General features: G+C 67.5%; 113 protein-coding genes (1 of these 113 only partly in view). 54 read left to right on the top strand and 59 right to left on the bottom strand.

The window, feature by feature from the left end; genetic code table 11:
- Window positions 1-137 precede the first annotated feature (137 nt).
- The 20 genes from AC3WT0_RS07060 to AC3WT0_RS06965 all read right to left on the bottom strand — a co-directional run bounded on the left by AC3WT0_RS07060 (window position 138) and on the right by AC3WT0_RS06965 (window position 19980).
- The gene (locus tag AC3WT0_RS07060; RefSeq protein ID WP_492752544.1) at window positions 138-3278 is read right to left on the bottom strand and encodes a PAS domain S-box protein; all 3141 of its coding nucleotides are present in this window, start codon (window positions 3276-3278) and stop codon (window positions 138-140) included.
- A 5-nt stretch (window positions 3279-3283) separates the two neighbouring features.
- Window positions 3284-3913, bottom strand: a complete 630-nt coding sequence (locus tag AC3WT0_RS07055) for a response regulator transcription factor (protein WP_492752542.1) — start codon at window positions 3911-3913, stop codon at window positions 3284-3286.
- Window positions 3914-4076: 163 nt separating this feature from the next.
- A complete protein-coding gene (gene fliS, locus AC3WT0_RS07050) occupies window positions 4077-4475 on the bottom strand; it encodes a flagellar export chaperone FliS (protein ID WP_492752540.1) in 399 nt (132 codons plus the stop codon).
- Between the two features lie 7 nt (window positions 4476-4482).
- Complete coding sequence (gene fliD / locus AC3WT0_RS07045) at window positions 4483-6174, bottom strand: flagellar filament capping protein FliD (RefSeq protein WP_492752539.1); 1692 nt, start codon at window positions 6172-6174, stop codon at window positions 4483-4485.
- Window positions 6175-6222: 48 nt separating this feature from the next.
- Window positions 6223-7356 carry an EscU/YscU/HrcU family type III secretion system export apparatus switch protein gene (locus tag AC3WT0_RS07040; protein ID WP_492752538.1) on the bottom strand — a complete coding sequence of 378 codons (1134 nt, stop codon included), beginning with the start codon at window positions 7354-7356 and terminating at the stop codon, window positions 6223-6225.
- On the bottom strand, window positions 7353-8132 hold the full coding sequence (fliR, locus tag AC3WT0_RS07035) for a flagellar biosynthetic protein FliR (protein WP_492752536.1): 780 nt from the start codon (window positions 8130-8132) through the stop codon (window positions 7353-7355). Before fliR ends, AC3WT0_RS07040 begins: the two co-directional genes overlap by 4 nt.
- Window positions 8133-8134: 2 nt before the next feature.
- Window positions 8135-8404: a flagellar biosynthesis protein FliQ gene (gene fliQ / locus AC3WT0_RS07030; RefSeq protein ID WP_492752533.1), complete on the bottom strand. Its 270-nt coding sequence runs from the start codon at window positions 8402-8404 to the stop codon at window positions 8135-8137.
- Between the two features lie 4 nt (window positions 8405-8408).
- Complete coding sequence (fliP, locus tag AC3WT0_RS07025; RefSeq protein WP_492752532.1) at window positions 8409-9227, bottom strand: flagellar type III secretion system pore protein FliP; 819 nt, start codon at window positions 9225-9227, stop codon at window positions 8409-8411.
- A gap of 61 nt (window positions 9228-9288) precedes the next feature.
- Complete coding sequence (locus AC3WT0_RS07020; protein ID WP_492752530.1) at window positions 9289-9552, bottom strand: flagellar biosynthetic protein FliO; 264 nt, start codon at window positions 9550-9552, stop codon at window positions 9289-9291.
- A complete protein-coding gene (fliN, locus tag AC3WT0_RS07015; protein ID WP_492752528.1) occupies window positions 9549-9848 on the bottom strand; it encodes a flagellar motor switch protein FliN in 300 nt (99 codons plus the stop codon). The genes AC3WT0_RS07020 and fliN overlap by 4 nt, the downstream gene beginning before the upstream one ends.
- Window positions 9845-10771, bottom strand: a complete 927-nt coding sequence (locus AC3WT0_RS07010) for a flagellar motor switch protein FliM (RefSeq protein WP_492752526.1) — start codon at window positions 10769-10771, stop codon at window positions 9845-9847. Before AC3WT0_RS07010 ends, fliN begins: the two co-directional genes overlap by 4 nt.
- Window positions 10772-10800: 29 nt before the next feature.
- Complete coding sequence (locus AC3WT0_RS07005; protein ID WP_492752525.1) at window positions 10801-11403, bottom strand: flagellar basal body-associated FliL family protein; 603 nt, start codon at window positions 11401-11403, stop codon at window positions 10801-10803.
- Between the two features lie 26 nt (window positions 11404-11429).
- Entirely contained in the window at window positions 11430-12956 is a 1527-nt protein-coding gene (locus tag AC3WT0_RS07000) for a flagellar hook-length control protein FliK (RefSeq protein ID WP_492752522.1), read from the bottom strand.
- 22 nt (window positions 12957-12978) lie between these two features.
- The gene (locus tag AC3WT0_RS06995) at window positions 12979-13416 is read right to left on the bottom strand and encodes a hypothetical protein (protein WP_492752520.1); all 438 of its coding nucleotides are present in this window, start codon (window positions 13414-13416) and stop codon (window positions 12979-12981) included.
- Window positions 13416-14741 carry a FliI/YscN family ATPase gene (locus AC3WT0_RS06990; RefSeq protein WP_492752518.1) on the bottom strand — a complete coding sequence of 442 codons (1326 nt, stop codon included), beginning with the start codon at window positions 14739-14741 and terminating at the stop codon, window positions 13416-13418. The genes AC3WT0_RS06995 and AC3WT0_RS06990 overlap by 1 nt, the downstream gene beginning before the upstream one ends.
- Window positions 14741-15523 (bottom strand): FliH/SctL family protein, encoded by a 783-nt coding sequence (locus AC3WT0_RS06985; protein WP_492752516.1) that lies wholly within the window; start codon window positions 15521-15523, stop codon window positions 14741-14743. The genes AC3WT0_RS06990 and AC3WT0_RS06985 overlap by 1 nt, the downstream gene beginning before the upstream one ends.
- The gene (gene fliG, locus AC3WT0_RS06980; protein WP_492752513.1) at window positions 15516-16529 is read right to left on the bottom strand and encodes a flagellar motor switch protein FliG; all 1014 of its coding nucleotides are present in this window, start codon (window positions 16527-16529) and stop codon (window positions 15516-15518) included. Before fliG ends, AC3WT0_RS06985 begins: the two co-directional genes overlap by 8 nt.
- Complete coding sequence (fliF, locus tag AC3WT0_RS06975) at window positions 16526-18349, bottom strand: flagellar basal-body MS-ring/collar protein FliF (protein ID WP_492752511.1); 1824 nt, start codon at window positions 18347-18349, stop codon at window positions 16526-16528. Before fliF ends, fliG begins: the two co-directional genes overlap by 4 nt.
- A 3-nt stretch (window positions 18350-18352) precedes the next feature.
- A complete protein-coding gene (gene fliE / locus AC3WT0_RS06970) occupies window positions 18353-18706 on the bottom strand; it encodes a flagellar hook-basal body complex protein FliE (protein ID WP_492752507.1) in 354 nt (117 codons plus the stop codon).
- Window positions 18697-19980 (bottom strand): sigma-54 interaction domain-containing protein, encoded by a 1284-nt coding sequence (locus AC3WT0_RS06965; protein ID WP_492752504.1) that lies wholly within the window; start codon window positions 19978-19980, stop codon window positions 18697-18699. The genes fliE and AC3WT0_RS06965 overlap by 10 nt, the downstream gene beginning before the upstream one ends.
- Before the next feature lie 252 nt (window positions 19981-20232).
- Here AC3WT0_RS06965 and AC3WT0_RS06960 point away from each other — a divergent pair, with 252 nt between their 5' ends.
- Window positions 20233-21042 carry a flagellin N-terminal helical domain-containing protein gene (locus AC3WT0_RS06960; RefSeq protein WP_492752502.1) on the top strand — a complete coding sequence of 270 codons (810 nt, stop codon included), beginning with the start codon at window positions 20233-20235 and terminating at the stop codon, window positions 21040-21042.
- A 346-nt stretch (window positions 21043-21388) separates the two neighbouring features.
- Here the strand turns inward: AC3WT0_RS06960 and AC3WT0_RS06955 are convergent, their stop codons facing one another.
- The 8 genes from AC3WT0_RS06955 to AC3WT0_RS06920 all read right to left on the bottom strand — a co-directional run bounded on the left by AC3WT0_RS06955 (window position 21389) and on the right by AC3WT0_RS06920 (window position 27580).
- Window positions 21389-22126 (bottom strand): sigma-70 family RNA polymerase sigma factor, encoded by a 738-nt coding sequence (locus AC3WT0_RS06955; RefSeq protein ID WP_492752499.1) that lies wholly within the window; start codon window positions 22124-22126, stop codon window positions 21389-21391.
- Window positions 22127-22136: 10 nt separating this feature from the next.
- Entirely contained in the window at window positions 22137-24227 is a 2091-nt protein-coding gene (flhA, locus tag AC3WT0_RS06950) for a flagellar biosynthesis protein FlhA (protein WP_492752497.1), read from the bottom strand.
- 4 nt (window positions 24228-24231) lie between these two features.
- A complete protein-coding gene (locus tag AC3WT0_RS06945; protein ID WP_492752496.1) occupies window positions 24232-25092 on the bottom strand; it encodes a lytic transglycosylase domain-containing protein in 861 nt (286 codons plus the stop codon).
- Window positions 25093-25209: 117 nt separating this feature from the next.
- Window positions 25210-25518: a flagellar protein FlgN gene (locus AC3WT0_RS06940; RefSeq protein WP_492752495.1), complete on the bottom strand. Its 309-nt coding sequence runs from the start codon at window positions 25516-25518 to the stop codon at window positions 25210-25212.
- Window positions 25515-25820, bottom strand: a complete 306-nt coding sequence (flgM, locus tag AC3WT0_RS06935; RefSeq protein WP_492752493.1) for a flagellar biosynthesis anti-sigma factor FlgM — start codon at window positions 25818-25820, stop codon at window positions 25515-25517. The genes AC3WT0_RS06940 and flgM overlap by 4 nt, the downstream gene beginning before the upstream one ends.
- 79 nt (window positions 25821-25899) lie before the next feature.
- Window positions 25900-26391 (bottom strand): flagella basal body P-ring formation protein FlgA, encoded by a 492-nt coding sequence (locus tag AC3WT0_RS06930; RefSeq protein ID WP_492752492.1) that lies wholly within the window; start codon window positions 26389-26391, stop codon window positions 25900-25902.
- Between the two features lie 20 nt (window positions 26392-26411).
- Entirely contained in the window at window positions 26412-26927 is a 516-nt protein-coding gene (locus AC3WT0_RS06925) for a flagellar motor protein MotB (RefSeq protein WP_492752490.1), read from the bottom strand.
- Window positions 26924-27580, bottom strand: a complete 657-nt coding sequence (locus AC3WT0_RS06920) for a MotA/TolQ/ExbB proton channel family protein (RefSeq protein WP_492752488.1) — start codon at window positions 27578-27580, stop codon at window positions 26924-26926. Before AC3WT0_RS06920 ends, AC3WT0_RS06925 begins: the two co-directional genes overlap by 4 nt.
- A gap of 247 nt (window positions 27581-27827) precedes the next feature.
- On the opposite strand from AC3WT0_RS06920, the gene flgB reads away from it, so the two are divergent.
- The 13 genes from flgB to AC3WT0_RS06855 all read left to right on the top strand — a co-directional run bounded on the left by flgB (window position 27828) and on the right by AC3WT0_RS06855 (window position 38842).
- On the top strand, window positions 27828-28184 hold the full coding sequence (gene flgB / locus AC3WT0_RS06915; RefSeq protein ID WP_492752487.1) for a flagellar basal body rod protein FlgB: 357 nt from the start codon (window positions 27828-27830) through the stop codon (window positions 28182-28184).
- Window positions 28185-28186: 2 nt separating this feature from the next.
- Window positions 28187-28594, top strand: a complete 408-nt coding sequence (gene flgC, locus AC3WT0_RS06910) for a flagellar basal body rod protein FlgC (protein ID WP_492752486.1) — start codon at window positions 28187-28189, stop codon at window positions 28592-28594.
- Complete coding sequence (locus tag AC3WT0_RS06905) at window positions 28591-29304, top strand: flagellar hook assembly protein FlgD (RefSeq protein ID WP_492752485.1); 714 nt, start codon at window positions 28591-28593, stop codon at window positions 29302-29304. The genes flgC and AC3WT0_RS06905 overlap by 4 nt, the downstream gene beginning before the upstream one ends.
- 24 nt (window positions 29305-29328) lie before the next feature.
- Window positions 29329-30636, top strand: coding sequence for a flagellar hook protein FlgE (locus tag AC3WT0_RS06900; RefSeq protein ID WP_492752483.1), 1308 nt, complete (start codon window positions 29329-29331; stop codon window positions 30634-30636).
- 26 nt (window positions 30637-30662) lie between these two features.
- Complete coding sequence (flgF, locus tag AC3WT0_RS06895; RefSeq protein WP_492752482.1) at window positions 30663-31406, top strand: flagellar basal-body rod protein FlgF; 744 nt, start codon at window positions 30663-30665, stop codon at window positions 31404-31406.
- Between the two features lie 14 nt (window positions 31407-31420).
- The gene (gene flgG, locus AC3WT0_RS06890; protein WP_492752481.1) at window positions 31421-32209 is read left to right on the top strand and encodes a flagellar basal-body rod protein FlgG; all 789 of its coding nucleotides are present in this window, start codon (window positions 31421-31423) and stop codon (window positions 32207-32209) included.
- On the top strand, window positions 32190-32879 hold the full coding sequence (locus tag AC3WT0_RS06885) for a flagellar basal body L-ring protein FlgH (RefSeq protein ID WP_492752480.1): 690 nt from the start codon (window positions 32190-32192) through the stop codon (window positions 32877-32879). The genes flgG and AC3WT0_RS06885 overlap by 20 nt, the downstream gene beginning before the upstream one ends.
- An 8-nt stretch (window positions 32880-32887) precedes the next feature.
- Window positions 32888-33982, top strand: a complete 1095-nt coding sequence (locus tag AC3WT0_RS06880) for a flagellar basal body P-ring protein FlgI (RefSeq protein ID WP_492752478.1) — start codon at window positions 32888-32890, stop codon at window positions 33980-33982.
- The gene (locus AC3WT0_RS06875; protein ID WP_492752477.1) at window positions 33979-34326 is read left to right on the top strand and encodes a rod-binding protein; all 348 of its coding nucleotides are present in this window, start codon (window positions 33979-33981) and stop codon (window positions 34324-34326) included. Before AC3WT0_RS06880 ends, AC3WT0_RS06875 begins: the two co-directional genes overlap by 4 nt.
- Window positions 34323-35918 carry a flagellar hook-associated protein FlgK gene (gene flgK, locus AC3WT0_RS06870; protein WP_492752475.1) on the top strand — a complete coding sequence of 532 codons (1596 nt, stop codon included), beginning with the start codon at window positions 34323-34325 and terminating at the stop codon, window positions 35916-35918. The genes AC3WT0_RS06875 and flgK overlap by 4 nt, the downstream gene beginning before the upstream one ends.
- 11 nt (window positions 35919-35929) lie before the next feature.
- A complete protein-coding gene (gene flgL, locus AC3WT0_RS06865; protein ID WP_492752474.1) occupies window positions 35930-36856 on the top strand; it encodes a flagellar hook-associated protein FlgL in 927 nt (308 codons plus the stop codon).
- A 231-nt stretch (window positions 36857-37087) separates the two neighbouring features.
- Window positions 37088-37951 (top strand): flagellar motor stator protein MotA, encoded by an 864-nt coding sequence (gene motA / locus AC3WT0_RS06860; RefSeq protein WP_492752470.1) that lies wholly within the window; start codon window positions 37088-37090, stop codon window positions 37949-37951.
- A 3-nt stretch (window positions 37952-37954) separates the two neighbouring features.
- Complete coding sequence (locus AC3WT0_RS06855) at window positions 37955-38842, top strand: flagellar motor protein MotB (RefSeq protein WP_492752467.1); 888 nt, start codon at window positions 37955-37957, stop codon at window positions 38840-38842.
- Between the two features lie 108 nt (window positions 38843-38950).
- Here the strand turns inward: AC3WT0_RS06855 and AC3WT0_RS06850 are convergent, their stop codons facing one another.
- Window positions 38951-39955: an LLM class flavin-dependent oxidoreductase gene (locus AC3WT0_RS06850; protein WP_492752464.1), complete on the bottom strand. Its 1005-nt coding sequence runs from the start codon at window positions 39953-39955 to the stop codon at window positions 38951-38953.
- Window positions 39956-40072: 117 nt separating this feature from the next.
- Here AC3WT0_RS06850 and AC3WT0_RS06845 point away from each other — a divergent pair, with 117 nt between their 5' ends.
- The 6 genes from AC3WT0_RS06845 (at window position 40073) to AC3WT0_RS06820 (ending at window position 45787) form a co-directional block, all read left to right on the top strand.
- A complete protein-coding gene (locus tag AC3WT0_RS06845; RefSeq protein ID WP_492752461.1) occupies window positions 40073-40279 on the top strand; it encodes a hypothetical protein in 207 nt (68 codons plus the stop codon).
- Window positions 40280-40334: 55 nt separating this feature from the next.
- On the top strand, window positions 40335-42143 hold the full coding sequence (locus AC3WT0_RS06840) for an ABCB family ABC transporter ATP-binding protein/permease (RefSeq protein WP_492752459.1): 1809 nt from the start codon (window positions 40335-40337) through the stop codon (window positions 42141-42143).
- A 48-nt stretch (window positions 42144-42191) separates the two neighbouring features.
- Window positions 42192-43961 carry a DNA helicase RecQ gene (gene recQ, locus AC3WT0_RS06835; protein WP_492752458.1) on the top strand — a complete coding sequence of 590 codons (1770 nt, stop codon included), beginning with the start codon at window positions 42192-42194 and terminating at the stop codon, window positions 43959-43961.
- A 104-nt stretch (window positions 43962-44065) separates the two neighbouring features.
- Complete coding sequence (locus tag AC3WT0_RS06830) at window positions 44066-44491, top strand: protein tyrosine phosphatase family protein (RefSeq protein ID WP_492752456.1); 426 nt, start codon at window positions 44066-44068, stop codon at window positions 44489-44491.
- Window positions 44488-44889, top strand: a complete 402-nt coding sequence (locus AC3WT0_RS06825) for a hypothetical protein (protein ID WP_492752455.1) — start codon at window positions 44488-44490, stop codon at window positions 44887-44889. Before AC3WT0_RS06830 ends, AC3WT0_RS06825 begins: the two co-directional genes overlap by 4 nt.
- Window positions 44882-45787, top strand: a complete 906-nt coding sequence (locus AC3WT0_RS06820) for a sterol desaturase family protein (RefSeq protein WP_492752453.1) — start codon at window positions 44882-44884, stop codon at window positions 45785-45787. The genes AC3WT0_RS06825 and AC3WT0_RS06820 overlap by 8 nt, the downstream gene beginning before the upstream one ends.
- 45 nt (window positions 45788-45832) lie before the next feature.
- On the opposite strand, the gene AC3WT0_RS06815 is transcribed toward AC3WT0_RS06820, so the two are convergent.
- The 3 genes from AC3WT0_RS06815 to AC3WT0_RS06805 all read right to left on the bottom strand — a co-directional run bounded on the left by AC3WT0_RS06815 (window position 45833) and on the right by AC3WT0_RS06805 (window position 47857).
- Window positions 45833-46039 carry a hypothetical protein gene (locus AC3WT0_RS06815; RefSeq protein WP_492752450.1) on the bottom strand — a complete coding sequence of 69 codons (207 nt, stop codon included), beginning with the start codon at window positions 46037-46039 and terminating at the stop codon, window positions 45833-45835.
- A gap of 118 nt (window positions 46040-46157) precedes the next feature.
- On the bottom strand, window positions 46158-47501 hold the full coding sequence (locus AC3WT0_RS06810; protein ID WP_492752448.1) for an ammonium transporter: 1344 nt from the start codon (window positions 47499-47501) through the stop codon (window positions 46158-46160).
- Between the two features lie 17 nt (window positions 47502-47518).
- Window positions 47519-47857, bottom strand: coding sequence for a P-II family nitrogen regulator (locus AC3WT0_RS06805; protein ID WP_492752444.1), 339 nt, complete (start codon window positions 47855-47857; stop codon window positions 47519-47521).
- A gap of 338 nt (window positions 47858-48195) precedes the next feature.
- On the opposite strand from AC3WT0_RS06805, the gene AC3WT0_RS06800 reads away from it, so the two are divergent.
- The 7 genes from AC3WT0_RS06800 to AC3WT0_RS06770 all read left to right on the top strand — a co-directional run bounded on the left by AC3WT0_RS06800 (window position 48196) and on the right by AC3WT0_RS06770 (window position 56979).
- The gene (locus AC3WT0_RS06800; protein WP_492752565.1) at window positions 48196-49344 is read left to right on the top strand and encodes an efflux RND transporter periplasmic adaptor subunit; all 1149 of its coding nucleotides are present in this window, start codon (window positions 48196-48198) and stop codon (window positions 49342-49344) included.
- A gap of 3 nt (window positions 49345-49347) precedes the next feature.
- The gene (locus tag AC3WT0_RS06795; protein ID WP_492752441.1) at window positions 49348-52512 is read left to right on the top strand and encodes an efflux RND transporter permease subunit; all 3165 of its coding nucleotides are present in this window, start codon (window positions 49348-49350) and stop codon (window positions 52510-52512) included.
- Window positions 52509-53939 carry an efflux transporter outer membrane subunit gene (locus tag AC3WT0_RS06790; RefSeq protein ID WP_492752440.1) on the top strand — a complete coding sequence of 477 codons (1431 nt, stop codon included), beginning with the start codon at window positions 52509-52511 and terminating at the stop codon, window positions 53937-53939. Before AC3WT0_RS06795 ends, AC3WT0_RS06790 begins: the two co-directional genes overlap by 4 nt.
- A gap of 64 nt (window positions 53940-54003) precedes the next feature.
- Window positions 54004-55221 carry a GspE/PulE/PilB domain-containing protein gene (locus tag AC3WT0_RS06785; RefSeq protein WP_492752439.1) on the top strand — a complete coding sequence of 406 codons (1218 nt, stop codon included), beginning with the start codon at window positions 54004-54006 and terminating at the stop codon, window positions 55219-55221.
- The gene (locus tag AC3WT0_RS06780; RefSeq protein ID WP_492752437.1) at window positions 55218-56069 is read left to right on the top strand and encodes a hypothetical protein; all 852 of its coding nucleotides are present in this window, start codon (window positions 55218-55220) and stop codon (window positions 56067-56069) included. The genes AC3WT0_RS06785 and AC3WT0_RS06780 overlap by 4 nt, the downstream gene beginning before the upstream one ends.
- Entirely contained in the window at window positions 56066-56542 is a 477-nt protein-coding gene (locus tag AC3WT0_RS06775; protein WP_492752436.1) for a hypothetical protein, read from the top strand. The genes AC3WT0_RS06780 and AC3WT0_RS06775 overlap by 4 nt, the downstream gene beginning before the upstream one ends.
- On the top strand, window positions 56539-56979 hold the full coding sequence (locus AC3WT0_RS06770; protein WP_492752434.1) for a hypothetical protein: 441 nt from the start codon (window positions 56539-56541) through the stop codon (window positions 56977-56979). Before AC3WT0_RS06775 ends, AC3WT0_RS06770 begins: the two co-directional genes overlap by 4 nt.
- A gap of 177 nt (window positions 56980-57156) precedes the next feature.
- Here AC3WT0_RS06770 and gspD read toward each other — a convergent pair whose 3' ends face one another.
- The 5 genes from gspD to gspG are packed head-to-tail and all read right to left on the bottom strand — an operon-like array spanning window position 57157 to window position 61243.
- Window positions 57157-59217, bottom strand: coding sequence for a type II secretion system secretin GspD (gspD, locus tag AC3WT0_RS06765; protein ID WP_492752433.1), 2061 nt, complete (start codon window positions 59215-59217; stop codon window positions 57157-57159).
- A gap of 8 nt (window positions 59218-59225) precedes the next feature.
- Entirely contained in the window at window positions 59226-59987 is a 762-nt protein-coding gene (locus AC3WT0_RS06760; RefSeq protein ID WP_492752431.1) for a type II secretion system protein N, read from the bottom strand.
- On the bottom strand, window positions 59984-60340 hold the full coding sequence (gspI, locus tag AC3WT0_RS06755; protein ID WP_492752428.1) for a type II secretion system minor pseudopilin GspI: 357 nt from the start codon (window positions 60338-60340) through the stop codon (window positions 59984-59986). Before gspI ends, AC3WT0_RS06760 begins: the two co-directional genes overlap by 4 nt.
- A complete protein-coding gene (locus AC3WT0_RS06750) occupies window positions 60337-60807 on the bottom strand; it encodes a prepilin-type N-terminal cleavage/methylation domain-containing protein (protein ID WP_492752425.1) in 471 nt (156 codons plus the stop codon). Before AC3WT0_RS06750 ends, gspI begins: the two co-directional genes overlap by 4 nt.
- 4 nt (window positions 60808-60811) lie before the next feature.
- On the bottom strand, window positions 60812-61243 hold the full coding sequence (gspG, locus tag AC3WT0_RS06745) for a type II secretion system major pseudopilin GspG (RefSeq protein ID WP_492752421.1): 432 nt from the start codon (window positions 61241-61243) through the stop codon (window positions 60812-60814).
- 89 nt (window positions 61244-61332) lie between these two features.
- Between gspG and gspL the strand changes: the two genes are divergently transcribed.
- The 4 genes from gspL (at window position 61333) to gspF (ending at window position 65759) form a co-directional block, all read left to right on the top strand.
- Complete coding sequence (gene gspL, locus AC3WT0_RS06740) at window positions 61333-62466, top strand: type II secretion system protein GspL (RefSeq protein ID WP_492752419.1); 1134 nt, start codon at window positions 61333-61335, stop codon at window positions 62464-62466.
- The gene (locus AC3WT0_RS06735; RefSeq protein WP_492752418.1) at window positions 62463-62933 is read left to right on the top strand and encodes a type II secretion system protein M; all 471 of its coding nucleotides are present in this window, start codon (window positions 62463-62465) and stop codon (window positions 62931-62933) included. The genes gspL and AC3WT0_RS06735 overlap by 4 nt, the downstream gene beginning before the upstream one ends.
- On the top strand, window positions 62930-64426 hold the full coding sequence (gspE, locus tag AC3WT0_RS06730; RefSeq protein WP_492752417.1) for a type II secretion system ATPase GspE: 1497 nt from the start codon (window positions 62930-62932) through the stop codon (window positions 64424-64426). The genes AC3WT0_RS06735 and gspE overlap by 4 nt, the downstream gene beginning before the upstream one ends.
- 115 nt (window positions 64427-64541) lie before the next feature.
- A complete protein-coding gene (gspF, locus tag AC3WT0_RS06725) occupies window positions 64542-65759 on the top strand; it encodes a type II secretion system inner membrane protein GspF (protein WP_492752415.1) in 1218 nt (405 codons plus the stop codon).
- Here the strand turns inward: gspF and AC3WT0_RS06720 are convergent.
- Window positions 65756-66442 carry a hypothetical protein gene (locus AC3WT0_RS06720; protein ID WP_492752414.1) on the bottom strand — a complete coding sequence of 229 codons (687 nt, stop codon included), beginning with the start codon at window positions 66440-66442 and terminating at the stop codon, window positions 65756-65758. The genes gspF and AC3WT0_RS06720 overlap by 4 nt on opposite strands.
- A 14-nt stretch (window positions 66443-66456) precedes the next feature.
- On the opposite strand from AC3WT0_RS06720, the gene AC3WT0_RS06715 reads away from it, so the two are divergent.
- From AC3WT0_RS06715 to AC3WT0_RS06680, 8 genes are all read left to right on the top strand, one after another.
- Window positions 66457-67530, top strand: coding sequence for an ABC transporter substrate-binding protein (locus AC3WT0_RS06715; RefSeq protein ID WP_492752412.1), 1074 nt, complete (start codon window positions 66457-66459; stop codon window positions 67528-67530).
- The gene (locus AC3WT0_RS06710; protein WP_492752410.1) at window positions 67527-68078 is read left to right on the top strand and encodes a type II secretion system protein GspJ; all 552 of its coding nucleotides are present in this window, start codon (window positions 67527-67529) and stop codon (window positions 68076-68078) included. The genes AC3WT0_RS06715 and AC3WT0_RS06710 overlap by 4 nt, the downstream gene beginning before the upstream one ends.
- A gap of 35 nt (window positions 68079-68113) precedes the next feature.
- Window positions 68114-68932 (top strand): type II secretion system minor pseudopilin, encoded by an 819-nt coding sequence (locus AC3WT0_RS06705; RefSeq protein ID WP_492752408.1) that lies wholly within the window; start codon window positions 68114-68116, stop codon window positions 68930-68932.
- A 70-nt stretch (window positions 68933-69002) separates the two neighbouring features.
- Window positions 69003-70091, top strand: a complete 1089-nt coding sequence (locus tag AC3WT0_RS06700; protein WP_492752405.1) for a type III polyketide synthase — start codon at window positions 69003-69005, stop codon at window positions 70089-70091.
- 2 nt (window positions 70092-70093) lie between these two features.
- A complete protein-coding gene (locus AC3WT0_RS06695) occupies window positions 70094-70777 on the top strand; it encodes a methyltransferase domain-containing protein (protein ID WP_492752563.1) in 684 nt (227 codons plus the stop codon).
- Window positions 70756-71856 (top strand): NAD(P)/FAD-dependent oxidoreductase, encoded by a 1101-nt coding sequence (locus AC3WT0_RS06690; protein ID WP_492752403.1) that lies wholly within the window; start codon window positions 70756-70758, stop codon window positions 71854-71856. The genes AC3WT0_RS06695 and AC3WT0_RS06690 overlap by 22 nt, the downstream gene beginning before the upstream one ends.
- A 30-nt stretch (window positions 71857-71886) precedes the next feature.
- Window positions 71887-72285 carry a peptide-methionine (R)-S-oxide reductase MsrB gene (gene msrB / locus AC3WT0_RS06685; protein ID WP_492752401.1) on the top strand — a complete coding sequence of 133 codons (399 nt, stop codon included), beginning with the start codon at window positions 71887-71889 and terminating at the stop codon, window positions 72283-72285.
- Window positions 72286-72364: 79 nt separating this feature from the next.
- Window positions 72365-74434 (top strand): transglycosylase domain-containing protein, encoded by a 2070-nt coding sequence (locus tag AC3WT0_RS06680; RefSeq protein WP_492752400.1) that lies wholly within the window; start codon window positions 72365-72367, stop codon window positions 74432-74434.
- A 92-nt stretch (window positions 74435-74526) separates the two neighbouring features.
- Here AC3WT0_RS06680 and AC3WT0_RS06675 read toward each other — a convergent pair whose 3' ends face one another.
- From AC3WT0_RS06675 to AC3WT0_RS06665, 3 genes are read right to left on the bottom strand one after another with little or no spacing between them, the layout of a single operon-like run.
- Window positions 74527-75264 carry a M48 family metallopeptidase gene (locus tag AC3WT0_RS06675; protein ID WP_492752397.1) on the bottom strand — a complete coding sequence of 246 codons (738 nt, stop codon included), beginning with the start codon at window positions 75262-75264 and terminating at the stop codon, window positions 74527-74529.
- The gene (locus AC3WT0_RS06670) at window positions 75221-75652 is read right to left on the bottom strand and encodes a YcgN family cysteine cluster protein (RefSeq protein ID WP_492752394.1); all 432 of its coding nucleotides are present in this window, start codon (window positions 75650-75652) and stop codon (window positions 75221-75223) included. Before AC3WT0_RS06670 ends, AC3WT0_RS06675 begins: the two co-directional genes overlap by 44 nt.
- Complete coding sequence (locus AC3WT0_RS06665) at window positions 75652-76245, bottom strand: SCO family protein (protein ID WP_492752392.1); 594 nt, start codon at window positions 76243-76245, stop codon at window positions 75652-75654. Before AC3WT0_RS06665 ends, AC3WT0_RS06670 begins: the two co-directional genes overlap by 1 nt.
- 84 nt (window positions 76246-76329) lie before the next feature.
- Here AC3WT0_RS06665 and AC3WT0_RS06660 point away from each other — a divergent pair, with 84 nt between their 5' ends.
- On the top strand, window positions 76330-76917 hold the full coding sequence (locus AC3WT0_RS06660) for an ankyrin repeat domain-containing protein (protein ID WP_492752391.1): 588 nt from the start codon (window positions 76330-76332) through the stop codon (window positions 76915-76917).
- Between the two features lie 401 nt (window positions 76918-77318).
- Here the strand turns inward: AC3WT0_RS06660 and AC3WT0_RS06655 are convergent, their stop codons facing one another.
- The 11 genes from AC3WT0_RS06655 to AC3WT0_RS06605 form a co-directional block, all read right to left on the bottom strand.
- Window positions 77319-77765: an MmcB family DNA repair protein gene (locus AC3WT0_RS06655; RefSeq protein ID WP_492752390.1), complete on the bottom strand. Its 447-nt coding sequence runs from the start codon at window positions 77763-77765 to the stop codon at window positions 77319-77321.
- Window positions 77766-77965: 200 nt separating this feature from the next.
- Entirely contained in the window at window positions 77966-78637 is a 672-nt protein-coding gene (locus AC3WT0_RS06650) for a cell wall hydrolase (RefSeq protein WP_492752389.1), read from the bottom strand.
- Window positions 78638-78809: 172 nt separating this feature from the next.
- Entirely contained in the window at window positions 78810-79145 is a 336-nt protein-coding gene (locus AC3WT0_RS06645) for a DUF1491 family protein (RefSeq protein WP_492752388.1), read from the bottom strand.
- A complete protein-coding gene (locus AC3WT0_RS06640) occupies window positions 79142-79621 on the bottom strand; it encodes a PaaI family thioesterase (RefSeq protein WP_492752387.1) in 480 nt (159 codons plus the stop codon). Before AC3WT0_RS06640 ends, AC3WT0_RS06645 begins: the two co-directional genes overlap by 4 nt.
- Window positions 79611-80078, bottom strand: a complete 468-nt coding sequence (locus AC3WT0_RS06635) for a PTS sugar transporter subunit IIA (protein ID WP_492752386.1) — start codon at window positions 80076-80078, stop codon at window positions 79611-79613. The genes AC3WT0_RS06640 and AC3WT0_RS06635 overlap by 11 nt, the downstream gene beginning before the upstream one ends.
- 86 nt (window positions 80079-80164) lie before the next feature.
- Window positions 80165-80737: a ribosome hibernation-promoting factor, HPF/YfiA family gene (gene hpf, locus AC3WT0_RS06630; RefSeq protein WP_492752384.1), complete on the bottom strand. Its 573-nt coding sequence runs from the start codon at window positions 80735-80737 to the stop codon at window positions 80165-80167.
- A gap of 48 nt (window positions 80738-80785) precedes the next feature.
- Window positions 80786-81511 carry a DNA polymerase III subunit epsilon gene (gene dnaQ, locus AC3WT0_RS06625; protein ID WP_492752381.1) on the bottom strand — a complete coding sequence of 242 codons (726 nt, stop codon included), beginning with the start codon at window positions 81509-81511 and terminating at the stop codon, window positions 80786-80788.
- Window positions 81439-82113: a dephospho-CoA kinase gene (gene coaE, locus AC3WT0_RS06620; protein ID WP_492752379.1), complete on the bottom strand. Its 675-nt coding sequence runs from the start codon at window positions 82111-82113 to the stop codon at window positions 81439-81441. The genes dnaQ and coaE overlap by 73 nt, the downstream gene beginning before the upstream one ends.
- Window positions 82110-82919 carry a shikimate dehydrogenase family protein gene (locus AC3WT0_RS06615; RefSeq protein ID WP_492752377.1) on the bottom strand — a complete coding sequence of 270 codons (810 nt, stop codon included), beginning with the start codon at window positions 82917-82919 and terminating at the stop codon, window positions 82110-82112. Before AC3WT0_RS06615 ends, coaE begins: the two co-directional genes overlap by 4 nt.
- Complete coding sequence (locus AC3WT0_RS06610) at window positions 82916-83509, bottom strand: Maf family protein (protein WP_492752374.1); 594 nt, start codon at window positions 83507-83509, stop codon at window positions 82916-82918. Before AC3WT0_RS06610 ends, AC3WT0_RS06615 begins: the two co-directional genes overlap by 4 nt.
- Window positions 83506-84318: a pyruvate, water dikinase regulatory protein gene (locus AC3WT0_RS06605; protein ID WP_492752371.1), complete on the bottom strand. Its 813-nt coding sequence runs from the start codon at window positions 84316-84318 to the stop codon at window positions 83506-83508. The genes AC3WT0_RS06610 and AC3WT0_RS06605 overlap by 4 nt, the downstream gene beginning before the upstream one ends.
- Window positions 84319-84604: 286 nt before the next feature.
- Here AC3WT0_RS06605 and hemE point away from each other — a divergent pair, with 286 nt between their 5' ends.
- From hemE to AC3WT0_RS06580, 5 genes are all read left to right on the top strand, one after another.
- Window positions 84605-85660, top strand: a complete 1056-nt coding sequence (gene hemE / locus AC3WT0_RS06600; RefSeq protein ID WP_492752368.1) for a uroporphyrinogen decarboxylase — start codon at window positions 84605-84607, stop codon at window positions 85658-85660.
- Complete coding sequence (locus tag AC3WT0_RS06595; RefSeq protein ID WP_492752366.1) at window positions 85657-86109, top strand: CopD family protein; 453 nt, start codon at window positions 85657-85659, stop codon at window positions 86107-86109. The genes hemE and AC3WT0_RS06595 overlap by 4 nt, the downstream gene beginning before the upstream one ends.
- Window positions 86109-86459 carry a hypothetical protein gene (locus tag AC3WT0_RS06590; protein ID WP_492752365.1) on the top strand — a complete coding sequence of 117 codons (351 nt, stop codon included), beginning with the start codon at window positions 86109-86111 and terminating at the stop codon, window positions 86457-86459. Before AC3WT0_RS06595 ends, AC3WT0_RS06590 begins: the two co-directional genes overlap by 1 nt.
- Before the next feature lie 169 nt (window positions 86460-86628).
- Window positions 86629-87885 (top strand): transcription termination factor Rho, encoded by a 1257-nt coding sequence (gene rho, locus AC3WT0_RS06585; RefSeq protein ID WP_492752363.1) that lies wholly within the window; start codon window positions 86629-86631, stop codon window positions 87883-87885.
- 82 nt (window positions 87886-87967) lie between these two features.
- A complete protein-coding gene (locus AC3WT0_RS06580; protein WP_492752561.1) occupies window positions 87968-88699 on the top strand; it encodes a YjbE family putative metal transport protein in 732 nt (243 codons plus the stop codon).
- A gap of 16 nt (window positions 88700-88715) precedes the next feature.
- Here AC3WT0_RS06580 and AC3WT0_RS06575 read toward each other — a convergent pair whose 3' ends face one another.
- Together AC3WT0_RS06575 and AC3WT0_RS06570 are read right to left on the bottom strand one after the other, a co-directional pair.
- On the bottom strand, window positions 88716-89414 hold the full coding sequence (locus AC3WT0_RS06575) for a dienelactone hydrolase family protein (RefSeq protein WP_492752361.1): 699 nt from the start codon (window positions 89412-89414) through the stop codon (window positions 88716-88718).
- Window positions 89411-89890: a methylated-DNA--[protein]-cysteine S-methyltransferase gene (locus tag AC3WT0_RS06570; RefSeq protein ID WP_492752360.1), complete on the bottom strand. Its 480-nt coding sequence runs from the start codon at window positions 89888-89890 to the stop codon at window positions 89411-89413. The genes AC3WT0_RS06575 and AC3WT0_RS06570 overlap by 4 nt, the downstream gene beginning before the upstream one ends.
- 50 nt (window positions 89891-89940) lie before the next feature.
- On the opposite strand from AC3WT0_RS06570, the gene AC3WT0_RS06565 reads away from it, so the two are divergent.
- Genes AC3WT0_RS06565 through AC3WT0_RS06540 form a run of 6 tightly spaced genes read left to right on the top strand, consistent with a single transcriptional unit; the run spans window position 89941 to window position 95688 of the window.
- Window positions 89941-90177, top strand: a complete 237-nt coding sequence (locus tag AC3WT0_RS06565; protein ID WP_492752359.1) for a DUF6489 family protein — start codon at window positions 89941-89943, stop codon at window positions 90175-90177.
- Between the two features lie 13 nt (window positions 90178-90190).
- On the top strand, window positions 90191-91489 hold the full coding sequence (gene mnmE, locus AC3WT0_RS06560) for a tRNA uridine-5-carboxymethylaminomethyl(34) synthesis GTPase MnmE (protein WP_492752358.1): 1299 nt from the start codon (window positions 90191-90193) through the stop codon (window positions 91487-91489).
- A 56-nt stretch (window positions 91490-91545) separates the two neighbouring features.
- The gene (mnmG, locus tag AC3WT0_RS06555) at window positions 91546-93375 is read left to right on the top strand and encodes a tRNA uridine-5-carboxymethylaminomethyl(34) synthesis enzyme MnmG (RefSeq protein WP_492752357.1); all 1830 of its coding nucleotides are present in this window, start codon (window positions 91546-91548) and stop codon (window positions 93373-93375) included.
- Entirely contained in the window at window positions 93372-94007 is a 636-nt protein-coding gene (gene rsmG / locus AC3WT0_RS06550) for a 16S rRNA (guanine(527)-N(7))-methyltransferase RsmG (protein WP_492752356.1), read from the top strand. The genes mnmG and rsmG overlap by 4 nt, the downstream gene beginning before the upstream one ends.
- Entirely contained in the window at window positions 94004-94786 is a 783-nt protein-coding gene (locus tag AC3WT0_RS06545; RefSeq protein WP_492752354.1) for a ParA family protein, read from the top strand. Before rsmG ends, AC3WT0_RS06545 begins: the two co-directional genes overlap by 4 nt.
- The gene (locus tag AC3WT0_RS06540) at window positions 94783-95688 is read left to right on the top strand and encodes a ParB/RepB/Spo0J family partition protein (RefSeq protein WP_492752353.1); all 906 of its coding nucleotides are present in this window, start codon (window positions 94783-94785) and stop codon (window positions 95686-95688) included. Before AC3WT0_RS06545 ends, AC3WT0_RS06540 begins: the two co-directional genes overlap by 4 nt.
- Before the next feature lie 32 nt (window positions 95689-95720).
- Here the strand turns inward: AC3WT0_RS06540 and holA are convergent, their stop codons facing one another.
- From holA to AC3WT0_RS06520, 4 genes are read right to left on the bottom strand one after another with little or no spacing between them, the layout of a single operon-like run.
- A complete protein-coding gene (gene holA, locus AC3WT0_RS06535; RefSeq protein ID WP_492752351.1) occupies window positions 95721-96746 on the bottom strand; it encodes a DNA polymerase III subunit delta in 1026 nt (341 codons plus the stop codon).
- Window positions 96743-97246 carry an LPS assembly lipoprotein LptE gene (gene lptE, locus AC3WT0_RS06530; RefSeq protein ID WP_492752349.1) on the bottom strand — a complete coding sequence of 168 codons (504 nt, stop codon included), beginning with the start codon at window positions 97244-97246 and terminating at the stop codon, window positions 96743-96745. Before lptE ends, holA begins: the two co-directional genes overlap by 4 nt.
- The gene (leuS, locus tag AC3WT0_RS06525) at window positions 97243-99771 is read right to left on the bottom strand and encodes a leucine--tRNA ligase (RefSeq protein WP_492752348.1); all 2529 of its coding nucleotides are present in this window, start codon (window positions 99769-99771) and stop codon (window positions 97243-97245) included. The genes lptE and leuS overlap by 4 nt, the downstream gene beginning before the upstream one ends.
- Window positions 99772-99787: 16 nt before the next feature.
- Complete coding sequence (locus AC3WT0_RS06520) at window positions 99788-100222, bottom strand: DUF3576 domain-containing protein (protein ID WP_492752347.1); 435 nt, start codon at window positions 100220-100222, stop codon at window positions 99788-99790.
- A gap of 236 nt (window positions 100223-100458) precedes the next feature.
- On the opposite strand from AC3WT0_RS06520, the gene AC3WT0_RS06515 reads away from it, so the two are divergent.
- Entirely contained in the window at window positions 100459-101166 is a 708-nt protein-coding gene (locus AC3WT0_RS06515; protein WP_492752345.1) for a hypothetical protein, read from the top strand.
- Here AC3WT0_RS06515 and AC3WT0_RS06510 read toward each other — a convergent pair.
- On the bottom strand, window positions 101139-101690 hold the full coding sequence (locus tag AC3WT0_RS06510; RefSeq protein ID WP_492752344.1) for a thiamine phosphate synthase: 552 nt from the start codon (window positions 101688-101690) through the stop codon (window positions 101139-101141). The genes AC3WT0_RS06515 and AC3WT0_RS06510 overlap by 28 nt on opposite strands.
- Window positions 101691-101711: 21 nt before the next feature.
- On the opposite strand from AC3WT0_RS06510, the gene AC3WT0_RS06505 reads away from it, so the two are divergent.
- Complete coding sequence (locus tag AC3WT0_RS06505; RefSeq protein WP_492752342.1) at window positions 101712-102377, top strand: YggS family pyridoxal phosphate-dependent enzyme; 666 nt, start codon at window positions 101712-101714, stop codon at window positions 102375-102377.
- Window positions 102377-102598, top strand: partial view of an HAD family hydrolase gene (locus tag AC3WT0_RS06500; protein ID WP_492752341.1) — the 5' end (the start) only. It continues 489 nt past the right edge of the window; 222 of the gene's 711 nt are visible here — the first part of the coding sequence; the start codon lies at window positions 102377-102379; its stop codon lies beyond the right edge, outside the window. Before AC3WT0_RS06505 ends, AC3WT0_RS06500 begins: the two co-directional genes overlap by 1 nt.

Genomic DNA, 102598 nt, shown 5'->3' with positions numbered 1-102598 from the left:
TTCGGACCCTCAAGATCCAGCTCAACAACCTCCAATGGACGCTTCGCCTCAAACGCTACCGCCGCTCTCGTCTTCATGGCCATCCTTCCGCTCAATCCGGCGGGCTGCTTAGCGGCTCGACGTGACGGGATAAAGCCTCAGGCGTGCTCGGCGGAGGGGCGGCGGGCGAGGACCGCGCCGACCTCGATCAGCGCATCGTCGAGCGCTTCGAGGAGCGCACGCCCCTCGGCAAGCGTCGAGCGTGCGCGCATCGCCCGGCGCGCCGTCGCCTCCAGCCGCCGCGTGCCGGCGGCGCTGGCGCCACCCGCGATGGCGTGTGCCTGCCGGCGCACCGTCTGGAGATCGTGCGCGTCGAGCGCGGCCGCGAGCGCGATGCGCCGCATCGCTCCGTCGGTGACGAAGAGATCGAGAAGCTGTTCGACCCCCGCGCGCCCGACATGCGCCTCCATCTCAGCGAGCGCGACATGATCGAGATCGGGGCGCGGCACGCAGCGCGGCGCGATCTGCGCCAGCGCCTCGACCAGCGCCGCGCGCTCGATCGGCTTGGCGATGATCGCGGCGAAGCCGACCGAAGCCAGCCGATCCGAATCCTCGGCAAAGGGATCAGCGGTGATCGCGATGATCGGGACAGTGCCGTTGGGTGCGGGCAAGGCGCGGATCGCGCGCGCGGCCTCCACCCCGTCCATCACCGGCATCTGCACGTCCATGAGGATCGCATCATAGCCGCCCTGCCGCGCCGCCGTGACCGCCGAGCGGCCATTGTCGACGGTCAGCGCGCGGTGGCCCATGCGGCGGAGCAGGGTGACGATGAGCAGGCGGTTGACCGCATTGTCCTCCGCCACGAGCAGCGACAGCGGCCGCCCCTCGCTCCTGGCCGTGCCGCCGCCGATATCGGCCATCGCCTCGGCAGGGGCGGAGGCGGCCGGCAGCGGGATGGCGAAGGCGAAGCTCGATCCCTTGCCGACGACGCTCTCAACCGTGAGCGCGCCGCCCAGCGCCTCGACCAGCCGCCGGGCAATGGTGAGGCCGAGCCCCGTGCCGCCGAAGCGCCGCGTGGTCGAGGCGTCGGCCTGCGAGAAGGGCTCGAAGATCGTCGCCAGCGCCTCGGGCGCGATGCCGACGCCCTGATCGGTGACGCGGAACGACCAGCGATCGCCTTCCTCCTGCCGGACGCGAAGCACAATGCTGCCTTCGAAGGTGAACTTGACCGCATTGCCGACGAGATTGGCGAGAATCTGCTGGAGACGCGCCGCATCGCCCAGCACATGCGCGGGCGCCGGGCCATCGAAGGCAAGGCTCATCGACACGCCGCGCGCCGCCGCGCCGCTGCGGAACAGATCGACCGTGGTCGCGGCAAGCAGGCGGAGATCGAAAGCCTCGGCCTCTATGCGCACCGCACCGGCATCGAGCTTCGCCACATCGAGCACATCGTCGAGGATGCGCATCAGCGTGCGCGAAGAGCTTTCGAGGATCTGGACGTAGCGCGCGCGTTCCGACGCCGATTCGGTCTCGCGCAGCAGATCGATCATGCCGAGGATGCCCGTCATCGGCGTGCGGATCTCGTGGCTGATCATCGCGATGAAATCATTCTTGGCCTTGGCCGTCGCCTCGGCCGCGTCGCGCGCCGAGACCAGCGCCTTCTCCAGACGCTTGTGCGTTTCGATGTCGCGGATCACCGACAGGATGCGCGGGTGGCGAGCATCCTCGTCGATCAGCCGCGACTTGGCCTCCATCCAGAGCCACTGCCCGTCGGCGCGCCGCATGCGCATCCGGCTGCTGGCGCTCAGTTCGGGGTCGGCGAGCAGCGCGTTGCGTGTCTTGTTGCGTTCTTCGACCTCTTCCGGATGAACGAGGTCGATCAGGCGCGTGCCGACGATCTGGTGCGGCTCATAACCCAGTATCTCGCGGATCGACGGCGAGACATAAGTGCAGACCGAGCGTTGATCGCTCGTCATCACGACGTCGGTCGCATATTCGGTGATCGTGCGGAACCGCCGCTCGCTTTCGGCCAGCTTCAGCTCGCTCGCCTTGCGCGCGCTGATGTCGCGGATCGTGCCCGAGAAGCTGATCGGCCGGCCGGTCGCTTCGCGTTCGGATTCGGCGGTGACTTCGCACCAGAGCACACTGCCGTCGGCGCGGCGGCAGAGCAGCTCGACCTGGCACTGGTCGATATCGCCTCCCAGCAATGGCGCGAAATCGTCGAGCGCCCTGGCCCGCGCCGCCGGATCGACGAGATGGAGGAAGGACCGGCCGAGGCTGGCTTCCACGCCGCGCCCCGTCAGCCGCTCCCACGCCGGGTTGAGGAAGGACCAGCGGCCGCGATCGTCGGTCTTGAAGATGACCTCGCCGAGATTGCCGACGAGCGAGCTATATTGCTCGCGGCTTGCCGCGAGATCGCTGGAGATGCGGCGGATGCGCGCGAGCGTGCCGGCGACGGGCGCGGTCGAGAAGATCAGGACGACGCAGTAAAGCTCGAGGAAGAGCGCGCGCGCCGGCCAGTCGGCATAGATTTTGGCGACCGGGCCGAAGCCGAAATAGGTGAGCGGCAGCGCGGTCGCGGCCGATGCCGCGACGCCGATCGCGGCGCCTAACGGGCCGAGCGCCAGAGTGGCTGCAAGCACGACCGGGGGCAGCAGATAGAGGCTGGGGCCGAGCGTCTGCCCGAAGACGCCGACCGCCGCGACGACTACCATCAGCGTGATCGCCGCGATCTTGCTGAAACGCGGCCTCTCCTCGTGCGAGGACGCGCGGTAATCGGCGATCTGGATGATGAGCGGGACGAAAAGCAGCGTCGATAGCGCGTCGGCGATCACCCATTCAAGGAACAGCCGCCCGAAATCGACATGATGGCCATAGGCGACGAGCGGCGCGCCGACGAGCGCCGAGGCCAGACCGCCGACTACGGCTCCGAGCGCGATGCGCAGGATATAGGTCGGCCGCGCGAAGCTCAGGCCCTCGGGGAAAAGAGCGCGCAGCACAAGCAGATTGGCCGAGACGCTTGCCGCGTTGGCGACGATCAGGCCGATCGAGATTGCCGGACTTTCCCCGAGCGCGAGGTTGGCGAGCGCGGTCGCCACCGAGCCGACCGCGACGATCGACCGCGCCCGCCAGTCGCGCCTGAGCGCCGCGAGCGAAAGCAGAAAGGCGTTGGGCAGCCACAGCGTCGAAAGATGGCCGTCGCGCGCGAGGATGATGCTGCGCGTCGCGCCGAACAGCCCGATCGCCGCCGCCGCCGCGAGGACGGCGACGGGCGGACCGATCCTCGCGCTTTTGGCCACCGGCGTCAGTCCGCGGGCTGCGGATCGAGCGACTGGTAAAGCAGCACCGCCTGAGTGCGGTTGGTCACGTCCAGCTTGCGGAAGATCGCCGCCAGATGCGACTTGACCGTCGGCTCGGCGATGCCGAGCTCGAAGGCGATCTGCTTGTTCTGCCGCCCGCTGGCGATCGCGCGAAGCACGCGAAGCTGCGCCGCCGAAAGCTCGGCGAGGCGGCGCGCGCCGGGACTTTCCTCTACGCCGTCGAGCACGTGCGGCGGAAAGCTGGTTTCCCCCGCGATCAGCTTGCGCAGCGCCTCTATCATGTCGGGCATCGATGCCGATTTGGGAATGAAGCCCTTCGCGCCATAGCCGGCCGCGCCGCGGATCACCGCCGGATCCTCGCGGCTCGACACCACGGCCAGCACCGCGCCAGGCAGCATGTGCTTCATCAACAGCAGACCGCCCATGCCTGCGACGTCGGGCAGCATGAGATCGAGCAGCACCAGATTGAAACCGCCGTCGCGCGCCTTGGCTTCGGCCGCGCCCAGACTTTCGACTTGCTCGACGATCGCGGTGGAATCGACCGCGCGGGTCGCCATGGCGAGCGCCGCCCCGCACATTGGATGATCGTCGACGATCAGCACCTTATAAGCCAAATTCTCTCCTTCCCTCGCAAGGGCGCCCCCCGGCCCCCATTTCCGACCTTGCGCGCGCACGAGGCGCGCGATGCTTGTAGCATCGTCGGCAGGGACGGTGAAATCCCGTGTTTTCACCCTGATGAAGGCCGTGGCAGCCATCGCAGCGCCAACGAAATGCGGATCAGCGGGTTCCGATGATCCGCCAGCCGTCCGCTATTTCGGACACATTTCCAGCCACTTCGCGCAGCCTGTCGGCATCCATGGCGATGCTGGCCGCCATGATCGCCTCGCGCGCGCCGCGATAGAAGCGCGACAGCGTGGTCGCGACATCGCCGCCACGTTCGAAATCGAGCCCCGATTCGAGCGCGAAGAGCAGCGCCAGCGTCTTGGAGACATATTTGCTCTTGGCGGTGTGATCGGTCTTTTCGGTTGCGAGCGCCGCAAGCCTCAGGGCGCGCAACAGATCCTCGTAGAGCAAGGTGATGAGTTGATGCGGCGATGCGCCGCCGGTGCGGCTGGCGATGTCGATCTGGCGGTATGTTTCGCCCGGATCGCCGCGAAGTCTGGTGGCATACTGCATCGCGCGATCAGTTGTTCGAGTTGGTCCAGACCTTGATCTGCTGCTCAAGGAAACTCTGGGTGGCCTTATAGGCGGCGACGCGCGAATCCATCGTCGCGAACTGCTGGGTCAGGCGATCGCGCATCGCCGCGCTGTCGGTGCTGAGCTTGTCCTGCTGATCGGCGAGGTCGGACTGCTGGCGCGTATAACGATCGTTGCTGGCGCCGAGGCCGGTCTTGCTGTCGGTGATGCTGGCGGCCAGGTTCGCCATCATCTGACCGATGCCGAGATCGATCGAGACGGTCGCCGAGGCGACGTTGCCCGTCACCTTGAGCGAGAGGCCCGCCGCCGCCGAGGCGCGCGACGCGCTGAGAATGTCGCCGACGGGAAGGCCCGCCATCCCCGCGATCGTGCCCGACGCCGACTGGCCGGTCTGGCGCGCAACGACGTTGCTGATCTGATAGACGCCGGCAGCCGTCGCGCCCTGCTTCGACGTGACCGTCAGGAACGGGCTGTCGACGGTCTGCTGCGGGTTGAACATCTGTTCGACCGCATCGGGATAGTTGGCGAGCGCGGCCGTCAGCTTGTCGCTGTCGAGGCTGAGCGTGCCATCGCGGTTGGTGCGCACGCCGATCTCGGCCAGCGTCTTGGGCGCGCCGGCCGGGGCCGTGGCGAGAAGCTGGGTCGAGGTCAGCGACGCCAGCTGCTGCGACATGGCGCGCACGGCGGGATCGTTGTTGAGCGTGCCCGTTTTCGGATCGGTGTCCGCAGCCAGCAAACTCTTCAGCTCGTTATAGGCCGAGACGAAATCATTGACCGCCTGGCTGATCGCATCGGTGGGGCGCGACGGGTTGAGCGTCACTTTCGTGCCGACCTCGGCCTTGGCGAGATCGAGCTGCATGCCCGGGATGAGATCGGTGATGCTGTTGGTCGCCCGCTTCGCCGTCACGCCGTCGACGACGACGATCGCATCCTGCGCCTTGCGCGACAGGCTGAGCGACGCGCCGTCCGGACTATAGGCCAGCGACGAAAGGCCGGCGTCGCCGGTGCTCGTCTCGGTCGCGTCGATGCGGAAGGCCTGCGCCTCGCCGCTCGGCCCCTTGATCGACAGCGTCGCGCCGGTCGTGCTGGTCACTACCGTCGCCGTGACGCCCATGTTCGCGCCGTTGATCGCCTGCGCGATGCCGGCGAGCGTATTGTTGCCGCTGGTGATGTTGAGCGTGACCGGGGTGCGCGCCGAATCGGCGGTGAAGCCGCTCATCGTATCGCCGGTCCAGCTCGCAGTGCCGAAGGTGAAGGTGAGCGAGCCGGTGCCGAGCGTCGACGTCTTGCTGGCGAACTGCTGCGAGGTGAGGAGCTGGCTGCTCGCGAGCTGCTGGACCTCGACCTCGGAGGTCAGATTGCCGATGCTGGCGCCGGCCAGCGCCTTGGCGGTCAGGATGCTCGTGTTCGAGCTGACCGGCTGCGTCTGCAGCGTGCCGCCGGCGAGCAGCGTGTTGAGCGAGGTCGAGAAAGTGGTGATGCCGCTCTTGAGCGCGCTGACCGCCGAGATCTGCGCGGTCAGCTTGTCATTCTGCGACGAGAGCGCCTGGGTCTTGGTGTCGAACTGCGCCGAGATGAGCTGGTTGACCAGCGCGCTGGTATCGATCCCCGAGCCGACGCCCAGGATGGAATTGATCGAGGATGCCCCGGTCGTCGTCGTGCTGCTCGTCGTGGCCATGGTCCTCGCCTTTCCTTGTCCCTAGAATCGGCTGCGAAGCTCAAATCTTTAGCTCTTTCTTTCCGGCCGCCCATTCTCGTCGAAGCGCGCGCTGTCGGGCACGAGGACGCTGGGCTGATCGCCGCCGGCGCGCATGTTCACGCCGAAGACGAAGGCCAGAACGGTGGCGATCGCCACGTAGAGATCGTCGCGAATCTGCTGCCCCTCGCGGCTGGTGTAATAGACGGCGCGCGCGAGCGACGGATATTCGAGCACAGGCTTGCCCAGCTCGCCCGCCAGCTCGCGGATGGCGAGCGCGGTCGCGCCGCGGCCCTTGGCCACGACCACGGGCACTTCGTCCTGCCCGCGTTCGTAACGCAGCGCGACGGCGAAGTGCGTCGGGTTGGTGAGCACGACATGCGCGCTTTCCACCGCCTTGCGCGCGCCGCCCTTGAGCAGCTGATGCTGGCGACGGCGGAGCGCCGCCTTCATTTCGGGCGAGCCTTCGGATTCCTTGTGCTCGTCCTGGATTTCCTTGCGGCTCATCTTCAGCTTGGCGAACAGCCGGATCATCTGGATCGGCACGTCGACGCCGGCAATGAGCAGCAGCCCGCCCGCCATCGTCAGCAGCACCACGACGAAGATATGGCCGAGCGAGCCGACCGAGCGCTCGACGTCGCCCGCGACCAGCCCGAGCGCGTCGTTGCGGATCGACCAGAGCAGCCAGACGCCGATCGCGCCGAGCAGGAGAACCTTGAGCAGCGACTTGCCGAGCTCGACCAGCCCCTGAAGCCCGAACATGCGCTTCAGGCCCGAGGCGGGATTGATGCGCGAGCCCTTGAACGCGAAGAGCGAGGCGTTGAAGCGCGCGCTGCCGAGGCCGGCCTGGCTGGCGATCGCGGCGACCATGGTCAGCGCGAACAGCGCGCCGAGCGACGGCGCGAGCTTGATCCCCGTCGCCATCAGCGGACGGAGCGGCTGGAAATCGTCGATGTCGCCGCGCCCGAACTGGAGGCTTTCGACCATCACCGCCTTGAATGCGCCGATCAGCGACGGGCCGGCGAAGGCGAGCCAGGCGCAGCCCGCAAGCACGACCGCTGCCGTCGCGAAATCGCGCGAGCGGAGGATCTCACCCTTGTCGATCGCGTCCTTGCGACGCTTGGGTGTCGGGGCTTCCGTCTTTTCGCCGAAATCGTCGCTCATCGCGCGAGCACCAGATTATCGGCGGCCTGAAGCCCCTCGCGGACGATGACGACCATGTAGTCGCCCATCGCCGGGAAGGCGATGGCGAGCGCGACGACGCCGACCGCGAGGCTGGCGGGCAGGCCGACCGCGAACAGGTTGAGCGAAGGCGCCGAGCGCGACAGCATGCCGACGATGATGTTGAGGCAGAGCAGGATGAAGCCGACGGGAAGCGCGAGGAGCAGCCCCGCCGCGAAGGCGTAGCTGCCGAACATCGCAATGCCCTCCAGCTTGCGCGGATCGAGCCAGGCGGCGCCGGGCGGCAAGGCGACATAGCTTTTCACCAGCAGGTCGACGAGGATCAGGTGCCCGTCGAGCGACAGGAACAGCAAAGTCATCACGATCATCATGAACTGGCCGATCGCGGGTGTGGACTGGCCGTTCTGCGGATCGACGGCGGCGGCGAAGCCGAGGCCCATCGTGCCGCTGATCGCTTCGCCCGCGATCAGCGGGGCGGCAAATGCGATCTGGATGACGAAGCCGAGCGCGAGACCGACCAGCGCCTCCGCCGCGATCGACAGGAAGGTCGTGACCGCGAAGATCTGCGCCGGGGGCACGAGATGGATGTTGTTCACGACGAGGACGCCGATCGCCCCCGACAGGACAATGCGGATCGGCAGCGGCACCGACATGGCGCCGAACACGGGCGCGGCGATGAAAGCCGCGCCGATCCGCACCATGACGAACAGCAGCGACCAGAGCGCGGGTTCGACCGAAGGCAGGCCGAGGCCGAACATCGCTAGCGGACCAGATCCGGTATGCGCTCGAAGATCGAGACGGTGAAGTCGCTGAGCAGCCCCATGATCATGCCGCCGAAGATCACCAGCGACAGCGCGACCACGGCAAGCTTGGGCACGAAGCTCAAAGTCTGTTCGTTGATCGAGGTCGCCGCCTGGACCATGCCGAGCAGCAGGCCCGCGAGCAGCGCGGGGATCAGCACAGGCGCTGCGGCGAGCGCCAGCACCCACAAAGCCTCGCGCGCGACGGTCAGGAAATAGGAGGAATCCATCGCGCTAGCTGACGAAGCTGTTGGCGAGCGAACCCATGGTCAGCGCCCAGCCGTCGACGAGGACGAACAGCAGCAGCTTGAAGGGCAGCGAGATGATCGTCGGCGACAGCATCATCATGCCGAGCGCCATCAGCACCGAGGCGACGACGAGATCGATGACGAGGAAGGGCAGGAAAATGAGGAAGCCGATCTGGAACGCCGTCTTCAGCTCCGAGGTCACGAAGGCGGGGAGCAGCACCGAGAAGGGCACGTCCTGAGGCTTGGCGAAGGGGCCGACCTTGGCGATGCTGGAAAACATCGTCACGTCTTTCACGCGCGTCTGCTTGACCATGAAGCCGTGGAGCACGTCGCCGCCGTTGCGGATCATCTCGGTCGCGCCGATGCGGCTGGCGGCATAGGGCTCGATCGCGACCTTGTTCACCTGCGAGAGCGTCGGCGCCATTACGAACAGCGTCAGGAACAGCGAGAGGCCGACGAGCACCTGATTGGGCGGGGTCTGCTGAAGCCCCAGTGCCTGGCGCAGGATCGACAGCACGATGATGATGCGCGTGAAGCTGGTCATCATCAGCAGCAGCGACGGCAGCACCGTCAGCAGCGCCATGAGGATCAGGATCTGGAGCGAGAGCGCCATCGGCGCTTCCTTGCCGCCGAGCTGGCTCATCGCGCGATCGAGCGCGTCGGCGGCGCCGGGCGCGGCCGGCGCGACGGGGCTGACGGGAACGGCAGGCGCCGCCTGCGCGAATGCAGGCGCGGCGACGATCAGCGCGACCAGAAGAACGATAAATAGTCCCAGCACCGTTCGTGTCGAGCGCAGTCGAGACACGCGGCCCGGCGCCGAACGTCCCTCGACTGCGCTCGGGACGAACGGAAAGACCAATGCACTATCAGCCATTGTTCGATTCGACCTTGTCGATCAGGTTGACCCCGCCGCGGCCGACCGAGACGAGCAGCTTGCGCCCCTCGAACTCGATCACCGCGAGGCGCAGGCCCGGCGAGACCATCATCGTCTCGCGCACGTTCATCATGCGGTTCGAGGGCGTGCCGGGCAGCCGGCTTTCCAGCTTGCGCCACGCCCACAGGCACAGGAACAGCAACCCGCAGACGAGCGGGAGCAGCAGCGCCAGCTTGAGGAGATAGGCCCAGATCACTGCTTGGCCACGGCCATGCCGTTGTCGGCCAGCTCGGTGATGCGGATGCCGAAGCGATCGCCCACCGTCACCACCTCGCCGCGCCCGATCAGCGTGCCGTTGACCAGCACGTCGAGCAGTTCGTTGGCGTGACGGTCAAGCTCGACGACGCTCGATTCGCCCATGGCGAGCAGCTCGCGCAGCTTCATCTTGGTCGCGCCGACTTCCACCGACAGGCGGACATCGACATCCTGAAGCAGGCGGAAATTGGCGGCGACGCCGGTGTCGGCCGCGAAGGAAGCGCTCATGTCGGTCATTGCTGGTCCTCGTCTGGAAGATTTTCGAGCCGCGCGACGCGGATGGCCGCGCGACCGTTGGCGGCGCCGACCGAGCCGCGGGCAAAGCGGTTGTCAGCGACGAAAAGCGGAACTTCGGGCCCGAAGCTGATCGGGATGATGTCGCCGGGCTGGAGGTTCATCAGGCGCGAGAGCGGCACCGTCTGCTCGGCAAGCACCGAGCGGACGGGAAGCTTCACATCCATCACCGTGCGGGTCAGCGCACCGAACCAGCCCGGATCGCCGGCGCGCGCGCGGGCCCTAGCGCCGAGCTGCGGGGCAAGCGGCTTCAGCCCGTCGACCGGATAGAGGATGTCGACCGTCGAGCTGCGACCGTCGAGCTCGGTGAGCGCGAAGCGCGCGAGCACCAGCCGGTCGTCCAAGTCCACGCCGGCGAGCATCGCGGCATTGGTGTCGACCTTGTCGACCGCGAAATCGAGCGCGGCGATATCGCGCCAGGCGTCCGCCATGCGATCGGCGATGCCGCGCGCCGCGCGCCGCGCAACCGCCTCGGCGCTGGGCGGGAAATCCGACGGAAGCGGCGACGGCACCTGTCCGCTGCCGCCGTAGAAGAGATCGAGCATCGCGAAGATCGATTCGCCGTCGAACACCGCAAGCGCATGCCCGGCGAGCGGCGCCATCGTCATCGACGCGAAGACCGGCAAGGCGCCTCCGCGCGTCCCGGCATAATCGTCGAAGCGGACGATGCGCGGCGCATCGGCCACGACCTTCACCTGCGTGCGGAGCAGCGGCTCGAACAGTTCGCGCAGCGTGCGCGCGAGGCGGCCGCCGATCGGGCGCAGACCGGCGAGATCGCCCAGCGCATTGCGCGCGCCGGCACCCAGCACACGCGCCTGGTTCGGCGTCTTGGCGTCATCGGAGTCGGCAATGCGTTCGTCGATCATCGGAAGTTCGTTCGCCCCCTTCGTTATGGTTACTGAACGATAAAATTGGTAAAATAGACGTTACCAATTCCACCGAATCCCTCTTTTTCGGTGAGAACCTGATTGATCGCGCCGACCAGCCGCTTCTGGAGCTGCTTCTTCCCCTCGGGGTTGAAGACCTGCATCTCGTCGGTATCGCTGAGCGTCATCAGAATGGCCGAGCGGACCGCCAGCTCATTGGCCTCGACATTCTTGATCACGCGGCTGTCGTAATTGGTCGAGACGGCCAGCCCGATCTGGATGAAATGCGGGCTGTCCTTGAGGTTCGACGTGAATTCCTTCTGGAGCTGATAATAGCTCGAGGCATATTTGGCGGCATTCTCCGATCCCGGAGGCGCCGCTTCGGCAGCGCCGCCATGGCTGCCGCCACTCTCGCCGTGGCCGCCTTCCTCCTTCTTCTCTTCCTCCTGCCCCTTCAGCACGAGCTGGGGCTGGTCCTTCTTCTCGGCCTCCGCGCCGTGTGCGCTGGTCGATCTGGACAGATAGATGCCCGCGCCGGCGCCGCCGCCGATCAGCAGCACGCCGGCAACGCCGGCGATGATCAGGGGCAGCTTGCCCTTCTTCTTTGCAGGTTTTTCTTTCGCGTCACTCACGGTCCCGGTCCTTCGGTCTTTTTGGTTCAGGCGATGCGATCGGCGGCGTCGGCCGCTTCCTCGCTGGTCGAATCGGAAAAGGCGGATGCCGGCGCATCGGGCGCAGCCGCCTGCTGGTCGGAGGCGCCGCGATCCTGGCGGCCCTGCTGCTCGACGCCCGTGTCGCCGAGCTTCAGCCCGCGCGAATCGGCAAGCTGGGCGAGACGCGGCGCGGCTTCGTTCAGCAGCGCGCGCGCCTGCGCGGTATCGGTGGTGAAGGCGATGTGCACGCGGTCGCCATCCTGGCGCAGCTTGACCTCGACGCCACCAAGCGCATCGGGGCTGAGCGCGATGTGGACGCTGCGGCCATTATGCCCGCGCTGCTCGTCGATGCGATCGATGAGCGCTTCCATCCATTCGGCGCGGCGTGTGTCGACCATCGGCGCGTTCTGCGCGGCGACGGGCGCCTCGACGCGGTGCGTGGTCGTCGTGGTGGCGGCAGTCACCGCGCCGAGCGCGGCCGACTGGCTGTCGGTGGCGGCGGTCGATCGGCGATCCTCGCTGAAGCTCTGGACGAGTGCGGCGACGGCCTGAAGCGTCGCGGCGTCGGGCTGGACCGTCGGGAGGACGGGCAGCACGATAGCGGGCTTGACGGGCGCGGGCGCGACGGACTGGGGCTGCGCCTGATCGTCGCCTGCGGGCACGAAGGAGGGCTTGCGCGATGCATCCGCGTCGACGCCGGCGACCGGCGCATCGGCATCGGTCTGCACCGGCTCGATGGGCGTGCCGACCACGGGCGCAACGGGCGCGGCGACCGGGACAAGGATGGGCGCGGGAGTCGGGACCGGGGATGGAGCCTGGTCGGTCGGCGCGGGCGTGTCCCCGGCGTCGTCCTCCGGCTGCCGATCGTCGGCGACGGGAAGCAGCGGCACCTCGGTCTCGCACACCGCCGGGACCGGATCGGCGGGCTTGAAGCGCGGAACGATGACTTCGCATCGCGCCGGCTGGGGCGGCGTGGCGGCGGGCTTGCCTGCTGGGTTGTCAGGGGAAACTGGCGTCGTGCCGAGGGGCGCGGACTTGCGGGGCGGGAGCATGACGACGACGGCGTCGGCGGCGCGATCTTCGTCGGCATCGGCGGGGAGGGAGGCATCCGGCGCAGGAAGTTGTTCGTTTTCAGTCGGTTCGGCGTCATCGCCATCGGCAGCGGGCGGCACGGGGCGGAAGCGCGGGGTGACGACGACGGTGCAGACGCCGACCTGCTCGGGATCGGGCCGGGCCGGGGCGGCGGGGGTTGCGTCGTCAGCGGGGGCGATGCTGAGCGCGGCGGCCATATCCGAAAGCGGCGCATCGGGCGCCGTCGCTGCGACGGCCGCGACGGCGATGCTTGCGGTCGAGACGCCGGCGGCAAGATCTTGCCGGGCATCCGGCAAGACCACGCCCGGAACGGCAGCGCCCGGTGCATCGCCGATCCCCGCGACCAGCGATGCGAACATCCCCGCTGCTCCTTCGGGCGCGCGGATTTCGGGCACTTTTGCGCTGGCGAGACCAAGGATGTCGAGACTGAGACTGTTCACGGTCGCTCCGGTGTTGATCGGTTCACCCTGATTTCAGCAAGGACCGTGCCAGTGCGCGCGCCTGATGCGGGGCGTTGGCGAGCGCGCGACGGGCATCGAGCGCGCGCGCCTCCAGCTCACGGTCGATCAGCTTCTCGACCGCGCCATGATTGCGCTTGGCGGCGCCCGTCTGCTCGCGCGCCTGATCGAGCTGGCGCGTCGCCTCCGCAATCCGGCGCTGCGCTTCCTGCTGCGAGCGCGCGAGGCGTTCGCGATAATGGGCGGCGGCGAAGAGATTGAGCCCCTCGGCAGTGCCTTCGCGCGGCGCGACGCCTTCGGAGAGCGATGCGATGCGCTGGGCCAGCGCATGCGCGCTGCTCGCGCGATCGGCGGCGGCGACTTCCTCGACGCGCGCCTGATCGAGCTGGAAGGAACGGACCTTGAGAATCCGGCCGAGGCGCTTCGGATCGCGCCGCGCCATCAACCGTCGCCGAACAGGCCGACCAGCTCGGCGGTCGCCTCATCGAGCGACACCGCCTCGTCGGCGCTCTGGCGGATATATTCGAGGATCGCGGGATGGCAGGCGATCGCCTGATCGAGCGCGGGATCGGTCCCGCCGCGATAGGCGCCCATCAGGATAAGGTCGCGGTTTTCCTCGTAAGTGGCGAGATGACGGCGCAGCACGCGCGCGGCGTGGCGATGCTCGGGCCCGACAATGTCGTTCATCACGCGGCTGACCGAGGGGCCGAGGTCGATCGCCGGATAGACGGCGCGTTCGGCGAGCGCGCGCGACAGCACGATATGCCCGTCGAGGATCGCGCGCGCCGAATCGACCACCGGATCGCTGCCGTCGTCGCCATCGGCGAGCACGGTGTAGATGGCGGTGATCGAGCCGGTTCCGTTGGCGTCCGCGCCGGCGCGTTCGATGAGATTGGGCAGCATCGCGATGGCGGAAGGCGGATAGCCGCGCGCCGATGCCGGTTCGCCCAGCGCCAGCCCGATCTCGCGCCCGGCATGCGCGACGCGCGTCAGGCTGTCCATGATCAGCAGCACGCGCTTGCCCTCGGCGCGGAACGCCTCGGCGATCGCGGTCGCGCGCATCGCGCCGCGGATGCGGAGCACGGGCGAATGATTGGCGGGAACGGCGACGACGACGCTGCGCGCGCGCGCCTCGCCCGCGATCTTGGTTTCGAGGAAATCGGTGACTTCGCGGCTTCGTTCGCCGATCAGCCCGACGACGACGACATCGGCCTTCACCGATCGGACGATCATCCCGAGCAGCACCGATTTGCCGACGCCCGAGCCTGCCATGATGCCGATGCGCTGGCCGTGGCCGATGGTGAGCAGGCCGTTGATCGCGCGCACGCCGACATCGAGCGGTTCGAGCACGCGGCCGCGATCGAGCGGATTCTGGTGGCGGCCGGCGAGCGGCCAGCTCTTGGCGCCGCGAATCGGGCCAAGCCCGTCGATCGGGCGGCCCGCGCCGTCGACGACGCGGCCGAGCAGTGCACTGCCCACCTGCGCCTCGCCCGGCTGGCCGATCGGGCGGACCGGCGCGTCGGGCAGCAGGGCGGCGGGGCCGCCGAGATTCATCATCAGCGTCTTGCCCGAGCGGAAGCCGATCACCTCGGCCTCGACCGCGCCTGCCCCTTCGCCGATGCGGCACATGGTGCCGACCGGAAGCGACAGGCCGACGGCCTCCATCAGCAGGCCGTCATAGGAAGCGAGGCGGCCGATGACTTCGGGGGCGGGCGCGAAATCGGTGCGGAGCCGATCGAGATAGTCGGCCGCAAAATCGTTGAGCATCAGCCGGCGTCCGGAAGCGCGACGCGGTCGACGGCAGCTGCGAGCTGGGCGAGCCAGGCCGACGGGCCGTCCTCGATCACTGTGGTGCGCGTCTCGATCACGAGGCCGCCGCGTTCGACCCCCTTGTCACCGATCGCGAAGACGCGTTCGGGAACGCGGCCCTCGACCAGCGCCAGATCCTCGGGGTTCATCCGCATCAGCGCGGGTTCGCTGCTGTCGGCGAGCAGCTTCACCGCCGCCTCGATCCGCAGCGCGAGCAGATCGCCCGCGACACCGACTTCGCCGACCATGCGGGTGACGAGGTAGAGGACGGTCTGGCGCAGATGCGCGGCCAGCCGGTCGCGATCGAAGCTGGCGACGCCATCGAACGCGGCGACGAGCCGGTCGCCGATCGCGGCCTGGGCCTCGGCCTCCAGCGCGGCCTGGCGCGCGCCGGCCTCGAAACCGGCGGAATAGCCTTCGACCCGCGCAGTATCGAGCGCGTCGAGCAGCGGTTCGGCATCATGTTCAGGCGGGGTTTCCTCGTCGCCGGTCGCGGCGTCGAAGGGATTCCAGCCGGCGGTCGGATTATTGTCCGGATCGGCGGGGCTGAAATGCTTGGGCCCCTGCTGAGGCGACGGCACCGGGGACACGGGGGTGAAGCCCACCGGTCCCTTGTCGGCGCGGACGAAAGCGGTTTCGGAGAAACCGCCGCGCAGCGCTGCCATATAGTCGCCGAGCGCGCCGGTGCCGACGCTGCGGGCATCGCCCTGCGGCACGAAGCCGATCGGGCCGTCAGACATAATCGTCGTCCCGGCCGCCGAGCATGATCGCGCCATCGGCCGCCATGCGGCGCGCGACCGTCAGGATCGTCTTCTGCGCTTCGAGCACCTCGCTGAGGCGCATCGGGCCGCGCGCCTCCATCTCGTCGCGGATGCCGTCGGCGGCGCGCGCCGACATGCAGCCGAGGAAGCGATTGCGCGCCGCCTCGTCCACGCCCTTGAGCGCGACGGTGAGGACATCGGCCTCCACGCCGCGGAGGAGCGCACCCATATTCTTGTCGTCGAGCGCCAGAAGATGCTCGAAGATGAACATCTCCTCCTCGATCTTGCGCGCGGTCTCGCGATCGATCTTCGCGACCTTGGGCATGACCTTCTGCTCGGTCGCGCGGCGGGCATTGTTCATGATCGCTGCCGCCTCGCGCGCGCCGCCCAGCGGCACCGGGGTCGGCGAATGCGACTTGCCCATGCGCGCGGCAAGCATGTCGCGCAGCATCTGCAGCGCTTCCTGCGTGACCGGGCCGAGCGTCGCGACGCGGTGAACGATCTCTGGCTGCACGGCCTCCGGCATCAGCTGAAGCACCTCGGCGGCGACGGCGGGATCGAGATTGGCGATCAGCACGGCCGCGAGCTGGGGATGTTCATTCTCGATCATGCGCGCGATCTCCGGCGCGTCGAGCCAGTCGAGCAGATCGATCGAGCGGACATCCTCGGGCGGGGTGATGCGCGCGAGCACGCTGTCCGCCTTGTCGGGGCCGAGGGCGATCGTCATCGTGCGTTCGATCTGCGGGCGCGGATTGAAGCCGATCGCGGTGCGCTCGCGCGCCTTGCCGACGAAATCGTCGAGGACGGCGGCGACCTGGGGCTCGCCTACGTCGGCGACGGCGAACATCGCCTTGCCGAGCTGGCGGACCTCGTCGGGCTCCAGCTTGCGGAGGATGGCCGCAGCCTCCTCCTCACCCACCAGCATCATCAGCACGGCGGCGCGTTCGACGCCGCTGAGATTGCGGCCGGAAATCTCGAGGGTCATGCGCCGGCCTTCTCGTCGGAGCGGATCATGTCGCGGACGGCGAGCGCAGCGCGCGCCGGATTGTCGCGGGTGAAATCGCGCACCAGCCGGACCTTGTCGTCATAGCTGCGCGCGCTGTCGAGCATCTCGATGCTGACCGGCTGATAGCCGTCGGGCGATGCCGGGGAGCCGAACCCGCCCGACATCGGGCGCGTGGCCTCGATCTCACCGCCTTCGACCGTTGGCGTGGGCTGGCCGTCGGCGCCCTTGGCGGCCGGGGCTTCCTTCTTCCTGATCAGGCCCTTCATCAGCGGGCGGACGCCCACGAAGAGGACGAGCAGCGCGATGGCGAGCGCCGTGAGGTTGCGCGCCAGCACGGGGAACCAGCCGGCATCGTACCAGGCCGCCTTGGCGCCGAGCGGATCGGCGGCGAACTGGCGGCTGATCACCGTCACCTGATCGTTGCGCGCCGGATCGAAGCCGACGGCGGCGCGGATCAGGTTGTTGATCTGCTGGATTTCCTGCGGGGTGCGCGGCTTCGCGCCTTCGGCGTCGCGCAGGACGACCGCGACCGACAGCCGCCTGATCGAACCGGGCGCGGCGCGGGTGACCGAGACTTCGCGGCCGACCTCGTAGGAGCGGGCATATTGATCCGACTGCTTGAGATTGTCGGGCATCTTGCCGCCATTGGCAGCCGTCGCGGCGGCAGCAGCCGGCGTGCCGTTGGCCGCCGGGACACCGGCTGCACCCGGGGCGCCGGGCGCACCGGCAGTGCCCGCCTGGGGCGGCTGCGGCGCGGCGGTGCCAGCCTTGACCTGGGTGGCGGGCGGCGGGGTGTTCGACAGCGTGCCGGGGATGCCCTGCGGGGTCGGCTCGGCGCGGTCGGCGGTCCAGCTGCCCTGTTCGGCACGGAGCGAACCGTCCTTGTCGTAGCTTTCGCGCGTCGCCTGGCTTTCGTCGAGATTGACGTCGGCCTGGACCTCTGTGCTGAAATTGCCGGCGCCGACGAGCGGAGTGAGCAGCTGGATCAGCTGGGTGCGATATTTGTCCTCGACGCGGCGCTGGAAATCGATGCGCTGGTCGCCATCGGCGGTGACGCCGCCGGCGCCCGGCTTGCTGAGCAATTGCCCCGCGCCGTCGACGATGGTCACTGCCTCGGGCTTCATCCCCGGCACCGACGAGGCGACGAGGTTGACGATCGAGCGGACCTGCGATTCGCCGAGCGAGCGCCCGGCGGCGAGGCGGACGATGACCGAGGCCGAGGGCGACGCATTGTCGCGCACGAAGACGCTCGATTCGGGCATCGCGAGGTGGACGCGCGCGTCGGCGACCGAATCGATCTCCTCGATCGACTTGGCGAGCTCGGTCTCGCGCGCCTGGCGAAGGCGTTCGCCCTCGACCGCGCGGCTGACGCCCATGGGAAGCTGATCGAGGATCGCATAACCGCCGGGCGCCGTCTTGGGCAGGTTCTGCGAGGCGAGCAGCATGCGCGCCTTGTAGAAATCATCCTCGGCCACGGTCAGCGTGCCCGTCGAATTGTCGATGTGGCTCTTGATGTTGCTCTGGGTCAACGCCTCGGACACCGAAGCCTTGTCGGCATCCGAGAGGCCGGAGAAGAGGATCTTCTGCAGCGGGGTGGCGAGCATCATCCAGGCAAGCGCGGCGAGGCCGGCGACGGCGACGGCCGCAAGCGCCGGCAGGCTCTTGCGAACGATCGGGCGGGCGAGGAATTCCTTCGCCATGCCAAGCGGATCGCGGGCGCCCGGAACGGCAACGGCGGGCTGCGGCGGGCCGGCGGGGGGCAGGATCTCGCCTGCGGGCGTGAGTGCGTTGGTCGCCATCGATTACACCGGCATGCTCATGATGTCCTTGTAGGCGGACAGAAGTTTGTTCCGGACCTGCAGCGTCGCTTCGAAGCTGACCGAGGCCTGCTGGCGCGCGAGCATCACCTTGGCGACGTCGACGGTTTCGCCGCGTTCATAGGCGTCGCTGGCCGCGCGCGCGGCGTCCTGCTGCTGGTTGACGGCCTTGAGCGCGGCTTCGAGCGTATCGCCGAAACCGCCGCTGGCGCCCGTCTTGGCCGGTGCGGCCGACGTGGTCGAACCGGCATTCTTGAGCGCCTCGTTGCGCTCGAGGATCTGCGCGCGCAGGGCAAGCACCCTGTCCGCACCCATGGCTCCGCTGACGTTCATGCCCATGCACTCCGGCTAGGCGCGGCGACGCTGCCGCCTTCGCTGCGGATCCGCGCGAGGCGGTAGCGCAGCGTGCGTTCGGAAATGCCGAGGCGCTTCGCGGTCTCGGCGCGGCTGCCGCCGCACAGCGCGAGCGTGTCGCGGATCGCCTGATATTCGCTGAGCTTGACGATGTTGCCGAGCGTCGGATCGTCCTGCGCCTCGACGACGGGCGCTGCGGGCGCGAAGGCCATCGCGCCGGCGCGGTCGAAGATGATGTGCTCCGCCTCGATCCGGTCGCCGGGGGCGAGGAGCAGCGCGCGCTGGATGACGTTTTCGAGCTCGCGGACATTGCCCGGCCAGTCATGCGCGAGCAGCGCATCGAGCGCGGCAAGGCTGGGCCAGGGAATGACCGAACGGCCGACGGCGTGGCGCAGGATCATCGTCGCGGCGAGCGCCGCCACATCCTGACGCCGTTCGGCGAGCGCGATGGTGGTGAGCGGGAAGACGCTCAGCCGGTAGTAAAGGTCGGCCCGGAACCGGCCGGCGCCGACTTCGCGGCCGAGATCGCGGTTGGCGCAGGCGATGACGCGGACGTCGATCGGCTCGGGCGCGGTGGCGCCGAGCGGCACGACCTCACGCTCCTGCAGCGCACGGAGCAGCTTGGCCTGGAGCGGCAGCGGCAGCTCGGCGATTTCGTCGAGGAGCAGCGTGCCGCCGTTCGCCGCGCGGAAAAAGCCTTCGGACGCGCCCGCAGCACCGGTGAAGGCGCCCTTGGTATGGCCGAACAGCAGCGCTTCGAGCATGGTTTCGGGAAGCGCCGCGCAGTTGATCGCGACGAAGGGACCGTCGCGGCGATCCGAGCGATTGTGGATGTAGCGCGCGAGAACTTCCTTGCCGGTGCCGGTCGGCCCGTTGACGAGGACGGTGATGTCGCTGGCGGCGACGCGTTCGGCCAGCGCGTAGAGCGCGAGGCTCTGCGGATCGGCGGCGGCGGGCGCACTTTCGCCGCGCAGCAGGGCGGCAGCGAAGGCGTGGCCGAAGATCATGTCGTCACGGCCGTAAGAGAGGCGGGCCGGCGCGCCTTCGCTGGCGAGGCGGACTTCGCGATCCGCGCCGCGGCCGAGCACCAGCGTGTTGCGCGGCGCGGGCAGGCCTTCCTCTTCCATCACGATGAACGAATCGATCGGGCGGGGGCGTTCCCCGGCATAAGGACGGACGTCGAATCCGAGCCCGCGCATCCACGAAATCAGCACAGGATTGGCCCGGGCGCACTCGGCGCTCGGCAAGATGGACCGCATCGTTGAACCCCCACAGTTCCGGGCGGCTGCCCGTGAGAGGCTTATCGCGGTTAACTGGTAAACCAGTGGTTAAACAGCGCGATAATTGATTGATAAGGATCGCGCGCGTCACGCGAGGGCGGCGAAACCATTTCACATTTTCCGCTTAAGCCGCGTCGCTCATGGCCGTTCACTGCTTCGGCGGCTCCCGCTTCGCTCCGTCCGAATCGGAGGGGAGGAGCGCAGCCGGGAACCAAGAACGGAGTTCAGGACATGACCGTTATTTCGACCAACACCGCCGCCCTGCGCGCCCAGAACGGTTCGCGCATGGCGAGCGACGCGCTCAACACCGCGATGGAGCGCCTGTCGACCGGCAAGCGCATCAACAGCGCGAAGGACGACGCCGCCGGCCTCGCCATCGCGACCTCGATGACCGCGCAGATCCGCGGCATGAACCAGGCGATCCGCAACGCCAACGACGGCATCTCGATGGCGCAGACCGCCGAAGGCTCGCTGAACGAAGTCAGCAACATGCTGCAGCGTATCCGCGAACTGGCCGTCCAGTCGGCTTCGGGCACCTACAGCGATGATGATCGCACGAACCTGCAGACCGAAGTCACCGAGCTCGGCGCGCAGATCGACGACATCATCAGCAACAGCAAGTTCAACGGCGTGACGCTGTTCGGCACCGCCGACACCACGATCGACATCCAGACCGGTTCGGCCAACGGCGACACCGTGACGCTGACCATCACCGGCCTCGACGTGTCGGCTGCCAGCGCCTCGGACATCTCGACCGCCGGCGGCGCGAACACCGCGCTCGACGACGTCGACGACGCACTGGCCGCGGTCAACACGACCCGCGCCAGCCTGGGCGCCGGCCAGAGCCGCCTGAGCTCGGTCGTCAACAACCTGACCAACAACGTCAACAACCTGTCGGACGCGCGCAGCCGCATCGAGGACGCCGACTTCTCGGCCGAGACGACCAACCTCGCGAAGGCGCAGATCCTGTCGCAGGCCTCGACCGCGATGCTCGCGCAGGCGAACCAGAGCCAGTCGAACGTGCTGACGCTGCTCCGCTAAGCGGGAAACGAATAAAGCAAGAGTAGCTTTGCGTAAAACTGGACCCCGGCGCGCCCCACCGCGCCGGGGTTTCTGTTTGTGCGGAGGAGATGGGGGCCGGGGACCCAACCCGTTCCCGCCGAGGCGGAAAGGCGTCAGCCGCCTCAGCCCGTCCGAGTCGCCGACCGGCAGCCGGCGATCGTCCATGCGGACATGAAGGCCGGGGGGCGACACCGGTTCGCCCGATCGGACGCGACGGCCGTTCGCCGATCCGGGTGACGGACGAGCGGAATGCGGTGCGGCGGCGCGATTGACGATCCCCGATTCCGGCGTCCGCCGGAGCCGGGGCAAGGGATATCGGCGCCCGTCAGTCCATCCGCGCCTTGAGCGCCTTGCGCAGCTTGTCGTGCGCGGCCTTCTTGATCTGGCAGACGCGCGCGGCGCCGACGCCGAGGACTTCGCCAATCTCCTCGAGGTTCATTTCCTCGACATAATAGAGCTGGATCACCTGCGCCTCGCGCTCGGCGAGCGTGCCGATCGCGGCGATCAGCGTCTGACGGAGATCCTCCTGCTCGAGCAGCTCGAAGGGATTGGGCTCCTCGCTCATGAACCAGGGATTGTCGTCGCTATAGACGCCGTCGATCGGCTCGAAGCGGACGGGCTGGGCATTGCTGTAGTCGAGGCGGAGGCGTTCGGGCGTGACGCCCAGCTTCGCCGCAGTCTCCTCCTCGGTCGGCGCGCGGCCAAGCCGGGTGTGGAGGTCCGATTCGGCATCGGCCAGCATCCGCCGCCGGCGCATCGCGCCGCGCGTGATCGTCGCCTGGCGGCGCAGCTCGTCGATCATCGCGCCGCGCAGCCGCGTGGCGAGATACTGGGCGAAGGTCACCTGCCCGCGATCCTCGAAACTGGCCGCCGCCTCGACGAGCGCGACGAGGCCGATCTGGACGAGATCCTCGACCTCGACCGCGCTCGAGACGCTGCCATGGACGTGCCAGGCGATGCGCCGGACGAGCGGCATATGATCGCGGATCAACTGTTCGTGCGCCACGGCCGGGGCAGGCCCCGAGCGGGTGTAAAGCTGCGGCGCGGAGAAAGGTGCGTTCATCGGCTATTCTCTATGCGGCGATCTGTTCGGGGGCACCGACGACGGCGACGACTTCGACCGCCTTGTCATCGGGAACTTCGGTGAAGGCCATCACCGGCGTGTCAGGCAGCACCGTCTTCACCAGCTTGCGCATGGCGGGGCGGATCATCGGCTGGACGACGAGCGCGAAGGGCTTGCCCTGCGCGATCAGCGGGTGGGCGGCATGCTGGAGCGCATCGATGATGCGGCGGCCGAGATCGGGCTCGATTGCGTGGCGGTTGCCGGGGTCAGAACGGATCGTCTGGCCGAGGATCGCCTCCAGCCCGCCTTCGAGCGTCATCACGCGCAGCGGCTCGCGCGGGCCGGCGATGCGCTGGATGATGAGCGCGCCGAGTTCGGGCCGGATCATCTCGACGATCTCGTCGGGATCGTTGCTGCGCTGGGCGGCGACGGCGATCGCGGCGGCGATGCGGCGGAACTCCTTGAGCGCGATATTCTCGGCAAGCAGCGCGCGCAGCACCTGAGTGAGCGCGGTGATCGACAGCGGTGCGGGCGACAGCGCGGCGACGAGCGCGGCAGCGCGTTCCTTGAGCCCGTCGAGCAGGCTCTGCACCTCGTCGGGGCCGAGCAGCTCGGACGCATGCTGGCCGAGGACATGATTGAGATGCGTCGCGATGACGGTGCCCGAATCGACGACCATATAGCCGGCGGCCGTCGCGGCATCGGCGTCGCCATTGGCGATCCACACCGCATCGAGCCCGAAGGTCGGATCCTTGGCGGGCTTGCCGTTGAGGCTGCCGACCGCCTGACCGGTATCGAGCGCCAGCATCTCATCGGGCGAGACCATGTCTTCACCGAGGATCACGCCGCCGACGACGATGCGGTAGTTATAGGGCGCAAGGCCGATATTGTCGCGCACGCGGACCTGAGGGACGACGAAGCCCAGTTCCTTGGACAGCTGGCGGCGGACCCCGGTGATGCGCGTCATCAGCGGCGCGCCGACGCGTTCGTCCACGAGCGGCACGAGGCCGTAGCCGATCTCGAGATTGACCTGGATGTAATCGCTGACCTCGCTCCAGTCGATCTGGCTGGGATCGGCGGGGGGCGCGTCGTCTTTGGCGGGCGCGGGCGGCGCGGGGCGCGCGGCGCGCCTGGCGAGACGCCAGGCCGCGAAGCCGGCGGCGCCGGCGGCGGGCAGCATGATGAGATGCGGCATGCCGGGCAGCAGGCCGAGCACGGTGAGGATCGCGGCGACCGGCACCCAGGTGCGCGGGCTCGAAAATTGCGAGCCGATCTGGCCGGTCAGATCGTGGCTGGACGAGACGCGGGTGACGATCGCGGCGGCGGCGATCGAGAGCAGAAGCCCCGGCACCTGCGCGACGAGCGCGTCGCCGACCGCGAGCATGACATAGGTCTTGGCCGCTTCGCCCACGCCCATGCCGTGGCTGACCATGCCGAGGATCAGGCCGCCGACGACGTTGATGCCGAGGATGAGAAGCGCCGCGACCGCGTCGCCCTTCACGAATTTCGACGAACCGTCCATCGAGCCGTAGAAATCGGCTTCGGTCGCGACCTCGACGCGGCGCGTCTTGGCCTGATCGGGGGTGATGAGCCCGGCGTTGAGATCGGCGTCGATCGCCATCTGCTTGCCGGGCAGCGCATCGAGGGTGAAGCGCGCCGAGACTTCGGAGACGCGGCCCGCGCCCTTGGTGACCACCACCATATTGATGATGACGAGGATCGAGAAGACGAGCAGGCCGACGACATAGTCGCCGCCGATGATGAAGGTGCCGAACGCCTCGATGACGTGGCCGGCGGCCGCCTTGCCCTCATGCCCGTGGACGAGCACGACGCGCGTCGAGGCGACGTTGAGCGCGAGGCGGAACAGGGTCGCGAGGAGCAGCACCGTCGGGAAGCTGGAGAAGTCGAGCGGCTTTTCCGCATTGAGCGCGACCATCAGCACCGCGAGCGAGATCATGATGTTCGCGATGAAGAAGATGTCGAGCATGCCGGCCGGGATCGGCACGACCATGAGCGCGACGAGCAGCAGGATGCCGGCGGGGAGCGCCGCGAGGCGCGGCAGCGAGGCGAAGCGTTCGAGCGCGGGGGAAAGCGATGCCATCGGATCAGCCCCCCAGCGACGCGAGCATCAGATAGGCGAGCTTCGCGGTCTCGGGCGTCGGCCGGAGCAGCGAGGCCTGATCGCCCTGCGACGCGGCGAGGAGGCGATCGAGCGTCGAGCTGCCATCCTCATCGCCGGCATCGGACGTGGACGCCCCGCCGAGCGCGGCGAGATTGACCGGCAGCGCGTTGTTGCCGGTGCTTGCCGCATCCGGCAAATCCTTGCCGCCGGCGGCAATCTGCGCGCCCTTCTCGATCTTGGCGGCGAAGCGCTGATAAATATCGCCCAGCGAGCGCGCCGAGCCGTCGGATGCATAGAAGATCGAGCGGTTCGATGCGGCGGCGGCGGGGAAGAGCGAGGCGGCCGGGCGATCGGGATCGCCGGCCATCGCGCCGAGGAACTTTTTGGCGCCGGCAGCGCCCAGGAAATGCGCCATGTAGAGATCGGTGCCGCCGACGCTGCGGCCAAGCGCGCTTTCCAGCGACGCCTTGTTGTCCGCGGCATGTTCGGCCGCCATCAGCGAGGCCGTGGCGCTGTCGTTGCGCAGATCGAGGATCGCGGCGCGCGTGGCGCCGTCAGCGACATAATAGCGGCCGTTCGAGCCCTGGCTGATCGCGGCGGAGGCCCAGCCGAGGCCATGTTCCTCACCATGCTGCTTCACGATGGCGAGCCAGCTCTGGTCGACGAACTGGTAGAGGCCGGAGGCGCTGCTCGTGGCGGCGCGCGCATTGGGCTGCAGGCTCGATTCGACCTGCGCCTGGCCCAGCAGATAGGAGAAATCGACGCCGGTCGTGGCGCTTGCCCGTGCGATGTCGGACTGGACCTTTCCGGTCACCCCCGCCGACGTCAGACTGCCGATCGCCATAAATGCACTATCCCGTGATCAAACCCTGTTCGGGGTTCGATCAGCAAGAGCCGTGCCAATTTTGGTTAACGCGATCGCGCGCGGCGAATGAACAGGGCGCCGCGCGGACCGCGCAGATCAGGCCGCGTGGCGCGGCGAGTAGACGGCCGCCGACAGGCCGGTGAGCGTTTCGAGCCGGCTGCGGACGTTGGCGCTCATCAGATTGACGTAGATGCGCGCGGTTTCGTTGAGCGTCTGCGCTTCCTGCGCGAGCGCGCGGACCTCGTCGTCGACCTCGTCCGCGTTCCAGGAGCCGCCGAGCAGCCCCAGGTTGCTCTCCTTCGCGCCCGTCGCCTCGGCGAGCGCCGCGACGTCGAAGCGCTTCAGCGCCGCGATCTCGGCGTGGAGCGATTCAACCACCTGCCTGAGGGCTTCGATCCTGCTCATTCCGTTCCCTCTTTCGGCATGGCCCAGTCGAGCTGCGCCGCGATCAGCCGGTCGGCGATCTTGGCGGGAACGATAGGGAAGCGACCCTGCTGGATCGCACGCTTGATCTGCTGGACGCGCTCGCGATCGACCGGCGGCGCGGCCGCCATGTCGCGCGCAGCGGCGCGGACCTCGGATTCGGCGACGCGCGCCGCCTCACTGCCTTCGACGCGCTGGACGGGCGCTGCCGCGCCGACCTTGTCGGCGACGCTCGCGGTCCTGCCGGAAACGGCGCCGGTCTTGATGCCAATCGGATCGATCATTGCCCCGCCTCCTTTCCTGTCAAAAGCATGGGTCTGACAGTCAAACGGCCGGCGGCGGGAAATGTTTAGCTTTTTTGCCCTACCAGCCCGGCAGAGTCGCCTGTCCGGGCGCGGTCGCGACCGCAAGTACCGGATTTTTCGAGCCATCTACCTTGATCGCGATTCGCGCGCCGGGGACGGCATCGCCCATCGCGACGCCGTCGCTGGTGACGGAGAAGCCGTTATTTTCGGCCGAGACGGTCACGGGATCGCCGCGACGGATGACCGGATCCTGCTTCACGGGCGCGGCCGCCACGGGCAAGGGCGCGGCCTTGACGGGCACGAAGACGCGCCAGCCCGCCGCATCGGGGCAGCTGATCACGATCGCATCGTGGCGCTCGCTGCGCCACGCGACGAGCGGCTGCGACGGACAGTCCCTGAGACGCATCCGCTGGTCGATCGGAGCGATCGGCCCGCCTTCGGCGCCGATCGGAGCGCCGGCGAAGCGCGCGGCCAGGCGGTCGAGCGCGGAAAGATCGGTCGCCGCCATGGCCGGGGTGGCAAGGCTGGCGAGAAGAAGGAAGCGGATCATTGCTGGTCTCCGTTCGCTGTTCAGTGGCCGAAGCCGATGGTGACGACGACGCGGCGGCCCTCGGGGCGACCGGCGGCGCTGGGCGGAGCGATCACGCCCGAAATCCTGATGCGGCCGGGGCCGGCCTGGCGTTCGAGCACCGAGGCGACGGCGGCGGCGCGCGCCGAGGCCAGCGCCAGCGCCGAGCCGTCGAGCCGATCCGCCGGGCTGCCGTCGGCATAGCCCGTGACCTCGAGATAGGTGCGCGCGTCGCGCGTGGCGTCCGCCGCCCAGTCGCCGACGAAGCGCAGCGAGCCGGGCGCGGCCGAACCGGGCGCGAAGCCGCCGACGATATTGGCCTCGAGCGGGATTTCCGACTTGGGCCTCTCGGTCGTCGCGCCACCGAACGCCTCGCGGATGCCGGCGGCAAGCGCGGCGCGTGTCTGCGCATCCTGCCGCTGGGTCGCCTGGACGAAGACGAAGAAGGCGACGAGCAGCAGCGACAGATCAGCAAGCGTGATCAGCCAGAGCGGGCGCGAAGGGCGGGCGGGCGTCATGCGCTTTCCCGGCGGCGCGGCGGCGCGGCATAGCGGCGGGCCAGCGCCATCAGCGGCACGCGCAGGCGGCGGCGCGCAATCTCCTCACGCCGCGACTGGCGGCGCAGGCGCGCGGCGACCGGCGCGAAGACGAGATTGGCGAGCAGGGCGCCATAAAGGGTGGCGAGCAATGCCACGGCCATCGCACCGCCGATCGCCGCCGGATCCTCCATGCCGCGGAACATGCGGACGAGGCCGAGCAGCGTGCCGATCATCCCCATGGCGGGGGCGGCCTCGGCAGCGGCCTGCCAGAAATCGTGGACGACGGCGTGGCGCTCGGCCCGCTGCGCCGCGCGCGCGGCCAGCAATGCCTCAACCGCATCGGCGCCGGCGCCGTCGCCGATCGCCTCGACGGCGGCGGCGATATCGGGATCGGCGAGGATGGCAGCATCGACCGCGACGAGATTGCCTTTCGCGATCCGTTCGGCCTTCACGATCCGCGCGCGCGCATCCTGCGCGTCGAAGGGCGTCCCCGTCAGCCGGCGCAGCGCACCGAAGGCCGCGACCGTATCAGACAGCGGCCCGCGCAGAGCGGTGGCGACGAATGTGCCGCCGAGGACGATCGCGATCGCCAGCGGATCGACGAACTGGATGATGAGCTTTGCGTTAGGCATCGCCCCCATATTGCAAGGGCCGGGCCAAATGACGTTCCGATATACGCGAGGCCCCTTCCTCGCGTCTGTCGTCCCGCGACTGACGGCGCATGGCGCGCGGAAGCGTTGCCGCGCATTGCCGCCCACCGGCAAAATCTTGCCGTCCTTTGCCGCCTGCCTCCCTCGACCCGGCATTGGCGCGGCTTTTCCCGCAATTGGCACGACGGTTGCAGAGAGCCGGCTGGATTAATGCGAGGACGTGAAGGCCATGGCTTTCGGAGACGATCTGTTTGGAGTGAGCGGAAAGGCGCTGGCACTGCGTTCGCAGCGCCTGGGCCTGCTTGCGTCCAACATCGCGAACGCCGCGACGCCCGGTTACAAGGCGAAGGATATCGACTTCGCACAGGCGCTCAACAGCGCCGAGCAGCCGGGCAACACGATCGGCGGCGCGATCAGCAGCGCGACCAAGTTTCGCGTGCCGACCCAGCCTTCGATGGACGGCAACACCGTCGAGCTCAACACCGAGCAGACTGCCTTCGCCGAGAACGCCGTCGCCTATCAGACGACGCTTTCCTTCCTGAACGGGCGGATCAGCACGATCACCCGCGCACTGAGGGGTGAATAAGGATGGCACAGCCGCTTTCGATCTTCGACGTCGCGGGGCGCGCCATGTCGGCGCAGCTCACCCGACTGAACACCACCGCCTCAAACCTTGCCAATGCCGGCAGCGTCTCGAGCAGCGAGACCGACGCCTATCGCACGATGAAGCCGGTGTTCCGCACCAGCTTCGACAAGGCGAGCGGCATGTCGACCGTCGACGTCGCCGGCGTCGTCACCGCCGGTTCAGCGCCGACCAAGCGCCACGACCCCAACAACCCGATGGCCAATGCAGACGGCGACGTGTTCGACGCCGCCGTCGATGAAACGAGGGAGTTTGTCGACATGCTCGAAACGGCACGTCACTATCAGAACAATGTCGAGGTGATGCAGACCGCCAAGTCGCTGATCCTCGATACGCTGAAGCTCGGCCGATGAGCACGGTCGATACGAGCAGCAGCAGCGCCGCGTTCGACGCCGCGCTCGCCGCGCAGGGCGTGGGCCGGACGGGAACGTCCGACACGCCTGTCGCCACATCGGCTTCGTCGCAGCAGCTTGGCCAGAGCGATTTTCTGGCGCTGCTCACCGCGCAGCTCAACAACCAGGATCCGTTCGATCCGGTGAAGAACGAGGACATGGTCGCGCAGATGGCGACTTTCTCGACCAACGCCGGCATCTCGGAAATGAACAGCTCGCTCAAGTCGCTCGCGACCCGGTTCAGCGATCAGGCGGCGTCGCAGGCGCTGAACTATGTCGGCAAGACCGTGCTGATCAAAGGCGACACCGCCTTCCCGAACACCAGCGGCGGGCTCGACGCCTCGGTCGATCTGGGCAGCTCGGCGAGTGCCGTCGAAGTCACGATCAGCGACCAGGCGGGCAATGCGCTGCGCACGCTGCAGCTCGGCTCGCAGAAGGCCGGCCAGGTCGACTTCTCGTGGGACGGCAAGACCGACAGCGGCGCCGCCGCGCCCGAAGGCCCCTACAAGATCACCGCACGCGCGGTGAGCGAAGGCAATGGCGTGGCCGTGCCGGTGCTCGTCTGGGCGCCCGTCACCTCCGTCAACGTCTCGTCCGACGGCACCGACCCCACCCTCAACGTCGCCGGCCTCGGCGCCCAACCCCTCAGCGCCGTCCGCCAGGTCGGCTGATCCAGTCAAAGCAGGAGTAAAGCGATGTCCTTCTACACTTCCCTTTCGGGCCTCCAGGGCGCCCAGACCGAGCTTTCGACGATCTCGCACAATCTGGCGAACGTCGGCACCAACGGCTTCAAGCGCAGCAGCGTGCAGTTCGGCGACGTCATCGCCTCGTCGGCGACCAAGAGCCCGACGCAGATGATCGGTTCGGGCACCTTCGTGAAGTCGATCAAGCAGCAGTTCACGCAGGGCGGGCTCGAGCAGTCGCAGTCCTCGCTCGACCTCGCAATCAGCGGCGAGGGCTTCTTCCTCGTCAAGCCGAACGCCAATACCGCGCAGATCAACTTCACGCGCAACGGCGGCTTCAACGTCTCGTCGGACCGCTACATCGTCGACGATCAGGGTGCCGCGCTGCAGGCCTATCCGGTCGACGGCAGCGGCAACGTGGTCGCGACCGGCATCAACTCGCTGCAGAGCGTGCGCATCCCGCTGACCAGCGGCCTGCCGCAGGCGACGGAAGCGGTCGGCATCTCAGTCAACCTGTCGGCCAACGGCACGATTCCGTCGGCCAACCCGGTCTATACCGCGACCAACCCCTACGCCTTCAATCGCTATGATTCGGCGACCTACAATTATTCGACCGCGACCACGATGTACGATTCGGTTGGCAACCCGGTCACGCTCACCAACTATTATGTGCGTGAGACCAACCCCACCACGGCCGACCCGACGAGCAACTGGACAGTCTATACCTTCGTGGGCGACAAGCAGCTTTCGTCGGACCCGATGAACCCGACGCCGCCGCAGACGACGACGCTGACCTTCGACACCAACGGCGTGCTGACCACGCCGACCGGCCCGATCCAGTTCAGCGACTTCACCCCTGCGGGCGCCGCCAACCAGTCGGTCACCGTCGACTTCTCGATCGGTACGACGCAGAACCCGTCGGCTTACTCGCTCAACGGCCAGACGCAGGACGGCGAGCCGATCGGCCAGTTCGAAGGCGTGACGATCGATTCGGCCGGCATCATCCGCGCCAGCTTCTCCAACGGCGAGACGCAGGCGCTGGGCAAGATCGCGCTGGCGCAGTTCAACAACAATGAGGGCCTCCGCCAGCTCGGCAACAGCTACTGGTCGGCAAGCGGCCTTTCGGGCGACCCGATCCTCGGCGAGCCGTCGGCCGGCGGCTTCGGCAACCTGATGTCGGGCGCGATCGAGCGCTCCAACGTCGACGTGACCGAGGAACTGGTGGGCCTGATCGCGGCACAGCGCAATTTCCAGGCGAATGCCAAGGCGATCGATACCGCCAACACGCTGACCCAGACCATCATCAACATCCGCAGCTGAGCTGACGGGCAAGCGGGAGCGGCACGATGGATAGACTGGTTTACACCGCCTATTCGGGACTGCGCGGCACGATGGCCGCGCAGGCCGCGATCGCGAACAACATGGCCAACGTGTCGACCACCGGCTTCAAGGCCGACAAGGTCGATTTCGAGCGGCTCGCGCTGGTCGGCCCGACCTTCCAGACGCGCGCGCCGACATCGGAGGAAGTGATCGACGCCGACCGCCAGGCCGGCGCCATCACTCACACCGGGCGCGATCTGGACGTCGCGATGAACGGCGACGCCTGGCTGGGCGTGCAGGCGGCGGACGGCGAGGAAGCCTATACGCGGCGCGGCGATCTTTCGATCGCGCCGTCGGGCCTGCTCCAGACCGGCGACGGATACGCGGTGCTCGGCCAGAGCGGCCCGATCACCATCCCGCCCGCCGACAAGGTGACGATCGCTTCCGACGGATCGGTGCTGGTCGTCCCCAAGGGCGGCGACCCCGACAAGCCCCAGACGCTCGACAAGCTCAAGCTGGTCAGCACCAAGGGCAGCGAGACGCTGAAGGGCATGGACAATCTGCTGCGCGTCAAGGGCGGCGGGGCATTGCCCGACAATCTCGACGCGACGGTGACCAGCCGTTCGCTCGAAGGATCGAACGTCAACATGATGGAGTCGCTGGTCGCGATGATCGAGAACCAGCGCAGCTACGAGGTCCAGGCCAAGCTGCTCTCCACCACCAAGGACATGGACGAAGGCGGCGCATCCCTGATGCGCATGCCGGGCTGAGGAAGGATAAAGCCATGACTATCGCCGCGATGCACATCGCCCGCACGGGCCTCGACGCCCAGAATGAGCGGATGCGCGTGATCTCGAACAACCTCGCCAACGTGAACACCACGGGCTTCAAGCGCGACCGCGCCAATTTCGAGACGCTGGCCTATCAGAGCGTGACGCAGAGCGGCGCGCCGTCGACGGCCGAGACAAAATATGCGGTCGGGCTCAATCTGGGCACCGGCGTCCGCCTTGCGGGCACCGCGCGCATCGATACGCAGGGATCGCTGCAGACGACGGGCAATTCGCTCGACCTCGCGCTCGACGGCGACGGCTATTTCCAGGTGCAGATGCCCAACAGCCAGATCGGCTATACGCGCGCCGGCAATTTCGGGCGCTCGCCCGAAGGCCTGCTGGTCACCGCCGAAGGCTATCAGGTGATGCCGGGGATCACGATTCCCGAAGGATCGACCTCAATCACCATCGGCACCGACGGCACCGTGTCGGCCATCCCCCCAGGGCAGACGCTGCCGACCGAACTGGGCCAGATCCAGGTGGCGAGCTTCGCCAATCCGGCCGGCCTCCAGCCGGTGGGCGACAACTATCTGCTTGAGACCACGGGCAGCGGCGCGGTCAATCTCGGCGTAGCCGGGCAGGATGGCCGCGGGCGCATCCGCGAAGGCATGCTCGAGGGATCGAACGTCAATGTCGTCGAGGAGCTGGTCGACATGATCGAGACCCAGCGCGCCTATGAAGTGAATTCCAAGATGATCTCCGCAACCGATCAGATGCTGCAATATGTCAACCAGAACATCTAAGCGCGCAGCCGCCACGATCGCGGTCGCCGCGATCCTCGTCTCCGGCGCCCCTGCCGTCGCGGGGAAGAAGCGCGCGCAGGCCGAAGTCGAATATGCGCCGACCCCGCCGCCGCCGGTGACCGCGCCGCAGCCGGCGAACGGCGCGATCTTCCAGGCGTCCAGCGGCTATTCCGCGCTGTACGAAGGCAATCGCGCGCGCCGCGTGGGCGACAACATCACCATCCTACTCGTCGAGCAGACAGTGGCGCAGAAGGTCGCCGGATCGACCACCGCGCGTTCGGGCAATATCGGCCTGACCCCGCCCAAGGTCGGTCCGCTGTCCTTCGTGCCCGACGGCGCGCTGCAGGCGTCGGGCGATCAGGGCTTCAACGGCAAGGGCACCGCCGAGCAGTCGAACAAGCTGCAGGGCGAAGTGAGCGTGACCGTGTCGCAGGTGCTGCCCAACGGCAATATGATGGTGCGCGGACAGAAGACCGTGACGCTCAACCGCGGCGACGAGTTCATCCAGATCTCGGGCATCGTCCGCCCCGCCGACGTCGACAGCTTCAACCGCGTGCTTTCGACGCGCGTCGCCGATGCTCGCATCACCTACACCGGGCGCGGCGACGTGCAGCGCGCCAGCCGCCAGGGCTGGCTCCAGCGCTTCTTCTCGATGCTGAGCCCCTTCTAGGAACGACCATGAACCGCTTCATCGCCTTCCTTCTCGCCATCATCGCGGTTGCCGCGCCGGCCCATGCCGAGCGCGTCAAGGATCTCGGCGCTTTCGCCGGGGTCCGCGCCAACCAGCTGGTCGGCTATGGCATCGTCGTCGGCCTTGCCGGCACGGGCGACGACAATCTGGAATTCACGATCCAGGCGATGAAGGGCGCGGCCGAACGCTTCGGCCTGATCCTGCCGCCGGGCGTGAACCCGACGCTGAAGAATGCCGCGGCGGTGATCGTCACGGCCGAGCTGCCTGCCTTCGCCAAGCCCGGCCAGCGTGTCGACGTGACGGTCGCGGCGATCGGCAAGGCCAAGTCGCTGCGCGGCGGCAGCCTGCTGATGACTCCGCTGCAGGGCGCCGACGGACAAATCTATGCGATGGCGCAGGGCAGCCTCGCCGTCGGCGGCCTCGGCATCGACGGCGCCGACGGATCGAAGCTGACGGTCAACGTGCCGTCGTCGGGCCGCATTCCCGACGGCGCCTCGGTCGAGCGCGAGGTGCTGACCGGTTTCGCCGACAGCCCGACGCTAACCTTCAACCTCGCCAAGGCCGACTTCACGACGTCCGAGCGCATCGCCGCCGCGATCAACCAGCGGCTGGGCGCGGGAACGGCGCGCGCGGTCGACGCCGTATCGGTCACCATCAACGCCGCGCCGGGCGCGAACCTGCGCACCGGGCTGATGAGCGATATCGAGAATCTGACGGTGGTTCCCGCCGAACCGCCGGCACGCGTGATCGTCAATGCGCGCACGGGCACCGTCGTCATCAATTCGGCGGTGCGTGTCGGCCCGGCGGCCGTCAGCCATGGTCGCCTGACGGTGAAGATCGACGAGAAGCCGCGCGTCATCCAGCCCTTGCCCTTCAGCAAGGGCGAGACGGCGGTCGAGCCTTCGTCGCAGATCACCGTCGAGGAGGAACGCCGCCCGATGTTCCTGCTCGATCCCGGCCCCAAGCTGGCCGATATCGTGAAGGCGGTGAACGCCGTCGGCGCGACCCCGGCCGATCTGGTCGCGATCCTCGAGGCGCTGAAGGAAGCGGGCGCGCTCAAAGCCGATCTGGTGGTGCTGTGACGACGCCCGTCTCCACCCCCGGCGCGGCCCAGATCGCGCCCAGCGTCGCCAGCGACACGAGCCGGCTGTCGACATCGGGCAACCTGAAGGCGGCAGGCGAGAAGTTCGAATCGACCTTCATCAACATGATGCTGAAGTCGATGCGGCAGGCGAAACTGGCGGACGGGATGTTCGACAGCGACGCCGGCGATCAGTTCCGCGACATGCAGGACGCTAAGCTTTCCGAAACGATGGCCGTTCATACGCCCATAGGGATCGGCAAGGCGATGACCGAGTTTCTGGCGCGCAACCAGCCTGCGCTCCAGACCCCGGCGGCGACCGAGCCACAGGGAAGTGATCAATGAGCGACCTGCTTTCGATCGGCGCCAGCGGCGTGCGCGCGTACCAGACCGCGCTCAACGTGATCGGCGAGAACATCTCGAACGCGAGCACGACGGGCTATGTCCGTCGCGATGCTACGTTGCAGGAAGTGACTGCGGGCGCAGGCAAATATCCGCTCCAGATCAATTCGACCCAGATCAATGGCGGCGTCATCGCGACGGGCGTCAATCGCAGCTTCGACGTGTATCGCGCCGCCGAGGTGCGGACCGCGACCTCAGACCTGCAGCGCAGCAAGGCGGGCATCCCCTGGCTCCAGCAGGTCGAGAATGTCTTCGACAATGGTGGGCTTTCGAGCTCGGTCGCAGCCTTCTTCACTGCAGCGCAGGGGGTCGCCGCCGACCCGACGAGCAGCGCCCCGCGCGAGACGATGATCCAGGCGGCGGGCGCGCTGACCTCCACCTTTCAGGCCACGGCCAACGGCCTCTCCGCCGTGGCGAGCGACCTCAAGAGCACCGCGCAGACCAGCGTCGCGCAGCTCAACAGCCTGGCGCAGAGCCTGGCCACCGCCAATTCGGGCCTGTCGCGCGCGACGCCGGGCAGCAATGGCGAGGCGCAGCTGCTCGACCAGCGCGACAAGATTCTCGACCAGATGAGCCAGCTCGCCTCGGTCAACGTCGCCTATGACGACAAGGGGCGCGCGACGGTGCGCCTCGATCAGCCCAACGGCCCGGCGCTGGTCGACGGGATCAAGGCCAATGCGGTGACGCTTTCGGCAAGCGATCAGGGCGTGATGAGCTTCGCGCTTAACGACGGCGCGAGCATCCAGCCGGTGACGATGCGCAGCGGATCGCTGGCCGGCATCGCCGACGCCGCGCTGCGCGTCGGCGATGCGCGCAATCGTATCGATCAGGTCGCGAATGATTTCGTGACGCAGGTCAACACGGTCCAGGCTTCGGGCGTCGATCTCAACGGGAATAACGGCCAGCCACTGTTCGCGACCAGCGGCGGCGCAGCCGGCATGAGCCTGACCACCACCGATCCCGACGCGATCGCGGCCGCCGGGCGCTGGCAGGTGACGACGCCCGCCGCCAATACCGGCAATGCCTCGGTCAAGATCGAGGGCGGGCCCGATACCGGCAATTATCGCATCGGTTTCTCGGGCGGGCAGATCAATCTCGTCGATCCGGCCAGCGGTGCGGTGATCGCGTCGTCCACCTATACGCCCGGATCGCCGGTGGCGCTGGGCGGGCTGACCGTGACCGTGACCGGAACCCCCGCCGATGGCGACAATTTCGGCGTCGGGCGGACGCAGGCGGGAAGCCGCGACAACGCCAATCTCCAGTCGCTCGCCGGCCTGCGGACCAGCGGCGGCTATGAACAGTCGATCGCCGATCTGACGACGCAGAATGCCAGTGCGCTTTCGGCGCGGCAGAGCATCTCGGAAGCGCAGAGTGCGATCGTCGACAGCGCGACTGCGGCGCGCGATTCGGTATCGGGCGTCAATCTCGACAGCGAGGCCGTCGACCTGATGCGCTACCAGCAGGCCTATTCGGCATCGAGCCGCGTGATCCAGGTGGCGCGCGACATCTTCCAGTCCATCCTCGAGATACGCTGAGGGCGCGCGCCATGAAGATCGGCACAAATTACAGCTATGACCGCGGCGTTCAGCAGCTGACCGGCCTCGCCTCGCAGGCGACGAGCCTTCAGAACCAGATTTCGGCCAACAAGCGGATCACCAGTTCCTCGGTCGATCCGGTCGCGGCGGCGCGCATCGCGACGATCAACCGGCGCCAGGCCGACAATGTCCAGAATGCCTCGAACATAACGCTGGCGCAGACGCTCGTCGCCCAGTCCGACACCGCGCTGGAAAGCATCCAGAACCAGCTTCAGCGCGCCAAGGAGCTGGCGCTGAACGCGGCCAACGGCACGCTCAACGACGACGACCGCAAAGGCATCGCGCAGGAGCTGAAAAGCATCACCGACGACCTGTTCGCGCTGGTCAACCAGCGCGACGCGCGCGACACGCCGCTGTTCGGCGGATCGACCAGCGGCGACGCCTTCGTCCGCGACGCAAGCGGCGCGATCAGCTATGCCGGCAGCGGCAGCGCGCCGGCGATCCCGATCGGCGCAAGCGGCAGCATCAATGCCACCGACAGCGGCGAGAAGCTGTTCATGAACATCAGCGTCGGCGGCGTTTCCACCGACATGTTCGCGATCCTCGGCAATCTGACGAGCGCGCTGGAAACCGGTGCGAACGGTGACCCCGATGCGCTGAAGGCGGCGATGAACGCGGGGCTGGACGGCATCGACGCTGCCAGCGCGCAGGTGACGGCAGCGCGATCCTCCTTCGGCGCGCGCGGCGCGCGGCTCGACCTCGAGGCCGAGCGGATCGAGACCGCCAAGACCGACGGCGAGGAACAGAAGACCGCGCTCGACGGCTTCGATCTGCAGGCGAGTATCGCCAACCTCCAGCAGACGATGCTGGTGCTGCAGGCCTCGCAGGCCAGCTTCTCGCAGCTGAGCAAGCTGTCGCTGTTCGATTATCTGAACTGAGCCGCCGCGGGCGGGCGCATCGGGCGCATTCCGGCAACGCCTTCCCGGCCGAACGGATTCTTAGCAAAAGCCCGCTAGGATGTTCCGATCTGGGGACCGCCGGCCACGCAAGTGGCAGAAATTACCCGATATTAACCATAGAAAATGGCTCAAGTCCCACGCGGACCTGCCGTTTTACACTAAGGAGCCAATCGGCTCCGTCGTGACCGCAGCGGGGAGTAGTTCAGACCGATGTTTCCGGTAATCGGCCTTGTCGTCCTGCTTGGCATGGTATTCGGCGGTTTCGTGTTCACCGGCGGCGCGCTCGGCCCGGTGATGGAGGCCATTCCGCACGAAATGCTGATCATTGGCGGCGCGGCCGTGGGCGCGCTCATCATCGGCAATTCGATGAAGGAGCTGAAAGCGCTCGGTTCGGGCATCGGCAAGGTCTTCAAGGGCCCCAGCTACAAGAAGCAGGACTTCCTCGACGCGATCTTCCTCGTCTCGCGGCTGATGAAGCTGCTGCGCACCGACGGTCCCGTCGCGCTGGAGCCGCATGTCGAGGATCCGTCGAATAGCCCGATCTTCCAGGAATATCCGCGCCTGATGAAGGACAAGTCGCTGATCCACCTGATCAGCGATACGTTGCGCCTCGTCGTCGTCTCGTCGGGCACGCTCGACGTCCATGCGGTCGAGGAAGTCGTCGACAACAGCATCAAGACGCACCACCACGCGGTGATGAGCCCGGTGACGACGCTCCAGTCGCTGTCGGACGGCCTGCCCGCGCTCGGCATCGTCGCGGCGGTGCTCGGCGTCGTGAAGACGATGGGCTCGATCGACAAGCCGCCCTCGATCCTGGGCGCGATGATCGGCTCGGCGCTGGTCGGCACCTTCCTCGGCGTGCTTCTGGCCTATGGCATCGTCGGCCCGCTCGCCACGCGCCTGAAACAGGTGCTGGATGCCGACACGGCGATCTATCACACGGTCAAGCAGATCATCATCGCGTCGCTCCACGGCCACCCGCAACCGCTGGTGATCGAGGCCGCGCGCTCGGGCATCGAGCATAACAACCAGCCGAGCTTCGCCGAAGTGTTCGACGGGCTGCGGGGGCGCTGAGCCATGGCGTCCAAGGCCAAGCCGGGGTCGAACGAACCGCCCAAGATCATCATCGTCAAGAAGGTCGTCGGCGACGATCATGGCGGCCATCATGGCGGCGCCTGGAAAGTCGCTTATGCCGATTTCGTGACGGCGATGATGGCCTTCTTCCTGCTGATGTGGCTGCTGGGTGCGACGACCGAGAAGCAGCGCAAGGCGCTGGCCGACTATTTCTCGCCCACGCTCGTCGAGTTCAAGCAGAACAGTGCGGGATCGAACGGGCTGCTCGGCGGCTCCTCGCTCGTCGATGCCGACAATTATCCGCACAAGGCGGCGCAGACCGGATCGCGCCAGCTGACCGTGCCGCTGAGCGCGGTCGGCGGCATCGACGTCGGCACCGGATCGTCGGGATCGCTGAAGACGCAGGAAGAGGATCGCGCGGCCTTCAACAAGCTGGCCAAGGCCCTGCGCGCGACCATGACCAGCCGCCCCGAATTCCGCCAGATCGCGAAGAACGTGACGTTCACGCAAACGCGCGAGGGGCTGCGCATCGACCTGATCGACGACGCCGATTTCTCGATGTTCGCGCTCAGCACCACCGCGCTCGAACCGCGCGCGGCGGCGCTGATCGACCAGATCTCCGAGATGGTGAAGCCGATGTCCAACCATCTGACGATCCGCGGCCACACCGACAGCGTGCCCTATGGCAATCCGGCGGCGATGAACAACTGGATGCTGTCGAGCGGGCGTGCGGAAGCGACGCGGCGGCGGCTGCACAATGGCGGGGTGCCCGACATACGTTTCGAGCGGATCGAAGGCGTCGCCGACCGTGAGCCCTATGTCCCCAAGGACACCAACGATCCGCGCAACCGCCGCGTCTCGATCACCTTGCTTTACCGGCGGCTCGGGTAAGCAGGGGCTATCCTCGTCATTGCGAGCGCAGCGAAGCAATCCAGTCCGGCGTCAGACATCGCCTGGATTGCTTCGCTGCGCTCGCAATGACGGGATGGATCCGCGCTGCTACGCTGCCAGCCCGAAAGCCTCGGCCACCAGTTCATAGCTGCGGCGGCGCGGCGCGTGGGCGGGCAGGATGTTGACGAGCATCATCTCGTCGGCGCCGTAAAGCGCAGCAACCTCCTCCACGCCCGCCTTCACCTTGTCCGGCGTGCCGATGATCGTGCGGCGGCGCGCCGGCGGCAACGGATTGTCCGCCAGCCAGGCAAGCGCTTCCTCCACGCTCGGCACCGGGATCAACCGGCCGCGCACCAGATGCGCGAACATCATCCGTGCCGGCGCGGCGAGCCGTTCGGCTTCCTTGTCGCTGTCGGCGGCGATCGCCCAGCTTGCGACCGTCAGGCGCGGCTCGGCGAGGCGCGGCGAAGGCGCGAAGCTGTGGCGGTAGAGGCGCGCGAGCGGCTCGGCATCGGCATTGATGAAATCGGCGATGCAATAAGGCAGCCCCATCTCGCCTGCCCAGCGCGCGCTGTCGGGCGAGGAGCCGAGCATCCACACTTCGGGGCGGCCGCCGGTGGGCATGGTCTGCTGGAGGATGTGGAACAGATGATCCTCAGGCATCGTGCCTTCGAGATAGGCGAGCAGTTCGGCGACATGATCGGGGAAGTCGGTCGCAGGAATATGGCGGCCGCGATCGCGCTGGAGCGCGAAGGCGGTACGCTGGTCGCTGCCCGGCGCGCGGCCAAGGCCGAGATCGATGCGCCCGGGCGCCAGCGCCGCCAGCATCGCGAAGGTCTCGGCGATCTTGAAGGGCGAATAATGCGGCAGCATGATCCCGCCCGAACCGACACGGATGCGATCGCTGGCGAGTGCGATCGGGCCGATCAGCGCCTCGGGCGCGACGCCGGCGAGCGCGGGCGAGGCATGATGCTCGGCGAGCCAGTAGCGCGTATAGCCGAGCCGGTCGGCAAGGCGGGCGAGATCGATGCTGTTGTGCAGCGCGTCGGTCGACGTGCCGCCGGCGGGAATCGGCGACTGATCGAGCACCGATAGGGCGAAGGGCTTGCTCATCGCCGCCTAGATAGGAAGGCGGCGAGCGGGCGGAAGGCCGAAAAAATCTTTCGTCCCTGCAATTTCGCCATCGATCTTGCCGATTTGTAAACCATGTCCGCTTAACATTTATGCGACATGGACCTGAGCTTTCACCTCTCCAGAGCACTCACCACTGGCCGCGAAGGCGGCTGGAAGCCCGATTCGCGCGAGGAAGTGCTGCTGCGTCTGCTCCGCAAGCGAGCGGCGGCGCATCGCGCCGGTCTGGTGGCGCAGGAACAGGCGCTGCGCGAGCAGATATTGTGGTCGCTGCCGGTGATCGACCCTGAGAATCACGACGACTGATACGCCCTTCGGCACGCCATTTGTCGTCGCGCCCGTCCGTCCCTAGATAAGGGCGATGCCGCCGCAGCGCCCCGCCAGCCCCGATTCAGAGACGAGCGCGGGCTGGGCCGTGTTCGGCCGCTTCCTGCCCTATCTCTGGCCCGCCGATGCGCCTGCGCTCAGGATGCGCGTGGTCGCCGCGCTCATCCTTGTGCTGATCGCCAAGGCGACGACGCTGCTGATGCCTTTCGCCTACAAGGCGGCGATCGATCGCATGACGCCGGGGCTGGAGCCGGGGGTCGCGCTCGCCGTGGCGCTCGTCGTCTCCTACGCCGCCGCGCGCTTCGGCGGCGTGCTGTTCGACAATCTGCGGAATGCGATCTTCGAGCGGGTAGGCCAGGAGGCGACCGCGCGGCTCGCTACCCACGTCTTCCGTCACCTCCACACCTTGTCGCTGCGCTTTCACCTCGAGCGGCGGACGGGCGCGGTCACCAAGGTGATCGAACGCGGGACCAAGAGCATCGACACGATGCTCTACTTCCTGCTCTTCAACATCGCGCCGACGGTGATCGAACTGGCGGCGGTGACGATCATCTTCCAGACCAAGTTCGGTTTCGGGCTGGTGGCGGCGACGCTGGCGATGGTCGTCGCCTATATCGCCTTCACGCGCTTCGTCACCGACTGGCGGGCGAAGCTGCGCGAGACGATGAACGAGCTCGACACCGGCGCGGTGGCGAAGGCGGTCGATTCGCTGCTCAACTACGAAACCGTCAAATATTTCAACGCCGAGGATCGCGAGGCGCAGCGCTATGGCCGCGCGGTCAGCCGCTATGCCGATGCGGCGGTGAAGAACGAGACCTCGCTCGCCTGGCTCAACATCGGTCAGTCGCTGATCACCAACCTGATGATGGCAGGCGCGATGGGCTATACCGTCTGGGGATGGTCGAAGGGCTGGTTCACCACGGGCGATGTCGTTCTGGTCAACACGCTGCTCGCCCAGCTCTTCCGCCCGCTCGACATGCTCGGCATGGTCTATCGCACGATCCGGCAGGGGCTGATCGACATGACCGCGATGTTCGACCTGATCGACACCGGCGCCGAGGTGCTCGACACGCCCGACGCCCGGCCGCTCCGCATCGAGCGAGGCGTGGTCAGCTTCGAGGATGTGCGCTTCGGCTACGATCCCGAACGCGAGATATTGAAGGGCGTCAGCTTCACCATTCCGGCGGGCGGGACGCTGGCCGTGGTCGGCCCCTCGGGCGCGGGCAAATCGACGATCGCGCGGTTGCTCTATCGCTTCTACGACGTGACGGGCGGCCGCATCCTGATCGACGGGCAGGATCTGCGGCAGGTGACGCAGGCGTCGCTGCGCGCGGCGATCGGCATCGTCCCGCAGGACACCGTGCTGTTCAACGACACGATCGGCTACAATATCGCCTATGGCCGCGCCGGGGCGAGCGAGACGGAGATCGAGGCGGCGGCGCGCGGGGCGGCGATCGGCGACTTCGTCGAGAGCCTGCCCGACGGCTATGCGACGCGCGTTGGCGAACGCGGGCTGAAACTGTCGGGCGGCGAGAAGCAACGCGTGGCGATCGCGCGCACCTTGCTGAAAGATCCGCCGATCCTGATCCTCGACGAGGCGACCAGCGCGCTCGATAGCCGCACCGAGGCCGAGATTCAGGCGACGATCGAGGCCGTGGAGCGCGGGCGCACGACGATCGTCATCGCCCACCGCCTCTCGACCATCGCCGATGCCGACATGATCATCGTGCTCGACGGCGGCCGCGTGGCCGAGCAGGGGACGCATCAGGCGCTGCTCGCAAGGCACGGGCTTTACGCCGAGATGTGGGCGCGCCAGCAGGCCGAAGCAGACATGGCTGCCTGAGGCGCGACGCTCTCGACTTGGCGTGGCGGGAGTGGCTAAGGCCGGGCCATGCCTCCCGCCCTTTCCGACATATTGCGCGCCACCTTCGGCTTTTCCGGCTTCCGGGGCGTCCAGGCGCACGTGATCGACCGCGTCATGGCGCGGCAGGGCACGCTGGCGGTGATGCCGACCGGCGCCGGCAAGTCGCTTTGCTATCAGCTGCCCGCCGTGGCGCTCGACGGCACGTGCATCGTCGTATCGCCGCTGATCGCGCTGATGCACGACCAGCTGCGCGCGGCGACCGCCGTCGGCATCCGCGCCGCGACATTGACTTCGGTGGACGAGAATCGCGCCGAGACGATCGCGCGGCTGCGCGCGGGCGAGCTCGACCTGCTTTATGTGGCGCCCGAGCGAGCATCGGGCGAGGGATTCCGCAACCTGCTGCGCGAGAGCCGGATCGCGCTGTTCGCGATCGACGAGGCGCATTGCGTGTCCGAATGGGGGCATGATTTCCGCCCCGACTATCGGCTGCTCCGTCCGCTGCTCGACAGCTTTCCCGATGTGCCGCGGCTGGCGCTGACCGCGACCGCCGACGAACACACGCGCGAGGACATACTCGTCCAGCTCGGCATCCCGCACGAAGGCCTGATCGTCGCGGGGTTCGACCGGCCCAATATCCGCTATGCGATCAGCCCCAAGCAGAATGTGACGCAGCAGATCGCCGACCTGATCGGCGAGACCGAGGGGCCTGGTATCGTCTATGCCCAGACGCGTGGCGCGACCGAGAAGCTGGCCGAGGCGCTGGCGAAGACCGGGCGGCCGGTGCGCGCCTATCATGCCGGCATGAGCCCCGAGATGCGCGCGCGCAACCAGGCCGATTTCGTCGCCTCCGAGGATATGGTGATGGTCGCGACCGTCGCCTTCGGCATGGGAATCGACAAGCCCGACGTGCGCTTCGTCGCCCATGCCGGCCTGCCCAAGTCGATCGAGGCCTATTATCAGGAGACCGGGCGCGCCGGGCGCGACGGCGATCCAGCCGTCGCGCACCTCTTCTGGGGCGCCGACGATTTCGCGCGCGCGCGCCAGCGGATCGGCGAGGTCGATGCACAGCGTCAGGCCGGCGAGCGGGCGCGGCTCAACGCGCTGGGCGCGCTGGTCGAAACCGCAGGGTGCCGGCGGCGCATCCTGCTCGCCCATTTCGGCGAGGCGCCGCCCGAAAGCTGCGGCAATTGCGACAATTGCCTCAACCCGCCGGCGGCGATCGACGCCACCGAGACCGCACGCAAATATCTTTCGGCCGTGTTCCGTACCGGGCAGATGTTCGGCCAAGGCTATATCGAGGGCATCCTCACCGGCCAGTCGAGCGAGCGCAGCCTGATGAACGGGCATGAAGGGCTTTCGGTCTTCGGAATCGTCGATGGCGAGGAAGCGGCGCTGCTCAAGCCCGTGGCGCGGGCGCTGCTGCTGCGCGACGCGCTGCGCGCCAACGAGCATGGCGGGCTGGAGTTCGGCCCCGGTGCGCGCGCACTGCTCAAGGGCGAGGCACAATTGTCGCTGGTCGTGCCGCCCAGACGCGAACGCAGGCGCCGCCGCGGCGGCGCAAGCGAGGCCAATCCGATCGGCGATCCGCTGTTCGAGGCGCTGCGCGCGCGGCGGCGCGAGCTTGCGGTCGAGGCAGGCGTGCCGCCCTATGTGATCTTCCACGACGCGACGTTGCGCGAAATGGCCGCCGAGCGCCCGGCGAGCCTGGCAGCGCTGGGCCGCCTTTCGGGCGTCGGCGAACGCAAGCTGGCGGCCTATGGCGAGATGTTCCTGGACGTAATCCGCGCCGCCGGCTGATCCGGGACACGCGCGATTGCGAAGGGCGAAGACATAATTTAAGGGCAAGATGCATTTTGAAACTTATTCCCGCCTGTGAAGCGCGGAGAGGAGACAGCGCTGTCATGTTTCGCCGTGTCGACGAGCATATTTCGGTGACGCCGCAGATCACCGCCGACATGATCGACGCGATCAAAGCGGCGGGCTTCGTCGCGATCATCAACAATCGCCCCGACGAGGAGGAAGCGGGCCAGCCCGACGGCGCCGCGATCCGCGCTGCCGCCGAAGCGGCAGGCCTCGCCTATGCCGCAATCCCCGTCACCCATGCCGGGTTTAGTCATGCGCAGATCGACGCGATGAACGAAGCGCTCGATGCGGCGGACGGCCCGGTCCTCGCCTATTGCCGCTCGGGGACGCGATCGACCTATTTGTGGGCGCTCGCCCGGGCCAAGGCCGGGCTCGATCCGGCAACGATCGTCGAGAGCGCCGCCGAGGCCGGCTATGACATCGCCGCGATCCGGCCGATGATCGAGGCGCTGTCCGCCAGATGAGCCCGGTGATGGCGATCGGCACGCTGGCGGCCGTCGCCGGTGCGGCGGGCATAGCCAGGCTGCTGGGGCTTGGCGGCGGGCGGATCGAAGACGAAGCCGAGGCCGCGAGCATCGCCGCACGGACGATCGCCGGCTTCGTGCCGGTGCACGCGCGGCTCGACCGCGACGGGCAGGCGGCGCTGGTCAGGGGCAAGGCCGGCGATCTGGTGGTGCTGAAGATGCACGGCGCGATGGCGTCCGCGCGCCAGCTGACTCCGCCGCTGGCCGCGACGGTCACCGATTCGACGGTGCGCGTGCCGACCGGCGATGCCCGCTTCGGCGACGTGACATTCAAATTCGAAGACGCCGAACAGGCGCGCGATCTGACGAGGATGCTTGAAAGGAATTTCGATGGGTGAGCTGCCGAGCCCGACCTTATACGCGATCCCGGTCTTCATGCTGCTGCTGCTGGGGGAGATGTGGATCGCCCGCGTGCGCGATCGCCGGCGCTTCTGCCCCAAGGATACGCTGACCTCGCTGATGCTGGGCTTCGGCAGCCAGGTCGCGGGGGCGCTGACCGTCGGCATCGTCTTCTGGATGGCGGTCGAAGTCAGCAAGCTCGCGCCCTGGCACATTCCCTATGCCTGGTGGGCCTGGCCGTTGTGCTTCCTGCTCGACGACCTCGCTTATTATGCCTTTCACCGATCGGCGCACCGCGTGCGCTGGTTCTGGGCGAGCCATGTCGTCCATCATTCGAGCCAGCACTATAATCTGGCGACCGCGCTGAGGCAGACCTGGACGGGCTTCATCAGCCTGACCTTCATCTTCCGCCTGCCGCTGTTCCTGGTCGGTTTTCCGCCCGCGATGGTCTTCTTCTGCGGTGGGCTCAACCTGATCTACCAGTTCTGGATCCACACCGAGACGATCGGGCGGATGCCGCGCTGGTTCGAGGCGGTGATGAACACGCCTTCGCAGCACCGCGTCCACCACGCGACCAACCCGCGCTACCTCGACCATAATTATGCCGGCGTGTTCGTGATCTGGGACCGTATGTTCGGCACCTTCATCGCCGAACGCGACGACGATCCCCCGCGCTACGGCATCGTCAAGGATCTCGGCAGCTTCAACCTCGTCTGGGCGGCGATGCACGAATGGGTCGGCATCGCGCGCGACGTGAAGGCCGCGCCCGATTGGCGCGCACGGATCAACTATATGATCAAGCCGCCGGGCTGGAGCCACGACAACAGCCGCGACACATCCGAGACGATCCGCGAGAAATGGCGCGCGACGCAGATCACCGCCGAACCCGCCGAATAGAGACAGACTTCAGGACGAGCATGGACGGCGGGGACGAGGCGACGCCTAGTCGTCCTCATCCTCCTCCTCCTCGTCATCGTCGTCATAATCCTCATAGTCGTCCTCGAGTATCTCGTTGATCGCCTCGGCGATCAGCTCGAGCTGCTCGGCGGTCGCGGTCAGTTCGGTCGTGTCGCCGTCATCGTCCTCGAACTGGATGCGATAACCGTCCGCATCGGGCTCGACCGTGAAGCGCGAGAATGCACCTGCCATGATGTTTCTCCCTATCCGTCGCCGCCCGAACGCGCAGACGGCCCCGCTTCTCCCTGCGCCATAAAAAAATGGCCGGTGGGAATACCCACCGGCCAGTCGTCCGCAGGAGGAACCCCGTTCAATAATTATAGGCGCGCTCGCCATGCTCGCCGAGGTCGAGCCCTTCATGCTCGACTTCCTCGCTGACGCGCAGTCCGGTGAGCGCCTTGGCGATGAAGATGGCGATGGCGGTGCCGATCGCGGCCCAGACGATGGTGGTGGCAACAGCTTCGACCTGAACGACAAGCTGCGCGCCCATCGCATAGTCGGGCTTGCCCGGGCCGCCGAGCGACGGCGCATAGACGATGCCGGTGCCGATCGCGCCGATCATGCCGCCAATGCCATGGATGCCGAATGCGTCGAGCGAGTCGTCATAGCCGAGCTTGGGCTTGAGCACCGAGACGGCGAAGTAGCAGATCACCGATGCGACGGCGCCGAGCACGATCGCGCCGAACGGACCGGAATTGCCCGCAGCCGGCGTGACGGCGACGAGGCCGGCGATGACGCCCGAGCAGAAGCCCAGCGCCGACGGCTTGTGGCCCGCAAGCTTTTCGGCAAGCATCCAGAAGAGCGCGGCCGACGCGGTGGCGACGAAGGTGTTGATCATCGCAAGCGCGGCCGAGCCATTGGCCTCGAGCGCCGAGCCCGCGTTGAAACCGAACCAGCCCACCCACAGCAGACCCGTGCCGATCCCGGTCATGGTCAGGGAGTGCGGCGGCATCGGCTCCTTCGGATAGCCGAGGCGCTTGCCGAGGATGAGTGCCGCGACCAGCGCGGAGACGCCGGCGTTGATGTGAACGACGGTGCCGCCCGCGAAGTCCAGCGCGCCCTTGGTGAAGAACAGGCCATTGCCCGCCCACACCATGTGCGCGATCGGGAAATAGACGATCGTCAGCCAGACCAGCGCGAAGATCAGCGCGGCCGAGAATTTCAGCCGCTCGACCACCGAGCCGAGAACCAGCGCGATGGTGATCGCCGCGAAGGTCATCTGGAAGCAGATGAAAACATATTCCGGAATGGCGACGCCCGGCGTGAAGGTCGCGGCCGTCGAATCCGGCGTCACGCCCTTCAGGAAGAGCTTGCCGAAGCCGGCGATGAACGGATTGCCGCCGTCACCGAACGCCTCGGTATAACCCCAGCACACCCAGACGATCATCGCCAGCGCGGCAACCGCGCCGACCTGGGTCATCGTCGACAGCATGTTCTTCGCGCGGGTGAGGCCGCCGTAGAAGAGCTGAAGGCCAGGCAGAATCATCGCGAGGACGAGGACGGTCGAGACCATCATCCAGGCGGTGTCGCCCTTGTTCACCGTGGGCGGCGGCGGCGCGGCGGCCGCCGCGTCCTGCGCCCAGGCGGGCATGGCGGCGAAGATGGCGGCACCGAGGCCGACCGCTCCACCGATAAGAAGGTTGCGAGCTTTCATCATTCCCCCTTGTCCTTTCAGAGCGCTGCCTGGTCGGTCTCGCCAGTGCGGATGCGGACCGCCTGTTCGAGATCGAGCACGAAGATCTTGCCGTCGCCGATGGCGCCGGTGTTGGCCGATGACTGGATGGTCTCGACCACGCGCGGAGCAAGGTCGGCGCTGGCGGCGACCTCGATCTTGATCTTCGGCACCATGTTGGTGCTGTATTCGGCGCCGCGGTAGATTTCGGTCTGGCCCTTCTGGCGGCCGAATCCCTTCACCTCGGTGACGGTCATGCCGGCGACGCCGATATCCGACAGCGCCTCGCGCACTTCGTCGAGCTTGAAGGGTTTGATGATGGCGATGACGAGTTTCATTCTGCCTCCCGCTTTTTCCCCGGGAGATTGTTTCGCAAAAGCCGTGCCAGACGCAGGAATGTAAGATTTCTGCTGCGGGTGCGCATTTCATTCGCATCCGCAGCGCCAAATCATTGTGCAATCGCGAAACGATGCCCGTTTTTTGGGCATTCGTGCATTGCAATTCCGTTAGTTGACGGACGGCTCGGATCACGTCAGTGGCGCGAAATACAACTTCTGGACGATATCCGACAGCGCCGGTTAATGTTGCACCTTGATATAGGCGCTTGCCGAACGCGGGGATGAGGGAGAGTGCCGCTTTGAACGCACGTGCGCGGACGATCTGGCTTATCGCGGCCATGCCTGTGCTGCTGCCCCTGCTGTCCGCTTGCTCAGGCGGGCGCGAGAAGCCGGCCCAGCCGACGCCGGAAGCCGGCTATGTCGTGCTCAAGAGCGAAGCGGTGCCGCTGGACATCGAGCTGGCGGGACGCACCAACGCCTATGAGGCTTCGGACGTGCGCCCGCAGGTTTCGGGCGTGGTCCAGGCGCGGCTGTTCAAGGAAGGCAGCATCGTCCACGCCGGCGAGACGCTCTACCGCATCGATCCCAGCCTCTATCGCGCGGCAGTCAACCAGGCGCAGGCCAATCTGTCGAGCGCCGAGGCCAATCGCGAGGCCGCGCAGGCGAAGGCCGAACGCTATCGCCCGCTCGCCGAGATCGAGGCGGTGGCGAAGCAGGACTATACCGACGCGGCGGCGGCGGCGAAGCAGGCGACGGCCGCGATCGCGCAGAATCGCGCGGCGCTGGAAACCGCGCGGATCAACCTGCGCTTCACCACCGTGCCCGCGCCGATCACCGGGCGCATCGGCCGATCGCTCGTCACCACCGGCGCGCTGGTGGTGAGCGGGCAGGCCGATCCGCTGGCGACGATCCAGCGGCTCGACCCGATCTTCGTCGACATCCAGCAATCGAGCGCCGACCTGCTTTCGCTGCGCCGCAGCCTGGCATCGGGCAATGTCGTGCCGTCATCGACCGGCGTGCGGCTAACGCTTGAGGACGGCAGCCAGTATCCGATCGTCGGCACGCTCGAATTTTCCGAAGTGGTGGTCGATCCGACCACCGGCGCGGTGACGCTGCGCGCGCGCTTCGCCAATCCGCAGGGGCTGCTGCTGCCGGGCATGTATGTCCGCGCGCACCTGTCGCAGGCGACGACAACCAACGGCATCCTGATCCCGCAACAAGGCGTGATGCGCGATCCGAAGGGCAAGGCAACGGTCATGCTGGTGGGCGTGGATGGCAAGGCCGAACTGCGCGACGTCACTGCAACGCGCACCATCGGCGACAAATGGCTCGTCACCGAAGGCGTGAAGCCAGGCGACAAGGTGATCACCGAGGGGCTGGGCAAGATCAAGCCTGGCCAGGCGATCAAGCCCGTGCCGGCGGGATCGAAGCCCGCGCCGCCGCCTGCGGGGCATGGCGACGCGCAGGGTTCCGGGGGCCGCCGCTAAACGATGCTGTCGCGCATCTTCATCGACCGCCCCATCTTCGCATGGGTGATCGCGATCGTGATCATGCTGCTCGGCATCGGCGGCATCATCGCGCTGCCCGTCGAGCAATATCCCGACATTGCGCCGCCATCAGTCAACATCCGCGCGTCCTATCCGGGCGCATCGGCCGACACGCTGGAAAGCAGCGTCACCCAGATCATCGAGCAACAGCTGACCGGCATTGACGGGCTGATCTACTTCCAGGCGAGCTCGAGCTCGGCGGGATCGGTCAACGTCACCGTGACCTTCCAGAAGGGCACCGATCCGGACATCGCGCAGGTGCAGGTGCAGAACAAGGTGCAGCAGGCGCTGCCCCGCCTGCCCCAGCAGGTACAGCAGCAGGGGCTGGTGGTCACCAAGTCCAACGCCGACTTCCTGATGGTCATCTCGATCTTCGACGAGACCGACCGGATGACGAGCCAGGACGTCAGCGACTATCTGGTGTCCAACCTGCAGGACCAGATCGGCCGTCTCGAAGGCGTCGGCGACATCAACGTGTTCGGCGCGCAATATGCGATGCGCATCTGGCTCGATCCGTTCAAGCTCAACACCTATCAGCTGATGCCGAGCGACGTGATCAGTGCGATCCAGGCGCAGAATGCGCAGGTCGCCGCCGGCCAGATCGGCGCCCAGCCGTCGCCCGCCACCCAGATGCTGAACGCGGTCGTCACCGCGCGGTCGCGCCTGACCAATGCCGAGCAGTTCCGCAACATCATCCTCAAGACCCAGCCCGACGGGTCGCGAGTGCTGTTGAAGGATGTCGCGCGCGTCGAGCTGGGCAGCGAGAGCTACACCAACACCAGCCGGCTCAACGGGCATCCGGGCGCAGGCATCGCCATCCAGCTCGCCCCCGGCGCCGACGCGCTCAAGACCGCCGAACTCGTCCGCAAGGACATCGTCGAGCGCGCCAAGGGCTTTCCTCCCGGCCTGACCTATGCCTTCCCCAACGACAGCACCGCCTTCATCAAGCTGTCGATCGAGGAAGTGATCAAGACGCTGGTCGAGGCGATCATCCTCGTCGTCCTCGTCATGTTCCTCTTCCTGCAGAGCTGGCGCGCGACGCTGATCCCCGCGATCGCGGTGCCGGTAGTGCTGCTCGGCACCTTCGGCATCCTCGCCGCCGCCGGATTCTCGATCAACACGCTGACGCTGTTCGGGCTGGTGCTCGCCATCGGCCTGCTCGTCGACGACGCGATCGTCGTGGTCGAGAATGTCGAGCGCGTGATGGAGGAAGAGCCCGACCTGACGCCGCGCGAAGCGACGATCAAGTCGATGGGCGAGATCCAGATGGCGCTGATCGCGATCGCGCTCGTGCTGTCGGCGGTGTTCCTGCCCATGGCCTTCTTCGGCGGATCGACGGGCGTCATCTACAAGCAATTCTCGATCACCATCGTGTCCTCGATGGTCCTGTCGGTGATCGTCGCGCAGGTTCTGTCGCCGGCGCTCGCCGCGACGCTGCTCAAGCGCAAGGACAAGAACGCGCACTATAAGAGCCCGATCGTCGCCAAGGCGCACGCCTTCGGCGATCGCTTCAACGACTGGTTCGCGCGCACCTCCGAGCGTTATCGCAGCGCGGTTTCGGTGACCGTCGCGCGCCTGCCGTTCATGCTGATCGGCTATGCGCTGATCGTGGCGCTGCTGATCTTCGTCTTCGTGCGGCTGCCGACCAGCTTCCTCCCCGTCGAGGATCAGGGCATCGCGCAGATCCAGTATACGCTGCCCCCCGGCGCAACGCAGGCGCGCACGCTGCAGGCGGCGAAGGCGATCGAGGATTATTTCCTCACCAAGGAAAAGCAGAATGTCGCCGCCATCTACACGGTGAGCGGATCGAGCCAGCAGGGCACCGGCCAGAATGCCGGGCGCGGCTTCATGTCGCTTGCGCCATGGGATGAACGCCACGGGACGGAGAACAGCGCGCAGACGATCACGCGGCGGGCAACGCGCGCACTGTCGACACTGCGCGACGTGCAGTTCTTCGCGCTCAATCCGCCGCCGGTTCGCGGCCTTGGCCAGTCGAGCGGCTTCACGCTTGAGCTACTCAACACCGGTGGCCTGACCAGCGACGAGTTCAAGGCGCGGCGCGACGCGCTGCTCGCCGCCGCCAGCAGCGATCCCGAACTGTCCTCGGTGCGCCTCAACAGCCTCGCCGACACGCCATCGCTTTCAGTGCAGGTCGATCAGGCGAAGGTCGGTGCGCTCGGCATCTCCCAGGCCAGCGTCGACAATACGTTGTCGGCCGCGTGGGGCGGCACCTATGTCAACGACTTCGTCGATCGCGGTCGCGTGAAGCGCGTCTATGTGCAGGGCGACGCACCTTATCGCAGCCGACCCGAGGATCTGGGCAACTGGTATGTCCGCACCTCGACCGGGACGATGGCGCCCTTCTCGGCCTTCGCGACGACAAGCTGGGTGCAGACGCCCAATGTGCTCCAACGCTTCAACGGCTTCTCCTCCTACGAATTCCAGGGCGACGCCGCGCAGGGCAAAAGCTCGGGCGACGCGATGAAGCGGATCGCCGAACTCGCCGCCGAGCAGCCCGGCGTGTCGGTGGCGTGGAGCGGACTTTCCTATCAGGAACGGCTTTCGGGCGGGCAGGCGCCTTTGCTCTACGCGTTGTCGCTGCTCGTCATCTTCCTCTGCCTCGCGGCGCTTTATGAAAGCTGGTCGGTGCCCTTCGCGGTGATGCTCGTCATCCCCCTCGGCCTGATCGGCGCGACGCTGGCGGTGCTGCTGCGCGGGCTGACCAACGACATTTATTTCCAGGTCGGCTTGCTCACCACCATGGGCCTCGCCGCGAAGAATGCGATCCTGATCGTCGAGTTCGCCGAACTGGCCGAGCGCGAGGGGCGCAGCCCGCTCGACGCCGCGCTCGAGGCGGCGCGCATCCGCCTGCGCCCGATCATCATGACCAGCCTCGCCTTCATGTTCGGCGTCATCCCGCTCGCCATCTCGACGGGCGCGGGCGCGCAGAGCCGGATCGAGATCGGCACGGCGGTGCTGGGGGGCATGCTGACCGCGACGCTGCTCGCCATCTTCTATGTGCCTTTGTTCTTCGTGCTCGTTCGCCGCGTGTTCAAGGGCAAGCTCCACCCCCTGCCCGACGCAAGGCCCGCGGAGGGCACGGCGTGAAGCGGCTGACCGCGCTCGGCGCGCTTGCGCTGCTCGGCGGCTGCAACATGCAGCCGACCTACAACCGCCCTGCGCCGGCGGTTCCGCAGGGCTGGCCGGCGGGCGACGCCTATCTGCGCCAGAGCGAGGCGGCGCTGCCCGCCGTCAGCTATCGTGACATCTTCCGCGATCCGCATCTGCAGGCGATCATCGAACGCGCCCTTGCCAGCAATCAGGATCTGCGGGTCGCACTCGCCAATGTCGCCTCGGCCCGCGCGCAGACGCGCGTCGCCAAGGCCGACATATTTCCCCAGATCAACGGCACCGGACGATCGACGACGACCCATAGCGGCGCGCTGTCGAGCAACGCGACGCCCGGCGGCGGCGGGCAGACGAGCCGCAACTATGCCGTGCAGGCGGGGATCAGCAGCTTCGAGATCGACCTGTTCGGCCGCCTCCAGAGCCTGAGCGACGCCGCCTTCGACGAATATCTGGGCACCGAGGCGGCGCTGCGCGCGGCGCGCCTGACGCTCGTGGCCGAAGTCGCCAACGCCTATCTCACGCTCGCTTCGGACCGTAGCCTGCTGGCGATCGCTACCGATACCGAGGCAAGCGCGGCGCGCAGCGTCGAGCTGACCGGCGCACGGCTGAAAGGCGGCATCGCACCGCGCACCGACCTGCGCCAGGCCGAGACGATCCTCGAACAGGCGCACGCCGACAAGGCGCAGTTGACCGCACAGATCGCGCAGGATCGCAACGCGCTCGAGCTGCTCGTCGGCGCGAAGGTCGACGACGGCAATCTCCCCCCGTCGATCGAGGCGGTCGACGGATTGCTGAGCGAACTGCCGGCGGGCCTCGATTCGCAGATATTGCTGCGCCGGCCGGACGTGGTTCAGGCCGAATATGGGCTGCGCGCGGCCAACGCCCGGATCGGCGCGGCGCGTGCCGCCTTCTTCCCGACGATCACGCTCACCTCATTCGCCGGGCTGGCGAGCAGCACGCTGTCCAACCTGTTCACCGGCGGCGCCTTCTCCTGGCAGGTGGCGCCGCAGGCGACGCTGCCGATCTTCGACGCCGGCCGGAACGCCGGCAATCTGCAATATGCCAAGGCGCAGCGCGATCTTGCGACCGCGCAATATCAGAAGGCGATCCAGAGCGCCTTCACCGACGTGGCCGATGCGCTCGCGCGGCGGGGGACGATCGACGATCAGTATAAGGCCAACAGCGCCTCGGTCGACGCCGCGAGCGATACGCTGACGCTGACCGACGCGCTCTACAAGCATGGGATCAATTCCTATCTCGACCTGCTCGTCGCGCAACGCACGCTTTACCAGTCGCGCCAGACGCTGGCGGGGACGCGGCTGACCCGTGCGCTCAACCTCGTCGCGCTCTATCGCTCGCTCGGCGGCGACCAGCTTGTCGACGATATGGCCCCGCCGAGGCGCTGAGCGGCGGGATATTCGCGGCGGGCCAAGCTGGCGACAACGCGCAAGGGCGAGTAAAGCGAGCCTAATGAAAGTCCCCGAAGACCAGGTCGCACTGGCACGCATCCTCGAACAACGCGGGCTGGCCGATCCGGCGGCGATCGACGCTGCGGCGGCCGGGGGCGAGCGAATCGCGATCGCGCTGGTGCGCGGCGGGCATGTCGAAGCGCAGGCGATGGCGGAGGCCGTGGCCGCGACCACGGGGACTATGGTGATAGAGCCGAAGGCGCCGGTCGCCGCCGGCGAGGTATCGCGCTCTTTCCTTATCGACCGCCTCGCATTGCCGCAGGGGCATGAGGAAGGTCGGCTGATCGTCGCCATGGCCGATCCGACGGACAGCGAAACGCTCGCCGGAATCGCCTTTGCCAGCGGCACGCCGGTTTCCGCGCGCACCGCTTCGGTCGAGGCCATCGAACAGGCGCTGGATATTGCACGGCCCGCCATGGCGGGTTCGGGTTCGGCCTATCGATCGACGGTGATCGACGAAGGCGGTGCGGCACGCACCGTCACCGTCGTCGCATCAGACCGGGCGGCGGCGCAGCGATCGCTCCACAAGGACGGGCTTACGCCGGTATCCATGGGGCATGGCGAACCCAGCCTTGCGCAGCGCCTGATCAACGCCTGGGCACCGGGCGGCGATGCCGAGGCGGCGCTGATCGAGCAGATCGGGCTGGCGCGCGGCCGCGCCCGCGACCTGAATGCCGCGCTCGCCATCGTGAAGGCGGGTCCGCTGCCCGCCGCCCAGAAAAGCGCGATCGACCGCATCGCCGCGCGCGGCCCCACCGATCCGATCGGCGCGATCGCGGCCGAGCCCGGCCTGCCTGCAACGACGCGCGACCTGCTGACCGGCGCCGCCGATCAGGGCGCCATGCTGATCGCCATCGCCGAGACGATGCGCGCGCGCGAGGCATTGCACGTCGCCGCGCGCAGCCCCGTCGTGCCGGCGGCCTGCTGGTTTATCGGCGCGGTGACGATCCTGCTTTTCGCCGGCGCGTATCTGGCTGCGGGCATCGCGGTGCTCGCCGGGGCGATCGTCGCACTGCGCGTGGACCGGGGGCTGCGTGGTGCTATCGCTGCTGCCGATTCGGCGGCGCTGGCCGCCACGACGGGCGAGGGCGAACGGCGGGCCATGGCGGCGCGGTTGGCGCGAGCCGCGCGGACGATGGCGCTGCGCATGGGCACGCAGGCGCAGGCCGGCGCGATTGCGCTGTTCGCGATCGCAACGATCGTCGGGATGCGCGGGTGAATTTCGCGGGCTGGATCGACGCGCTGGCAGGCCGGCTGACTCCGCGCGCCGAGCGCAACGGACGCGACATGGCTCTCGCGCCGGGCGAAATACCCAAGCCCTCCGGGCCGGATCGGCTCAGCCTGGGCGAAGCCGACAGCTTCGTCGCGACGGCACGGTTGCGGCCGGGCGAGACAATCGCCCAGGCGATCGGCCGGCTCGCCCCCATCGCGCCCGTTGAACTGATCTGGAAAGCGCACCGAGCGCGCGGCCCGCAGGGCGCGCGCCTGCTGCATGTCGCAATGGCGCGCCGGTCGCGAATCGATGCGATATTGGCGACATATCCCAAAGCGCCCGAGGCAAGGCCGACGATCGGGGTGGCGCGCGGCGGAAACCTGACGATCCTCGTCACGGGCGGCGCGGGATCGAGCCCGGCGGCGCGCGCGACGGTGAGGGCGCTTCTCGCCGCGTTCGCCCTGCTGCTCACCATCCCGATGACGACGTGGGCGGGCGCGAAACTGCTGACGCTGCGCGAGGCGCGCGCGGCACAGGCAGCGGAAGCGCAGGGCGGCGGCGCACTCGCCGCAAAGCGCCAGGCGGACACGACCGTCGCACTCGCTGTGCAGCTACGCCCTGCGCTGGAACGCGAAAGCACGGGCGCGTTGATCGAGAAACTCACTAAGGCGCTGCCAGACGGCGCGCGGCTCGCCACGCTCGACGAAGCCGCCGATGGAAAGCTGGTCGTGGAGGTCGATTCGAACGACCCGGATCCGGTGCGCGCGGCCCTTGCGCCGCTGGAGCTGAAGGCGACCGCACAGCGCGCGGTCACCGATCGCGGGATTCGCAGCCGTTTCGAGGGGCGGATATGACACGGCCCTTCGCGATATTGGGCGCGTTGCTCATCGTCTGGCTGGGCGCGATGCTGCTGCTTGCCCAGCAGGCGCGCGAGGCGACGGGGGCGCTGGCGGCGGCGCGGCAACAACGGGCGGCGCTCGGCGCGGTCGCGACCGCGCCGGAGGCGTTGACCATCCGCTGGCCGGCGGCGCTGACCGCGCCCGCCGCGAGCGGCGATGCGGCGTTGAAGGATGCCGCCGATCGCGTTCGATCGATGGGGCGCATCGTCACCATCGACGGCCTCGACCCCGTCGACGGCGGCGATCCGGCGCTGGTCGCGCTGCACATCACCGCGCATGGCGATGCCGCGTCGATCCTCCGTTTCGTCGGGCGGCTGGAAAGCGCGCGGCCGGGATTCCGCTTTGCGGCGATCAGGATGACGCGTGACGACGCGGCGGGCGGGCTGACGCTCGACGGGCAGCTCGTCGCTTTCTGGCAGGCGCGATGAAGCAGGAACGCACGCCTTTCGTGATCCTGGGGCTGGCGGCGCTGGCGGCCGTTGGCGCGCCGGCGCTGCTGCTGATGCCGCGACACATGCCGGCCTCCGCGGTTCAACCGGCCGCGCCGGCCGAAAGGATGCAGCCGATCGTCGTCCCCGATGCGCCCCAGATGGGCGATATCGTTGCGCGCAAGCCCTTTGGCGACGCCAAACCGCAGGCGACGCCGACGCCCGAGGCCATCGACGAAGGCAATGAGGGACCCGACCTTGCGGGGATCGTCGGGCGCTTCCCGCGCCATGCGAGCGCGATGGTGCGGATCGGGCGCGGCAAGACGCGGACGCTGTCGCCCGGGCAGAGCATCGACGGATGGAAGCTGGTGAGCCTGACGCCGACGCGCGCGACCTTCCGGCGCGGCGACCGGCGCGTGGTGCGACGCGTCAACTAGGGCGCGGCAGCGTGACGCTGCCCGTTGTAGGAAATGGCGGAAAAGCGCGATTCCTGCTCTCGGAAGTTGACAAAGTTGAGAGGCTGGAGCGCTTTTCTCAACTTGCGAACGCGGACGATGTCGGCGGACCGGCGCCCGCCGACTGCCTAGCATCGCAGCACCGCTGTAGGACAGGCTTCAGTAGATTCCGTCGATCTCGAGCGTCAGGCGCGCGGGCGGCGGGGTGAGCAGCAGGCTGCGGCTGCGCGCCAGCGCGGCCTCGTCGCCCTGCAGACGGCCATATTTGGCCTTCGCCGCCGCGACCGCGGCCGCCGTGTCGCGCAGGATCGTCGGGCGCAGGAAGACGAACAGGGTCCGCTTCGTCTGGCTTTCCTTGCGCGACTTGAACAACTCGCCGAGCAACGGAACGTCGCCGATCACGGGCACCTTGTTGCGCGTCGAACTGCGATCGTCGGTGATGAGGCCGCCGAGCACGATCGTCTCGCCATTGTCGGCGAGCACCGTCGTCTGGATGCTGCGGCGGTTGGTGACGAGGTCGGCCGCGCCGGTGACGCCGTTGGTCAGCGCCGAGACTTCCTGGCTGACCTCGAGCTTCACGACATTGCCCGAATTGACGCGCGGCACGACGCGCAGCGTGATGCCGACATCCTGGCGCTCGATCGTGGTGAAAGGCGTCGTCGTGTTGCCGTCGGTCGCATAGCTGCCGGTGCGGAAGGGCACATTCTGGCCCACGACGATCTCCGCCGGCTCGTTGTCGAGCGTGGTGAGGCTGGGCGTCGAGAGCAGGTTGGCCTTGGTCGAACTGCCGAGCGCCTGCACGAGCACGCGGAAATTATCGTTGCCGAGGTTGAGATTGAGGCCGTTGCCGATCCCCGCCGCCGCCGGCGAGCCGAGTGCCGCCAGCAAAGTCTTCAACGGTACGTCGACCGTCGAGAAATTGGTCGCCGCGCCATTGCCGATGCCTTCGGGCGCGGCCGAGCCGACGCCGAACTGGACCCCGAGCTGCTCGGCCTCGTCGCCGGTGATCTCGACGATCGCAGCCTCGATCATCACCTGCGGGCGGCGCACGTCGAGCTCGCTGATCAACGGTTCGATCTGCGCGATGGCCGATGGCGTGCCGCGCACGACGATGGCGTTGATCTCCGACGCGGGCTGGACGGCGAGATCGGGCGTCGAGAATCCGGCGGGTGCGGCTTCGCTGCCCGTGCCCGATCCACTGCCCGACTTGCCGCTGTTCGCGATGCTGCTGGCGAGCGATCCGCTAAGCTGGGCGGGGACCGATCCGGTGCCCGTCTGACCCGCGCCGATCTTGCTGTTGTTGTTGAGGCCGGCGCCGAAGCGCGACGAGGAGAGCGAGCGCGCGACGGGATTGGTCGCCGACTGGCCGCCTTCGCCCAATACGCCCTGCAGCACCGCCGTCACCGATTCGGCGTCGCTGTTGCTGAGCCGGAAAACGCGCGTCGTCGGCGTCGCGCCGCCCGGCTGGTCGAGCGAGGAGGCGATGCGCCGCGCCTCGCGCATCGCAGTGGGCTCGCCACGGACGATGACGACGTTCGAGCGCTGATCGGACGCGATGCGCGGGCCGCCCTGCGCGCCGTCGCCAAGCACGGTGCGCAGCGCGTTGGCGACATCCTCGGCCGTCGCATATTTGAGGCTGATCGCCTGGAATTCTGGCCCCTGACCGCCATCGATCGCCGCCGCCAGCGATTCGATGCGGCGAACATTCTCGGCATAGTCAGTGACGACGATCGCGTTGGGCGAGGTGATCGCCTCGACGCTGCCGAACTGCGCGACGAGGGGGCGGAAGACGCGGACCGCCTGATCGGGGGCGAGGCTGCGCAGACGGATGAGGCGCGTGACGACTTCGGCGCCCGTCCCGCGCGCGCGGATGCCGCCGTCGCGCACGGCATTGGCCTGGCTGACGATCCGCCAGCTGCGCCCGCTCTGCACCGCCGCATAGCCCTGCGCGCGCAATACCGACTGGAAGAGCTGCCACACGCCGTCGGGGCTGAGCGGCGTTGCCGACGTGACCGTCACCGTGCCGCGCACGGCGGGATCGAGGATCAGCGTGCGCCCGGTGATGCGCGAAATCTGTTCGGCAACATCGGCGATATCGACTTCGCGCATGTTGACGACGACGTCGCCGCGCGAATCGGGATCGGCCTGCGCCAGCAGCGGGGCAGGGAGCGCCAGCGAGACGGCCAGCGCCGTCGACAGCAGCCCTTTGCAAACGGACATGATCCCCCTCAACGCAATGCCTGAATCTGGTTGGACGAAGATGCCGACAAGCCGGCGAGCAGGCGATTCGCGCCCGCGCGGCTAGTAGGCGTCGATGATGACGAGTCAAGGAATGCGCCCTGACGCCCCGGCTGACCGGCTGTCGGCGCGGCCTGTGGCGCGACAGCGGGCGGAGGCGTGACGGGCGACGGCGCGGCACGCACCGCACCGTCAGGCGCGGGCAGTGCAGCGGTCGGAGGCGGCGGAGCGGGCGCCACGGGTGGAGGCGGAGGCGGCGCTGCACCCCTGGCCTCCGCCTGGCCCAGAAGCTCCTTCATCCGGCCAGGGAAGAAAAGCTGCTGAAGCTGGCCGCCGGCATCGACCACGACATGATCGCGCTCGATCGCCGAGATGGCGGCGAGGCCGCCCGCGCTGTCGCCAACCTTGAACGGCTTGGCGGGCTGTCCGCTGGCGGCGATGATCGCGGTCGAGACGCCGGGGCTCTCGCGATAGATGATCGCCTTGAGGATCAGCGGCAGGCTGGTCGGGCCGCCGGTCGCCCCACCCGCCCCCGGCGCGCCGAAGGGCGCGAGCTGGACGACGGGGGCGACATCGGTCGCGGCATGGACCTGCGGCGGCGGCGCGGCCGCGACATGCGCGCCGGGGCCGCCTGCAATGACCCGCCAGGTGAACGCGGCGAGCGCCAACGCGACCGAGATGGCGAGCAGGATCGCGACGATATCGACGATGCGGCCGGCGCGCGCGGGATCGATGCGGTCGAGGCGGATCATGAGTTCCTGTCCCCCCGATCGACGAAGCCGTGGAGCGTCGCCAGCACGGGCTTCTGCCCCGCGGCGCTGACGCTGACATCGACCGCGCGGACATCGGCGTCGCCCGTCGCGCGCTCATCCACCTTCACGTCCCAGTCGCGGTCCATCATTCTGATCGGGCCGGCGGCGGGGCGTCCGGGCAGCGAGAGCTGGGCAAGCCGTTCCTCCGCCACCCACTGCGCCACGGCGCGATCCTCGATCCCGCGCGTCGCATCGACATGGCCTTCGGTCGCGCGGATCAACCCCACGCTGGCAATGCCGAGCACGAGGAGCGCGACGAGCGTCTCGATGAGCGAGAAGCCGCGCTCGTTCATGTCTTCACCGGCCTGATCGGGCTCGCCTCGGCGGCGAACCCGTCGAACAGGACCTGCCAGTTCTGCCCGCCATGGCTGATCCGCGCGGCAAGCCCCTGGCCGGTGCCGTCGGCGGCAAGCGGAAGCGGCGATTTGGCGTCGATGGCGAAGCGGAAGCCGCTGGGCAGCATGTGGCGGCCGGCGAGGCTGTTACCTTCTTCGGGCACCCATTGGCGGCGGGCGGAATCCCATTCGAGGAAGCTATAGCTGCGATCGTCCCACGCCAGCATCAGCCGTTTGTCGGTGACCATGCCGATGTCGGCGGCAAGGCGGAGGCGCGCGGCGAAGCCCTTCGCCTCGGCCTGGACATTGACCCCGCGCCCCGCGCCGAAGCCGAGCACGGCGATGCCAGAGGCAATGCCGATGATCGCGAGGACCACCAGCATCTCGACCAATGTCAGACCTTTTTCCCCCGCCGCGACGCGCACCGGATCAGCCGCTCGTCTTGATATCGGCGTCGGTGCCCTCGCCGCCGGGCTTGCCGTCCTTGCCGAGCGTCATCAGATCGAAGCCCGCGCCGCCTTCGCCCGGGCTCCTGTAGAGATAGGCATGGCCCCAGGGATCGACCGGGACCTGTGCCAGATAGCCTTCGGCATTCCAGTTGGCCGGAGCGTCGGCGCCCTCGGGCTTCTTCGCCAGCGCGGACAGACCCTGCTGGGTTGTCGGGTAGCCGCCATTGTCGAGCCGGTACATTTTGAGCGCGGCCGAAATCGTCTTGAGATCGGTGTTGGCGACGGTGACGCGCGCCTGATCGGGGCGGCCGATGACGTTGGGGACGATCAGCGCGGCGACGAGCGCGATGATCGCCAGCACGACGATCATCTCGACCAGCGTCAGCCCGCGCTCATGCGCCGGGACCGTCATGGAAGGCGAGGATTCGTGCGGGTTTGACACCGAACTGTCACAAACAAAGTCTGGCAACACCGTCATGGCCTTCTGTATAGAGCCTCCAGATGCAAACGCTAGCGCGCCCGCTGCCGCCCGTCGCGGCCAAAACCTCCCCCAACGCCGGGACCGCTGCCGCCATCGTCGGCGGCGCATGGCGGCTGGGCGAGGACGGACTCGAGCCGGTAGAGGCGAATTATGTCGGTTCGGAGACAGTGCTCGTCCCGACCGAGCAGGTGCTGCTTGCCGTCGTCGCGCTGCCGCTGCCGACGCAGGCCAAGCGCCTTGCCGCCTTGCCCTTCGCGATCGAGGACCGGATCGCCGAGCCGATCGAGGCGGTGCATGTCGCGCTGGGCGCCAGGATGGACGGGCAGGACTGGCTGGCCGGCGTGGTGCGCCACGATGTGATGCGCGGCTGGCTGGCGCGGATCGAGGCGGCGGGGCTGGGCAATGCCGCGCTGGTGCCCGACGCGCTGACGCTGCCGGTGCCCGAGGCGGCAAGCTGGTCGGTTTCGCTGGACGGCGAACGCGCGCTGGTGCGCACGGCCGATGGCGGCGGCTTCGCGTTGCCGATCGTCGCGCTCGACGGCGCGTGGGAGGCGGCGGGCAGGCCGCAAATCTATAGCTATGGCGCGCCGCTGCCCGCTGCGTTCGACGCGGTCGATGCGACTCCCGAACGCGTCGCGCCCGCGCTCGACCTGCGGCAGGGCAGCTATGCCGCCGCGCGGTCGCCGCTGCCGCGTTGGACGAAGCGGCTGGCGATCATCGTCGGGATCGCGATCGCCGCGCATCTGCTGATCCTGATCGCCGACCTGATCGCGCTGAAGGTCACCGCGGACAGGCGCAAGGCCGAGACGGTGGCGCTGATCCAGCAAAAGGCGCCGGGCACGACGATCGGCGACGATGTGGTGGCGCAGGCGACCGCGCTGCTGCCGACCGGCGGCGGAAAGGCGCCGGGGCGCGTGCTGCCGCTGCTCGTCCGGCTGAGCAAGGCGATGGCGCCGCTCGCAAGCGCCGTGAAGGTCGAGGGCATGACGCTCGACGAAGCGGCGGGGACGGTGACGCTGCGCGTGGCGGTGAGCGACCCGGCCAAGGTGCAGGCGCTGAACGCCGCGATCACCGGCGCGGGGATGAAGATCACCCCCGGCGCGGTTTCGCCGCAGGGCGCCACGGTGGTGGTAAGCAACGGGGGCGGACAGTGAACGCTATTCTTCCCCAGCTGCAGGCCTGGTGGCAGGGGCTGAGCGCGCGCGAGCGCATCCTGATCGGCGCGCTGGGCGGGGTGCTGGCGATCGCCATACTGGTCAGCTTCGTGGCCAAGCCGCTGATCGCGGCGCACGCACAGGCGGTGAGCGATATCCGCACCTATTCGGCGCTGAACATGCGGCTGCGCGCGGCGGGGACGGACCCGGTGGTCAACGGCCCGGCGCAGCTTTCCGGCCCGCCCGCGACGATCGTGCAGAGCGCGGCGGGGCAGGCGGGCGTGGCGGTGATGCGATCCGAGCCTGACGGTGCGCGCACCCGCGCGATCGTCGAGAAGGCGCCTTTCCCGGCAGTGATGCAGTGGCTGTCGATCCTCGATGCGCAATCGGGGGTGACGATCGTCGAGACGCGGATCGAGAAGACCGACGCGCCGGGCATGGTCTCCGTGGCGTTGCTGTTCCAATGAGCGAGGCGATGCTCGACCTTGCCAGCCAGCCGCCGGCGGCGCTGCCCTATGGCTTTGCGCGGCGGCATGGCGTCAGCGTGCGGCTGACCGACACGGGTTACGAATGCGCGCATGTCGCGGCGACGCCGCTTGCCGCGCGGCTTGAGGTGCAGCGGCTGTTCGGCGCCGCGACACGCTTCGTCGAACTGCCCGACGCGGCCTTCGACCAGCGCCTGCGCGAACAATATCAGGAAAGCGCGAACAATGCGGCCGGCTTCGCGGCCGAGCTCGACACCGATCTCGCGGCGCTTGCCGACAGCGCGGCGGCAGTCGACGACCTGCTCGACCAGCGCGACGATTCGCCCGTCATCCGCCTGATCAACGCGCTGCTGCTGGAGGCGGTGAAGGAAGGCGCGTCGGACATCCATATCGAGACGCAGGAAAAGCGCGTGGTCGTGCGCTTCCGCGTCGACGGTGTGCTGCGCGACATGATCGAGCCCAAGCGCGCGCTGGCGCCTTTGCTCGTCAGCCGCATCAAGGTGATGGCGCGGCTGGACATCGCGGAAAAGCGCGTGCCGCAGGACGGGCGCGTGACGCTGCGCGTCGGCGGGCACGAGATTGACGTGCGCGTTTCGACCCTGCCCACCCAGCATGGCGAGCGCGTGGTGATGCGCCTGCTCGACCGCGACGCGGTGCGCCTCGACCTCGAGCATCTGGGGATGAGCGCGCGCGACAAGACGCTGTTCGCACGGCTGCTCGAACGGCCCAACGGCATCCTCCTCGTCACCGGGCCGACGGGTTCGGGCAAGACGACGACGCTCTATGCCGCGCTCAACCGGCTGAACGATCGCAAGCGCAGCATCATGACGGTCGAGGACCCGATCGAATATGAGCTGGCGGGAGTCAGCCAGACGCAGGTCAATCCGCGCACCGACATGACCTTCGCGCGCGGGCTGCGCGCCATATTGCGCCAGGATCCCGACGTGATCATGATCGGCGAGATCCGCGACCAGGAAACCGCCGAAACCGCCGTGCGATCGGCGATGACCGGGCATTTCGTGCTGTCGACGCTCCACACCAACAGCGCGGTCGGCAGCATCACGCGGCTGACCGACATGGGGGTGGAACGCTATCTGCTCGCCCCAATGGTCGTCGGGCTGATCGCGCAGCGGCTGGTGCGCAGGTTGTGCCCCGAATGCCGCGAGGCCGATGTCGCGCGCGACGCGGACGTGGCGCTGCTCGGCGGATCGCTGAAGCCCGGCGAGGCGCTGTGGCGCGCCAGGGGATGCCCCGCCTGCCACAATGAAGGCTATCGCGGGCGCACCGCCATCTACGAGATCGTCGAGGTCGACAGCGCGGTGGAAATGCTGATCCATGACGGCGCGGCCGAGGCCGAGCTGACGCGATCGGCGCGACGCCTGTCGCCCAGCCTGCTCGACGACGGCATCGCCAAGCTGCGCGAGGGGATGACCTCGGTCGAGGAAGTCGCGCGCGTCGTGCGCGACGACGGCTGATGCGCGCTTCGCTTCACCATCCGCTCGGGCCGAGCTTGTCGAGGCCGTTCTTCGTCCTCGACGCCGCCGGCAAGGGAAGGGCTTCGACAAGCTCAGCCCGAACGGGGAAATAGCTTTGCCGGCATTTCTCTATCGGGCCGTCGATGCGGCAGGCGCGCAAACCAAGGGCGTGATCGAGGCGGCGAGCGAGCTGGGCGCGCGGCGAGCGCTGCGCGAACGCGCGCTGCTGCCCGTGTCGATCGAGCCGACGCGCGACAAGGGCGAGACGCCGGGGCTGGGTTTCCTGTCGCGACGGCGCGTGGGGCCGCGCGCGCTCGCCACTTTCACGCGCCAGTTGTCGACGCTGATCGGCAGCGGCGTCAGGATCGAGGAAGCGCTGAACCTCGTCGCCAGACAGGCCGAGACCACGGCGGTGAGCAGCCTGCTGGTCAATGTGCGCGGCGCGATCCTCGACGGACGGACCTTCGCCAGCGCGCTCGGAGACCACCCCGGCGCCTTCCCCGAATATTATCGCGCCTCGATCGCCGCAGGCGAGCAATCGGGCAAGCTGGACGACGTGCTGGCGCACCTTGCCGACTTCGTCGAGCGCCGCCACCGCACGCAGCAGAAAGTGCAGCTCGCGCTGCTCTATCCCGCGCTGCTGGCGACCGTCGCGATCGGCATGGTCACGCTGCTGCTCATCTACGTCGTGCCCGATATCGTGCGGGTCTTCGTTTCGCGCGGGGCCGAGCTACCCTTGCTCACCCGGCTGCTGATCGCCCTGTCCTCGGGGTTGCAAAACTACGGGCTGATCCTCGTCGCGGTGCTGGTGATCGGCGGATTCCTGTGGGCACGCTGGCTGCGCGTGCCCGACAACCGGCTGCGCTTCCACCGCTTCCTCGCGACAAGGCGGCCTTTCGCGCGCTTCAGCCGGCAGATGAACGCCGCACGCTTCGCGGGGACGCTGGCGACGCTGGTGCAAAGCGCGGTGCCGCTGGTCGAGGCGCTGGCCGCCGCCGCCGCCGTCACGCCCAATCGCCATATCCGCGCACAGGCGCTGGCCGTTGCCGAACGGGTGAAGGAAGGATCGAGCCTGTCGTCGGCGATGCGCGAGGCCGAGGCCTTTCCCGCGATGCTGATCGCGATCGTCGCGAGCGGCGAGAATAGCGGCCAGCTGGGCGATGCGCTGGGCCGCGCGGGCGCCGAGCTGGAGCGCGAGCTGGATGCGCTGGTGACGACTCTGGTCGCGCTCGTCGAACCGGCCGTGTTGTTGCTGATGGGCGGGATGGTGCTGCTGATGGTGCTGGCGATCCTGCTGCCGATCATCGGCCTCAACGATCTGGTCGCGAGCTAGAAGCGCGTGTCGACGGCAAGCCCGCCTGCCGGCACCGCGAAGGGGAAGGCCGCCGCCCCTTCCTGCGTGATCCGGATGCCGATCGCGCCGTCGCGGCCGAGATCGAAGGTGGCGAGCGGCACGCGGCGCTGGCCCTGCCGGGCAATCTGGGCGCGCCTATCCCCTGCGCTTTCGAGCACCAGCGGCGGGACGGACGTGGTCGCGCCGGGGGCCGAGCGCAGCGCGCAATTGCCCGCGTCGCCAAGGATTCGGCCGTCGACATGCTGATCGCCGCCGCCCAGCTTCACGCGCCGGAGATCGACCTGCAGCGGCATGTCGCAGGCGAAGGGCAGGCGCGGGAACAGCGCGGCGGCGAGCGACGCACCCGTCGCGCCGCCGACGTCGGCAAGCGTGATCGAGCGCGGGCCGAGCAGCGCCTTGCCCCGCAATTCGCCGCGATCCGAGCGGACGGTGAAATCGCCCGCGAAACCGAAGCCGATCAGCGAGCGCAGCGGCGCCCAGCGCCAGCCGAGCGTCGCGCCGCCGGCCAGAGCGGCCTCGCCATGCCAGATCGTTCCCGCGACATCGGCAATGTTGGTGCCTTCGCCATGCGCCACTATAAGGCGCGCGGGAAGATAGACGACGAGCCCGGCCAGATAGGCCGCGCCCGCAATCGCCAGCAGCCGCGCGGGGCGGCCGACCAATGAACGGAGCCATGATGAATCGACGGCATGTTCTGCGGCTGGCGGGTTCGGGCCTGATGCTGACGACGGCATATGCTGTTCCCCTCGGCCAAGCACTGGCCGCCCCGAAGCCTAAGCCGCGCAAGGTGCTGGCCGGCCTGCTCTTGCCGCTAAGCGGGCCGAACGCAAGCCTTGCCCGGCTGATCGAGCGCGCGGCGACGCTGGCCCCGCCCCCCGCCCCCAAGGCCGAGGCGATTCTGAGCTTCGACACCGGCGGGACGCCCGAGGGCGCTGCCGCAGCAACCGCGGCGGCGATCAAGGCAGGGGCGGGGATCATCCTCGGCCCGCTGAACGCCGCCGAGGTGCGACCCGTTGTCGCAGCGGCGGGCGCGCTGCCTGTGCTGAGCTTCAGCAACGATCCCGCCCTGCTCGATTCGGGGGCCTTCATGTTGGGCGTCACACCGGCGCAGTCGGTAGGCGCGATCCTGAGCTATGCGCGCGGGCGCGGGGTACGGATGATCGGCGTCGTGGTGGAGGATGACAATTGGGGCAAGGCTGCGCTGGCGGCCGCGCAGCGCGCGGCGCCCGTGGCCGGCGTGACGATCGCGCCCGTCGTCAGTGCGGGCACGCTCGACGCACAGGCGCTGATCGCGGCGTTGCGGCAGGGCGGCGACCTGCCCGATGCGGTGCTGATCCCCGCGGGCGGCGCGCGGATGGCGGCGCTGGCCAAGCTGCTCCACGCGGCCGGAGCGCAGATATTGGCGACGATGCAGACGGTGGCGGGAAATGCCGCCGAGAATGATGCGTTCAACGGCGCCTGGCTCGCCGGCTTCGATCCCGACGCCTATGGCGATTTCGTGCGGAGTTATCAGGCGAAACATGGGGGCGAACCGGGGGCAATCGCCGCGCTGGGCTATGACGCGGCGACGATCGCGCGGACGCTGCTGCGCGGCGGCGCGCTGTCGCGGCAGGGGTTGCTCGCCGCGTCGTTCAAGGGCGTTTCGGGCGACCTGCAGTTCCGCAGCGACGGCAGCTGCCTGCGCGGCATGGCGATCCTTGAGGCCGATGTGAGCGGCAACCGGCTGATCGGCCACGGCAGCGCGGGATGAGCTTCACCCCGCGCGCGGGCGAGCGCGGCTTCACGCTGATCGAGATGATCGTCTCATTGGCGCTGTTTGCGCTGATCTCGCTCGCCGGCGTCGCGCTGGTGCGGACGGTGATGGACGCGCAGGAACGCACGGGCGGGCGGATCGAGCGGCTGGCCGACCTGCAGCGCGCGATGTTCCTGATCAAATCCGACCTCGAGCAATTTGGCGGCGACGTGACGCTGGCCGGAAACAGCCTGAGCTTCATCCGCCACAGCATGACCGCGATCGGCAACCAGCCGATCAGCTATTCGCTCGCCAACGGCATGATGCGCCGGTCGGTGGGCACAGGGCTGGGCACGGCGCGCGACCAGCGGATGTTGACCGGCGTTTCGGGGCTGACCATCCGCGCGATGAACGCCGAGGGGCAGTGGCAGGACCGCTGGCCGGCGAGCGACGGGCAGAAGGGCGAATGGCCGCGCGCGATATCGGTCGAGATCGCGCTTGCCCCCGGTCCGCGCCAGCGCGGCGGCAGCATACGCCGCGTCGTCCCCCTCCCGGCGCACCCATGACCAGGCACCGTGCCCCCCCCGCGCACGAGCAGGGTATGATCCTGATCAACGTGCTGCTGATCATCGCGCTGGCGGCGAGCGTCGTCGTCCTCATGGTCTCGTCGCGCGACGCCGGGATCGACCGGACGCTGATGATGCGCGAGGCGGCACGCGCGCAGGCCGTGGCGCTGGGCGGCGAGGCATCGGCGGTGGCGGCGCTGCGCCGCGACATGATCGAGGCGCCCGAAAGCGATCATATGCGCGAGGCGTGGACTTCGGTGATTCAGCCCGACGCCGCGATCGAGGGCGGTCGCTTCAGCCTCGCGGTCGTCGACGCGCAGGCCAAGTTCAACATCAACATGCTGGTGACGGGCGATCCCGGCGCGCGCGCACTGCTGGCCAAGATCCTGACCAGCTTCCGCTATCCGCCCGAATATGGGCCGTTGCTGCTCGATGCGCTGCGCGCGAGCGGACGGATTGCGAGCCTCCAGCAGCTGGCGCTGGGCGGGGTCGACGCGGAGACGATCGCGCGGCTCGGCACGATCGCCGACGCGCTGCCGATCGATACGGCGATCAACCTCAACACCGTCGGCCAGCCGCTGCTCGCCATGCTGCTCGACGACGCGACCAAGGCGCAGATGCTGATCCGCCAGCGCGATGCGGTGGGTTATCTCACCGCGCGCGACTTCGCCATGGCAGGCGCGTCGGTGCCGCCGGGAACGGGCTTCACCTCCAGCCTCTTCTACGTCGTCACACGCGTGCATATCGGCACGACGACGCAGGTGCTGACCTCGCTCGTCCACCGCCGCACCGACCCCGAAGGCAATCCGCACGCCGAGGTGATCGCGCGCTGGTGGGGCGAGACGCCGGTTTGACGCATGCCAGAGCGCGGCCCCCGGTCAAGCTAACTATAGTTTAATTTCCCAAACGGCCCGGGCACGCCATATGCTTGTGTGGGGCGCATCGAGCGAGAGACGAGCCGTGACTGCCCAACCCCATATTAACGCGATCAGCGCGATCGTACCCGAGCATGATATCCATGCGGCCTTTGTCGGTTGGGCCGCACCGCGCATCGCCGACGACCGCGAACGCAAGCTGTTCGATCGCATGGCCGCGCGATCGGGCATCGCGCATCGCTGGTCGGTGCTGCCGCCAACCGCGAGCGGCGGATCCCCCGTCGATCGTGATGGATTCTATGCCGTCGATCCGCTGCCGCCGACATCGGCGCGGATGGCGCTTTACGCCGAGCACGCCCCGGCGCTGGCGCTGCGCGCGATCGCGGGGCTGGATCGCGACCTGAGCGGCGTCACCCATCTCGTCGTCGCGAGCTGCACCGGCTTCGTCGCGCCGGGAATCGACCAGATGATCGCGGCGCGGCTGGGCCTTTCCCCGCAGGTCGAACGGCTGCTGATTGGTTTCATGGGCTGTTATGCCGCGGTCACCGCGCTCAGAAGCGCGCGGCACATCGTGCGTTCGGACCCCGCCGCGCGCGTGCTGGTCGTCACCGTCGAGCTGTCGACGCTGCACCTGGCCGACGAGGACCGGATCGAGCCGCTGCTTGCGATGCTCCAGTTCGGCGACGGGGCCGCAGCCGCGCTGGTCAGCGCCGCCGAGGAAGGTTTCGCGATCGAGGCGCCCTTTGCGACGACCCTGCCCGATTCGCAGGGATTGATCCGCTGGACGGTGGGCGACCAGGGCTTCGCCATGCATCTGTCGGGCGAAGTGCCGGGGCGGATCGCCGAAGCGCTGGCCGACCCGGCATTGGTCGCGACGATCATGGGCGACGCGCCCGCCGACAGCTGGGCCGTCCATGCCGGCGGCCGATCGATCCTCGACGCGGTCGAGCATGGCCTTGGGCTGGGGCAGGGCGCGCTAGCCGATTCGCGCGGCGTGCTGAGCGACGCGGGCAATATGTCGTCGGCGACGTTGATGTTCGTGCTGGCGCGCCAGATGGGCCGCGCCGTCTCGAACGGCGTCGCGCTCGCCTTCGGCCCCGGCCTTGCGGCCGAGGGCTTTCGCTACCGGACGGCATGACCATGGAGCTGGCGCACCGCGCGATCGCCGAGGAAGCGATGGACGCGCCGGGGCTGGACCCGGCGGTCTATGCGGCAGTGCTTGCCCATCTCGCGCGCGTGAATGTCGTGACCATGGCGGCGCGGCCGACGACCGGCTTCCTCGCGCGATCGGGAGCGCGGCGTTTCCGCCTGCTCGACGTCGGGTTCGGTGAAGGCGACATGCTGCGCCGGATCGCGCGCTGGGCGCGGCGGCGCGGCATCGACGCCGAGCTGGTCGGCGTCGACCTCAATCCCAAGAGCGAGGCGGCGGCGCGCGCCGCCACGCCGGCTGACATGCCGATCCGCTATGTGACCGGCGACTATGCCGATCTGGCGCACGAGCATTGGGATTTCGTGGTCAGCAGCCTCGTCGCGCACCATATGACGCACGCACAGCTGGTCGATTTCCTGCGCTTCATGGAAACGCACGCCGAAACGGGCTGGCTGGTCAACGACCTGCACCGCCATGCCTTCGCCTATCATGGTTTCGGGCTGCTTGCCGCCACGATGCGCTGGCACCCGATCGTCCGCGCCGATGGGCAGCTATCGGTGGCAAGGTCCTACCGCCCCGGCGAATGGCCTCCGATCCTGGCCGAGGCCGGGATCGAGGGCGCGCGCGTGAGGCGCGTCTTCCCCTTCCGGCTATGCGTCGAACGGCTGCGCTGATCGTCGGCGGCGGGCCGGCCGGCGCGGCGGCCGCGATCATGCTGGCGCGGGGCGGCGAACGACCGCTGATCGTCGAGCGCACGCTGACGACGCCCGACATGCTGTGCGGCGGCTTCATGAGCTGGCACACGCTGAAGACGCTGGAGCGGATCGGCATCGATAGCGAAGCGTTGGGCGGCGCACCCATCCACCGGCTGCGCCTGTTCGCCGGCGGCCGGATGGGCGAAGCCCCGCTGCCTGCCCCCGCCATCGGCCTGTCGCGCCGCAGACTGGACAGCGCGCTCGTCGCCCTCGCGCGGCGGCAGGGCGCGGCGATCGAGCGCGGCGTCGGCGCAAGGCGAGCGGACGGGCTGCTGGTGACGACCGACGACGGCGGCGAAATCGCCCCGCAAGCGCTGTTCCTCGCGACCGGCAAGCATGACTTGCGCGGACTGGGAAGGCCGCATGACGAAGCCGACCCAATGCTGGGGCTGCGCATCCACCTTCCCGCGCATCAAGCGCTGGCGCGGCTGACGAACGAGGCGATCGAGTTGCATCTGTTCGATCGCGGTTATGCCGGGCTGCAATTGCAGGAGGACGGGCGCGCCAATCTCTGCCTGGCGGTGCGCAAGTCGCGTCTGACGGAAGCTGGCGGCCGGCCGGCGGCGCTGATCGCGGCGATCGGCGCAGAATGTCCGGCGCTGGGCGAACGGCTCGCCTTTCTCGACGCAGGAGCCGTTTGGCAGGCGGTGGGTGCGATGCCCTATGGCTGGCGCGCCGATACGGTACGCGCGGGATTGTTCCGGCTGGGGGATCAGGCTGGCGTCATAGCGTCGCTGGCCGGTGAAGGCGTTGGCATCGCGCTGGCAAGCGGCATGATGGCGGCGAGGGCGTTCCTGCGCGACGGCGCGGCGGCGTCGGGCACCTATCAGGCGGATTTCCGGCGACGGCTCATGCGGCCTGTCGGCATTGCCAGCCTCGTCCACGATCTCGCCTCACGCCCCGCCATCGCGCCGTGGATGGCGCGCGCCGTGGGTATCGCGCCGCCGCTTGCATCAATTGTTGCGCGGGCGACGCGAATCCGCATTCCGGCCCATTGAAGCCGCACCGGCGATCCCCACATTCGCGCCATGGACAAGATGGATCTTCCCGAAGGCGAATGGCGCAAGCGCCTGAGCGCCGAGCAATATCATGTGCTGCGCGAGGGCGGAACCGAACGCGCCTTCACCGGCATCTACAACGACAACAAGGCGCCCGGCGTCTATCGCTGCGCCGGGTGCGGCGCCGAGTTGTTCCGCAGCGAGGAAAAATATGACAGCGGCTCGGGCTGGCCGAGCTTCATCGCGCCGGCGAGCACCGATGCGGTCACCGAGCATGTCGACAACAGCCACGGCATGCGCCGCGTCGAGGTGCGCTGCGCGCGCTGCGACGGGCATCTGGGGCATGTCTTCCCCGACGGCCCGGGCGAGAATGGCCTGCGCTATTGCATGAACAGCGCCTCGCTGGACTTCGCGGGCAAGAAGGACTGACGATTTTCGACGGGAGCGCGGGCGGTTCCGCGCTCCCCGCTTGTCGCCTTAACCAAAGCCCGGTAGATCGCGGTCACACATGGCCGCCGCAAAATCAGCCTCGAAGCGATCCCCCTTCTGGGGCTTCATCCTCACCATGACGAAGATCGGGATCGGCGTGCTCGTGCTCGCCGTGATCGGGCTGTTCGCCGCCGTCTATATCCAGGCCTCGTCGCTGCCGAGCTATGACGAGCTGAAATCGTCGCCCAACGGCCAGATGATCCGCGTGCATGCCGCCGACGGATCAGTGCTCGTCTCGCTGGGGCCGAGCTATGGCGCGTGGATTCCCTATAAGGACATCCCGCAGGTGATGAAGGACGCCATGGTCTCGGTCGAGGACCGGCGTTTCTGGAGCCATCCGGGCGTCGACCCGATCGGCATATTGCGCGGCATCCGGGTGAGCTTCAGCCGCGACGACAAGGTGCGCGGCGTCTCCACCATCACCCAGCAGCTGGCGCGCAACATCTTCCTGAGCAGCAGCCGATCCTATTCGCGCAAGGTGCGCGAGGGGATGCTGGCGCTGGCGCTGGAATGGAAGTTCAGCAAGCAGGACGTGCTCGAACTTTATCTGAACCGCGTCTATTTCGGTGGCGGCGCCTACGGCATCGACGCGGCGTCGCGCCGCTTCTTCGGCCATCCGGCGACGACGCTGAGCCTGCCCGAGGCGGCGATCATCGCTGGGCTGGTCAAGGCGCCGTCCAACTATTCGCCGACCGCCGACGCGCAGGCCGCGATCGACCGGTCGCGCGTCGTGCTCGACCTGATGCGCGAGCAGGGCAAGATCAGCCAGACGCAGCTCGACGCCGCGAGCGCCGGGCCGGTCAAGCTAGCGCCCGAGCCCAAGCAGAACAGCGTCCGCTACTTCACCGACTGGGCGCTGCCCCAGCTCGACACGCTGATCGACGAGACCAGCCAGCCGATCGACGTGTGGACCACGCTGGACCCCGCGTTGCAGAAGGCCGCCGACGCCGCGATCCAGGGCTATACGCCCAAGGGCGCACAGGGTGCGCTCGTCTCGCTCGATCGCGACGGCGCGGTGCGCGCGATGATCGGCGGCACCGATTATGTGACCTCGATCTACAACCGCGCGACGCAGGCGACGCGCCAGTCGGGCTCGGCATTCAAGCTGTTCGTCTATCTCGCGGCGCTCGAGGCGGGCTACACGCCCGACGACATGGTGGTCGACGAGCCGGTGACGATCGACGGCTGGAGCCCGCGCAACAGCTCGCGCCGCTTCTCGGGCCAGATCTCGCTGCGCACCGCGTTCGCCTATTCGATCAACACCATCGCCGCGAAGATCGGCCAGGATGTCGGTACGACGACGATCGCCGACATGGCGCGCCGTTTCGGCATATCGACCAAGATCTTCACCGATCCGTCGATGGTGCTGGGCACGTCCGACGTGCGGCTGATCGACATGACGCGAGCCTTCGCCTCGGTCGCCGCCAAGGGCGTCGCCGTGGTGCCTTACGGCATCACCAAGGTGACGACGGCGAACGGCCAGATCCTCTATGAGCACAAGACCGACAGCTCGCGCGTGCTCGTCGCCCCCGGCGTCGCTGCGCAGATGACGGACCTGCTCCAGACCGCCGTCAACACCGGCACGGGGCGCGCCGCGCAGATCGGCCGCCCGGTCGCGGGCAAGACGGGCACGACGACATCGAGCAAGGACGGCTGGTTCCTCGGCTTCTCGAGCGGAATCACCACCGGCGTGTGGATGGGCAAGGACGACGCCAAGCCGATTCCGGGCCTACAGGGCGGCCGATCGCCGGCGGAAGCCTTTGCGGCCTATATGAAGGTGGCCGTCGCCAACCGCCCGGTCGAGCAGTTCGACACCAAGGTGACGCTGCCCGAATGGGAATTGGAGCCCGACGAGGAAGCCTATTATGGCGATCCCAACGGCAACCAGGCTGCGCCGGCCGCCGACCCCGGCCGCTTCGTCGACGCTGACGGCAACCCGATCGACCGCGGTGACGAGCAGGATCAGCCGCGCGACGTCGAGGCGCCGCGCCGGCTGGATCAGGACTGGATCGACGAGGTGACCGGGCGCAGCCGCAAGCCCGCACCTGCGCCGACCGCGACGCCGCGCCCGGTGGCGCCGCGGGATTGATCTACACCCCGTCATTGCGAGCGTAGCGAAGCAATCCAGAAAATGCCGGGCTCCGGCTGGATTGCTTGGCTACGCTCGCAATGACGGTGAGTTCAGTCTTGCCGACCGATCCAGTGAAGGGCCGCCCCATTCGTGCGCAGCCAGTTGCGTGCGGGCGCGGGGCTTTCGCCGAACAGTTGTGCGACCAGCCGGTGGAAGGCCGGGCTGTGATCCATGTGCACACGGTGCGCGACTTCGTGCGCGACGGTGGCGCGCCGAACGTGCGACGGCGCGAGGATGAGCCGCCAGCTGTAGCGGATCGCGCCGGTCGAAGCGCAGCTTCCCCAGCGCGAGCGCGGGTCACCCACCGCCACGCTCGATACGCTGACGCCGGCGCGTGCGGCGTAGAAGTCGGTTTCCTCCGACAATGTGGCAAGTGCCTCGCGCTTCAGCCAGCGCACGACGCGCGCGCCGACGCTTTCGACGGGGCCGCCGAGGATCAGCCTATCGCCTTCGCGCCGCACGGTGCGGGGGCGATCGGCGGCCCAATCGACGAACAGCTTCGTATCGCCGAACGGCACCGAAGCGCCGGGAAGGATCGGACGTGCCTGCGGGAGCCGGGCGAGCTGCGCCTCGATCCAGCCACGATGCTGCTCGGCCCAGGCCAAAGCCTCGGCCAGTTTGGCGCGCTGCGGGATGGTGAGGCGGACTTCGCCCGAGCGCGGATCGACCGCGAGGCGCAGCCGGCGCGCGCGCGGCGCGCGTACGACCGCCAGCGGCCGGGCATCCGCGCCGAACCTCGGCGGCTCAACCTTCGCGGTCGAGGATATGGTCTTCCAGATCAACGACATCGGTTTCGGAGACGGTCCAGCCGCGCGTCGACATGCCGGCGCGGTGGACGGATTCGGGATCGCCGCTGACCAGCGGATGCCAGCCGGGCAAGGGCTGGCCATAGGCGCGCAGGCGATAGGCGCAGGTTTCCGGCAGCCAATCGAGCGTGCGTGCCAGTCTGGGCGTCAGGCGCACGCAATCGGGCACATAGGCGCGGCGATGGCGATAATCGGTGCAGCGGCCATTGTGGCGATCGAGCAATTTGCAGGCGACGTTCGTGGGATGGAGATCGCCCGTCTCCTCATCCTCCAGCTTGTGGACGCAGCATTTGCCGCAGCCGTCGCACAGCGCTTCCCACTGTGCGCGGTCGAGCGCCTCGAGCGGCCGATCTTCCCAGAACCGCTCCATCAATGCGCCCAGCGGCGCAGTTCGCCCGCGATCGTCTGCGGATCGGCGTCCTGCGAGATGAGCGCGATCGGCTCGCCCTTCGGCCCGAACAGATAGGCGGCGCGGCTATGATCCATCAGATAGCCCGACGCGCCGGGCGTCTGCTGCTTCGCGTAATAGACCGAATATTCCTTGGCGACCGCCGCGATCTCCTGCGGCGTGCCGGTGAGGCCGATCAACCGGGGGTTGAAGGCGGACACCCATTGCTTGAGCACATCAGGCGTGTCGCGTTCCGGATCGACGGTGATGAAGATCGGCTGGATCGCCGCGGCGAGATTGGGATCGCTTTTCTGGAGCAGCGCATAGCCCGCCATCAGCTTCTGCATGTCGACCGGGCAGATATCAGGGCAGAAAGTATAGCCGAAATAGATCAGCCGATACTTACCCGCGAAATCGGCATCGCTGACGCGCTTGCCGTCCTGATCGACCAGCGTGAAGGGGCCGCCGAGCTTCGCGCCCTTGAGCGGTGAACGCGACGAAACGCCGCCCTGGCCGCAGGCGGCAAGCATGGTGAGAACGGCAAGGGGCGCAGCTGCGCGGAAAAATCTGTTCATCCTGGTCAAAGCCATGCTTTGCTATCGGGCGGGTTGCAAGCTAGGGCAGCATATATGGCACGCGTATCGATCGGACGAGTCCGGATGGCGATGATCGCCGCCGGCCTTGCGGCAGTCACCGCCCCGGCCTCGGCGCCGGCGCAGTTCACCCAGAGCTACACTTTCCTGAAGGCCGTGCGCGACCGCGACGGCAACAAGATGGAAGACACGCTCCACAAGGGCGGTCCCAACATGATCGACACGCGCGATGCCGACACCGGCGAGTCGGCGGTGCAGATCGTGACGCGGCGGCGCGACGCCACCTGGCTGCAATATATGCTCCAGAAGGGAGCCAACCCCAACGCGCGCGACAATGCCGGCAACACCGCGCTGATCTATGCGGCGCAGGTGGGGTTCGAGGACGGCGTTCGCCTGCTGATCATGGCGCATGCGCAAGTCGATCTCACCAACCGCTCGGGCGAGACGGCGCTGATCAAGGCCGTGCAGAGTGGTGACCTGCAATGCGTGCGCCTGTTGCTTGCCGCCGGCGCGAATCCGAAAAAGGCCGACACGATCGCGGGCATGACCGCGCGCGACTATGCGGCGCGCGACCCGCGGCTGGCGGTGATCCTGAAAGAAATCGATTCGGCGAAGCCCGTCGCCGCCGAGCGGCCGGTGGCTGGCCCAAAATAATGCCGGCCCCGTTCGATGATGCTGCGTAAGGGCCAATAACGGCATGTTTCGGGTGGATTATGATGCGCGGCTCAACCTGCTGCGCATCCATGTGAAAGGCTTCTGGAAACCCGAGGACGTTCCCCCGCTCGCAGCGGCGATCGGCGCGAAGGTGCAGGAGATCCGCGCGACCCGCGACGATTTCGACGCGATCGTCGAATCGTTTGAATTTCCCGTACAGGCCAATGACGTGGCCGATTCGCTCGCCAGCATCATGGCGGCGGGGATGACGCTCACCAGCGTCGCGCGGCAGTGGTGGTCGGCAGCTACCTCAACCGGCTGCAGGTCGAGCGCACATTGGCGCATCCCCGGCTGCGCCCCTTCCAGTCGATGGAGGCCGCACTGGCCTGGCTGGGCAAGGATTAACCGAGCGTCGCGCACTCCGGATCGACGAGATCGAGCAGTCGACGCGCCGAGCGCCGGGCGAAGCGCAGCGTCTCCGCCTTGCGGCGCGCGGGCGGCATCGGCCGGAGCGGCGCTTCGCGCGCGATCGCCGCATCATAGCGATCGGCCACGATCAGCCCGCTGATATCGGGGCCGAGAGCCTCGCCATCGAAGGGCGAGAGATCGAATCCGGCAGGCACTGCCCAGAAGAAGCGATCGCAATAATCGAGATAGTCGCCCCACTTGCCGTCGCCGAGCAGATCGGCGCGCGACACCTTGATCTCGACGATCACGATCGCGCCGCGCGAATCGATGGCCATCAGATCGGCGCGGCGGCCATTGCCGAGGGGCACTTCACAGATCGCGACGAGATCGTGCCGGAGTAGCAGGCGCGAAACGCCGCGCACGACATCGAGCGCGATCATGGGAGATTCGGATTCGCTCGCCCCGAACGGCGGAAGGGGGGATGTCGCCATCCCCCCTTCATAGAACATCTAGAGAACATCAGGAAGAGGAATTGCAACTTCGCTCCGTCATTGCGAGCGCAGCGAAGCAATCCAGACGATGTCTAACGCTTGACTGGATTGCTTCGCTGCGCTCGCAATGACGGAACAAGTCGCGACGATCAGCGATAGAAGATGTGGTTGCCCAACTGTGCGACGCGCGTCTTGCCCCAATTGGGCGACACGCGGCGGGCGTGGAAATAAAGCGCTTCCGAAGCGCGGCTTTCCCACTGGTCCTTCATCGCGATCTCGGCGACGGCGACGGCATGTTCCCAGTCGCGGCTGCCGGTGCGGATCGGCGGGAAGCCGCCGCGACGCACGAAGGAGAACTGGCCGGGCTGAAACACGACCGAGCAGATCGAGCCGGGGAAACGGCCCGATTCGGCGCGGTTGATGATCACCTCGGCAACCGCCAGCTGGCCTTCGAGCGGCTCGCTCTTGGATTCGAAATAGACCGCACCGGCGAGGCAGTGGAGATCGCGGTCGATATGCGCCGGCATCTCATGCGCCGAGACGAGCTCGGTAAGCGAGCGCGGCGCCTCATCCGTGTCATCGGACTGGGCGGCGGGGGTGGACGGCGTTTTCTGGACGACTTCGCGACGCGGCGCGAAGATGGTCGAACGATCCTGAAGCGCGGAGGGCTCAACCGACAGGAGGGGAGCCGTTGCGCCGTGCGTCGAATCGATCGTCGCAATCTCCCCGCTCAACGCCAGCGAGGGATCGGTCGCCACGATGGTGGCGAAAGCACAAAAGGCCACAGCCGCGAAACTCGCGGCGCGCATTGCAAAAGACATTCACTCAGCAAATAATGCGGTGGTTCGATCAAACTCAGGACGCCCACAAACTCTGGCGTCCCTGATCTTGCCCCCGACTGCGTTGTCACCCGCTGCGCTCAAGCGCACGCAATGACCCGACGCGTGGACATGTAAGCGCCCCTTTCGGGATCGGGGCACGTCAAGTCAACCTTTAGGTAATTGTTTCAGCGGCGAACCGTTCTGCCTCTGCGATATCCAGTTCGATCAACCACATATCGGGGTCGCGCGACCGGCGCCGCTCAATATATTGTGATCTTTCCTCTATATTCTCAAAATCTTGAGGGCCACAGCGCGCCCATCCATACCGGCCGTCGAGGCCCAGAATCCGCTCCAGAAGGGGTCCGGCCTGTCCCCTTTCGGCACATTCAACCAATATTGCGCCTGCCCCGTCATCACCGCGGGCGAGGACCATTGCGTGGCCCCCGGCGGCGTTTGCGGCGCGAATCAGCGAATCGACGAGCATCCGGCTGGTCAGCCGCGCGGTCATGCCCTCGTCCGGTATCCCGGCAGCCCGGCAAGCGCGAATTTGGAGCGCATGAAGGTGCCCGTACCGCGCGCCGCTTCCTCACCGTCCGCATCGATCAGCCGCGCATCGGCGACGAAGACGCGGCGGTGGCCGCTGATCCAGCGCCCCTCGGCGATCACCGGCCCGTCCTTGAGCGGGCGCGTGAAGAGCAGGTTGAAGGCGGTGGTCAGCAGATAGCGATCGGTGACGAGGCTGTTCACGGCGTAGAAAGCCGCATCGTCGAGCATCTTGAAATAGATGGTGCCGTGCGCGGCGCCGGCGGCATGGCTGACGCGCGAGTCGATGTTGAAATGGATGCGCGCGACCCCGGCGGAGACGATTTCGAGCCGCGATTCGAACAGCTTGTTGATCGGCGCCGCCACATAAAGCGATTCAAGCGCGCGGAAATGGGCCTGCTCGCCGGTCGGCGACAGGCCCGTTTCCGCCTCAGGCGGCATCGCGCGTTTCCTGCGCGGCGAAGAGCGCATAGAGCGCATCGTTGGACCCTGCGCCGCGCAGCTTGGCGACGAAGGCCTGATCGCGCAGCCAGCGGCTGACCTGGGCCAGCGCCTTCAGATGATCGGCCCCGGCCTCGGCAGGCGACAGCAGCATGAACACGAGATCGACGGGCAGATCGTCGATCGCCTGATAGTCGATCGGCTTTTCGAGGCGGAAGAAGGCGCCGACGACATGCGCCAGCCCATCGATCTTGCCGTGCGGAATGGCGATACCGTTGCCGAATCCGGTCGAGCCCAGTCGCTCACGCTCGCTCACCCGATCGATGACCACGCGCGGCTCGATTCCGGCAAGCGGCCCAACGACGGCGCCGAGCTGCTGGAACAGCGCCTTCTTGTTGGTGACCGCGACGTCCGCGAGGACCGCGCCGGGTTGAAGAAGATGCGAGAAATCGATCATGAGCATTCCGAATGGCAGGCCGCCGCCCCTTCAGGAGGAGCGGCGTCCCAATTCGCTTCGGCTGAAAGGACTATTTGGCGTCCGGGTCAAGCCGCGCGTTGCGGTTCGACCCAACCGATCGTCCCGTCGCCGCGCCGATAGACCATATTATAGGTGCCCGTGCCGCTATTGCGGAACAGCAGCGCGTTGGTGTTGCGCAGATCGAGCATCATCACCGCGTCGGAGACCGTCGCCTCGGGCACGTCGACGCGTGTTTCGGCGATGATCAGCGGATTATCGGTGGGTTCCTGATCCTCGGTCGATTCCTCGAACACGGTATAGCCCGCCTCGCCGTCGGGAAGCTCGGGCGCCTGGGCGCTGTTCCGGTCCTTCAATCGTCGGGTGTAGCGGCGGAGCTGCTTCTCGATCTTGTCGGCAGCCCCGTCGAACGCGGGATGGGCTTCATTGCCCTCGGCGCTGCCTTTCAGGATCACGCCCTGATTGACGTGGGCGACGATGTCGCAGCGGAAGCGATAATCGTGCGGCCCCTTGCCGAACGTGACCTGGGCGGAAAGCGCGCGCGAGAAATATTTGTCGGCCAGGCCTTGAAGACGCTCCTCGACATGATCGCGAAGCGCTTCGCCGGTATCGACCTGATGTCCCGAAACGCGGATTTCCATACCGTCCTCCTTCAAACCGGGGGCGGCCACTATGCGCCCCCTACAGGGTCAACCGGCCGTCACCGGCGCGGTTCCGACATCGTTCCACAACGGGTCATTGAGCTTTTCGACAAAGGCGGCGTGGCGGGCCAGCTCATCCTCCGACGCCGCATGCGGCCGCGCGGGGCGCGCGGGGCGGGGCGCGAAGGCCGGGCCGCGCGTCGCCATCGTCGCGTTGGGGCGACGCACCTCGGCTTCGTCGTCGGGCAGGAGCAGGCCGATCTGCCGGCCGCCGGTGAGTTCGACATAGACCTGTGCGAGCAATTGCGCATCGAGCAGCGCGCCATGCTTCACGCGGTGGCTGCGATCGATGCCGTAGCGCGTGCACAGCGCGTCGAGGCTGTGCTTGGCGCCGGGGTGGCGCGAACGCGACATGGCGAGCGTATCGATCATGCGCGACTGCGAAATGTGGAGGCGCCCGCAATCGCCCAGCTCGAAATTCATGAAGCCGAAGTCGAAGCTGGCATTGTGCGCGACGAGCGGACTGTCCTCGAGGAAATCGAGCAGATCCTCGACAACATCCCCGAACAGCGGCTTGTCGGCGAGGAAGGCCTCGCTCAGCCCGTGGACGGCTTGCGCCTCGGGCGGCATCGAGCGTTCTGGGTTGAAATAGGCATGGAAGACACGCCCCGTCTCCACCCGGTTGATCAGTTCCACGCAGCCTATTTCGACGAGGCGATGGCCTTCCGAAACGTGGATGCCGGTGGTTTCGGTATCGAAGACGATCTCGCGCATTGGATGCAATATCGGACTCGATTGGCCGCGAGGCAAGTGACGAGCTTACCGACTTGCGCGCGCGTGACGTGGCGCGGTCGCCCGGTTTCGATCACGACGTCGGCGCGGCGGCGTTTTTCGGCGTCGGGCACCTGTTTGGCGAGGATGGCGGCGAGGCGGGCGGCGCTCATCCCTGGCCGGGCGAGGACGCGGCGACGCTGGATCCAGACCGGCGCCGAGGCGACCGCGACGAGATCGACGCGACGCCAGCCACCCTTTTCGAAGAGCAGAGGGATGTCGAGCACCACCATCGGCCGCGACCGGTTGAGGCGCAGGAAGCGACGACGCGAATGCTCGACCGCGGGGTGGACGATATGCTCGAGCCTGCGCAACGCGGCATGATCGTGGAGCACCGCCCGGCCCAGCGCCGCGCGATCGACGCCGTTCGGGCCGGTCGTGCCGGGAAAAGCCGACTCGATATGGGGAATCAGCGCACCGCCCGGCCCCTGCAGCCGATGGACCTCGGCATCGGCATCGAACACCGGGACACCGAACGATCGAAACATGCCGGCCACAGCCGACTTGCCCATGCCGATCGATCCGGTGAGCCCGATGACGATCATCGCATCAGCAGATCGCGCAGTTCTTCGTCATGCTCGCGCGGCGCGGGGAGGCCGAAGAACAGTTCGAAAGCGACAGCGGCCTGGCCGACGAGCATTTCGAGGCCGTCGATCGTCTCCAGCCCGCGCGCCTCGGCTTCGGCGAGCAGCGGCGTGACCAGTGGTGCATAGACAAGGTCGTAGACGAGCGCATCGTCGGGCAGCGGCGACAGATCGATGTCGAGCGGGGGCTGGCCTGCCATGCCGAGCGACGAGGCGTTGACCAGCAGCGCGGCAGGCGGAAGCCGCTCGCCAAGGCCGTGGACCTTGCCCTTGAGCCCGAAGGCGGCGAGCAGCGCCGCGCCTTTGAGCACGTTGCGGTTGAACAGTGCGACCTGGCCGACGCCCGCCCGCGACAGCGCGAACAGCACCGCGCGGGCCGCGCCGCCCGCGCCGACCACCGCGACCGTCTGGCCCGACAGATCGAGATCGGCGATCGGGGCGTAGAATCCCGCCGCATCGCTGTTGGTGCCGATCAGCCCGCCATCGTCGTCGCGGATCACGCAGTTGATCGCGCCGATCGAGTCGCGCACGCCGCCGGGGTCGGCGACGTGATCGAGCGCGGCGATCTTGTGCGGCACGGTGATGTTGCATCCGCGCCAGTCCGGATCGTCGCGGCGCAGATCGAAAAAGGCCGGGAGATTTTCGGCCAGAACGTGCGTCTTGCGATAGTCGGCCTCGATGCCGAGCTTTTCGAGCCAGAAATTGTGGATGAGCGGCGATTTGGAATGGGCGATCGGATCGCCAATGACTTCCGCATAGAGTGTCATGCGAGGATCAGCTTTCGGGTCCGGAGATAGTCGAGAAGCGGCAGCAGGGGCATGCCGAGGATGGTGAAATGGCTACCTTCGATCCGGCTGAAAAGCTGGATCCCCAAGCCTTCGATCCGATAGCAACCGACGCATCCCAATATCGCATCGCCTTCGCGATCGAGATAGTCGGCGAGGAAATCGTCGCCGAGCGCACGCATATGAAGCGTCGCGCGATCGACGGCGCGCCAGATGGGGCGGCCGCCCTCGGCCACCACCACGGCGCTGTGCAGCCGGTGCGGCCGGCCGGCGAGTGTGCGAAGCTGCGCCTCTGCCCGTTCGCGCGTGCCCGGTTTGTCCAGCAGAGCGCCGTCGTCGGCCTGAAGCACCTGATCCGATCCGATCACGAGATCGCCGGGAAAACGCGTCGAGACCTTGATCGCCTTCAGCTCGGCCAGCGCATCGGCAAGGTCGCGCGCGGCGAGATGCGCGAAGGCGGCCTTCGCCGTTTCCTCATCGACCATCGGCGATTCGGCGCGGAAGGGTACGCCCGCATCCTCAAGCATGCGCCGCCGCGTCGCGCTCTGCGAAGCGAGGATGATCGTGCTCAACGCATGCGCTCATTATAGAGGTTGATGATCGCCGCTGCGGTTTCCTCGATCGATCGGCGCGTGACATCGATCACCGGCCAGCCATTGTCGCCGAACATGCGCCGCGCATAGGCAATCTCGCGCGTCACCGAGTCCTGATCGACATAGCTCGTCTCGGGCGCCTGATTGAGCGAGAGCAGGCGGTTGCGGCGGATCGCGACCAGCCGGTCGGGCGACGCCGTGAGCCCCACGACCATCGGATGACGCAGCGTGTAGAGCGACGGCGGCGGCGGGCTTTCGACCACGATCGGGATATTCGCCGCCTTGAAACCGCGATTGGCGAGATAGATGGAGGTCGGCGTCTTCGACGTGCGCGAGATGCCGGCGAGGACGATGTCGGCCTCCTCCCAATCCTCCCAGCCAATGCCGTCGTCATGCGCGATGGTGAACTGGATCGCATCAACGCGCGCGAAATAGGCGGCATCGAGCGTGTGCTGGCGGCCGGGGCGCGCCTTGGCGGTCTGGCCCAGCAGATTGGACAGCGCATCGGTGACGGGATCGAGCGCCGCGACCGCGGGTAGCCCCAGCGCGCGGCACCGGCTCTCGAGCGTGCGGCGAATGTCGCTGTTGACGAGGGTGAAGAGGACGAGGCCGGGATTCTGCGCAATCTCGTCGAGGATACGCTCGAGATTGGCCTCGGATCGCACCATCGGCCAGAAATGCTTGATCGTCTCGACGCCGTCGAACTGGGCGAGCGCCGCCTTGGCGATATTCTCCAGCGTCTCGCCCGTCGAATCGGAAAGGAGATGGACGTGGAGTCGTGTCGTCAAGCCGGAGCATCCCTGTGGAAAAGCCTGTGACCGGGCTAGCGGATCGATGCGGGGAGGAGCAAGTGCGCGATTCAATCCACATTTCGCGCGGCGATCGCACAGGCTTGTTCACAGTCGCACGACTCTATCCACAGATGTGGAGAGTCGGGGAGAAGCGATCCGACTCATCGGCCGTGCGCGGGCCGGGCAGAGTCAATCTGTTGGCAAGATCGGGCGAAGCGCTTAAGCCCCGTGCCCAAGCCACCAATCAACAACTTCATTTATAGATTCATATAAAGGGATGTTTATGGGACTCGCTCCCCCGGCCGAAGCGATCGTCGATCGACCGCTGATCGGCGTGCTTCGCGGCGAGCGCCGGGCGATCCCCCCCGTCTGGCTCATGCGCCAGGCCGGGCGCTATCTGCCCGAATATCGCGCTCTGCGCGCCGGCAAGGGCGGATTTCTCGAACTGGTCAACGACAGCGAGGTCGCAGCCGAAGTGACGCTGCAGCCGATCCGCCGCTTCGGATTCGACGGCGCGATCCTGTTTTCCGACATTCTCGTCATTCCCCATGCGCTGGGTCAGAAATTGACTTTCGAGGCTGGCGAGGGACCACGCCTGACGCCCGCGCTGGTGGACGGCATGCTCCAAGGGTTGGAACGGGCGCCCGAGAAGCTCGACCCGGTCTATGAGACCGTGCGCCGCGTAGCAGCGGCATTGCCTGCCGAGACGACTTTCCTCGGCTTCGCAGGGTCGCCCTGGACGGTTGCGACTTACATGGTCGCGGGCGAGGGATCGAAGGAGCAGGCGGCGGCGCGGCGGCTTGCCTATCGCGATCCCGCGGCCTTCGACGCGCTGATCGGCGCGATCGAGAATGCGAGTTTCGATTATCTGGTGGGGCAGATAGACGCGGGCGTCGACGCCGTCCAGCTTTTCGACAGCTGGGCGGGAAGCCTTTCGCCCGCGCAATTCGAAGCCTGGGTGATCGCGCCGACGGCACGGCTGGTCGCGCGGCTGCGCAAGGCACGGCCGGGCGTACCGGTGATCGGATTTCCCAAGGGCGCCGGCGGCAAGCTGGCCGCCTATGCGCGAGAAACGGAGGTCGATGTGATCGGGCTCGACGAAACGGTCGATCCCGTCTGGGCTAATGCCGTCCTACCCTCAGGGCTGCCGGTGCAGGGCAATCTCGATCCGCTTGCGCTGATCGCCGGCGGCGAGGCGCTGGATCAGGCGATCGATCGCATCCTTGCGGCTTTCGACGCGCGGCCCCATATCTTCAATCTGGGCCACGGGATTCAGCCCGACACGCCGATCGCGCATGTCGAGGCGCTGCTGGCGCGGGTGCGGGGGCAGAGGAAATGAGCGGTCTGGTCGGCTTTCTCGGCAATGCCTATTTGTGGGTGAAGGCCGCGCACGTCATTTTCGTAATTTTCTGGATCGCCGGCCTGTTCATGCTGCCGCGCTTCTATATCTACCATCAGGAAGCGGCGGCAGGATCGGCCGAGGATAAGAAGTGGATCGAGCGCGAGCGAAGGCTGCGCACGATCATCATCTCGCCGTCTATGATCCTCGTCTGGGTGCTGGGGTTGGCGCTGGCATTCAACATCGGCGCGTTCAGCGAAGGCTGGTTTCACGCCAAGCTGCTCGTCGTGCTGCTGCTTTCCGCTTTCCACGGCTGGGTCGTATCCTACGGCAAGGCGCTGGCGCGCGGCGAGCGACGCAAGAGCGGGACGACACTCAGGATCATGAACGAGATTCCCGGCATTGCGACGGCGATCATCGTCATCCTCGTCGTCGTGAGGCCGTTCTGATGTTGATGTCCGTTTTTCTTGCCGCTGCGGCCGCGGCCGTGCCCCAGCCGACAGCCGAACAAGATGTGCGCTGCCTGGTCTTGATGTCTGCAGTGGCCGGCAGCGCGACCGATCCGCAGGCCAAACAGGGCGGCATGTTTGGTACGCTGATCTGGTATGGCCGGCTGAGCGCGCGCCTTTCTGCCGAGGAAATCAACGCGGCAGTGAAGCGCGAGGTGGCTGCCATGAACAAGGAGCTTGCCACCACCGAAGGGCAGCGCTGCAGCCAGGAAATGATCGGCTATGGCAAGGCGATGCAGGGGCTGGGCGAGGAAATGAAGGCTGCGGACCCCGCAAAGCCGGCGAAATAGGCCCGGCTAAACCCAGCGGTAAAATCGGCCGAACCGTGCGGCGCTCGCTTGACTTGATTCGAGCCGCCGCCTAACCGAATCGACCAAGAGCGCGGCAGTCCTGCCCGCGCCGGTCTCCACATACCTCAACGCGAAGAAATATTCTTTCGCGCCTCCACGGAAACCCGAAATGCATTTGAAGGAACTCAAGAAGAAAGCCCCCGCCGAGCTGGTCAGCATGGCCGAAGAGCTGGGTGTCGAGGGCGCTTCGACGCTGCGCAAGCAGGATCTGATGTTCGCCATCCTCAAGACCGAGGCGGAAAGCGGCGCACAGATCACCGGCGAGGGGACGATCGAAGTCCTGCCGGACGGCTTCGGCTTCCTGCGCAGCCCCGAGGCCAATTATCTGGCCGGCCCCGACGATATCTATGTCTCGCCCAACCAGGTCCGCAAATTCGGCCTGCGCACCGGCGACACGGTGGAAGGTGAAATCCGCGCGCCCAAGGATGGCGAGCGCTATTTCGCGCTGACCAAGCTCGTCTCGGTCAATTTCGACGATCCCGACGCCGTGCGTCACCGCGTCAATTTCGACAATCTGACGCCGCTCTATCCCAATGAGAAGCTGACGCTCGACCCCGCCGATCCGACGGTGAAGGACAAGTCAGCGCGCGTGATCGATATCGTCTCGCCGCAGGGCAAGGGCCAGCGCGCGCTGATCGTCGCGCCGCCGCGCGTCGGCAAGACGGTTCTGCTCCAGAACATCGCCAAGGCGATCACCGACAATCACCCCGAGGTCTTCCTGATCGTGCTGCTCATCGACGAGCGGCCCGAGGAAGTCACTGACATGCAGCGTTCGGTGAAGGGCGAAGTGATCAGCTCGACCTTCGACGAGCCTGCGCAGCGCCATGTGCAGGTCGCCGAAATGGTGATCGAGAAGGCCAAGCGTCTCGTCGAGCACAAGAAGGATGTCGTCATCCTGCTCGACTCGATCACCCGCCTCGGCCGCGCCTACAACACCGTCGTTCCGTCGTCGGGCAAGGTGCTGACCGGCGGCGTCGACGCCAACGCGCTGCAGCGCCCGAAACGTTTCTTCGGCGCCGCGCGCAACATCGAGGAAGGCGGTTCGCTGTCGATCATCGCGACCGCGCTGATCGATACCGGCAGCCGCATGGACGAAGTCATCTTCGAAGAGTTCAAGGGTACCGGCAACTCGGAAATCGTCCTCGATCGCAAGGTGGCCGACAAGCGCATCTTCCCGGCGATGGATGTCGGCAAGTCCGGCACGCGCAAGGAAGAGCTGCTGGTCGACAAGGGCAAGCTCAGCAAGATGTGGGTGCTTCGCCGCATCCTCATGCAGATGGGCACCATCGATGCGATGGAGTTCCTGCTCGACAAGATGAAGGACTCGAAGACCAACGAGGATTTCTTCGACTCGATGAATCAGTAAGGCCGGGGAGCGCCTCGCCTCGCGGGGCGTTCGGCCTTAGGATCCACGGGATCGAAGCTGACGGGGAGCTGGCCGCTTGAGCCTGATTGCACTGATCGCGAGCAGCGCGTCTGCTGCGGCCGAGCCGATGTCGCTCGGCTGGCTGTGGTCGCACATCGTATCCGATTTCGCGAATATCGGGACGGCGTCGGCGCTGACCGCCTTCGCCACCGTCGTCCTGCTCGACGTCGCGCTGGCGGGGGACAATGCGATCATCGTCGGCGCGCTGGCGGCGGGGCTGCCGGCCCAGCAGCGCAAGCAGGTCATCGCGATCGGCATCATCGCCGCGCTCGTCCTGCGCATCATCTTCGCGATCGCGATCCTCTACGGCCTCGAACGCTTCAAGCAATATGGACTGGTGCTCGCCGGCGGGCTGCTGCTGCTGTGGGTCGCTTGGAAAATGTATCGCGAGCTTCAGCCCAGGGATGGCGTCGGCGGCTCGCCGGAAGTACATGGCGACGAGGACGCCGGCATAAGGCCTTCGAAAAGCTTCGTCTCGGCGGCATGGGCGGTTGCGGTCGCCGACGTGTCGATGAGCCTCGACAATGTCCTCGCGGTCGCGGGCGCGGCGCGCGAGCATCCCGGCATCATGGTCATCGGCCTGATCCTCTCGGTCGCGCTGATGGGGGTCGCGGCGAACGTGATCGCCAAATATATCGAGCGCTATCGCTGGATCGCGTGGATCGGCCTGATCATCATCCTCTATGTCGCGGGCAAGATGATCTGGGAGGGGATGCACGATGTGCACCCCCTCGCCCAGGCGATTGCTGGCTGATTCGGGCCCGGGATTATCAGCCCAGACTTTTGACGAAGAAGGCTTCGGTCGCGGCATCGGCGCGTTCGGCGGCGGCTTCGACGCGACGCAGGCCCATTTCGGCGGCGAAGCCGTGGTCGAGGCCGGGATAGTCGATCAGCGTGACCTTGGGATGGTCGTCGAGCCCCTCGTGCATCGCCTTCTGCGTCTCGGCCGAGACGAAATGGTCGTTGGTCGGGATGTGGAGCAGAAGCGGGCGGGCGATCGCATGCTTCTCGCCCAGCAGGCCGTCGATCCCCACGCCATAATAGCCGACAGTGGCGTCGATATCGGTGCGTGCGGCCGTCATATAGGCAAGGCGCCCGCCGATGCAGTAGCCGACCGCGCCGACCTTGCCGCCGCCGATCCTGGCGCGCGCCCAGTGGATCGTCGCCTCGATATCCGAAATGCCCTTGTCCTGATCGAACTGGCCGATGAGGCTCAGCGCGCGTTCCATTTCGGCGGGAATATCGGCATCGAGCTCGATCTGCTGTTCGATCCGCCAGAAGAGATCAGGCGCCACCGCGAGATAGCCCTTGGCGGCCCATTCGTCGCACTTCTTGCGGATGCCCGGGTTCACCCCGAAGATTTCCTGGATGACGATGATCGCGGCTTTCGGCGTTCCCGCAGGTTCCGCGACATAGGCGCAGAATTTCTTGTCGTGCGCGAGCGTGTCGATCTGGAGGTAACCGGTCATAGCAGCGAGCCTTTCATACCTTCATGGGTGAGGAGCCAGGATTTGGTGATCGGACCGGCGCCCGCCGAATAGGCGCCGAGGCGTCCGCCGCCGGCAAGGACCCGGTGGCAGGGGACGAGGATGGGGAAGGGATTGCGTGCGCAGGCCTGCCCCACTGCACGTGGGGAGGAGGACGCGAGCGCCGAAAGCTCGCCATAGGTGCGCGTCTCGCCCGGCGGGACTGCGATGATCGCCTCGCGCAGCGCCTGCCCGCGCACGGTCGCGGCGGGTGCGAGGGGCAGATCGAAAGCGAAACGCGATTCGGTGAAATAGGCGCGCAGCTGGCGTGCGGCCTCCCGCACGGCAAGGCCTACGCCTGGTCGCTCCTCGTCGCGTTGGGGGATGATCCGGATCGTGGCAAGCGCATCGTCATCGCCTTCGATCGCCACCATGCCGATGGGCGTTGCGATCAGGGCGAGGGTCGGCGCATAAGCCATGACAATGCATTAAGGGGCAGGGGCGGAGCGCTCAAGCGGGAGGATGTGCGATGAAGATGAATGTCGAGGTGGATTGCACGCCCGAGGAGGCGCGGCGGTTCCTTGGGCTGCCCGACCTGACGGTGGTGCACGATGCCTATACCGCGAAGATGCTCGAGACGATGGAGAAGGGCCCGACCCCCGAACTGCTCGAGACGATGATGAAGAGCTGGGCGCCGATGGGCGAGGCGGGGTTCAAGCTGTGGACGCAGATGTTCGAGCGGATCGGCGGATCGACCAAGAGCTGAGCCGCGCGGGCGGATGAGCGGATCGACGATCTTCGCGCTGTCGAGCGGGGCCGGGCCGAGCGCGATCGGCGTTATCCGCGTGAGTGGCCCGGGTGCGCGCGATGCCGCCATCGCGCTGGCGGGCGATTGTCCGCCGCCCCGCCGCGCGGCCCTGCGGGCGATCGGTGATCCGGCGAGCGGCGTAGAGATCGATCGCGCGCTGCTGATCTACTTTCCCGGGCCGCGATCGGTGACGGGCGAGGATTTGCTCGAGATACACGTCCATGGCGGTCGGGCGGTGGTCGCGGCGGTCGAGCAGACGCTGGCCGCGTTGCCGGGCTTGGTCGCGGCGCGCGCCGGGGAGTTCACGTGGCGTGCATTCGAGAACGGCAAGATGGATTTGCTGGAAGTCGAAGGGCTTGGCGACCTGCTCCAGGCCGAGACCGAGGCGCAGCGACGCCATGCAATGGCAGTGGCGCAGGGCGGTCTGAGCGCGCGGATCAATGAGTGGCAGCAGCGCATATTGGTGATCGGGGCCCTGATCGAATCGCGCCTCGATTTTGCCGATGAGGACGATGTCGCGACGGTCGACATCGATGTCGAGGTGCGAGCGATGATGGCCGCGCTCGAAAGCGAGCTGTCGTTGATGTTGTCGCGCCCGCCGGCGGAGCCGCTGCGGCAGGGCGTGCATGTCGTGATCGGCGGGCCGCCCAATGCCGGCAAGTCGACGTTGCTCAACCGGCTCGTCGAGCGCGAGGCCGCGATCGTCTCGGACATTGCCGGGACGACGCGCGACCTGATCGAGATTCCGGCGATTATCGACGGGATTGCCTATCGCTTCACCGACACGGCGGGGTTGCGTGACGAGAGCGACGATCCGATCGAGCGGATCGGCATCGATCGTGCGACGGCGGCGCTCGTCGGCGCCGACATTGTTTTGTGGCTGGGCGATGATCCGCCGCCGCGCGATGACGAGCATGTGCTCCACATCCGCGCGCGATCCGACTTGCCCGGACGCGGCGTGAAGCCGGGGCATGTCGATCTGGCGCTCTCCGCCGTTACGGGTGAGGGTGTGGCGGAGCTGATCGCGCGAATCGGCGCGATGTCGCGGGCGCTCATGCCGCGGGATGACGAGACCTTGCTCAACCGGCGTCAGCGTGACGCGGTATCGGCGGTCGCCACGCATCTGCGGGCCGCTGACTCAGTTGGCGACGATCTGATTCGAGCGGAGCATATGCGTCTGGCGCGCGCGCGCTTCGATGCGCTTACCGGGCGCGCGGGGACCGAAGACATGCTCGACGCACTGTTCGGGGCCTTCTGCATCGGCAAATAGGCGCGTTCCACGTGGAACATTTTGAAAGCGTCGCCCGAACCATGTAGGAGCGGCGCATGCAGGATTTCGATGTGATCATAGTGGGCGGCGGCCATGCCGGCTGCGAAGCCGCGCATGCGGCGGCGCGCATGGGCGCGCGTGTGGCGCTGGTCAGCTTCGAAATCGACACGATCGGCGCGATGTCATGCAACCCCGCGATCGGCGGCCTCGGGAAGGGCCACCTCGTGCGCGAGGTCGATGCGTTCGACGGGATCATCGCGCGCGCCGCCGATCGGGCTGCGATCCATCACCGGATGCTTAATGCAAGCAAGGGCGCCGCGGTGCAGGGGCCGCGCGTCCAGGCCGATCGCGCGCGTTTCAAGGCAGCGATCCACGATCTACTCGCCGAGCAGCCAGGCTTGACGATCGTCGAGGGTGAGTCCGTCGCGCTGACCATGGAAGGAGGGGCGGTCGCCGGCATCGATCTTGCTGATGGACGGAGCTTCGGCGCGCGCGCGGTCGTGCTTGCGACGGGGACGTTCCTCAACGCGAAGATGTTCTGCGGCGAAGCAGTCGAGACCGGTGGGCGCGTTGGCGAGCGCGCCGCGACCCGGCTGGGCGAACAGATTCGCGCGCTGGGCTTGCCGATCACGCGCCTCAAAACCGGAACGCCCCCACGACTCGATGGTCGCACGATCGACTGGAGTCGTCTGGCGCGACAAGAGTCGGACGGCGACCTGTGGACGATGTCGACGATGAGCGACGGGCGTGCCTTGCCGCAGTTGTTTTGCGCGATCGCGCGGACCAACCAGCGGACGCACGATATCATTCGTACTTCGCTCGATCGATCGCCGCTGTTCGGCGGCGCCATTCAGGGGCAGGGACCGCGCTACTGCCCGTCGATCGAGGACAAGATCCACCGTTTCGGCGATCGCGACGGGCACCAGATTTTCCTCGAGCCGGAGGGGCTGGATAGCCATTTCATCTATCCCAACGGCGTATCGACATCGCTGCCGGCTGATGTTCAGCTAGCGTTTCTGCGCTCGGTCGAAGGTCTGGAGCAGGTCGAGGTCATCCGGCCAGGTTATGCGGTGGAATATGATCATGTCGATCCTCGCGCGCTTAACAAGGGGCTCGGCGCGCGCAGCGTGGACGGGCTGTTCTGCGCGGGCCAGATCAACGGCACCACCGGCTATGAGGAGGCGGCCGCACAGGGACTGGTGGCGGGGCTTAACGCTGCCGCGCACGCGCTTGGCCGCGGCCCCGTGCACTTCGAGCGTTCGAACAGCTATATCGGCGTAATGGTCGACGATCTTACGCTGCAGGGCGTAACCGAGCCCTATCGCATGCTGACGGCGCGGGCTGAATATCGTCTGCGCCTACGTGCCGACAATGCGACCGCGCGGCTGACGGGGGAGGCGATCGCGATCGGCTGCATCGGGGACGCACGGCGGGACTGGTACGAGGCGCGCGAAGCGCGTCTATCTGGGGCCCGCAAAGCGCTCGATCGCCCCGTGCCCGCGAAGCTGGTCGATAGCGAGGGGCAGGGCAATATGGTGCGCAAGCTCGGCGACTGGCTGGCGCAGGGCGTCGGCGCAGACCGGCTCGTTGCGGGGGATCCGCGGCTGACCGCGCTGCCTCGCGAGGAACTGGCCGAGCTGATCGAAGACGCACGCTACGCGCCTTATGTCGCGCGCCAGGCGGCCGAGATCGCAGGGCTGGCGCGATCGGCCAATGTCGGTCTTGCCGAGGTGGATTACCGTCAGATCGCGGGGCTTTCCAATGAGATGATCGAACGCCTTGAGGCCGCGCGACCCGAGACGATCGAGCAGGCCGAGCGGATTCGCGGGATCACCCCGGCCGCGCTTGCCGCTATCCTTGTCCAGACGCGCCGGCGCGCCGCATGACCGAGGAGGAGGCGCGGGACTGGCTGGCGCGGCATGATGTTCCACGTGGAACAATCGATGCGATCGCTGCCTTCGTCGATCTCCTCATCGCCGAAAACGAGCGCCAAAACCTCGTCGCTCGGTCGACGATCGACCACATCTGGGCCCGGCATATCATCGATTCCGCGCAGCTCGTCTATCTGAGCGACCAGCCCGAGAAGCCCTGGCTTGATATCGGATCCGGCCCCGGCTTGCCCGGGATCGTCATCGCCTTGCTCACCGGCGCCGAAACAATGCTGGTCGAACCCCGCAGGCTCCGCGTCGCCTTCCTTGATCGCGCGGTTGCAGCCCTCGGCCTTGAAACGCGGGCTAATGTAATCCTCGGCAAGATCGAAACCGCCATACTTCCTGTCGCGCCAGCCAATATCACCGCACGCGCGTTCGCATCGCTCGACACGATCTTCACAACGACCGTGGAGCGCACGGTGCCCGGAGCAATCTGGGTGCTGCCAAAAGGGAAAAGTGCGACCGACGAACTGGAAAGCGCGCGCCGGACATGGCAAGGTGCGTTCCACGTGGAGCGAAGCGTGAGCGATCCCGATGCGGCGATCGTCGTGGCGCGTGGCGTAGGGCGGCGGAGGAAAGCGCGATGATCTGCATTGCCGTGGCGAACCAGAAGGGTGGGGTCGGCAAGACAACCTCTGCCATCAACCTCGCCACCGCGCTGGCCGCGACCGGCTGGAAAGTGCTGCTCGTCGATCTCGATCCGCAGGGCAACTGCTCCACGGGGCTGGGTATTCCGCCGTCGGACCGCGAGCGGTCGAGTTATGAAGTGGTCACGGGCGATTGCACGATTGCCGAAGCCGCGATCGCCACCAAAGTGCCGCGCCTCGATATCGTGACCGCGACGGTCGACCTTTCGGGTGCCGAGATCGAGTTGATCGAATATCAAGATCGTACGCATCGCCTGGCCGACAAGCTTTCGGCGGCCTCCGCCGGGCGATGGGACATCTGCCTGATCGACTGCCCTCCGTCGTTGGGCGTGCTCACCGTCAACGCAATGGTCGCCGCGCACTCGCTGTTCGTGCCGCTCCAGTGCGAGTTTTTCGCGCTCGAGGGGCTCAGCCAGCTTCTCCAGACGATCGACAGGATCAAATCGCGCTTCAACCCGTCGCTTGCGATGCTCGGCGTCGCGCTCACCATGTATGATCGGCGCAACAACCTGACCGAGCAGGTGGCGCAGGATGTCCGCGCCGTGCTCGGTGGTGTGGTGTTCGATACGGTCATCCCGCGCAATGTGCGTCTGTCGGAAGCGCCGAGCTATGGTCTGCCCGCGCTGATCTACGATCATCGCTGCGCCGGGTCGGAGGCCTATATGGCGCTTGCCCGCGAAGTCATCGGCCGCATCCAGAAAATGAAGAAGGCAGCATGAGCGACACCGGAACCCCGCCTGCCCCATCGAAGAAGCGTCCGAGCGGGTTGGGGCGCGGCCTGTCGTCGCTGCTCGGCGAGATGGCGCGCGAGGAACCGATCGCCTCGGGCGAGGCGCGCTCGGCAGGCGTGCGCACGGTTTCGGTCGCCGCGATCGCGCCGCATCCCGAACAGCCGCGCCGCCATTTCGACGAAGACGCGCTCGACGAACTTGCCAAGTCGATCGCGGCGCGCGGCGTGATCCAGCCGATCGTCGTGCGCCCGTGGAGCGGCGGATTCCAGATCGTCGCGGGCGAACGCCGCTGGCGCGCGGCGCAGCGGGCAGGTTTGCACGAAGTTCCTGTAATCGTTAAAGATTTTGACGAAGCGGAAACGCTGGAAATCGCGCTGGTCGAGAATATCCAGCGTGAGGATCTGAATGCGATCGAAGAGGCGGCGGCCTATCGCAAGCTGATCGACCGGTTCGGCCACAGCCAGGAGGCGCTGGGGCGGCTGGTCCACAAATCGCGCAGCCACATCGCCAATCTGATGCGGCTGCTCGATCTGCCAGCGCCGGTGCAATTGCTGGTCGCCGACGGGCAGATTGACATGGGCCACGCGCGCGCGCTGGTGACTGCGAGCAATCCCGAATCGCTGGCGCGCGAAGTGGTGGCGCGCGGCCTGTCGGTGCGCGAGACCGAGAAGCTCGCGCGCGCCGCGAAGGAACCGGCCAAGGCCCGGCGCCCGCAGCTGGCGGCGGAAGGCGATGCCGATGTCGCCGCGCTCGAGCGGCAGCTCGCCGATCTGCTCGGCCTTAAGGTCAAGATCAGCCATGCGGGGACTTCGGGCACGGTGAGTATCGCCTATGCGACGCTCGATCAGCTCGATCTGATCTGCCAGCGCCTGACCGGCGAGAAGATTTAGAAGCTCGCCTTTGCCGCTGCCCGTCAGGCGATTCAGCGTGCGCGTGCGGCGGCGCGGCTGACCGCGATCAGTTCGGCTGCCGCAAGGATCGATCCGGCGGACTGGCTCGACTTGAGCTGGCGGTCGGCATCGAGCAGCCGGCTGTTGAGCCGCGCAAGGCGCGCCGAATCCCACAGGCGAAGCTGGCGCGCGACGGCGGGCTTTTCCTTCCAGAACACGGCCTTGCCAGCTGACGCCATGGCGTCTTCCGCGGTTGCCCCGGCGTCGATCACGCCGCGAAGCTGGATCAGCAGCGACAGGCGGCGCTGGAAGGCGCGCAGCGTCTGCGGATTGAGCGCGCCCGCCGCGTCGAGCCGCTCGATCTCGCGCGCGGCTTCGGCGGGTTGGCCCGACAGCACGGCATCGACAAGATCGGAAAGATCGACCTCGCCCATATCGGCGCCGATCCGGTCAAGCGCCTCATGGCTCGCCTCGCCGGGGCGTTCGGGGGCGGCGTCGAGGAACAGCGCCAGCTTCTCGATCTCGCGCGTCAGCACGGCACGATCGCCCCCGGTTGCATCGACGAGCCGCCGGGCGATATCGGGCGCGATGCGCAGGCCGAGGTCGCGGCCGATCGCCATGGCAAGGCGGTTGGCGTCCTCGCCCTCGGGCGCATAGCTGGCGAAGCAGAGGACGGCCGGGTCAGCCAGCGCGAGCTTCAGGAGTCGCGAGGCGGGTTTGAGCGCGCCGGCAACGGCGACGACCGGATTGCCGGCCGCCTCGGCTTCGAGAAGCGCGGCAACCGCGTCGGTCGCTTCGTCGGCCGTCAGGCGCAGACGGATGAAGCGCGGGCCGCCGAAGAGCGATATCGACGCCGCTTCGTCCGGGAGGCGCGCGGGATCCGAAGCCAGCGTCGCGCCGTCGATCTCTACCTTCTCGGCGTCGGTGCCCATCGCGCGGGAGAGCCTGTCGGCAAGCGCCGCCGATCCCGATTCATCGGGGCCGTGGAGCAGAAAGAGGCGGACGTCGCCGCCGGGCTTGTCGAGCGCACGCTCGATCTGCCCGCGACTGGCCTTCATTTTTCCTGCGTGCGCGAGGCGTAGAGCGCGACGCGCGCGACGATCTGGTCGGCGATGATCTGGGTCAGGTTTTCGAGCGCGGTACTTTCGGCCGCGATCGTCGCATAGCCCGAGTTGACCACGTCGATGCCGGCGTCGGCGCTCGCGGTCGTATCGAGCAATACGGTGCCGGCGTCGGCATCGACCAGCCGATAGCGCGCGCGCAGCGTCCGCCGTTCGCGCGTGATCGCATCGTCGGTTCGCACGCCGAAGCCGCTGATCTGGTCGTCCAGCTCGATCTCGAGCCGGTAGCGCGGCTTGTCCGAGGGCTCGCCGAGCCGGTCGGCGACGGCGTGGCTGACGAGCCAGCCCGCCTTGCCGTCGATAGGCGCGACCGCGACGCCGCCCAGCTCGCGCGCCACCACACCGTTGCCGCCGCCCTGATAGAGGGGGCGAAGGCCGCAGCCTCCGGTCAGCGCGATCAGCGCCGTGGCCGCGGCAAGGGCGATCGCGCGCCTCATGCGACGAGGTTTACCAGCCGGTCGGGGACGACGATCACCTTCCGGGGCGGTTTGCCGTCGAGGATGCGGACGACATTTTCCGATGCCAGCGCCAGCGCCTCGATCGTTTCGCGTGGGCTGCCCTTGGCGACGGTCAGCGTATCGCGCAGCTTGCCGTTGACCTGCACCGCGATCGTCACTTCATCGTCGACGAGCAACGCCGGATCGACCTCTGGCCAGGATGCGTCGGCGACCATGCCGGCTTCGCCGAGCGCGGCCCAGGCTTCTTCCGCCAGATGCGGCGCCATCGGTGCGACGAGGCGGACAAGTGCGCGGATTGCTACACCGCGTGACGCGCTGGGCGCAGCTTTCTCGATTGCGGCAACCAGTTCGTAGAGCTTGGCGACGGCCTTATTGAATGACAGGGCCTCAATATCGTCGGCGATACCGGCAACCGTGCGGTGCAGCTTGCGGTCGAGCGCGGCATCGGCGCCCTCGGCGGGTTCGAGCGTATCGACCAGCCGCCAGACGCGCTGGATAAAGCGCCAGGCGCCTTCGATCCCGGCTTCGGACCATTCGAGGTCGCGTTCCGGCGGACTGTCCGACAGCATGAACCAGCGCACCGCGTCGGCGCCGTAGCGATCGAGAATGGGCGCCGGATCGACGACATTCTTCTTCGACTTGGACATCTTCTCGACGCGGCCGACGGTCGCAGGCCGGCCGGTGTCGGCGACGAAGGGCTTGCCCTCGCGCCATTCAAGTTCCTCGGGCGACAGCCAGTGGACGCGATCGCCCTGTTCCTCGTGGACGAGGAGCGAATATGTCTCGTGCGTCACCATTCCCTGCGTGAACAGGCTGGCGAAGGGCTCTTTGACGTCAAGACGCCCGATGTGCTGAAGCGCGCGCGTCCAGAAGCGGGCATAGAGCAGGTGCAGGATCGCATGCTCGACCCCGCCGATATACTGGCCGACCGGCAGCCAGCGCTCGGCAACCGCCCGGTCGAACGGCTTGTCCTTGGGCTGGCTGGCGAAGCGGATGAAATACCAGGATGAATCGACAAAAGTGTCGAGCGTGTCGGTCTCGCGCCGCGCGGGGCCGCCGCACGAGGGACAGTCGACATGCTTCCAGGTCGGATGGCGATCGAGCGGATTGCCGGGCACGTCGAAGCTGACATCCTCCGGCAGCGTGACGGGCAGCTGGTCCTTGGGCACCGGCACGGGGCCGCACGCCTCGCAATGGATGATCGGGATCGGCGTGCCCCAGTAGCGCTGGCGCGAAACGCCCCAGTCGCGCAGCCGCCACACGGTCTGCCCTTTGCCCCAGCCGCCATCCTCGGCGCGGCGGATGACCTCGCGCTTGGCGTCGGCAACGTCCATCCCGTCGAGGAAATGCGAGTTCACCAGCGTTCCGGGGCCGGTATAGGCCTCGCTGCCGTCGAACGCGGGCGCCGTCTTGTCGCCTTCGGAAACGACGCGACGGATCGGCAGCTGATATTTGGTCGCGAACTCGAAATCGCGCTGGTCGTGCGCGGGCACGCCGAAAACCGCGCCGGTGCCATAGTCCATCAGCACGAAATTGGCGATGTAGACCGGGATCTGCCAGTTGGGGTCAAAGGGATGCGTCGCGGTGAACCCGGTGTTCCAGCCGAGCTTTTCCTGCGTCTCGATTTCCGCTGCGCTGGTGCCGCCGGCCTTGCACTGATCGATGAAGGCCGCGACTTCAGAGTCGACCGCGCCCAGCTGCTGCGCGATCGGATGATCGGCGGCGACCGCGATGAAGCTAGCGCCGAAGATCGTGTCGGGCCGTGTGGTGTAGACGGTCAGCGCCCCGCCGTCCGACAGCGACCAGTCGAACTGCAGGCCTTCGCTCTTGCCGATCCAGTTTTCCTGCATCAGCCGGACCTTGTCGGGCCAATGTTCGAGCGTCTTGAGCCCGCCCAGCAGATCCTCGGCGAAGTCGGTGATCTTCAGGAACCACTGGCTGAGCTTGCGCCGCTCGACCAGCGCGCCCGATCGCCAGCCGCGCCCGTCGATCACCTGCTCATTGGCAAGCACGGTCATGTCGACCGGATCCCAGTTGACCGCCGATTCTTTGCGATAGACGAGGCCGGCTGCGTAGAGATCGAGAAACAGCGCCTGTTCGTGGCCGTAATAGTCCGGCTCGCAGGTCGCCAGCTCGCGGCTCCAGTCGAGCGCGAAGCCCAGCGATTTCAGCTGCGCGCGCATCGTCGCGATATTGGCGCGCGTCCATTCGCCGGGATGGACCTTCTTTTCCATCGCCGCATTTTCGGCGGGCATGCCAAAGGCGTCCCAGCCCATCGGGTGGAGCACTTCGTGCCCCGTCATCCGCCGATAGCGCGCGATAACGTCGCCCATCGTATAGTTGCGGACGTGGCCCATATGGATGCGCCCCGACGGATAGGGGAACATCTCAAGCACATAGCTGCGCGGCTTGTTCGAATCGTCGTCCGCGCGGAAGGTCTGGCCGTCTTCCCACGCCTTTTGCCAGCGCGCGTCGGCGCTGCGCGGATTGAAGCGCGATGCCATCGCCGGGGCCGCTCCCTCAGCCCTTGGTGATGGAATTGCGCCGCAGGTCGCGGGCGCGGGTGAGGATGATGTTCTCCAGCTTCTGCACCGTCGCGGCCTGAACCGGCGCATCGACCCACTGGCCGTTCTGGAGCACCTGGCGGAGCGCCGCGACCTTGACCGCGTCGGCGCGCAGATCCTGGTCGAGGATGGTCACCGTGACCTTCATCCGCTCGGTCGGCGTGTTGGGGTTGATATACCAGTCAGTCACGATCACGCCGCCGTTCGAGTCCGTCTGGACGAGCGGCATGAACGACAGCGTGTCGAGCGAAGCGCGCCACAGATAGGAATTGACGCCGATCTGCGTGATGCGCGCGGCGGCGAGATCAGCCTTGGGCCGTTCCTTGTGTCCGCAGCCGGCGAGGCTGACGGCGATCAGGGCGAAACCGATGGTACGGAAAGGGACGGCCATGCTATTCCTCTGGACGCGCGAAACTTAGGGTTGAAGGCCGCTTATAGGCTCTCGCGCGGGCCCCGCAAGGCGCTGCCGCGAGGGTTGCGCCGGCCCGTCATTGTGGACCCTGTGCAACAGGTCGGGGAAAAGCGACTCCGGCGGTGGCGAGGGCTTTGTGATTCGTGATAGGCGCGAATCGAATATTATTCGGTCAATGCGGGATTTTTCCGGGGATGACGAGTCGGGCGATAAGGATGGGATGGTTGGGGGCGGCGACGGCCGTGCTCGGCCTTGCCCTGTCGCCCGCGTTCGGCGCCCAGAATATCGAGGGAAAGCTCGCCGAAAAGCGCGCCAGCCTCGCCGCACATAGCGGGCTTGGTACTTTCACGCCCGCGGGCGCCAATCCGCAGTTGGCGGCGAGCTTCGCCCGTGCGGGCTTGCCCGGCGGCCTCGGTTTCCGCTTCACGCCTTCCGCGACGGTAGTCAGCGGCAAGCGATCGGTAACGGTCGCGGTGCGCGCTATGTCGACGGGGATGCGTCAGCAGTCCGAACGCGTCGCCGCCGTCGCGCCGGCGCTCAATCCTGGCGTTGCGCCGGTCGCCTATAATCTGGGCGTTGCGGTCGGCTGGAAGCGCTTCGCGCTCTCGGGCGACGTCGCCAAGGTCGATATGGGCGTGTTGCCGGGCAGCCGCGAGCGGCTCGATGTGGGCGTGAGCTACAACGCGCCGCGCTTCAGTACTCGCCTGCAGCTCGGCAAGGAGAATCCGGTCGGCGATCAGCCGCGCTTCGTCGGCGACGACGAGCGCGTCTCGGTCGATCTGGCGAGCAGCTATTCGCTTACTCGCCGCCTCGATGTGACGGCGGGTGTGCGCTATCAGTCGCAGCGTGATCGTCTGCAGCTTTCGACTGATGCCAGGCGCGACAGCCAGGCCGTCTATATCGGCACCGCCTTCAAATTCTGATCCGGCGCCCAGGCGTCGATTCCCGCCCAGCCATGAATGCCCAGCCGCATCAGTGGACGCGCGCGGCGGTGCCCCATGCCGCCCAATGCAATCAGCGGCACGCCAAGTCCCCGGATCATCAATCCCAGCCTGACGACGCCCAGCGCCGGTGCGCCGGGGTGTGAGCGCGTGGCGAAGACCGGTGAGACGAACAGCGCATCGGCCCCGGCGCGGACCGCCGCCAGCGCCTCGCGCCGCGAATGGGCAGGCGCTGTGCGCAGCTTCGCCTGTCGGTGGCGCGCGCCATGAACGCCGACAAGGGGCGAAACCCGCCAGGGCCGCGCCACCACCAATATCAGGCGCCGCCGGCGCGCGACGCGTTCGATACGCGCAAACAACGCCTTACGTTCGGCCAGAGGCAGCGAATAATAGCGGAAAACGACGCCCGCGCCGTACGGCAGCCGCGCCAGCGCCGGCCAGAGCGCATCGCCCAGCCGTTCGTCGGTCATCAGCCAGAGGCGTGGGATAGGCTGGCGGAGACGCATCACCATTCCTATAGCACCGCCATGATCGCAGACGACCCCATCCAGCGGCTCGCCGAAGTCGAGGCGCGCATCGCCAAATCGCTCCGCATCGCTGGCCGCCCCAAGGGCGCCGCGAAGCTCATTGCCGTATCCAAGACGCACCCTGCAGACGCCGTCCGCCCGCTGATCGCGGCGGGCCAGCGCCGCTTCGGCGAGAATCGCGTGCAGGAAGCAGAGGCGAAGTGGCCGGCACTGCGCGAGGAGACGCCGGATATCGAGCTTCATCTCGTCGGCCAGCTCCAGTCGAACAAGGCCGATGATGCAGTTGCCTTGTTCGATGCGATCCATTCGGTCGATCGCTCATCGCTGGTCGCGGCGCTCGCCAAGGCGATGGACAAGGCCGGACGCCGTCCGGATTGCTTCATCCAGGTCAATATCGGCGCCGAACCGCAAAAGGGCGGTTGTGCGATCGCCGATCTGCCGGCCTTGCTGGCCGAGGCTCGCACGGCGGCACTGCCCATCGTCGGGCTGATGTGCGTGCCGCCCGAGGGCGTCGAATCCGCGCCCCATTTCGCACTGCTCGCGAAGCTGGCGCGCGAGGAGGGGCTTGCCGGGTTGTCGATGGGCATGTCGGGCGATTACGAAACGGCGGTGACGATCGGCGCGACGCATGTCCGCGTCGGCACCGCCCTATTCGGGGTACGCTGATGCGGTACGAGCGGGATCCCGAACGTGCACCGGCCAGCGAGCGCCGCTTCGATGCGCTGATCCTCGACTTCGACGGCGTGATCGTCGAGAGCGAATATGAGGGCAATCGCCATCTCGCCGAGCTGCTGACCGAACTCGGCCATCCGACCGACGTCGAAACCTCGATGGCCCGCTTCATGGGACTGAGCGGCGCGTCCTTTCATCAGGCGATCGAGACGTGG

This window comes from Sphingomonas sp. EU05-FHT14C10, from assembly GCF_058790595.1.
Note: the sequence above shows the minus strand (reverse complement) of the source record. Positions and strands in the feature narration are given on the sequence as shown.

What these genes read in the sequence shown, in the direction of transcription:
- fliG (WP_492752513.1), bottom strand. Translation starts at nt 16,529, where the DNA reads ATGACCCTCGAGATTTCCGGCCGCAATCTCAGCGGCGTCGAACGCGCC.
- AC3WT0_RS06985 (WP_492752516.1), bottom strand. Translation starts at nt 15,523, where the DNA reads ATGTCTGACGGCCCGATCGGCTTCGTGCCGCAGGGCGATGCCCGCAGC.
- AC3WT0_RS06845 (WP_492752461.1), top strand. Translation starts at nt 40,073, where the DNA reads ATGGACCTGAGCTTTCACCTCTCCAGAGCACTCACCACTGGCCGCGAA.
- mnmE (WP_492752358.1), top strand. Translation starts at nt 90,191, where the DNA reads ATGAGCGGATCGACGATCTTCGCGCTGTCGAGCGGGGCCGGGCCGAGC.
- AC3WT0_RS06595 (WP_492752366.1), top strand. Translation starts at nt 85,657, where the DNA reads ATGAGCGGTCTGGTCGGCTTTCTCGGCAATGCCTATTTGTGGGTGAAG.
- AC3WT0_RS06805 (WP_492752444.1), bottom strand. Translation starts at nt 47,857, where the DNA reads ATGAAACTCGTCATCGCCATCATCAAACCCTTCAAGCTCGACGAAGTG.
- AC3WT0_RS06615 (WP_492752377.1), bottom strand. Translation starts at nt 82,919, where the DNA reads ATGACACTCTATGCGGAAGTCATTGGCGATCCGATCGCCCATTCCAAA.
- fliS (WP_492752540.1), bottom strand. Translation starts at nt 4,475, where the DNA reads ATGCAGTATGCCACCAGACTTCGCGGCGATCCGGGCGAAACATACCGC.
- gspG (WP_492752421.1), bottom strand. Translation starts at nt 61,243, where the DNA reads ATGACGGTCCCGGCGCATGAGCGCGGGCTGACGCTGGTCGAGATGATC.
- coaE (WP_492752379.1), bottom strand. Translation starts at nt 82,113, where the DNA reads ATGATCGTCATCGGGCTCACCGGATCGATCGGCATGGGCAAGTCGGCT.
- hemE (WP_492752368.1), top strand. Translation starts at nt 84,605, where the DNA reads ATGGGACTCGCTCCCCCGGCCGAAGCGATCGTCGATCGACCGCTGATC.
- AC3WT0_RS06820 (WP_492752453.1), top strand. Translation starts at nt 44,882, where the DNA reads ATGGGTGAGCTGCCGAGCCCGACCTTATACGCGATCCCGGTCTTCATG.
- flgF (WP_492752482.1), top strand. Translation starts at nt 30,663, where the DNA reads ATGGATAGACTGGTTTACACCGCCTATTCGGGACTGCGCGGCACGATG.
- recQ (WP_492752458.1), top strand. Translation starts at nt 42,192, where the DNA reads ATGCCTCCCGCCCTTTCCGACATATTGCGCGCCACCTTCGGCTTTTCC.
- fliQ (WP_492752533.1), bottom strand. Translation starts at nt 8,404, where the DNA reads ATGGATTCCTCCTATTTCCTGACCGTCGCGCGCGAGGCTTTGTGGGTG.
- AC3WT0_RS06770 (WP_492752434.1), top strand. Translation starts at nt 56,539, where the DNA reads ATGAAGCAGGAACGCACGCCTTTCGTGATCCTGGGGCTGGCGGCGCTG.
- AC3WT0_RS06995 (WP_492752520.1), bottom strand. Translation starts at nt 13,416, where the DNA reads ATGGCGCGGCGCGATCCGAAGCGCCTCGGCCGGATTCTCAAGGTCCGT.
- rho (WP_492752363.1), top strand. Translation starts at nt 86,629, where the DNA reads ATGCATTTGAAGGAACTCAAGAAGAAAGCCCCCGCCGAGCTGGTCAGC.
- AC3WT0_RS06575 (WP_492752361.1), bottom strand. Translation starts at nt 89,414, where the DNA reads ATGACCGGTTACCTCCAGATCGACACGCTCGCGCACGACAAGAAATTC.
- holA (WP_492752351.1), bottom strand. Translation starts at nt 96,746, where the DNA reads ATGAAGGCCAGTCGCGGGCAGATCGAGCGTGCGCTCGACAAGCCCGGC.
- AC3WT0_RS06785 (WP_492752439.1), top strand. Translation starts at nt 54,004, where the DNA reads ATGAAAGTCCCCGAAGACCAGGTCGCACTGGCACGCATCCTCGAACAA.
- flgL (WP_492752474.1), top strand. Translation starts at nt 35,930, where the DNA reads ATGAAGATCGGCACAAATTACAGCTATGACCGCGGCGTTCAGCAGCTG.
- AC3WT0_RS06795 (WP_492752441.1), top strand. Translation starts at nt 49,348, where the DNA reads ATGCTGTCGCGCATCTTCATCGACCGCCCCATCTTCGCATGGGTGATC.
- flgC (WP_492752486.1), top strand. Translation starts at nt 28,187, where the DNA reads ATGGCACAGCCGCTTTCGATCTTCGACGTCGCGGGGCGCGCCATGTCG.
- motA (WP_492752470.1), top strand. Translation starts at nt 37,088, where the DNA reads ATGTTTCCGGTAATCGGCCTTGTCGTCCTGCTTGGCATGGTATTCGGC.
- AC3WT0_RS06810 (WP_492752448.1), bottom strand. Translation starts at nt 47,501, where the DNA reads ATGAAAGCTCGCAACCTTCTTATCGGTGGAGCGGTCGGCCTCGGTGCC.
- AC3WT0_RS06545 (WP_492752354.1), top strand. Translation starts at nt 94,004, where the DNA reads ATGATCTGCATTGCCGTGGCGAACCAGAAGGGTGGGGTCGGCAAGACA.
- gspD (WP_492752433.1), bottom strand. Translation starts at nt 59,217, where the DNA reads ATGTCCGTTTGCAAAGGGCTGCTGTCGACGGCGCTGGCCGTCTCGCTG.
- AC3WT0_RS06960 (WP_492752502.1), top strand. Translation starts at nt 20,233, where the DNA reads ATGACCGTTATTTCGACCAACACCGCCGCCCTGCGCGCCCAGAACGGT.
- flhA (WP_492752497.1), bottom strand. Translation starts at nt 24,227, where the DNA reads ATGGCATCGCTTTCCCCCGCGCTCGAACGCTTCGCCTCGCTGCCGCGC.
- AC3WT0_RS06825 (WP_492752455.1), top strand. Translation starts at nt 44,488, where the DNA reads ATGAGCCCGGTGATGGCGATCGGCACGCTGGCGGCCGTCGCCGGTGCG.
- AC3WT0_RS06695 (WP_492752563.1), top strand. Translation starts at nt 70,094, where the DNA reads ATGGAGCTGGCGCACCGCGCGATCGCCGAGGAAGCGATGGACGCGCCG.
- AC3WT0_RS06715 (WP_492752412.1), top strand. Translation starts at nt 66,457, where the DNA reads ATGAATCGACGGCATGTTCTGCGGCTGGCGGGTTCGGGCCTGATGCTG.
- AC3WT0_RS06645 (WP_492752388.1), bottom strand. Translation starts at nt 79,145, where the DNA reads ATGACCGCGCGGCTGACCAGCCGGATGCTCGTCGATTCGCTGATTCGC.
- mnmG (WP_492752357.1), top strand. Translation starts at nt 91,546, where the DNA reads ATGCAGGATTTCGATGTGATCATAGTGGGCGGCGGCCATGCCGGCTGC.
- AC3WT0_RS06855 (WP_492752467.1), top strand. Translation starts at nt 37,955, where the DNA reads ATGGCGTCCAAGGCCAAGCCGGGGTCGAACGAACCGCCCAAGATCATC.
- AC3WT0_RS06815 (WP_492752450.1), bottom strand. Translation starts at nt 46,039, where the DNA reads ATGGCAGGTGCATTCTCGCGCTTCACGGTCGAGCCCGATGCGGACGGT.
- AC3WT0_RS06680 (WP_492752400.1), top strand. Translation starts at nt 72,365, where the DNA reads ATGGCCGCCGCAAAATCAGCCTCGAAGCGATCCCCCTTCTGGGGCTTC.
- AC3WT0_RS06665 (WP_492752392.1), bottom strand. Translation starts at nt 76,245, where the DNA reads ATGAACAGATTTTTCCGCGCAGCTGCGCCCCTTGCCGTTCTCACCATG.
- AC3WT0_RS06930 (WP_492752492.1), bottom strand. Translation starts at nt 26,391, where the DNA reads ATGATCCGCTTCCTTCTTCTCGCCAGCCTTGCCACCCCGGCCATGGCG.
- AC3WT0_RS06670 (WP_492752394.1), bottom strand. Translation starts at nt 75,652, where the DNA reads ATGGAGCGGTTCTGGGAAGATCGGCCGCTCGAGGCGCTCGACCGCGCA.
- AC3WT0_RS06660 (WP_492752391.1), top strand. Translation starts at nt 76,330, where the DNA reads ATGGCGATGATCGCCGCCGGCCTTGCGGCAGTCACCGCCCCGGCCTCG.
- AC3WT0_RS06920 (WP_492752488.1), bottom strand. Translation starts at nt 27,580, where the DNA reads ATGCCTAACGCAAAGCTCATCATCCAGTTCGTCGATCCGCTGGCGATC.
- flgB (WP_492752487.1), top strand. Translation starts at nt 27,828, where the DNA reads ATGGCTTTCGGAGACGATCTGTTTGGAGTGAGCGGAAAGGCGCTGGCA.
- AC3WT0_RS06800 (WP_492752565.1), top strand. Translation starts at nt 48,196, where the DNA reads ATGCCTGTGCTGCTGCCCCTGCTGTCCGCTTGCTCAGGCGGGCGCGAG.
- hpf (WP_492752384.1), bottom strand. Translation starts at nt 80,737, where the DNA reads ATGGAAATCCGCGTTTCGGGACATCAGGTCGATACCGGCGAAGCGCTT.
- lptE (WP_492752349.1), bottom strand. Translation starts at nt 97,246, where the DNA reads ATGAGGCGCGCGATCGCCCTTGCCGCGGCCACGGCGCTGATCGCGCTG.
- AC3WT0_RS07040 (WP_492752538.1), bottom strand. Translation starts at nt 7,356, where the DNA reads ATGAGCGACGATTTCGGCGAAAAGACGGAAGCCCCGACACCCAAGCGT.
- AC3WT0_RS06940 (WP_492752495.1), bottom strand. Translation starts at nt 25,518, where the DNA reads ATGAGCAGGATCGAAGCCCTCAGGCAGGTGGTTGAATCGCTCCACGCC.
- AC3WT0_RS06905 (WP_492752485.1), top strand. Translation starts at nt 28,591, where the DNA reads ATGAGCACGGTCGATACGAGCAGCAGCAGCGCCGCGTTCGACGCCGCG.
- AC3WT0_RS06565 (WP_492752359.1), top strand. Translation starts at nt 89,941, where the DNA reads ATGAAGATGAATGTCGAGGTGGATTGCACGCCCGAGGAGGCGCGGCGG.
- AC3WT0_RS06590 (WP_492752365.1), top strand. Translation starts at nt 86,109, where the DNA reads ATGTTGATGTCCGTTTTTCTTGCCGCTGCGGCCGCGGCCGTGCCCCAG.
- fliN (WP_492752528.1), bottom strand. Translation starts at nt 9,848, where the DNA reads ATGACCGACATGAGCGCTTCCTTCGCGGCCGACACCGGCGTCGCCGCC.
- fliD (WP_492752539.1), bottom strand. Translation starts at nt 6,174, where the DNA reads ATGGCCACGACGAGCAGCACGACGACGACCGGGGCATCCTCGATCAAT.
- AC3WT0_RS06925 (WP_492752490.1), bottom strand. Translation starts at nt 26,927, where the DNA reads ATGACGCCCGCCCGCCCTTCGCGCCCGCTCTGGCTGATCACGCTTGCT.
- AC3WT0_RS06900 (WP_492752483.1), top strand. Translation starts at nt 29,329, where the DNA reads ATGTCCTTCTACACTTCCCTTTCGGGCCTCCAGGGCGCCCAGACCGAG.
- AC3WT0_RS06705 (WP_492752408.1), top strand. Translation starts at nt 68,114, where the DNA reads ATGATCCTGATCAACGTGCTGCTGATCATCGCGCTGGCGGCGAGCGTC.
- AC3WT0_RS06510 (WP_492752344.1), bottom strand. Translation starts at nt 101,690, where the DNA reads ATGCGTCTCCGCCAGCCTATCCCACGCCTCTGGCTGATGACCGACGAA.
- AC3WT0_RS06710 (WP_492752410.1), top strand. Translation starts at nt 67,527, where the DNA reads ATGAGCTTCACCCCGCGCGCGGGCGAGCGCGGCTTCACGCTGATCGAG.
- AC3WT0_RS06675 (WP_492752397.1), bottom strand. Translation starts at nt 75,264, where the DNA reads ATGTCGTTGATCTGGAAGACCATATCCTCGACCGCGAAGGTTGAGCCG.
- AC3WT0_RS06515 (WP_492752345.1), top strand. Translation starts at nt 100,459, where the DNA reads ATGGGATGGTTGGGGGCGGCGACGGCCGTGCTCGGCCTTGCCCTGTCG.
- fliE (WP_492752507.1), bottom strand. Translation starts at nt 18,706, where the DNA reads ATGGGCATGAACGTCAGCGGAGCCATGGGTGCGGACAGGGTGCTTGCC.
- AC3WT0_RS06990 (WP_492752518.1), bottom strand. Translation starts at nt 14,741, where the DNA reads ATGCTCAACGATTTTGCGGCCGACTATCTCGATCGGCTCCGCACCGAT.
- AC3WT0_RS07010 (WP_492752526.1), bottom strand. Translation starts at nt 10,771, where the DNA reads ATGATCGACGAACGCATTGCCGACTCCGATGACGCCAAGACGCCGAAC.
- AC3WT0_RS06965 (WP_492752504.1), bottom strand. Translation starts at nt 19,980, where the DNA reads ATGCGGTCCATCTTGCCGAGCGCCGAGTGCGCCCGGGCCAATCCTGTG.
- AC3WT0_RS06850 (WP_492752464.1), bottom strand. Translation starts at nt 39,955, where the DNA reads ATGAGCAAGCCCTTCGCCCTATCGGTGCTCGATCAGTCGCCGATTCCC.
- AC3WT0_RS06840 (WP_492752459.1), top strand. Translation starts at nt 40,335, where the DNA reads ATGCCGCCGCAGCGCCCCGCCAGCCCCGATTCAGAGACGAGCGCGGGC.
- AC3WT0_RS06880 (WP_492752478.1), top strand. Translation starts at nt 32,888, where the DNA reads ATGAACCGCTTCATCGCCTTCCTTCTCGCCATCATCGCGGTTGCCGCG.
- AC3WT0_RS06520 (WP_492752347.1), bottom strand. Translation starts at nt 100,222, where the DNA reads ATGGCCGTCCCTTTCCGTACCATCGGTTTCGCCCTGATCGCCGTCAGC.
- flgG (WP_492752481.1), top strand. Translation starts at nt 31,421, where the DNA reads ATGACTATCGCCGCGATGCACATCGCCCGCACGGGCCTCGACGCCCAG.
- leuS (WP_492752348.1), bottom strand. Translation starts at nt 99,771, where the DNA reads ATGGCATCGCGCTTCAATCCGCGCAGCGCCGACGCGCGCTGGCAAAAG.
- flgK (WP_492752475.1), top strand. Translation starts at nt 34,323, where the DNA reads ATGAGCGACCTGCTTTCGATCGGCGCCAGCGGCGTGCGCGCGTACCAG.
- fliR (WP_492752536.1), bottom strand. Translation starts at nt 8,132, where the DNA reads ATGTTCGGCCTCGGCCTGCCTTCGGTCGAACCCGCGCTCTGGTCGCTG.
- dnaQ (WP_492752381.1), bottom strand. Translation starts at nt 81,511, where the DNA reads ATGCGCGAGATCGTCTTCGATACCGAAACCACCGGCATCCACGTTTCG.
- fliF (WP_492752511.1), bottom strand. Translation starts at nt 18,349, where the DNA reads ATGGCGACCAACGCACTCACGCCCGCAGGCGAGATCCTGCCCCCCGCC.
- AC3WT0_RS06830 (WP_492752456.1), top strand. Translation starts at nt 44,066, where the DNA reads ATGTTTCGCCGTGTCGACGAGCATATTTCGGTGACGCCGCAGATCACC.
- AC3WT0_RS06700 (WP_492752405.1), top strand. Translation starts at nt 69,003, where the DNA reads ATGCTTGTGTGGGGCGCATCGAGCGAGAGACGAGCCGTGACTGCCCAA.
- AC3WT0_RS06570 (WP_492752360.1), bottom strand. Translation starts at nt 89,890, where the DNA reads ATGGCTTATGCGCCGACCCTCGCCCTGATCGCAACGCCCATCGGCATG.
- AC3WT0_RS06945 (WP_492752496.1), bottom strand. Translation starts at nt 25,092, where the DNA reads ATGGCGATCGGCAGTCTGACGTCGGCGGGGGTGACCGGAAAGGTCCAG.
- AC3WT0_RS06505 (WP_492752342.1), top strand. Translation starts at nt 101,712, where the DNA reads ATGATCGCAGACGACCCCATCCAGCGGCTCGCCGAAGTCGAGGCGCGC.
- gspL (WP_492752419.1), top strand. Translation starts at nt 61,333, where the DNA reads ATGCAAACGCTAGCGCGCCCGCTGCCGCCCGTCGCGGCCAAAACCTCC.
- AC3WT0_RS06655 (WP_492752390.1), bottom strand. Translation starts at nt 77,765, where the DNA reads ATGATCGCGCTCGATGTCGTGCGCGGCGTTTCGCGCCTGCTACTCCGG.
- AC3WT0_RS06640 (WP_492752387.1), bottom strand. Translation starts at nt 79,621, where the DNA reads ATGCCGCCTGAGGCGGAAACGGGCCTGTCGCCGACCGGCGAGCAGGCC.
- AC3WT0_RS06885 (WP_492752480.1), top strand. Translation starts at nt 32,190, where the DNA reads ATGTCAACCAGAACATCTAAGCGCGCAGCCGCCACGATCGCGGTCGCC.
- rsmG (WP_492752356.1), top strand. Translation starts at nt 93,372, where the DNA reads ATGACCGAGGAGGAGGCGCGGGACTGGCTGGCGCGGCATGATGTTCCA.
- gspE (WP_492752417.1), top strand. Translation starts at nt 62,930, where the DNA reads ATGAGCGAGGCGATGCTCGACCTTGCCAGCCAGCCGCCGGCGGCGCTG.
- AC3WT0_RS06650 (WP_492752389.1), bottom strand. Translation starts at nt 78,637, where the DNA reads ATGTCTTTTGCAATGCGCGCCGCGAGTTTCGCGGCTGTGGCCTTTTGT.
- AC3WT0_RS06955 (WP_492752499.1), bottom strand. Translation starts at nt 22,126, where the DNA reads ATGAACGCACCTTTCTCCGCGCCGCAGCTTTACACCCGCTCGGGGCCT.
- AC3WT0_RS06760 (WP_492752431.1), bottom strand. Translation starts at nt 59,987, where the DNA reads ATGATCCGCCTCGACCGCATCGATCCCGCGCGCGCCGGCCGCATCGTC.
- flgM (WP_492752493.1), bottom strand. Translation starts at nt 25,820, where the DNA reads ATGATCGATCCGATTGGCATCAAGACCGGCGCCGTTTCCGGCAGGACC.
- AC3WT0_RS06635 (WP_492752386.1), bottom strand. Translation starts at nt 80,078, where the DNA reads ATGATCGATTTCTCGCATCTTCTTCAACCCGGCGCGGTCCTCGCGGAC.
- AC3WT0_RS06775 (WP_492752436.1), top strand. Translation starts at nt 56,066, where the DNA reads ATGACACGGCCCTTCGCGATATTGGGCGCGTTGCTCATCGTCTGGCTG.
- msrB (WP_492752401.1), top strand. Translation starts at nt 71,887, where the DNA reads ATGGACAAGATGGATCTTCCCGAAGGCGAATGGCGCAAGCGCCTGAGC.
- gspI (WP_492752428.1), bottom strand. Translation starts at nt 60,340, where the DNA reads ATGAACGAGCGCGGCTTCTCGCTCATCGAGACGCTCGTCGCGCTCCTC.
- AC3WT0_RS06540 (WP_492752353.1), top strand. Translation starts at nt 94,783, where the DNA reads ATGAGCGACACCGGAACCCCGCCTGCCCCATCGAAGAAGCGTCCGAGC.
- AC3WT0_RS06690 (WP_492752403.1), top strand. Translation starts at nt 70,756, where the DNA reads ATGCGTCGAACGGCTGCGCTGATCGTCGGCGGCGGGCCGGCCGGCGCG.